General features: G+C 47.1%; 115 protein-coding genes (2 of these 115 only partly in view). 61 read left to right on the top strand and 54 right to left on the bottom strand.

Features of this window, described 5'->3' with window-relative positions:
- From OI18_RS01195 to nadA, 3 genes are all read right to left on the bottom strand, one after another.
- Positions 1 to 647: the 5' portion of a lipase family protein gene (locus OI18_RS01195; RefSeq protein WP_039136303.1), read on the bottom strand. The gene continues 451 nt to the left of window position 1, outside the view; the window shows 647 of its 1,098 coding nt (coding positions 1-647); the start codon lies at positions 645 to 647; its stop codon lies off the left edge, out of view.
- A gap of 59 nt (positions 648 to 706) precedes the next feature.
- Positions 707 to 1,852 carry a DEAD/DEAH box helicase gene (locus OI18_RS01200; RefSeq protein ID WP_039136305.1) on the bottom strand — a complete coding sequence of 382 codons (1,146 nt, stop codon included), beginning with the start codon at positions 1,850 to 1,852 and terminating at the stop codon, positions 707 to 709.
- A gap of 172 nt (positions 1,853 to 2,024) precedes the next feature.
- Positions 2,025 to 3,041 carry a quinolinate synthase NadA gene (nadA, locus tag OI18_RS01205; RefSeq protein ID WP_082037804.1) on the bottom strand — a complete coding sequence of 339 codons (1,017 nt, stop codon included), beginning with the start codon at positions 3,039 to 3,041 and terminating at the stop codon, positions 2,025 to 2,027.
- Positions 3,042 to 3,714: 673 nt separating this feature from the next.
- On the opposite strand from nadA, the gene OI18_RS01210 reads away from it, so the two are divergent.
- Together OI18_RS01210 and OI18_RS01215 are read left to right on the top strand one after the other, a co-directional pair.
- Positions 3,715 to 5,844 carry a peptidylprolyl isomerase gene (locus tag OI18_RS01210; protein WP_039136307.1) on the top strand — a complete coding sequence of 710 codons (2,130 nt, stop codon included), beginning with the start codon at positions 3,715 to 3,717 and terminating at the stop codon, positions 5,842 to 5,844.
- A gap of 104 nt (positions 5,845 to 5,948) precedes the next feature.
- Entirely contained in the window at positions 5,949 to 6,455 is a 507-nt protein-coding gene (locus OI18_RS01215) for a DUF2480 family protein (protein ID WP_039136309.1), read from the top strand.
- Positions 6,456 to 6,500: 45 nt separating this feature from the next.
- On the opposite strand, the gene kdsB is transcribed toward OI18_RS01215, so the two are convergent.
- From kdsB to dnaN, 4 genes are all read right to left on the bottom strand, one after another.
- Positions 6,501 to 7,232 carry a 3-deoxy-manno-octulosonate cytidylyltransferase gene (gene kdsB / locus OI18_RS01220; RefSeq protein ID WP_039136311.1) on the bottom strand — a complete coding sequence of 244 codons (732 nt, stop codon included), beginning with the start codon at positions 7,230 to 7,232 and terminating at the stop codon, positions 6,501 to 6,503.
- 4 nt (positions 7,233 to 7,236) lie between these two features.
- Positions 7,237 to 8,055 carry a sterol desaturase family protein gene (locus OI18_RS01225; RefSeq protein WP_039136313.1) on the bottom strand — a complete coding sequence of 273 codons (819 nt, stop codon included), beginning with the start codon at positions 8,053 to 8,055 and terminating at the stop codon, positions 7,237 to 7,239.
- A 75-nt stretch (positions 8,056 to 8,130) separates the two neighbouring features.
- A complete protein-coding gene (locus tag OI18_RS23535) occupies positions 8,131 to 8,556 on the bottom strand; it encodes a putative signal transducing protein (RefSeq protein ID WP_052272755.1) in 426 nt (141 codons plus the stop codon).
- The gene (gene dnaN, locus OI18_RS01235; protein ID WP_039136315.1) at positions 8,549 to 9,664 is read right to left on the bottom strand and encodes a DNA polymerase III subunit beta; all 1,116 of its coding nucleotides are present in this window, start codon (positions 9,662 to 9,664) and stop codon (positions 8,549 to 8,551) included. Before dnaN ends, OI18_RS23535 begins: the two co-directional genes overlap by 8 nt.
- A 75-nt stretch (positions 9,665 to 9,739) precedes the next feature.
- On the opposite strand from dnaN, the gene OI18_RS01240 reads away from it, so the two are divergent.
- From OI18_RS01240 to nagA, 3 genes are read left to right on the top strand one after another with little or no spacing between them, the layout of a single operon-like run.
- Positions 9,740 to 10,309 (top strand): regulatory protein RecX, encoded by a 570-nt coding sequence (locus OI18_RS01240; RefSeq protein WP_072038923.1) that lies wholly within the window; start codon positions 9,740 to 9,742, stop codon positions 10,307 to 10,309.
- Positions 10,218 to 11,033 carry a nitrilase family protein gene (locus OI18_RS01245; RefSeq protein WP_039136317.1) on the top strand — a complete coding sequence of 272 codons (816 nt, stop codon included), beginning with the start codon at positions 10,218 to 10,220 and terminating at the stop codon, positions 11,031 to 11,033. Before OI18_RS01240 ends, OI18_RS01245 begins: the two co-directional genes overlap by 92 nt.
- On the top strand, positions 11,026 to 12,168 hold the full coding sequence (nagA, locus tag OI18_RS01250; RefSeq protein WP_052272756.1) for an N-acetylglucosamine-6-phosphate deacetylase: 1,143 nt from the start codon (positions 11,026 to 11,028) through the stop codon (positions 12,166 to 12,168). The genes OI18_RS01245 and nagA overlap by 8 nt, the downstream gene beginning before the upstream one ends.
- Positions 12,169 to 12,177: 9 nt before the next feature.
- Here the strand turns inward: nagA and OI18_RS01255 are convergent, their stop codons facing one another.
- The 3 genes from OI18_RS01255 to OI18_RS01265 are packed head-to-tail and all read right to left on the bottom strand — an operon-like array spanning position 12,178 to position 15,561.
- Positions 12,178 to 13,710: a S41 family peptidase gene (locus tag OI18_RS01255; RefSeq protein ID WP_052272757.1), complete on the bottom strand. Its 1,533-nt coding sequence runs from the start codon at positions 13,708 to 13,710 to the stop codon at positions 12,178 to 12,180.
- A 16-nt stretch (positions 13,711 to 13,726) separates the two neighbouring features.
- Entirely contained in the window at positions 13,727 to 14,761 is a 1,035-nt protein-coding gene (gene thiL, locus OI18_RS01260) for a thiamine-phosphate kinase (RefSeq protein ID WP_039136319.1), read from the bottom strand.
- 20 nt (positions 14,762 to 14,781) lie between these two features.
- Positions 14,782 to 15,561: an inositol monophosphatase family protein gene (locus OI18_RS01265; RefSeq protein ID WP_039136320.1), complete on the bottom strand. Its 780-nt coding sequence runs from the start codon at positions 15,559 to 15,561 to the stop codon at positions 14,782 to 14,784.
- A 53-nt stretch (positions 15,562 to 15,614) separates the two neighbouring features.
- Here OI18_RS01265 and OI18_RS01270 point away from each other — a divergent pair, with 53 nt between their 5' ends.
- From OI18_RS01270 to OI18_RS01280, 3 genes are all read left to right on the top strand, one after another.
- Positions 15,615 to 16,808, top strand: coding sequence for a glycosyltransferase family 2 protein (locus OI18_RS01270; protein ID WP_052272758.1), 1,194 nt, complete (start codon positions 15,615 to 15,617; stop codon positions 16,806 to 16,808).
- A 66-nt stretch (positions 16,809 to 16,874) separates the two neighbouring features.
- Positions 16,875 to 18,407, top strand: coding sequence for a GH3 family acyl-acid amido synthetase (locus OI18_RS01275; protein ID WP_039136321.1), 1,533 nt, complete (start codon positions 16,875 to 16,877; stop codon positions 18,405 to 18,407).
- Positions 18,408 to 18,446: 39 nt separating this feature from the next.
- On the top strand, positions 18,447 to 18,887 hold the full coding sequence (locus OI18_RS01280) for a GNAT family N-acetyltransferase (RefSeq protein ID WP_052272759.1): 441 nt from the start codon (positions 18,447 to 18,449) through the stop codon (positions 18,885 to 18,887).
- Positions 18,888 to 18,895: 8 nt separating this feature from the next.
- Here the strand turns inward: OI18_RS01280 and corA are convergent, their stop codons facing one another.
- A complete protein-coding gene (gene corA, locus OI18_RS01285) occupies positions 18,896 to 20,026 on the bottom strand; it encodes a magnesium/cobalt transporter CorA (RefSeq protein ID WP_052272760.1) in 1,131 nt (376 codons plus the stop codon).
- A gap of 104 nt (positions 20,027 to 20,130) precedes the next feature.
- Here corA and OI18_RS01290 point away from each other — a divergent pair, with 104 nt between their 5' ends.
- The 3 genes from OI18_RS01290 to mtgA all read left to right on the top strand — a co-directional run bounded on the left by OI18_RS01290 (position 20,131) and on the right by mtgA (position 22,135).
- Positions 20,131 to 20,775, top strand: a complete 645-nt coding sequence (locus OI18_RS01290; protein ID WP_039136326.1) for a LysE family translocator — start codon at positions 20,131 to 20,133, stop codon at positions 20,773 to 20,775.
- A gap of 41 nt (positions 20,776 to 20,816) precedes the next feature.
- Complete coding sequence (locus OI18_RS01295) at positions 20,817 to 21,383, top strand: hypothetical protein (RefSeq protein WP_039136327.1); 567 nt, start codon at positions 20,817 to 20,819, stop codon at positions 21,381 to 21,383.
- 71 nt (positions 21,384 to 21,454) lie between these two features.
- Positions 21,455 to 22,135, top strand: a complete 681-nt coding sequence (gene mtgA, locus OI18_RS01300; protein WP_240312695.1) for a monofunctional biosynthetic peptidoglycan transglycosylase — start codon at positions 21,455 to 21,457, stop codon at positions 22,133 to 22,135.
- Between the two features lies 1 nt (position 22,136).
- Here the strand turns inward: mtgA and OI18_RS01305 are convergent, their stop codons facing one another.
- From OI18_RS01305 to pnuC, 3 genes are read right to left on the bottom strand one after another with little or no spacing between them, the layout of a single operon-like run.
- Positions 22,137 to 23,828: an ArnT family glycosyltransferase gene (locus OI18_RS01305; RefSeq protein WP_039136329.1), complete on the bottom strand. Its 1,692-nt coding sequence runs from the start codon at positions 23,826 to 23,828 to the stop codon at positions 22,137 to 22,139.
- 13 nt (positions 23,829 to 23,841) lie between these two features.
- A complete protein-coding gene (locus OI18_RS01310; RefSeq protein WP_039136332.1) occupies positions 23,842 to 24,375 on the bottom strand; it encodes an AAA family ATPase in 534 nt (177 codons plus the stop codon).
- A 20-nt stretch (positions 24,376 to 24,395) separates the two neighbouring features.
- Positions 24,396 to 25,031 (bottom strand): nicotinamide riboside transporter PnuC, encoded by a 636-nt coding sequence (gene pnuC / locus OI18_RS01315; RefSeq protein WP_039136334.1) that lies wholly within the window; start codon positions 25,029 to 25,031, stop codon positions 24,396 to 24,398.
- A gap of 45 nt (positions 25,032 to 25,076) precedes the next feature.
- Between pnuC and OI18_RS01320 the strand changes: the two genes are divergently transcribed.
- Positions 25,077 to 26,198 carry a saccharopine dehydrogenase family protein gene (locus OI18_RS01320; protein ID WP_039136336.1) on the top strand — a complete coding sequence of 374 codons (1,122 nt, stop codon included), beginning with the start codon at positions 25,077 to 25,079 and terminating at the stop codon, positions 26,196 to 26,198.
- Between the two features lie 64 nt (positions 26,199 to 26,262).
- The gene (locus tag OI18_RS01325; protein ID WP_039136338.1) at positions 26,263 to 26,673 is read left to right on the top strand and encodes an OsmC family protein; all 411 of its coding nucleotides are present in this window, start codon (positions 26,263 to 26,265) and stop codon (positions 26,671 to 26,673) included.
- Position 26,674: 1 nt separating this feature from the next.
- On the opposite strand, the gene OI18_RS01330 is transcribed toward OI18_RS01325, so the two are convergent.
- The 6 genes from OI18_RS01330 to OI18_RS01355 form a co-directional block, all read right to left on the bottom strand.
- Positions 26,675 to 27,847, bottom strand: coding sequence for an NRAMP family divalent metal transporter (locus OI18_RS01330; protein ID WP_039136339.1), 1,173 nt, complete (start codon positions 27,845 to 27,847; stop codon positions 26,675 to 26,677).
- Positions 27,844 to 28,593, bottom strand: a complete 750-nt coding sequence (locus OI18_RS01335) for a 5-oxoprolinase subunit PxpA (RefSeq protein ID WP_240312696.1) — start codon at positions 28,591 to 28,593, stop codon at positions 27,844 to 27,846. The genes OI18_RS01330 and OI18_RS01335 overlap by 4 nt, the downstream gene beginning before the upstream one ends.
- Positions 28,590 to 29,567: a 5-oxoprolinase subunit C family protein gene (locus tag OI18_RS23540; protein WP_052272761.1), complete on the bottom strand. Its 978-nt coding sequence runs from the start codon at positions 29,565 to 29,567 to the stop codon at positions 28,590 to 28,592. Before OI18_RS23540 ends, OI18_RS01335 begins: the two co-directional genes overlap by 4 nt.
- Positions 29,554 to 30,300 carry a 5-oxoprolinase subunit PxpB gene (gene pxpB, locus OI18_RS01345; RefSeq protein WP_082037806.1) on the bottom strand — a complete coding sequence of 249 codons (747 nt, stop codon included), beginning with the start codon at positions 30,298 to 30,300 and terminating at the stop codon, positions 29,554 to 29,556. Before pxpB ends, OI18_RS23540 begins: the two co-directional genes overlap by 14 nt.
- 91 nt (positions 30,301 to 30,391) lie before the next feature.
- Positions 30,392 to 30,988, bottom strand: a complete 597-nt coding sequence (locus OI18_RS01350) for a NifU family protein (RefSeq protein ID WP_039136343.1) — start codon at positions 30,986 to 30,988, stop codon at positions 30,392 to 30,394.
- A 65-nt stretch (positions 30,989 to 31,053) separates the two neighbouring features.
- Positions 31,054 to 31,446, bottom strand: a complete 393-nt coding sequence (locus tag OI18_RS01355) for a MerC domain-containing protein (protein ID WP_039136345.1) — start codon at positions 31,444 to 31,446, stop codon at positions 31,054 to 31,056.
- 99 nt (positions 31,447 to 31,545) lie between these two features.
- On the opposite strand from OI18_RS01355, the gene OI18_RS01360 reads away from it, so the two are divergent.
- On the top strand, positions 31,546 to 32,205 hold the full coding sequence (locus OI18_RS01360; protein WP_039136666.1) for an SCO family protein: 660 nt from the start codon (positions 31,546 to 31,548) through the stop codon (positions 32,203 to 32,205).
- A gap of 5 nt (positions 32,206 to 32,210) precedes the next feature.
- Positions 32,211 to 32,633: a Fur family transcriptional regulator gene (locus tag OI18_RS01365; protein WP_039136347.1), complete on the top strand. Its 423-nt coding sequence runs from the start codon at positions 32,211 to 32,213 to the stop codon at positions 32,631 to 32,633.
- 263 nt (positions 32,634 to 32,896) lie between these two features.
- On the opposite strand, the gene OI18_RS01370 is transcribed toward OI18_RS01365, so the two are convergent.
- Genes OI18_RS01370 through OI18_RS01385 form a run of 4 tightly spaced genes read right to left on the bottom strand, consistent with a single transcriptional unit; the run spans position 32,897 to position 37,187 of the window.
- Positions 32,897 to 34,612: a M3 family oligoendopeptidase gene (locus tag OI18_RS01370; protein WP_039136349.1), complete on the bottom strand. Its 1,716-nt coding sequence runs from the start codon at positions 34,610 to 34,612 to the stop codon at positions 32,897 to 32,899.
- A gap of 42 nt (positions 34,613 to 34,654) precedes the next feature.
- On the bottom strand, positions 34,655 to 35,281 hold the full coding sequence (locus OI18_RS01375; protein ID WP_039136350.1) for a DUF5606 family protein: 627 nt from the start codon (positions 35,279 to 35,281) through the stop codon (positions 34,655 to 34,657).
- Positions 35,282 to 35,321: 40 nt separating this feature from the next.
- Positions 35,322 to 36,071, bottom strand: a complete 750-nt coding sequence (locus OI18_RS01380) for a LytR/AlgR family response regulator transcription factor (RefSeq protein WP_039136352.1) — start codon at positions 36,069 to 36,071, stop codon at positions 35,322 to 35,324.
- 9 nt (positions 36,072 to 36,080) lie between these two features.
- Positions 36,081 to 37,187 (bottom strand): sensor histidine kinase, encoded by a 1,107-nt coding sequence (locus OI18_RS01385; RefSeq protein WP_240312697.1) that lies wholly within the window; start codon positions 37,185 to 37,187, stop codon positions 36,081 to 36,083.
- 42 nt (positions 37,188 to 37,229) lie between these two features.
- Between OI18_RS01385 and OI18_RS01390 the strand changes: the two genes are divergently transcribed.
- From OI18_RS01390 to OI18_RS01405, 4 genes are read left to right on the top strand one after another with little or no spacing between them, the layout of a single operon-like run.
- Positions 37,230 to 37,637, top strand: a complete 408-nt coding sequence (locus OI18_RS01390; protein ID WP_240312698.1) for a DUF1761 domain-containing protein — start codon at positions 37,230 to 37,232, stop codon at positions 37,635 to 37,637.
- Positions 37,638 to 37,669: 32 nt separating this feature from the next.
- The gene (locus tag OI18_RS01395; RefSeq protein WP_039136353.1) at positions 37,670 to 38,059 is read left to right on the top strand and encodes a VOC family protein; all 390 of its coding nucleotides are present in this window, start codon (positions 37,670 to 37,672) and stop codon (positions 38,057 to 38,059) included.
- Positions 38,060 to 38,066: 7 nt separating this feature from the next.
- A complete protein-coding gene (locus OI18_RS01400; protein ID WP_039136354.1) occupies positions 38,067 to 38,570 on the top strand; it encodes an SRPBCC family protein in 504 nt (167 codons plus the stop codon).
- Between the two features lie 2 nt (positions 38,571 to 38,572).
- Positions 38,573 to 39,055 (top strand): DUF6265 family protein, encoded by a 483-nt coding sequence (locus OI18_RS01405; RefSeq protein WP_039136356.1) that lies wholly within the window; start codon positions 38,573 to 38,575, stop codon positions 39,053 to 39,055.
- Here OI18_RS01405 and OI18_RS01410 read toward each other — a convergent pair whose 3' ends face one another.
- The 5 genes from OI18_RS01410 to polA are packed head-to-tail and all read right to left on the bottom strand — an operon-like array spanning position 39,056 to position 44,555.
- Positions 39,056 to 39,637 (bottom strand): DUF1579 domain-containing protein, encoded by a 582-nt coding sequence (locus OI18_RS01410; RefSeq protein ID WP_039136358.1) that lies wholly within the window; start codon positions 39,635 to 39,637, stop codon positions 39,056 to 39,058.
- Between the two features lie 37 nt (positions 39,638 to 39,674).
- A complete protein-coding gene (locus tag OI18_RS01415; protein WP_039136360.1) occupies positions 39,675 to 40,328 on the bottom strand; it encodes a DsbA family protein in 654 nt (217 codons plus the stop codon).
- A 15-nt stretch (positions 40,329 to 40,343) separates the two neighbouring features.
- Positions 40,344 to 41,096 (bottom strand): sterol desaturase family protein, encoded by a 753-nt coding sequence (locus tag OI18_RS01420; RefSeq protein WP_039136362.1) that lies wholly within the window; start codon positions 41,094 to 41,096, stop codon positions 40,344 to 40,346.
- Between the two features lie 2 nt (positions 41,097 to 41,098).
- Positions 41,099 to 41,710 (bottom strand): YdeI/OmpD-associated family protein, encoded by a 612-nt coding sequence (locus tag OI18_RS01425; protein ID WP_205409962.1) that lies wholly within the window; start codon positions 41,708 to 41,710, stop codon positions 41,099 to 41,101.
- A gap of 10 nt (positions 41,711 to 41,720) precedes the next feature.
- The gene (gene polA / locus OI18_RS01430) at positions 41,721 to 44,555 is read right to left on the bottom strand and encodes a DNA polymerase I (protein WP_039136367.1); all 2,835 of its coding nucleotides are present in this window, start codon (positions 44,553 to 44,555) and stop codon (positions 41,721 to 41,723) included.
- Between the two features lie 43 nt (positions 44,556 to 44,598).
- On the opposite strand from polA, the gene OI18_RS01435 reads away from it, so the two are divergent.
- The 3 genes from OI18_RS01435 to OI18_RS01445 all read left to right on the top strand — a co-directional run bounded on the left by OI18_RS01435 (position 44,599) and on the right by OI18_RS01445 (position 47,708).
- Positions 44,599 to 45,681 carry a glycoside hydrolase family 130 protein gene (locus OI18_RS01435; RefSeq protein ID WP_039136369.1) on the top strand — a complete coding sequence of 361 codons (1,083 nt, stop codon included), beginning with the start codon at positions 44,599 to 44,601 and terminating at the stop codon, positions 45,679 to 45,681.
- Positions 45,682 to 45,855: 174 nt separating this feature from the next.
- Positions 45,856 to 46,173, top strand: coding sequence for a peptidase associated/transthyretin-like domain-containing protein (locus OI18_RS01440; RefSeq protein ID WP_039136371.1), 318 nt, complete (start codon positions 45,856 to 45,858; stop codon positions 46,171 to 46,173).
- A 593-nt stretch (positions 46,174 to 46,766) separates the two neighbouring features.
- Positions 46,767 to 47,708 (top strand): sugar phosphate isomerase/epimerase family protein, encoded by a 942-nt coding sequence (locus tag OI18_RS01445; RefSeq protein ID WP_039136672.1) that lies wholly within the window; start codon positions 46,767 to 46,769, stop codon positions 47,706 to 47,708.
- 2 nt (positions 47,709 to 47,710) lie between these two features.
- Here OI18_RS01445 and uvrB read toward each other — a convergent pair whose 3' ends face one another.
- On the bottom strand, positions 47,711 to 49,750 hold the full coding sequence (gene uvrB, locus OI18_RS01450) for an excinuclease ABC subunit UvrB (protein ID WP_039136373.1): 2,040 nt from the start codon (positions 49,748 to 49,750) through the stop codon (positions 47,711 to 47,713).
- Positions 49,751 to 49,824: 74 nt separating this feature from the next.
- Between uvrB and OI18_RS01455 the strand changes: the two genes are divergently transcribed.
- Positions 49,825 to 50,139, top strand: coding sequence for a DUF3817 domain-containing protein (locus OI18_RS01455; RefSeq protein ID WP_039136674.1), 315 nt, complete (start codon positions 49,825 to 49,827; stop codon positions 50,137 to 50,139).
- 28 nt (positions 50,140 to 50,167) lie between these two features.
- On the opposite strand, the gene OI18_RS01460 is transcribed toward OI18_RS01455, so the two are convergent.
- Positions 50,168 to 50,623 (bottom strand): methylglyoxal synthase, encoded by a 456-nt coding sequence (locus OI18_RS01460; protein WP_039136375.1) that lies wholly within the window; start codon positions 50,621 to 50,623, stop codon positions 50,168 to 50,170.
- Between the two features lie 135 nt (positions 50,624 to 50,758).
- On the opposite strand from OI18_RS01460, the gene OI18_RS01465 reads away from it, so the two are divergent.
- A complete protein-coding gene (locus OI18_RS01465; protein ID WP_039136377.1) occupies positions 50,759 to 51,367 on the top strand; it encodes a T9SS type A sorting domain-containing protein in 609 nt (202 codons plus the stop codon).
- Between the two features lie 253 nt (positions 51,368 to 51,620).
- Here the strand turns inward: OI18_RS01465 and OI18_RS01470 are convergent, their stop codons facing one another.
- Positions 51,621 to 53,075, bottom strand: a complete 1,455-nt coding sequence (locus tag OI18_RS01470) for an alpha-L-fucosidase (RefSeq protein ID WP_039136379.1) — start codon at positions 53,073 to 53,075, stop codon at positions 51,621 to 51,623.
- Entirely contained in the window at positions 53,072 to 54,157 is a 1,086-nt protein-coding gene (locus OI18_RS01475) for an exo-alpha-sialidase (RefSeq protein WP_240312704.1), read from the bottom strand. Before OI18_RS01475 ends, OI18_RS01470 begins: the two co-directional genes overlap by 4 nt.
- 109 nt (positions 54,158 to 54,266) lie before the next feature.
- Between OI18_RS01475 and OI18_RS01480 the strand changes: the two genes are divergently transcribed.
- Positions 54,267 to 56,921, top strand: a complete 2,655-nt coding sequence (locus OI18_RS01480) for a glycoside hydrolase family 3 C-terminal domain-containing protein (protein ID WP_039136384.1) — start codon at positions 54,267 to 54,269, stop codon at positions 56,919 to 56,921.
- Between the two features lie 20 nt (positions 56,922 to 56,941).
- Here OI18_RS01480 and OI18_RS01485 read toward each other — a convergent pair whose 3' ends face one another.
- Genes OI18_RS01485 through mqnC form a run of 3 tightly spaced genes read right to left on the bottom strand, consistent with a single transcriptional unit; the run spans position 56,942 to position 61,548 of the window.
- Positions 56,942 to 57,265 (bottom strand): hypothetical protein, encoded by a 324-nt coding sequence (locus OI18_RS01485; RefSeq protein WP_205409963.1) that lies wholly within the window; start codon positions 57,263 to 57,265, stop codon positions 56,942 to 56,944.
- Between the two features lie 26 nt (positions 57,266 to 57,291).
- The gene (locus tag OI18_RS01490) at positions 57,292 to 60,396 is read right to left on the bottom strand and encodes a TonB-dependent receptor (protein ID WP_039136386.1); all 3,105 of its coding nucleotides are present in this window, start codon (positions 60,394 to 60,396) and stop codon (positions 57,292 to 57,294) included.
- 27 nt (positions 60,397 to 60,423) lie between these two features.
- Entirely contained in the window at positions 60,424 to 61,548 is a 1,125-nt protein-coding gene (gene mqnC, locus OI18_RS01495) for a cyclic dehypoxanthinyl futalosine synthase (protein ID WP_039136388.1), read from the bottom strand.
- A 147-nt stretch (positions 61,549 to 61,695) separates the two neighbouring features.
- Here mqnC and OI18_RS01500 point away from each other — a divergent pair, with 147 nt between their 5' ends.
- From OI18_RS01500 to OI18_RS01510, 3 genes are all read left to right on the top strand, one after another.
- The gene (locus tag OI18_RS01500) at positions 61,696 to 62,874 is read left to right on the top strand and encodes an aspartyl protease family protein (RefSeq protein ID WP_039136390.1); all 1,179 of its coding nucleotides are present in this window, start codon (positions 61,696 to 61,698) and stop codon (positions 62,872 to 62,874) included.
- Positions 62,875 to 62,942: 68 nt separating this feature from the next.
- Positions 62,943 to 64,178 carry a M16 family metallopeptidase gene (locus tag OI18_RS01505; protein WP_039136395.1) on the top strand — a complete coding sequence of 412 codons (1,236 nt, stop codon included), beginning with the start codon at positions 62,943 to 62,945 and terminating at the stop codon, positions 64,176 to 64,178.
- A gap of 41 nt (positions 64,179 to 64,219) precedes the next feature.
- Complete coding sequence (locus tag OI18_RS01510; protein ID WP_039136396.1) at positions 64,220 to 65,500, top strand: M16 family metallopeptidase; 1,281 nt, start codon at positions 64,220 to 64,222, stop codon at positions 65,498 to 65,500.
- 5 nt (positions 65,501 to 65,505) lie between these two features.
- On the opposite strand, the gene OI18_RS01515 is transcribed toward OI18_RS01510, so the two are convergent.
- The gene (locus OI18_RS01515) at positions 65,506 to 66,114 is read right to left on the bottom strand and encodes an SPOR domain-containing protein (RefSeq protein ID WP_039136397.1); all 609 of its coding nucleotides are present in this window, start codon (positions 66,112 to 66,114) and stop codon (positions 65,506 to 65,508) included.
- Positions 66,115 to 66,234: 120 nt separating this feature from the next.
- On the opposite strand from OI18_RS01515, the gene OI18_RS01520 reads away from it, so the two are divergent.
- The 7 genes from OI18_RS01520 (at position 66,235) to OI18_RS01550 (ending at position 71,216) form a co-directional block, all read left to right on the top strand.
- Complete coding sequence (locus OI18_RS01520; RefSeq protein ID WP_052272764.1) at positions 66,235 to 67,308, top strand: formylglycine-generating enzyme family protein; 1,074 nt, start codon at positions 66,235 to 66,237, stop codon at positions 67,306 to 67,308.
- Positions 67,305 to 67,556, top strand: a complete 252-nt coding sequence (locus tag OI18_RS01525; RefSeq protein ID WP_039136398.1) for a hypothetical protein — start codon at positions 67,305 to 67,307, stop codon at positions 67,554 to 67,556. The genes OI18_RS01520 and OI18_RS01525 overlap by 4 nt, the downstream gene beginning before the upstream one ends.
- Before the next feature lie 127 nt (positions 67,557 to 67,683).
- Positions 67,684 to 68,334 (top strand): DUF4136 domain-containing protein, encoded by a 651-nt coding sequence (locus OI18_RS01530; protein ID WP_052272765.1) that lies wholly within the window; start codon positions 67,684 to 67,686, stop codon positions 68,332 to 68,334.
- 4 nt (positions 68,335 to 68,338) lie between these two features.
- On the top strand, positions 68,339 to 68,944 hold the full coding sequence (locus OI18_RS01535) for a hypothetical protein (protein ID WP_039136399.1): 606 nt from the start codon (positions 68,339 to 68,341) through the stop codon (positions 68,942 to 68,944).
- Positions 68,945 to 68,968: 24 nt separating this feature from the next.
- A complete protein-coding gene (locus OI18_RS01540) occupies positions 68,969 to 69,451 on the top strand; it encodes a DUF4251 domain-containing protein (protein WP_039136401.1) in 483 nt (160 codons plus the stop codon).
- Positions 69,448 to 70,422 (top strand): HAD family hydrolase, encoded by a 975-nt coding sequence (locus tag OI18_RS01545; protein WP_205409964.1) that lies wholly within the window; start codon positions 69,448 to 69,450, stop codon positions 70,420 to 70,422. The genes OI18_RS01540 and OI18_RS01545 overlap by 4 nt, the downstream gene beginning before the upstream one ends.
- A 29-nt stretch (positions 70,423 to 70,451) precedes the next feature.
- A complete protein-coding gene (locus OI18_RS01550) occupies positions 70,452 to 71,216 on the top strand; it encodes a DUF2490 domain-containing protein (protein ID WP_052272766.1) in 765 nt (254 codons plus the stop codon).
- Here OI18_RS01550 and OI18_RS01555 read toward each other — a convergent pair.
- Positions 71,182 to 71,703 carry a hypothetical protein gene (locus OI18_RS01555; RefSeq protein WP_039136404.1) on the bottom strand — a complete coding sequence of 174 codons (522 nt, stop codon included), beginning with the start codon at positions 71,701 to 71,703 and terminating at the stop codon, positions 71,182 to 71,184. The genes OI18_RS01550 and OI18_RS01555 overlap by 35 nt on opposite strands.
- Before the next feature lie 33 nt (positions 71,704 to 71,736).
- On the opposite strand from OI18_RS01555, the gene aqpZ reads away from it, so the two are divergent.
- The 6 genes from aqpZ to OI18_RS01585 all read left to right on the top strand — a co-directional run bounded on the left by aqpZ (position 71,737) and on the right by OI18_RS01585 (position 79,146).
- A complete protein-coding gene (aqpZ, locus tag OI18_RS01560; RefSeq protein WP_039136406.1) occupies positions 71,737 to 72,447 on the top strand; it encodes an aquaporin Z in 711 nt (236 codons plus the stop codon).
- 184 nt (positions 72,448 to 72,631) lie between these two features.
- Entirely contained in the window at positions 72,632 to 73,321 is a 690-nt protein-coding gene (locus OI18_RS01565) for an outer membrane beta-barrel protein (protein WP_052272767.1), read from the top strand.
- A 420-nt stretch (positions 73,322 to 73,741) separates the two neighbouring features.
- Positions 73,742 to 74,503 carry an OmpA/MotB family protein gene (locus OI18_RS01570; RefSeq protein ID WP_082037810.1) on the top strand — a complete coding sequence of 254 codons (762 nt, stop codon included), beginning with the start codon at positions 73,742 to 73,744 and terminating at the stop codon, positions 74,501 to 74,503.
- 43 nt (positions 74,504 to 74,546) lie between these two features.
- The gene (locus OI18_RS01575) at positions 74,547 to 76,784 is read left to right on the top strand and encodes a TonB-dependent receptor (protein WP_039136408.1); all 2,238 of its coding nucleotides are present in this window, start codon (positions 74,547 to 74,549) and stop codon (positions 76,782 to 76,784) included.
- Between the two features lie 24 nt (positions 76,785 to 76,808).
- Positions 76,809 to 77,156, top strand: a complete 348-nt coding sequence (locus OI18_RS01580; protein WP_039136410.1) for a phage holin family protein — start codon at positions 76,809 to 76,811, stop codon at positions 77,154 to 77,156.
- A gap of 1 nt (position 77,157) precedes the next feature.
- Entirely contained in the window at positions 77,158 to 79,146 is a 1,989-nt protein-coding gene (locus OI18_RS01585; RefSeq protein ID WP_039136413.1) for an alpha-ketoacid dehydrogenase subunit alpha/beta, read from the top strand.
- Between the two features lie 3 nt (positions 79,147 to 79,149).
- On the opposite strand, the gene OI18_RS01590 is transcribed toward OI18_RS01585, so the two are convergent.
- Genes OI18_RS01590 through purN form a run of 6 tightly spaced genes read right to left on the bottom strand, consistent with a single transcriptional unit; the run spans position 79,150 to position 85,783 of the window.
- Positions 79,150 to 80,889 (bottom strand): ABC transporter ATP-binding protein, encoded by a 1,740-nt coding sequence (locus OI18_RS01590; protein WP_039136415.1) that lies wholly within the window; start codon positions 80,887 to 80,889, stop codon positions 79,150 to 79,152.
- On the bottom strand, positions 80,889 to 82,082 hold the full coding sequence (locus OI18_RS01595) for a dipeptidase (RefSeq protein ID WP_039136418.1): 1,194 nt from the start codon (positions 82,080 to 82,082) through the stop codon (positions 80,889 to 80,891). The genes OI18_RS01590 and OI18_RS01595 overlap by 1 nt, the downstream gene beginning before the upstream one ends.
- 25 nt (positions 82,083 to 82,107) lie before the next feature.
- Complete coding sequence (locus tag OI18_RS01600; RefSeq protein WP_039136420.1) at positions 82,108 to 82,644, bottom strand: hypothetical protein; 537 nt, start codon at positions 82,642 to 82,644, stop codon at positions 82,108 to 82,110.
- A gap of 17 nt (positions 82,645 to 82,661) precedes the next feature.
- Positions 82,662 to 84,194 carry a serine hydrolase gene (locus OI18_RS01605; RefSeq protein ID WP_039136424.1) on the bottom strand — a complete coding sequence of 511 codons (1,533 nt, stop codon included), beginning with the start codon at positions 84,192 to 84,194 and terminating at the stop codon, positions 82,662 to 82,664.
- Between the two features lie 28 nt (positions 84,195 to 84,222).
- On the bottom strand, positions 84,223 to 84,993 hold the full coding sequence (locus OI18_RS01610) for a peptidase associated/transthyretin-like domain-containing protein (RefSeq protein WP_052272769.1): 771 nt from the start codon (positions 84,991 to 84,993) through the stop codon (positions 84,223 to 84,225).
- Positions 84,994 to 85,003: 10 nt separating this feature from the next.
- Positions 85,004 to 85,783 carry a phosphoribosylglycinamide formyltransferase gene (purN, locus tag OI18_RS01615; RefSeq protein ID WP_240312699.1) on the bottom strand — a complete coding sequence of 260 codons (780 nt, stop codon included), beginning with the start codon at positions 85,781 to 85,783 and terminating at the stop codon, positions 85,004 to 85,006.
- Between the two features lie 369 nt (positions 85,784 to 86,152).
- Between purN and OI18_RS01620 the strand changes: the two genes are divergently transcribed.
- The 15 genes from OI18_RS01620 to OI18_RS01690 all read left to right on the top strand — a co-directional run bounded on the left by OI18_RS01620 (position 86,153) and on the right by OI18_RS01690 (position 102,459).
- Positions 86,153 to 87,403 (top strand): c-type cytochrome, encoded by a 1,251-nt coding sequence (locus OI18_RS01620; protein WP_039136426.1) that lies wholly within the window; start codon positions 86,153 to 86,155, stop codon positions 87,401 to 87,403.
- Between the two features lie 99 nt (positions 87,404 to 87,502).
- Positions 87,503 to 90,649 (top strand): TAT-variant-translocated molybdopterin oxidoreductase, encoded by a 3,147-nt coding sequence (locus OI18_RS01625; protein ID WP_039136428.1) that lies wholly within the window; start codon positions 87,503 to 87,505, stop codon positions 90,647 to 90,649.
- 81 nt (positions 90,650 to 90,730) lie between these two features.
- Positions 90,731 to 92,176, top strand: coding sequence for an NrfD/PsrC family molybdoenzyme membrane anchor subunit (gene nrfD, locus OI18_RS01630; protein WP_039136430.1), 1,446 nt, complete (start codon positions 90,731 to 90,733; stop codon positions 92,174 to 92,176).
- A gap of 81 nt (positions 92,177 to 92,257) precedes the next feature.
- A complete protein-coding gene (locus OI18_RS01635; RefSeq protein ID WP_039136431.1) occupies positions 92,258 to 92,851 on the top strand; it encodes a DUF3341 domain-containing protein in 594 nt (197 codons plus the stop codon).
- Positions 92,852 to 92,883: 32 nt separating this feature from the next.
- Complete coding sequence (locus tag OI18_RS01640; RefSeq protein WP_052272770.1) at positions 92,884 to 93,507, top strand: c-type cytochrome; 624 nt, start codon at positions 92,884 to 92,886, stop codon at positions 93,505 to 93,507.
- A 38-nt stretch (positions 93,508 to 93,545) separates the two neighbouring features.
- On the top strand, positions 93,546 to 94,763 hold the full coding sequence (locus tag OI18_RS01645) for a hypothetical protein (protein ID WP_039136433.1): 1,218 nt from the start codon (positions 93,546 to 93,548) through the stop codon (positions 94,761 to 94,763).
- A gap of 72 nt (positions 94,764 to 94,835) precedes the next feature.
- Entirely contained in the window at positions 94,836 to 95,876 is a 1,041-nt protein-coding gene (locus OI18_RS01650; protein WP_039136434.1) for a cytochrome c oxidase subunit II, read from the top strand.
- Positions 95,877 to 95,946: 70 nt separating this feature from the next.
- On the top strand, positions 95,947 to 97,770 hold the full coding sequence (locus tag OI18_RS01655; RefSeq protein ID WP_039136435.1) for a cytochrome c oxidase subunit I: 1,824 nt from the start codon (positions 95,947 to 95,949) through the stop codon (positions 97,768 to 97,770).
- Between the two features lie 99 nt (positions 97,771 to 97,869).
- A complete protein-coding gene (cyoE, locus tag OI18_RS01660; protein WP_039136436.1) occupies positions 97,870 to 98,787 on the top strand; it encodes a heme o synthase in 918 nt (305 codons plus the stop codon).
- A 23-nt stretch (positions 98,788 to 98,810) separates the two neighbouring features.
- Entirely contained in the window at positions 98,811 to 99,383 is a 573-nt protein-coding gene (locus tag OI18_RS01665; protein ID WP_039136437.1) for a cytochrome c oxidase subunit 3, read from the top strand.
- Between the two features lie 53 nt (positions 99,384 to 99,436).
- The gene (locus OI18_RS01670) at positions 99,437 to 100,108 is read left to right on the top strand and encodes a cytochrome c oxidase subunit 3 (RefSeq protein WP_039136438.1); all 672 of its coding nucleotides are present in this window, start codon (positions 99,437 to 99,439) and stop codon (positions 100,106 to 100,108) included.
- Between the two features lie 20 nt (positions 100,109 to 100,128).
- Positions 100,129 to 100,578, top strand: a complete 450-nt coding sequence (locus OI18_RS23545) for a cytochrome C oxidase subunit IV family protein (protein ID WP_052272771.1) — start codon at positions 100,129 to 100,131, stop codon at positions 100,576 to 100,578.
- 96 nt (positions 100,579 to 100,674) lie between these two features.
- A complete protein-coding gene (locus OI18_RS01680) occupies positions 100,675 to 101,394 on the top strand; it encodes an SCO family protein (protein WP_039136443.1) in 720 nt (239 codons plus the stop codon).
- Positions 101,395 to 101,404: 10 nt separating this feature from the next.
- Complete coding sequence (locus tag OI18_RS01685; protein ID WP_039136446.1) at positions 101,405 to 101,953, top strand: DUF420 domain-containing protein; 549 nt, start codon at positions 101,405 to 101,407, stop codon at positions 101,951 to 101,953.
- 38 nt (positions 101,954 to 101,991) lie between these two features.
- Positions 101,992 to 102,459, top strand: a complete 468-nt coding sequence (locus OI18_RS01690; protein ID WP_039136448.1) for a hypothetical protein — start codon at positions 101,992 to 101,994, stop codon at positions 102,457 to 102,459.
- A 3-nt stretch (positions 102,460 to 102,462) separates the two neighbouring features.
- Here the strand turns inward: OI18_RS01690 and OI18_RS01695 are convergent, their stop codons facing one another.
- From OI18_RS01695 to OI18_RS01715, 5 genes are all read right to left on the bottom strand, one after another.
- Positions 102,463 to 102,873 carry an MGMT family protein gene (locus OI18_RS01695; RefSeq protein WP_082037811.1) on the bottom strand — a complete coding sequence of 137 codons (411 nt, stop codon included), beginning with the start codon at positions 102,871 to 102,873 and terminating at the stop codon, positions 102,463 to 102,465.
- Positions 102,870 to 103,067, bottom strand: coding sequence for a C1orf53 family protein (locus OI18_RS01700; RefSeq protein ID WP_052272772.1), 198 nt, complete (start codon positions 103,065 to 103,067; stop codon positions 102,870 to 102,872). Before OI18_RS01700 ends, OI18_RS01695 begins: the two co-directional genes overlap by 4 nt.
- On the bottom strand, positions 103,048 to 103,758 hold the full coding sequence (trmB, locus tag OI18_RS01705) for a tRNA (guanosine(46)-N7)-methyltransferase TrmB (RefSeq protein WP_039136453.1): 711 nt from the start codon (positions 103,756 to 103,758) through the stop codon (positions 103,048 to 103,050). Before trmB ends, OI18_RS01700 begins: the two co-directional genes overlap by 20 nt.
- Before the next feature lie 51 nt (positions 103,759 to 103,809).
- Complete coding sequence (locus OI18_RS01710) at positions 103,810 to 104,148, bottom strand: hypothetical protein (RefSeq protein WP_039136456.1); 339 nt, start codon at positions 104,146 to 104,148, stop codon at positions 103,810 to 103,812.
- A gap of 81 nt (positions 104,149 to 104,229) precedes the next feature.
- A complete protein-coding gene (locus OI18_RS01715) occupies positions 104,230 to 104,913 on the bottom strand; it encodes a porin family protein (RefSeq protein ID WP_052272773.1) in 684 nt (227 codons plus the stop codon).
- Between the two features lie 780 nt (positions 104,914 to 105,693).
- Here OI18_RS01715 and OI18_RS01720 point away from each other — a divergent pair.
- Both OI18_RS01720 and OI18_RS01725 read left to right on the top strand, forming a co-directional pair.
- Entirely contained in the window at positions 105,694 to 106,161 is a 468-nt protein-coding gene (locus tag OI18_RS01720; protein WP_039136458.1) for an Lrp/AsnC ligand binding domain-containing protein, read from the top strand.
- A 61-nt stretch (positions 106,162 to 106,222) separates the two neighbouring features.
- Positions 106,223 to 106,642, top strand: coding sequence for a hypothetical protein (locus OI18_RS01725; protein WP_152616695.1), 420 nt, complete (start codon positions 106,223 to 106,225; stop codon positions 106,640 to 106,642).
- A gap of 1 nt (position 106,643) precedes the next feature.
- On the opposite strand, the gene OI18_RS01730 is transcribed toward OI18_RS01725, so the two are convergent.
- Genes OI18_RS01730 through OI18_RS01740 form a run of 3 tightly spaced genes read right to left on the bottom strand, consistent with a single transcriptional unit; the run spans position 106,644 to position 109,707 of the window.
- Complete coding sequence (locus tag OI18_RS01730; RefSeq protein WP_039136700.1) at positions 106,644 to 107,720, bottom strand: ABC transporter permease; 1,077 nt, start codon at positions 107,718 to 107,720, stop codon at positions 106,644 to 106,646.
- A 23-nt stretch (positions 107,721 to 107,743) separates the two neighbouring features.
- Positions 107,744 to 108,853: a glycosyltransferase gene (locus OI18_RS01735; protein WP_160290180.1), complete on the bottom strand. Its 1,110-nt coding sequence runs from the start codon at positions 108,851 to 108,853 to the stop codon at positions 107,744 to 107,746.
- Positions 108,854 to 108,882: 29 nt separating this feature from the next.
- Positions 108,883 to 109,707, bottom strand: a complete 825-nt coding sequence (locus OI18_RS01740) for an alpha/beta fold hydrolase (protein ID WP_039136465.1) — start codon at positions 109,705 to 109,707, stop codon at positions 108,883 to 108,885.
- A gap of 94 nt (positions 109,708 to 109,801) precedes the next feature.
- Here OI18_RS01740 and OI18_RS01745 point away from each other — a divergent pair, with 94 nt between their 5' ends.
- The 3 genes from OI18_RS01745 (at position 109,802) to OI18_RS01755 (ending at position 112,576) form a co-directional block, all read left to right on the top strand.
- Positions 109,802 to 110,242 carry a MarR family winged helix-turn-helix transcriptional regulator gene (locus OI18_RS01745; RefSeq protein WP_039136468.1) on the top strand — a complete coding sequence of 147 codons (441 nt, stop codon included), beginning with the start codon at positions 109,802 to 109,804 and terminating at the stop codon, positions 110,240 to 110,242.
- 33 nt (positions 110,243 to 110,275) lie between these two features.
- On the top strand, positions 110,276 to 112,072 hold the full coding sequence (locus OI18_RS01750; protein WP_039136470.1) for an acyl-CoA dehydrogenase family protein: 1,797 nt from the start codon (positions 110,276 to 110,278) through the stop codon (positions 112,070 to 112,072).
- An 87-nt stretch (positions 112,073 to 112,159) separates the two neighbouring features.
- The gene (locus OI18_RS01755) at positions 112,160 to 112,576 is read left to right on the top strand and encodes a Dabb family protein (protein ID WP_039136472.1); all 417 of its coding nucleotides are present in this window, start codon (positions 112,160 to 112,162) and stop codon (positions 112,574 to 112,576) included.
- Positions 112,577 to 112,583: 7 nt separating this feature from the next.
- Here OI18_RS01755 and OI18_RS01760 read toward each other — a convergent pair whose 3' ends face one another.
- Together OI18_RS01760 and pgl are read right to left on the bottom strand one after the other, a co-directional pair.
- Complete coding sequence (locus OI18_RS01760; protein ID WP_039136474.1) at positions 112,584 to 113,765, bottom strand: T9SS type A sorting domain-containing protein; 1,182 nt, start codon at positions 113,763 to 113,765, stop codon at positions 112,584 to 112,586.
- 272 nt (positions 113,766 to 114,037) lie between these two features.
- Positions 114,038 to 114,224, bottom strand: the 3' portion of a protein-coding gene (pgl, locus tag OI18_RS01765; RefSeq protein ID WP_039136476.1) for a 6-phosphogluconolactonase. The gene runs 554 nt beyond the window's last position; the window shows 187 of its 741 coding nt (coding positions 555-741); the start codon falls outside the window, past its right edge — the gene reads right to left on this strand; its stop codon occupies positions 114,038 to 114,040.

Here is a 114,224-nt window from a genome sequence, read left to right on the forward strand (position 1 = left end):
AAATCAAAGTCACAGGCATAGTAAATATTGCCGGTCTTAGGGGCTGCACTGCAATAAGTTTTGAATTGTATGTCTTGCGGAATTCCAGGTTCATATTCGAGATAGGAACGGGTCAAAAAAGCGAGTGCACCGCCTTGGCTGTGACCGCAAATGAGAAAAGATTTCATCCCATCCTTATATGCTTCGAGAAGCTTCTCTTTTATTGACGGAGCCAGGTGAGCAAGAGCCGTCGCCCAACCCACATGCACAGCCGCTTTTTCATCAGCTGCGAGTTTGTAATTAAAAACTGTGGAATCATTTAGTTGCAACTTTCCTGTAGCCGGAATCATTGCCGCATAAAAATTTGCCAACCAGCTGGTAGCATTGTTTATCGTTCCCCTGAGAACTATAATTCCTGTACCGTCATTTCTTTTCCAGAAATCCCACTGGTTCCGGAATCCCATTTCAGGAGATGAATACTCCAAATCATATCCTGCCGGGATAATAAATGTTTTCTTACCTGTTACATCGAAAACCCTGTTCTGGTAATCGATGAGCGCCATCAGGTCCCCATATTCGCTGGCATCAAAACCGGGCTTCAGGGTTTGTGCCCCCGCTGTTTGAATCAGGGAAAATAAAAAAGCAAACAGGCTGAATATCCTAGTCATATTTACTATTTTTTAAATATAATTAAGATCAGTCTGTTTGCTCTACTGATATCAGTACTTTAGGAAGCACTCACATTCCCGGTCGACACCGTCATAACCGGAATGCGTTTTTTGATCAGCTTTTCAATATCGCGCACATAAGCCTTTTCTTCACTATCGCAGAATGAAATAGCTGTACCTTCTGCACCCGCACGACCAGTCCTGCCAATACGGTGAACATACGTCTCGGGAACATTGGGAATTTCGTAGTTGATGACAAACGCAAGCGCGTCGATATCTATACCACGGGCTGCAATATCAGTTGCTACCAACACCCTGATCTTTCCTTCCTTGAAATTACCTAAAGCCTGCTGTCTGGCCCCCTGTGATTTATCACCATGAATGGCCGCCGCCGGTACCCCGGACTTAACCAAAAATTTGGCGATCTTATCGGCGCCATACTTTGTCCTTGTGAAAACAAGTGCAGTCCTGATTTTACGTTGCTGGAGGATTTCAAGCAACAAAAATCTCTTTTCTTCCTTCGACGCAAAATATAACTCCTGGCTGATCAGTTCGGCCGTAGACGAAACAGGGTTCACCGCAATACTTTCAGGAGCATGCAGGATCTGGTCAGCAAGCTTCCTGATCTCTGGCGGCATTGTTGCGGAAAAAAACAGTGATTGTCTTTTTGCCGGGATTAGTTTTAAAACCTTTTTCACGTCGTGAATAAAACCCATATCGAGCATCCGGTCCGCTTCATCAAGAACGAAGTAACGGAGATCACTAAACGAAATCAGGTTCTGTGATGCAAGATCAAGCAATCTTCCAGGAGTCGCTATAAGAATATCAACACCTTTTTGAAGCGCCTGCACCTGAGGTACCTGTGACACACCACCAAAAATGGTGATGCTGCGGAATCCAAGATAATTCCCATAACTACGGAAACTTTCTTCCACCTGGATGGCCAGTTCCCTCGTTGGAGTTAAAACAAGAACTTTAATACCGGCTTGTCCTTTACCGGACAATTTATCTTCCTGGAGAAGTTGTAATACAGGTATTGCAAAGCCTGCTGTTTTTCCTGTACCGGTCTGCGCACAGGCAAGCAGATCTTTTCGTGAAAGTACAAGAGGTATGGATTGCTCCTGGATCGGAGTGGGCCGGCTATAACCGGCATCAGTAAGCGCCCTCAAAATAGGTTCGCTCACCATTAATTGTGAGAAACTCAAAACAAAAAATATTTAGTTTAAAAAAACGGTAAGGCTAACAGAAATGAACCGGTTACTTTACCCGCCTTACAAATGAACCAGTGTGGAACGAAGACAATTCGAAAACAACGGAGCGATTTGAAGAACCGCGAAGGTAATCAAATCGCTCCATAAAATATGTTAATAAAATTTATCAGCCGATCAGGCCGGCAGCCTTACTGATTTCAAGCATCCTTTCAATAGGCCTTTTCGCTGCGGTGCGGAGAGTTTCATCCATCGTGATCTCAGGCGTCTCGAATTCCATACACAAATACAGCTTTTCCAGGGTATTCAGCTTCATATGCGGACAATCATTACACGCGCAACTGTTATCCGGAGGAGCCGGTATAAACGTCTTAAAAGGATTGCCTTTTTGCATTTGGTGGAGAATGCCCGTTTCCGTCGCTACAATGAACTCTTTAGCATTGTCCTGCTGTGTATACTTAAGCAGCTGCGTTGTGCTCCCTATGAAGTCCGCAACGCGCAATACGGGGTCTTCACATTCGGGGTGCGCAATCAGCTTGGCCTCAGGATGTCGAATCTTGAGTTTTGTAATTTTTTCCAGGCTGAAAATTTCATGCACCATACAGGCGCCATTCCATAAGACCATGTTCCGGCCTGTCTTCTTATTCAGGTATGCTCCGAGATTCCTGTCGGGAGCAAAAATTATGGGCTGATCCGCAGGAACGCTCTCAATTATCTTTTCGGCGTTACTGCTTGTGCAAATAATGTCGCTCAGCGCTTTGATATCAGCCGAGCAGTTGATGTAACTGATCACGATATGCCCGGGATGCTGTTCCCTGAAACGGCGGAACAGTTCCGCAGGTGCGGAATCCGCAAGAGAACAACCTGCTTTTAGATCCGGCAGCAAAACTTTCTTTTCCGGGTTAAGGATCTTGGCAGTTTCAGCCATAAAGTGCACGCCTGCAAAAACAATGATGTCTGCTGTCGTTTTTTCGGCCTGTTGCGCCAGTCCCAGACTGTCCCCGATATAATCCGCTACATCCTGGATATCCGGCTCCTGGTAGTAATGCGCAAGCACTATGGCATTTTTTTCTTTTTTGAGTCTTTCGATCTCATGAAAGAGATCCATGGACGGATCAATCTCCACATCGAGAAAGCCAACCCGGTCTACATTATTCTTTGCCGTATCAATGTTCATAACTGCCATAATAAATACTATAATATCTATTTTTAAAAAAAAACCTATTACTATTAGGGCTGTGGATTTGGGGATAACAAATCCTATATCGTTTGCAGAAACCAAAATTAGTTGCTTATCCACACTAATCCACAAAAATCCAACACCAAGCTTTCCGCCAAGGGCGTTGATTTCTTCTCCTTATCAACAACTGTGGATCAAAGAAGTTACTGTAAAATAAATTCATGCCTCCACTGTTAAAGGCGGTGGAATAACTCGACGGTTTTCAAGATACCCGGATGGGGAAGGAATGACCCGGGTCATTTGTTCATATCTTGTCCCCGGACCGCGAATAAGAAAAATGCCGGTTATCCACCAATTATCTGACAAATTAACATCGCCTGTTAAAACAGGTTCCACAACAGGTTTTTAATGAAGAAAATGAGACCCGACGCGGAAATTGACAGGACTGGGTGAACAATTTTCCATTAAAACCACCCGTGGAACACCAGATTTGCAATATTTGTAAAAACATTAATGTATTATAAGCTCCCTTCCCGCCAGCTAAAATAACCAAACCGCGAAATGCTTGTTTGCAGCGTATTTCAGCGGTTTTTCCACAATTTGTTCATAAGGTGAATTTGCTTATTTTCGCCACTCTTTTTTTTGGGTGAACCATATAATATAATAATTAAGAAAGACCATGTCGATCATTCAGAACATCCGGGACAAGGCAGCCTGGTTGGTATTTGGCGTAATTGCGCTTAGCTTATTGGGATTCCTTTTAATGGACGCATTCGTTGGCAACCGTGGCCGCGGATTGTTTGGAGGTAACACTTCTACTGTAGGATCCGTAAACGGAAAAAAAGTAGATTATGTTGACTACCAGAAAAGGATTCAGCAGGTAGAAGATCAATACCAGCAGAATGGATACCCGATGAATGAAATGATGCGCCAGACCGTGCAGGAGCAGGTTTGGACTCAGTTCGTTGAAGAAAATGTAATGAACGAGGAATATGAGAAGCTGGGCCTCACCGTTACACCCAAAGAACTTGATGACATCTTATTTGGTGCAAACCCGCCCCAGGATCTTCGTCAGCAGTTCACCAACGAACAAGGTGTATATGATGTGAATGCAGCCAAGTCTGCTATTGCCAACCTCCGCAAGCAAAAGGATAACCCGATGGCTGAAAATTTCAGCAACGTGTACCTGCCTGCTCTCATGGAAGGCAGACTGCGTGAAAAATACGCCTCACTGCTTGGTAATACTTATTACATACCCAAATGGATGGCTGAGAAAACAAATGCTGACTACATCCAGATGGCGTCTATCAATTATGTTGCTGTTCCCTATTCAACTGTGAGCGATAGTCTCGCTGAAGTAAAAGTGTCTGACAGTGACATTGATACTTATGTAAAAGAACACCAGGAAGAATTCAAACAGGAATCGAGCCGCAGCATCAATTATGTTGCTTTCAGTGCTGCACCAACAGCTGCTGACAGCAATAACATTGAACAGCAACTGGAAAATGTCCGTGCCGAATTTGCAGGCGCACCAGATCCTGCTGCTTTCCTGGTAAGGAATAATAGTGAAGTACCATACTTTGACGGATATGTGGTGAAATCAAAATTACAGGTGCCCAATGCTGATACCATCCGTGTACTCGCAGATGGCCAGGTATTCGGACCATATCTCGATGGCGGAAATTATGTTCTCGCAAAAATGATTGGAAAGCGCAACTTACCTGACAGTGTGAAAGTGCGTCATATTCTTATCAGCACACAAGGTGGCCAGGGAGTCGCGGCTTTATCTGACAGCGCTGCGAAAGCAAAGGCAGACAGTATCGCCGGTGCGATTCGTGGTGGTGCAAACTTCGCTGTTCTCGCTGCTATGTTCAGCTCTGACCCCGGAAGCAAAGACAAGGGCGGTGAATATGATTTCTCTTCACAGCAGTTTGGTAACCTGGCAAGGGAATTTGCAGAAGCATCTTTCTATGGTACAACAGGCGACAAAAAAGTGATCAAGACAGACTTTGGGTATCATTACCTGGAAGTGATGAACCAGAAGAATTTCGAGCCTGCATATAAAGTGGCTTACCTGAGCCGTGCGATCTCGCCAAGCGTAGAAACAGAAAATACTGCATCAGGAGCCGCAAACCAGTTTGCCGGTGAAAGCCGTAACGCAAAGGCGTTTGAAGAGAATGTCGGCAAGCAGAAACTCACAAAACTTATTGCCCAGGATATTAAGGCAAATGATATCATGTTACCCGGACTTGGATCGAGCAGGCAGCTTGTTCGCTGGATGAACGATGCAAGTGTTGGTGATGTATCTGAGCCCATCAATGTGGAAGACAAATACATTGTAGCTACCCTGACAGAGATCAACAAAGAAGGAGTGATGAGTGCAGCAAAAGCTCGCCCACAGGTGGAATTTGTTATCCGTAATAAGAAAAAAGCGGCGGTAATAAAATCTAAGCTTGGCAGCCCGGCCAGCCTCGAAGCCGTAGCAACTGCAACAAGCCAGCAGGTGCGTACAGCCGACAGCGTACGTTTTAATTCACCTTTCATTCCAAATCTTGGCCAGGAACCTAAAGTAATCGGCGCGGCTTTCAGGAAAGAGAACCAGGCTAAAATATCAGCTCCCATCTCCGGAAACGGGGCTGTATTTGTGCTGAAAACGAATAATGTTTCAGCGGTATCTGACGGTGGAATGAATGCTGAGCAACAGCGTACGATGCAAATGCAGCAAATGCGCCAGATGTCCGGCTTCCGTGCCGTTGAAGCACTTCGCAAGGCAGCAGAAGTTAAGGATCAGCGTTCAAAGCTGATGTAAGCGATAAGCGAAATAAAATTGAGGCGGACTCCACGGAGTTCGCCTTTTTTATTTTTGGCTGTAACTTTATCATTCCAAACTTGTTATAGACTAAAATCCCAGTTATGGCTGATGTGATTGTGAATAAAGTAGCAGAAAGCGGGTTGATCACCCTTGACCTGGAAAATTTCTATCCCCGGGAAGAGATCCTTGTGTTTGATATGAAGGACCATTTGTTCATGGGCCTCATCCTGAAGGAAAAGGATTTCCGCGAAGCGATGAAAAACCTCGACTTGTCAGTATACAAGGATAAGTATGTTGCAGTGACCTGTTCGGCCGATGCAGTTATTCCCGTATGGGCATATATGTTGGTTTCATCAGAACTCACACCTGTAGCAAAAGATATTTTCTATGGAACGGCAGATGAATTCCACCGTCATTTATTCCTTGCTAACCTCCGCTCAATTGATACCGCCGAGTTTGCAGATAAAAGGGTAGTTGTAAAGGGCTGTGGCGAAACTCCGATCGGTGACTTTGCTTATCTCGAGATCACCAAAAAACTGCGTCCGGTTGTAAAAACCATAATGTACGGGGAGCCCTGCAGCACAGTGCCCGTATATAAGAAGAGATGACCTTTAATATTCCGATAAGTGAATAAATCAATGGGTGAGGGTGAACTAGTGGATTTTTATCAGCTCTTCCGCCTTCTCCATGTCCTCAGGCGTATCGATATTCACGCCCATATACTCAGTTACAACCATTTTTAAGGGAATTCCATGTTCCAGGTAACGCAGGCATTCGATCTTCTCAGCCGCTTCGAGTGGAGTCATGGGCCAATTTGTAAATTTCATCAGCACTTCCTTGCGATAGGCATAAACACCAACATGCTCGAACCAGGTCACCGGGATATCAGTGCTTCGAGGGTAAGGAATGGGACTCCGGCTGAACAACAGCGAGTTCATATTCTTGTCCACCACCACTTTTACAACGTTGGGATTTTTTACCGCTTCTTCTTCCGTCAGTTCCTGCATCAATGAAGCTACCTGGACACCGGGGTCATCAAATACAGAGAGGAGTCGGGACAATGGACCCTTTTTCACAAATGGCATGTCGCCCTGCACATTCAGGATGATATCCACATCCTCCATCTCCGCTACAGCTTCCGCGATCCGGTCACTACCGCTTTCGTGTGACCGTACACTTCTTCTTACTATTCCACCGATCTTGCTGATCTCATCAAAAATGATCTCGCTGTCTGTAATAACGCTTACTTCATCGAAGAGCCCCGTCGCAAGCGTGTTTTCATATGCGCGACGAATGATGGTTTTGTCTCCCAGCATTTTCATCAGCTTTCCGGGAAACCGGGTTGCAGCATAACGTGCGGGAATCATCGCAATGGTTTTTCCCATAAGGTCAGTAATCTGTTTTTATAGATTTATCAAAGGGGATCCTGAACTGGTAACCCAGGTCTTCATCTGTTTTATCGTCCAGCACATCCAGTCCATAGCGCAGTTCGCGCGGATCAGCGTATGCAAATGTACCAAAGAGGCGGTCCCACACCGAAAAGATATTACTGTAGTTCGTGTCGGTCAGCGGACGTTTATAATGATGATGTGCTTTGTGCATATTCGGGGAAACAAAGATCCAGCTGATGGGCTTGTCTATCCACAGCGGCACCCTGATATTGGCATGGTTGAAATGTGTGAACAATGCCGCACAGCCCCGGTATAGAAAATATAAACCAACCGGCACGCCGACAAGGAAAATTCCAAGTATGGCGGTGGCCTCACGAAGCAGCCATTCACCCGGGTGGTGCCTTGTGCCGGTAGTGACATCAACTTTGGTGTCACTATGGTGAACCATATGGAACTTCCATAGGTACTTGTATTTGTGCATGAGCCGGTGGGGCAGGTACTGGCCAAAAAAATCCATCAACAACAGGCCAATGACTATTTCCACCCAAAGCGGCCACTCTACCAGGTTAAGCAGCCCGAAGTTGTGTTCCGTAACATAGGAACAAACCTTGATTGTGAAGATTCCGAAAATGAGATTGAGGACAAGTGTGGTGGCAAGGAAAACCAGGTTTACCCCGGCATGTTTAAAGCGATTAAATGAAAATTTGAAAAGGGGATAATATCCTTCCACCAGCCAGAAAAACACCATTCCACCCATCAGGATCAAAACCCTGTGACTGGAAGAAATGTTTGTCCAGTATTCCATGAAATTGTTCATACGGCCAGGTAAGCGTATGTTAAGTTAACAATAGAACAGCAAGGCTGTTTCAATGTCCCGTAAAATTGATGTAAATCATGCCGGCAGGGAAGAATACAGAGTACCACAATTTTTGCACCGGTAGTGAACCGTAAACCGTACATGGGAGCCTGTAAACAGTCGTACCCTGAGCTTTCCCCAGAACCCGGCAGGCTGCTCAACATGGGTGACCTTTTCAATCATTACCGCACCACAGGTCGGGCAGGCCAATTCCTTGATGTACCGTTCTTCGGCTTCTTCAAGAAAGCTAATGGCCTGGTCGGTTTCGGTGTCGGACACCATCAGTTTTATTCCGCCGATAGCGGGACTGAGCAGTGGATCGATCGTAACGGTATTTTCATCCTGCAGGTAGCAATTGATCCCATGATCTTTCAATAAACTCAACTGCAGATTGGCCACTATATAATTGTCGTATGAGCGGATCTCGTTGAACTTCATGAAACCTCCTCGTTCATCAGGCATTCAGCATCAGCGGCATAACCAGCATCAGCAGTTCTTCGTTTTCGTCGCCCTCCATGGGCTTAAGGATACCAGCTTTTGTGGGAGTGGATAGTTCCATCCGGACTTCATCGCTTTCCGCAGCGTTCAGCATTTCGATAAGAAACCTGGCGTTGAAAGCGATCTGCAGGTCTTCACCATCATACTGGCATTTCATTCGCTCAGTTCCTTCAAAACTGAAATCAATATCCTGTGCCGCAAGCTGCAGTTCACTTCCGGTAATATTTAATACTACCTGGTTTGTGCTCTTGTTCGAAAACACGCTTACCCGGCGAAGGGCTCCCTGGAAGTCAGGTTTAGTGACGATCATTTTATACGGATTGTCAGCAGGGATAACTACTTTATAATCCGGGAAACGGGCGTCGATCAGGCGGCAGCTCATCTGTGTATTGCCGTGTGTTACGAAAAGATGGTTGCTGTTATAGCTTACTGTGATAGTATCATCATTATCAGGAAGGGCGTTTTTCAGGATGTTGAGCGGCTTCTTGGGAACAATGAATGCATCATTCTTAGGCGCCTTCACATCAGTTCTTTTATATCTCACCAGCCTGTGTGCGTCTGTAGCTACGAACTGTACGAAGTTTTTGTCAAGTTCGAAATATACCCCGGTCATCGCAGGGCGCAGGTCATCATTGCTGACTGCAAACAGGGTTTTGTTGATCCCGGTCACCATCGCACTGCTGGTCAGGTCAAATGAAGTCGTGTCATCTGCAGTGGGTTCCTTCGGGAAATTATCGGGGTTTTCACCCATCACCTTATACTTACCATTATCGCTGGTTATTTCGATACCGAAATTCTTGTCGATGGTAAAAGTGAGTGGCTGATCCGGGATGTTTTTCAACGAGTCGATCAGAATCTTGGCGGGGATACATACCCTTCCGCTGTCTTTGGCTTCAATGTCCATCTGCACACGCATCACGGTTTCCAGGTCGGTGGCCACCACATTCAGTTTGTTCTTGTCGATTTCGAACAGGAAATCTTCCAGGATGGGTAAAACTGTATTGGCGTTGATCACTCCACTGATCTGTTGCAGCTGTTTCAATAAGGCCGACGAAGAAACGATGAACTTCATAAAACTGGTTGCTATTTAATGGGGACGAAACTAAGGAATTTTAGCATTGGATTTCAAACCCCTTATTTTTGTTAAATGGCGAATTCGCTGTCAGTTGACCAGGCTCTGCCTAAAATCAGGCACTATTGTTCGTACCAGGAACGCTGCCACCAGGAAGTGAAGGAAAAACTGTACGGGTACGGACTGAGGAAAAATGACGTGGAGCTGGTTATTTCACAGCTTATCGAGGAAGATTACCTTAATGAGGAACGTTTCGCCCGCCACTTTGCCGGGGGCAAGTTCCGCATGAAGAACTGGGGACGCATCCGTATCCAGAATGAACTTAAGCTGAGACAGGTCAGCGACTATTGTATCAGGAAGGCAATGAAGGAAATTGCTGATGAGGACTACCAGTCAGCCCTTGAAAAACTTGCCGCCGGCCGCTGGGAAACCCTCAAAACCGAAGTAGTATTCCTCAGCAGGCTAAAAAAAACCCAGGATTACCTGTTATATAAAGGATATGAATGGGAATTGGTTCAAAGGCAGCTGCAGCAATTGAAAATCAACACGAAAAATGAGCAACCTGAATATTACGACCGTTCAGACCATTCTCCACTGGGAAGAAAAGGAAAAGAACCTCGAGATGCTCGGGACCAGGATCCTTGAATGCACGGACAAGATGGAGGTAGTGGTACTGCCGGAAATGTTTTCAACCGGGTTCACCATGCAACCTGGAAAACTGGCCGAAACAATGGACGGGCCCACGGTAAACTGGATGAAGCGCATCGCTGCCTCCAGGCGGATTATCCTTACCGGCAGCCTGGTCATAGAAGAAAACGGGAAATATTTCAACCGGCTGGTCTGGATGTTACCAAATGGCCAATATGGTTATTATGATAAGCGACACCGCTTTGCCTTCGCCGGCGAGCACCTTCATTATTCACCGGGAAACCGGCGGCTGATCGCTTCAGTGAAAGGCTGGAAGATAAACCTGCAGGTCTGTTATGACCTGAGATTTCCGGTTTGGAGCCGGCAACAGCAACACGGCAGTACAACCACAGGCCCGGAGTATGATGTGATCATCAATGTGGCCAACTGGCCTGAAAAAAGAAGCCTGGCATGGAAATCCCTCCTGCAGGCAAGGGCAATTGAGAACCAGTGTTATGTTGCAGGGGTCAACCGGGTGGGTATAGACGGAAATGGTATTCCCCATAGCGGCGACAGCATGATCATTGACCCCTACGGGAACATTCTCTATCATAGGGCAGACGTCGAGGAGATGAATACAATAACGCTTGAACGGGATCGCTTAACTGAGTGCAGGGAAAAACTGCCCTTTCTCAGGGATGCCGATGAGTTTTCTATAATAAACGAAGACAGCAATGAATAAGGAACAGCAGATCTGTTTTTTCAACGGCCGGATCTTTACCGGCGACGAATGGATGAACCAGGCATATATCACTACGAGTGATGGTAAGGTCCGGTCAATTGATGCTATTCCGTCCGATTCGGAAGGTTCCGGCGCTTTCAATGAAATTGACCTGGAAGGCGGGCTGCTTGTTCCGGCACTGATCGATATTCAGCTTTATGGGGGTAACGGGAAACTGTTTGGGGAAAACCCTTCAGTTGAAGCACTGCAGGCAACGGTCAACTATTCCCTTTCCGGCGCCGCCCAGCTCATTCTTCCAACTGTTGCCACAAACAGGGACGAGGTTGTTTTCGCTGCAATAGACGCGGTGCGTCAATATTGGAATGAAGGAGGCAAAGGGGTTGCGGGACTTCACCTGGAAGGCCCATTCCTTAATCCGCAGAAAAAAGGAGCGCATGCAGCCGACCACATGCAGGAACCAACAATTAAAAACATTGAAAAGTTCCTTAACTATGGTCGCGGTGTAGTCAGGATGATGACCATTGCACCGGAACTCTTTTCCGATGAAGCAATTTATTTGCTGCAGTCTGCGGGAGTTATTTTATCAGCAGGACACAGTAACGCAACATATGAGCAGGCTAATGCCGCATTCGCAAGGGGAATAAATGTTTGCACCCATCTCTTCAATGCCATGTCACCACTGTCGCATCGTGCACCGGGGCTAGTGGGCGCCATCCTCGATCATCCTGCAGTTATGTCGAGCATCGTTGCAGACGGATACCATGTTGATATCGCGGCAATCCGGATAGCTAAGCAGGTGATGAAAGACCGCCTGTTCCTGATCACTGATGCAGTAACCGAAAACGAAAGCGGGTACTATCGCCACCAATTAAAGGGCGACCGGTATTGCATGCCCGACGGTACACTTTCCGGATCAGCACTCACTATGCTTTCTGCAGTGAGATTTTGCATAGACAAGGTCGGGATTGAGGAGAGTGAAGCATTCCGGATGGCATCATTATATCCGGCCAAAGTGCTGGGACTGGAAAAGGAACTGGGAAAAATAGCCCCCGGTTACAATGCCCAGTGGAGCTGGATCGGGGTGCATGACAGCGTACGGCCCATCAGCCTGCATGAAGTAAAGGAAGAAGCCTGACCACACGGACTATTTGTTACGAGCCTGGCGACCGTTGTTCGAAATAATCAGTTCGCGAACTAATTCAACCTTTGGGTCTACGTTCGCCATTATTGAAGCGCGTGTCGGTTTCACTTCAATATCAGGCAGCACACCTCTTCCATCCTTAGCAGAGTGTTTGTCTATCACCAGGCGGAACTTGGGCAACCGGAAGCGGATATGCGTTTCCGGAAGGGTAACATCCGGAATAAACCAGGCAGAATTTCCATACGATGCACCACCTGTTTCTTCCCCCACAAGTTTAATATTCTGTTGTCCTTTTACTGCCCGGGCAAAAAGCGCCGCTGCTGAAAATGAATTCGGACCGGTCAGCACGTAAACGTTACCGTTATAGTGATTCTTTTTCTTCGGTTTGTACACATGCCTCTCGAAGTACCCGAAATGATATTTCCCATCCTGCTTCTTTTTAGTGATCATACTGAAGAAGATTCCTGTGAACCAGTTATACTGTATATGCTCGCCATACTTGCTTCTTTTATTAACAGCATAAAGTGAGTCGGCAAGTTTAAATGGTTTGTCGGCCAGGAACCTGGTCAGCAGGGTGGAATGTTTCACATTTCCACCTCCGTTGCTCCGGATATCAATTACGAGGTTATTAATGTTGCCTTTCCTTAACTCCCGGAAGCTGCATTTGAAAAAGGAAGTCAGCCGGTTGTGGTTATTGAACGTATTCACCGTCATGTAGCCTGCAGACAGGGCTGTGTCTATCTGGATCGATCGTGCATACAATAATTCTTCCTCCCTTCTTTCCCTTCGCTTCAGCTTTTCCCTGATAACGGGAATGATAGATTTTCTTGATGAATCTCTTTTCGGTGGTTCAACAAGACGGAAGCGGAAAGATTGTTCTGTTCCGACGCTGTCGAGGTAACTGAATTCGTAAGACGGCTTTAACCCGGATATAAGCCGGAGCCATGCACCGAATGCGCCCCTGTTGCTGAGTGTCTGGTTAAGGTAACTGCGGTTATATCCATCGCCGGGAATGTAGCCGCTCATGCTGTCAATCACAGAAATAAATGGCTGTCCTTCAAACCTGGTAAGCACAGTGCCCCGCGGGATGGTAATGTCGCTTCGCTTCAGTGTATTATTCAGGATAACGGTATCGTTATCGAGAACTTTGATGGACATCGGGAACATAGGAAGGTCCGCAGTGTCCAGGTAATGGATGTATTCTTTAGAATAACGGGTGCTGGTATGCCCGCAATGAACTTTGGCTATCACATAACTTAATACTGACCTGAACTGCGGTTCAGTCATGGAGTCCCTGAGCTGGCTGTAACCCCAGTCAAAATAATGACGCATGCTGTCCGGGTCAATATACCAGTCGATGCTGGGATGGGATTCTTCCAGCACTTCGCGGAATACTGTATAGTCGCGTTGTAACTTTTCAACCGGGAACTTATGGCCTGCATCGAACGCATTGCGCGCGCTTCCGCAGCTGGTACATATAATGACCAGTGCAAACAGCCAGGATATAATAGCAGGGGCGTTCCGGTTTTTGCACATCAGTTAAAGATAATCGCTACTGTTCTTTAAATGCATTCCATCCCTGGGCGGTTATCTTAAATTTATTGCCGCCTTTTGTTAAAATGTGTGCACCTGCCTCGGGCTCCGTCATGTACCCGATCACGCTGATCTGTTCATTAAGGACCAGCTTATCGTAATCTTCCTGCTTAATAGTAAACAACAGCTCATAATCTTCGCCGCCGCTGAGTGCACACGCAGTAGGATCGAGGCCAAACTTGAATGCGGCCTGCCGGGCATCATCATGAACCGGGATTTTCTCTTCGTACAGTATGCAGCCCAGCCTGCTGTTGTTGGTAATATGAAGGATCTCTGAGCTCAGGCCATCACTGATGTCCATCATTGAAGTTGGTCGCAGCTCGCTATCAGCAAAGAAGGAAATAATGTCTTTTCTTGCCTCAGGCTTGAGCAACCGGCCTACGATATATTTTTCACCTTCGAGATCAGGCTGCACCTGTGGGTTTTCGAGGTAGATCTGTCTTTCGCGCTCAAGGAGGGTAAGCCCCAGGAATGCACCACCAAGGTCTCCGCTCACACATACCAGGTCTCCTTTCTGTGCAGTTGAACGCTGTACATACTGGTCAGGAGATACTTCACCGATTGCCGTAACACTGATTACGAAACCTGTCCTTGATGAACAGGTGTCGCCTCCAACCAGGTCCACACCATATTTTTCACAGGCTGCATATACGCCTTCGTAGAATTCATCGAGCGCCTCGACGCTGAATTTATTGCTGATCGCAATGCTGATGGTGATCTGTGTGGGCTGTGCATTCATTGCATAGATATCACTCAGGTTCACGACCACGCTTTTGTAGCCGAGGTGCCGCAATGGCGTATACATAAGATCGAAATGCACACCTTCAACCAGCATGTCCGTTGTCAGTACGATCTGCTTACCATAATGGTCAAGCACCGCAGCATCGTCGCCAACACCAAGCACGGACGAAGCCTGTTGCAATTCAATATTCTTGGTAAGGTGATTTATCAGTCCGAATTCGCCCAGGGAAGCGATCTCTGTTCTTTGTTCCATAAAATTGGTTTTTTCTCCGCTCAGGACTTATCTCCGCTGATCCATTGCAGCATTTCCGCATGTATTTTTCCGTTAGTTGCGAGGATCTGCGGCTGGTATGGGGAATAATAATTATTACCGAAATCGGTTACGGTGCCACCCGCTTCTTCAACCATCAGGAAGCCTGCTGCGCTGTCCCATGCCTGCAGTTTGTGCTCATAGAACCCATCAAATCTTCCCGCTGCAACCCAGCAGAGATCAATGGCGGCAGATCCCAGCCTGCGGACAGGGATGCCTTTCCTGATAAATCTTTCAAAACATTGCAAGGGACCATTCGGTATATCAAGGTAGGTATAGGGAAAGCCGGTCACCAGGCAACTGCTGGCCACCTCTTTTTTGTCGCTCACGTGAATCGGCTTGCCGTTAAGGCTCGCACCGTTTCCGCGCTCAGCCAGGTAAAACTCATTGATCAGTGGATTATATACCGCGCCGTGAATCATTTTGCCATCTTTCTCGATGGCCACACTAACGCAACAGATCGGGATGCCATTTGCAAAATTGACCGTACCGTCGATCGGGTCAATGATCCATTTATAAGTTGAGTCCATTACCAGCTCACCACTTTCCTCACTAAGGATATAATGATCAGCAAACGTGGCACGGATGGTTTCAATGATCGCCTTTTCAGAAGCATGATCCGCTTCTGTAACGAGGTTATTTACTCCTTCCTTGTTGGAAATTTTCAGGTCTTTCTGATTAAAAAACTGGGCGAGTACTGCCGCGCCGGCCTTTGTGGCATTGATTAGCGTTTCCTGTAACATCAAACAAAGCTAAGTAGCAAAGCCGAAATAAAAATTACCAATAATTTAGTGGCATGATCCTGTCTGTCATAATCGTAAACTACAACGTGTGTTATTTTCTCGAGCAATGCCTGTGTTCTGTTATCAGTGCGGGTCAGGGATACGAGATCGAAATCATTGTTGTGGACAACGCTTCTTCGGACGACAGCCGCGAATACCTGCCGGTGCACTTCCCAGGGGTAAAGTTTATATGGAACGAAACGAACCCGGGCTTTGGGATCGCCAATAACCAGGCAATGGCCGTGGCAACGGGAAAATACTTTCTCCTCCTGAACCCGGACACCCTGCTGACCACCGGTTCAGTGAAGACCTGCCTGGATTTTTTCGCATCACATGCCGACGCTGGGGCCGTGGGTATGCGCATGTATGATGGCAACGGCAACTACCTTCCCGAGTCAAAGCGCGGGTTCCCGGATGTGCTGACCTCATTTTACAAGTTATCCGGCCTGATCAGCCTGTTTCCGCGGCACCGGCAGGTCTCACGTTATTACCTGGGTCACCTGTCAACCGAAGAAGTGCAGCAGATCGATGTTATCTCCGGTGCGTTCATGTTGTTTCCCCGGAAAGTATATGAACTGGTAGGAGGCTTTGATGAGCGGTTTTTTCTTTACGGAGAGGATATAGACCTTAGTTACCGGGTCAGAAAGGCAGGGTTTAATAATTATTATCTGCCGTTACCCGGACTGATCCATTTCAAAGGGGAGAGTACCCCTAAGGACCTGGAGCATACCCGGCATTTTTATGAAGCGATGAGCCTGTTTGTCGGGAAACACTTTGGCGGAAGGGCACTAATGATGAAGTGGATGCTGAATGCGGCAATCATTTTCCGGGGCACGATGTCAGGATTCCGCCGGTTGATGAAATTTTCCGCGTCCGCAGATCTCAAACGGAAACCAGCGGTAAACCACCAGTTTACTCTATTGGGTGACCCGATTGTGGCCAGGGAACTACTTGATGCTGTTTCGGGTACTGGTGCAGGTAATTTCAGCTCCGGGGAAGGCGAAGACGGGAATGCCGGTGGTAGCGACATTGTTTATTGCCTGGGAAAAAACTACCCATTGGAAAAGATTATTTCGGACTGGCAAAAAGGAATCCGTCGTTCGACCCGGAACTGGTTTCATTTTTCCGGAACCTCCAGTATCGTAGGCAGCACAGATAAAAAAAGCAAGGGAGAAGCGATCCTGCTAAAAAAACCCCGGTTGGCCTGACCAATATCGTAATATTGGAAAGCGAATAAGTATTTTTGCTATTCACCCAAAAGTTGATGTAAAGTAATGGCGCTGATCGAAATAACATTGCCAAAAACGATTGCGAAAGCTCTTCGGCTACCAGCCAGCTCCCCAAGGCGGCAACAGCTGAAAGTGCTGAAGAAACTGTTGAAGAAGGCCCGTTTTACTGAATTCGGTCAGCATTACCGGTTCGACGAGATCCTGCTGAGCAGGCATCCGGGTAAGAAATTCCAGCAGCTGGTTCCCGCACACGATTATTCTTCCATCTATAAAATGTGGTGGCACAAAACCCTTGAAGGGAAAAGGGATGTGTGCTGGCCCGGCCGGATCAAATATTACGCCCTTTCATCCGGTACCTCAGAAGCAGCCAGTAAATATATTCCGGTTACTGAAGACCTGCTCGCGGGCAACCGGGTTGTGATGATCAAGCAACTTTTTTCCCTGCGTCATTATGATGACATCCCTTTCAGCAACCTCGGCAAAGGCTGGCTGATGTTAGGGGGGAGTACCCAGCTTCAGCAAAGCAAAGGGTATTATGCGGGCGACCTCAGCGGCATAACGGCAAAAAAAGTTCCTTTCTGGTTCACGCCATTTTATAAGCCGGGAAAGAAGATCGCCAAGATGAGCGACTGGAACGACAAACTGGATGAGATCGTTGAGCAGGCGCATAACTGGGATATCAGTTTTGTTGTCGGCGTACCGGCATGGATCCAGATGTGTATGGAAAAGATTATCGAGCGGTATAAGCTCAAAACAATCCACGACATCTGGCCCAACCTCTCCTTCTTTGTTCATGGTGGCGTTTCTTTCGAACCTTACAAGAAAGGATTTGAAAAACTGTTGGCTAAACCACTCACATATATTGAGACCTACCTCGCAAGTGAAGGCTTTATTGCTTACCAGGACCGCCAGAACGCAAGGGGAATGAAGCTTTCCATCAACGATCATATCTTCTTCGAGTTTGTTCCGTTTGACGATGAAAACTTTGATGCAGAAGGAAACATGGTCGCCAACCCCAAAACTTACATGATCCATGAAGTGGAGGAGGGGCGTGACTATGCGATTCTCATCAGCACCTCTGCAGGTGCATGGAGATACATGATCGGTGACACTGTCAGGTTTTCGGATGTGGATAGGTGTGAGATCATCATCACCGGCCGCACCAAACATTTCCTGAGCCTCGTTGGCGAACACCTGAGTGTGGACAATATGAACCGGGCACTGCAGCTAGCTTCAGAAGAGCTGAATGTCTCCATTCCTGAATACACCGTTGCGGGCATTCCTTCCGGAACCTTTTTTGCCCATCACTGGTATGTGGCAACCGACGACCAGGTAGATCCGCAGCAGCTTCGTGAAAAGATTGACAAACACCTCAAGGAACTGAACGACGATTACGCCGTTGAAAGGAAAAGTGCGCTCAAGGAAGTGTACCTCGATGTTTTGACTGAAGACAAATTCATGGAATTCCTGAAGTCCAAAGGCAAAGTGGGTGGTCAACACAAATTCCCCCGTGTGCTGAAAGGAAATATGCTCAGGGATTGGGAACAATTTTTGAATCCCGGTATTAAAGCCGGCTAACCCATCGGCTCTGGAGTTATTCACCTATTCACTTATCATATGATCTCAGTTCGCCACGCATCTATTGAAGACCTCGCCTCCGTTGCTTACCTGTTTGACCTGTACAGGCAGTTTTACAATCAACCTCACGACAAGTCAGGAGCAGAGCAGTTTATCCGCGAAAGAATGGAGCAGAAGGAATCAGAGATACTGGTGGCATTAAGTGAAGGGGAGATCATCGGTTTCGTTCAGCTCTATCCTATCTTTTCTTCAGTATCCATGCGCCGGGCCTGGTTGCTGAATGATCTGTACGTAGGCGAATCATACAGGTCAAGGGGAGTTGCCACGCTGCTGCTGGATGCCGCCAAGCAGGTTGCAAGGGATACGAAAAGCAAATGGCTCCTGCTGCAAACCGGCGAAAGCAATGCAACCGCACAGGCATTATACATAAAGAATGGTTGGGTACGCGAAACAGACCTGTTCTTCCGGTTTGATATTTGATCCCGGGATCAGAACCAGCCCCGTTTGTTAAATACCCACAACATATAAATAGGGATCAGCAGCATCAATCCAACCGCAATGTAAAATCCATAGTCGTTGTGCAGGTAAGGGATCTTGTCAAAATTCATCCCGAAAATACCACCGATCACCGTCGCAGGTGCCATAAGACAGGTAACTATCGCCATCACCTTCATTACCTCATTCATTTTCAGGTTCACGTTATTGATATAGAGGTCCTGCATGTTCACCATGATATCGCGATAGTTCTCGCACAGGTCATAAGCCTGCATAATATGATCGTACACGTCTTTGTAATACTTGGTCGTCCGGTCATCGAGCAGGTCACTTTCACTGCGGATGATCCCATTCACCAGGTCGCGGACCGGTGCAAGGTTGCGCTTAAGGACGATCAACTCTTTTCTCAATGCACTAATTCTTGCCAGTGCCCTGCTGTTACTGTTCTGGATCACCTGTTCTTCCAGCTCCTCGATACGCACACCGAGTCTTTCCATCACAAGGAAGTAGTTATCAACAATGTGGTCAAGCATACTGTAACAGAGATAGTCGGCAGACCGCTGACGGATCTTTGAGGTGGAAATCCGTAGTTTGTCACGCAGCGGATTGAATACATCCCTTGATGCATCCTCCTGGAAACTGATTACGAAATCCTTTCCCAATACAATACTGATCTGCTCCTGTTCAACGGTTCCGTGCTGGTCGTTGAAATAAAGCATATTGAGTAGGCAGAACAATACACCTTCCACTTCATCCATTTTCGGCCGCTGGTCTATACTCAGGATATCTTCCAGCAGCAGCGCATGCACGCCATAGTGATTGCAGATCGCTTCAACATCAGCCTTCCTGAGTCCATCCACGTTGATCCAGCTGACCCGGCCTGAATTCCGGTATTGCAGAAGCGGCGCCACTTCGTTATATTCTTTAACCTCGATTTCGCGATCGTTAAAATCATACACATAGGCCCTGACCTCCCTGGCCTCTTCCCGCTGGGGTATGACCGTTGGATTAACATGAAGGATCTGTTTCGTCCTGTCAGTCCCGAATAGTGTGTTCAACCCAAGGTATCCGAGGTACCGCCTGGTTGGCTTCGTAATCGTTTTCCTGATCGCTTTACGGATCATAGTCTGGCGGCTGTTTAATGCCTGTCATAAATATACGCCACTGAAAATTATTGGATCTTGCGATGAGCCTGTAATCGTTATTTTTATGGCCTCGGACAAGTCATATGACAGAAGCACTATTGAAAGGACTGGCACTCGGAAGCATACTTGCTTTATCGGTGGGCCCCGTTATTTTTACGATCATCAAACAAAGCCTGAACAATGGCAGGGAAGGCGGCATCAGTTTTGTCGCCGGCGTGTGGGCAAGCGACATAGTGCTCGTTGTTGTCAGCAATGCTTTTTCTGAATGGGTTAAGGCATTGCTCGAATACAGGAAAGCCATTGGGTATATCGGCAGCGTGTTCCTTATCGGAATGGGACTGTTCTATGTTTTCCTGAAAAAAGTAACAATCGCAAATGATGCGGGCGGAGAAGTGCAGAGATTCCGGAAACGCGATGTGGCGAAAATATTTTCATCCGGGTTCCTGATCAACACATTAAATCCGAGTGTAATACTGTTCTGGCTCATCAATGCAACTGCCTTCGCGGTAACACATACCTGGAACCAGCGGCTTATTATTTTTTCAACCTGCATTGGCGTAAACATTGTTGCAGACCTGGCAAAGGTGCTGATGGCGGGGAAGCTCCGGAAAAAACTAACGTTACATAATCTTGCCGTTATCAATAAAATTTCCGGTGTGATTCTCGTTGGCTTTGGATTGGCACTGCTATGGACAGTCGTATTTTATCCTATTAAATTTGATTATTAATTCATCCGTAGGGTGCCACCCGACGGGTAACAATATTCATTATGTCAAAAACCATCCTTGTTGCTGTTTCACTCCTCCTGGCATTAGCCTCGTCGGCGCAGATGGAAGACTATATTATCCTCAAGAAGCCGAACAACCGGCATGTCGGCTCCTACTTTAAAGGTAGCCGCATTAGTTTTCAGCGAACGAATGGCCAGTTGTTTGATGGAATTATTGAATCCATCAGGAACGATTCAGTTTTTGTACGGCAATGGCAGGTACGCACGTATATGACCCAATTCGGTACAACAAGGGTTGACTCCGCCGGCTACCTGGATTATGGAATGCATTACAAAGAGATCTTTACTATAATTCCAAATAAAAAAGATCACTGGAGATTTGTTAAGAACGGATCGATATTCATGATCGCGGGTGGCGGTTATGCGCTGGTGAACCTGATCAACGGTGCCTATCTTGATGAACCGATAGACGATCCGGACAATCTCCGGTCGTTGGGCATCGCGCTAGGGGTTGCAGCAGGCGGTTTCATTCTCAACCGCATTTATCACAGCAAAAAGAAGAAAGGAAAACTTTATAAGATAGAATATATGCGCATGACTGAGCGTTAAAAAAATGACTCCCTCAATTTTTATAACTTGCGCCACCTAAATAAGCAGGATCCTTCGTGAAAACAAAAGGTTTGATACCCCGACTCTGGCGATTCCTTAAAAGACTGTTGCTGATTTTATTTATCGGTCAGCTGGTCTATATCATTGTGTTGCGATGGGTCAACCCGCCGATCACACTGACGCAGATCGGCAACGCTTTCAGTTACGGTCTCAAACGCGACTATGTTTCCCGCGGGGAAATGTCGAAAAATGCGCGCCTGGCGGTTATTGCATCCGAAGACCAGATGTTTGCCGATCATAGCGGGTTCGACTGGAAAAGCATTGAGAAGGCAATGGATTATAACCAACGCAAGCCAAACCGTATCAGGGGAGCCAGCACCATCAGCCAGCAGACCGCAAAAAATGTCTTCCTGTGGCAGGGGAGAAGCTGGATTCGGAAAGCGCTGGAAACCTATTTCACGTTCATGATCGAACTGGTTTGGGGAAAAGAAAGGATCCTGGAAGTGTACCTGAACGTAATTGAAATGGGCCCGGGCGTATTTGGGATTGAAGCTGCATCACAGCACTATTTTAAAAAGCCGGCATCGAGGCTTACAAAAGCAGAAGCCGCCCGCATTGCTGCCTGCCTGCCAAACCCGAAAAAGTTTCTTGCAAGTCCGGCCGGCCGTTATGTGAGCAGCAGGAGTTTCGCCATCCAGCGACAAATGAACAACCTTTCTTCAGACCCGGATATCGCAGTTATCATTCAATAAGCTATTTACTGATCTGCAGGGGAAGAGCTGCAGTGTTCTGGCTGAAAATGCCAGGCAGGCTTGTGGAGATGCCCAGCTTTGCGCGATATTCCCCTGGTGGCAGCTGGATGGTATCCTTTGCTGAAAAAACCAGGCTGTTTCCACTGCTCAGGGTGGCAATTACCGGAATCCGTTTCTCAAGGCTCTTTCCCTTGAATATATCCAGGGTTATTTCCAGTGTTTGATTTTCTGGTGCTGCATTGAAACCAAAATGAGAGGCAAACGGGGCAGGATGTATATCTGCGGAAAAAACAGCCAGGCGGCCCTGCCTGATCTCAAGTTTGTCAGGATTGGGTTTAATCTGTACGCCGGAATAGCTCCTGTAATTGTCGAATACTTTTCCGTATGTAGGTCTTTTACGTGTTTCAATAAGGGTGGAACTGGAATAATTTCCCATCTGGTCATCGACAACGAAAACCCTCCTTCCCTGCATCTCAGATTCCATTGGCCAGAAATTATAATTACTGCGCCGGTAAGTGGTGGTATTCAGCGCGAAGCTTGTATCACCAGTGTAGAACCAATATTTGGAAGGCCGCTGGTAGCTGTTGAAGAAAACAACCGGGAGTCCGCCGGATGCTTTCTTTATAGATGCGGCCCATACTTTGTTGTTGTGCATTTCGTCTTTGAAACGCCCGGTCAGTTGTGGAATATCAGTAATCATATATCCCCGGAGCAGGACAACTGCAATCAGTGCAGGCGGCATAAGCCGGTAAACCCATCGCGCATGCGTAAATGACTGCGACAGCCAGGCATGGGCCAGAATCATCAGTGGCACTAATGCGGGCACTGTCCAGTTTGCTTCCACTCGTCCTTTAAGTGTGCTGACCAGGAAGAACAGGTAAAATCCGGTCATACTATATTTTAGTGCACGGGCAAAAACGTCACTGGTACGGAAACGGCCGGCGGCATACAGAAGCATCCAGCCAATCAGCGGCCCGGCGAGCAGGATCTGGCCGAGAATGTATTCAAGCGTAAATGAAAACCTGTAAGCAGGTGCATTACGCTCACGAAGGTGATATTGTACCGAAGGGAAATCATGTGTGTATTGCCACCAAAGGTGAGGGGCGAACAAAATAATGCCGGTCATAGCCGCGAGCCATGCCTGCCACCGTAACGCGAGTTTTGGATTGCTGAACAGGGTAAGCAGAATGATCAGGATCCCGTGGTATTTACTGTAAAGCATTAAGGCCATTACCACACCCAGCAACAGCGATTGCCCCAGGTCGGATTTATCAAGGAAACGACGGTATTGAAAGAAGAAAAGTGCCGTAAAAAAGGTAAGCGGAATATCAGGAACTGCAAGTATACCGCCGATCTGCAGCACACCCATTGAAAGCGCGATTGCATAAAACAACCTGTCGTTCTTTGCCAGTAGCATATGTTGGACCAGCCACAAGGTTGCAGCGTTCATAACTGCCATGAATAACCGTACACCAAGCTCGTTTTTGAAAATTGCAAAACCTGCTTTGATCAACACCGCAATCATGGGTGGGTGATCGAAATATCCCCAATCAGGAAACCGGGAGTACACCCAGTAATATGCCTCATCATCCAGCAACTGTGTACCGGCCGACTGTATAAGATTGATGAGCAGCCAGCAGCTGTAGAACCAGGTTTTAGGATGTTGGCGGATTGATCGCATCAGGAATGACATAGGAAGGGTTCTTTTATTGTATTGTGTCCTCAATAGTTGTTATGCAATGCACCATGCGTTCATCGATCGTTCCGCTGACTAAAGTCCAGGGCACTTCCTGGTTAACAAGGAGGTCTTTATACATTTGAAAGAGGATCTGCCTTGTTTTAAGATCGGGATATTCCCTCAGGGAGTCTTTTGTCCATGGAATGTCAGTGTCGCATAAAAAATACAGGTCATATTGCTGCTGAACGATCCGGTCAAGAATGAATTGGTGACACTTTCCAAAAACATATTCGCACCATACCTTCATCACATACATGTCCGTATCAATAAAGATCATAGATGCGCCAGCCTCTGTAGCCTCACGGACATATTTGTCTTCGAGGGCAGCCTGTCCTTTCGCAATTTCGAGCAGGTCGTCATAGCTGTAGGCAGTACCCCGGGCAAGAAGGTATTCACGGGCATACTCAGGGCACCAGGTAGTATCATAGTGCTCTGCGAGATACGAACACAATGTACTTTTACCGGTAGACTCCGGCCCGATTACAACAATCTTTTTCAACATAACGGACCGGAAAGATACCGCTAATGAGTATCATGTACACGCGCTTTTTTTATCCATGAGAATAGCCCTGCTATAGCAAGAACCAGCAACACAATGAACTGGAAACTTGTGAATACATATCCCTTCACGAAATAGAGTGGAATGGATGCTATATTGGTAATGATCCACCAATGCCAGCTTTCCACTTTTTTCCTGGCCATAAGCCACATGCCTGTGTATGCGCTTGAACTTGCAAGGGCATCGGCCCAGGGTATTGCTTCGGGGGCATATTTTGTAGCTTCCTTAAGCCATGTGAGCCCGGAAAAAAGAACCAGGTAGAAGAAGGCAAAGAAAAGTAGTTGATAGATCCAGTCATTCCGGTTGGAAAAAGTGATATGAAGAACATGATGGTGCTCCTGGTCGCGTTTGGCCCACAAGACCCATCCGTAAATGCTCATTATGGTATAGTACAGGTTCACGCTGGCTTCACCGAACAGGTGTGCCTTAATACTCAGGTAGATGTAGATAATTGTGTTGACGAGTCCAACAGGGTAAACAAGAATATTTTCCTTCCTGCTGAACCAGACGCTCGCTATGCCGCAGATCACCCCGATAAATTCAAGCCACGTAGTCTGTCGTATTCCATCAATAAACTGCTGCCATATTACCTGGACCATGCTTAAAAATGCAACAGAATTTTTAGATTGCTGGAAATTGTTTGCATGAAAATAGCTGTATTGGGTTCCGGAATGGTTGGGCGCGCCATGGCGCTGGACCTTTCTTCCCGCCATGAAGTTACTGCCTTTGATAAGTACGAGTCGAGCCTTAACCTGCTTGCAGAACGCAAAAGCAACATCACCAGGATCACGGCTGACCTGGCAGACTATTCTGCGTACGCACGAATGCTTGAACCATTTGAACTTGTTATTACGGCGGTGCCGGGGTATATGGGTTACAAAACGCTTGAGGCCGTTATTAATGCAGGTAAGAATTGCGTTGACATTTCATTTTTTCCTGAAGACGCCCTGCAACTTAATGACCTTGCCGCTGAACGTAATGTTACTGTTATCACCGATTGTGGCGTGGCTCCCGGCATGAGCAACTATATTCTTGGCAGGTATAATGAAGAAATGGAAGTGGAGAAGTTTGAGTGTTATGTGGGCGGACTACCAAAAACACGTAAAATGCCATTCGAATACAAAGCTCCTTTTTCTCCCGTTGATGTGATTGAAGAGTATACCCGGCCCGCGCGACTGAAGGAGAATGGTCATATTGTTGTGAAACCAGCGCTGTCTGAAAGGCACTACATGCACTTCGACGGAATCGGAACACTGGAGGCTTTCAATACGGATGGCTTGAGAAGCCTCCTGTTTACCATGGCTCATATTCCCGACCTGAAAGAGCAGACTTTACGCTACCCTGGCCACGCAGACCTGATCCTCGCACTCCAGATGAGCGGGTTTTTTGATGAAAAGCCTATAGAGATCAATGGCACCGACATCAGGCCAATTGATTTTTCATCAAAGGTTCTCTTCAAAGAATGGAAGCTGGGCGCTGAAGAAGAAGAGCTGACCGTAATGCGGGTGATCGTGGAAGGGAAAAAAGACGGGCAGCCACAAAAAGTGGAATATAATATGCTTGACCGTTATGACCCGGTTTCAAGGATCTCGTCCATGTCGCGGACAACAGGATACACCTGTACTGGCACGGTCGAAATGTTAGCCCAGGGATTGTTTCGCAGCGAGGGCGTATTCCCTCCCGAACTCGTGGGCAGGGACAAAAGCTGTTTTGATTTTATTATTAAATACCTCGCAGAAAGAGGGGTGCACTGGCTTAAGTCCTGACCGGATGAATTATCTTTAACGGCCCGCGCCCTGACCTCTTATCAAAAACAATAAAACAACAGAAATGAATCGTAATGCAACTGCCGTTTGGAACGGCTCAGGTAAAGAAGGCAATGGTCATTTGACTACTCAAAGCGGAGTATTGAAAGAAACCCAGTATTCCTTCAATTCCCGGTTTGAAAGCGGAATCGGCACGAATCCCGAAGAACTGGTAGCCGCCGCGCATGCGGGTTGTTTTACCATGAAGCTTAGTTTCGTCCTGGGTGCTGCAGGCTTTACTGCTGATTCACTGGAAACAAAGTGTGACATCACTTTTGAAAACGGTGCCATCACCAAATCTCACCTGACCGTTAAGGGTAAAATTCCCGGCATCAGCAAAGAGCAGTTCGAAGCAAGTGTAAAGGATGCAGAAGCCAACTGTCCTATTTCAAAGCTTCTCAACACCGCTATCAGTTCAGAAGCGACCCTCCTGTAATTCAGAAGATAAGTACCTGGATAGCGATCCAGGTCAATAACAAGGCTACCAGTAACCCGGTTATGCTCAGCCATGCCGGATGCTGGTAGCCTTCCTTTTTCCTGCTTTTCAGGTTTGCCGCTATCAGGATAAACAGGGAAAAGGGTAGTATGAAGCCATTTATCATTCCGGCTGTGATCAGCAGCTTTACAGGCTGGCCAACCAGCAGGAAAACTATTGTTGAAACCGAAATGAAGGCAACAAGGACCTGCTTGTGATAACGCTCCAGCAGCGGATGCCAGGATCGGATGAAAGAAACAGATGTATAGGCAGACCCGATCACAGAAGTAATTGCCGCACTCCATAATACAATTCCAAATAACCGGTATCCGACGTCGCCGGCAGCGTGACGGAAAACAGCTGCGGCCGGATTGCCTTTATCCAGCGTCAACCCTGCACATACCACGCCCAGTGCCGCCAGGAAAAGCACGTATCGCATAACCGACACAGTTATAACTCCCCTTATCGCAGCTGATGAAACGGAACGCATTCTTTGTTCTTCCGGTAACTTTGCTTCCAGTAAGCGGTGTGCTCCTGCGAAGCAGATGTATCCACCTACAGTGCCACCCACGATTGTTACGATCGATTTCCAGTCTATCACCTCGGGCCAGAATGTTCCTGCCAGTGCTTTACCTATTGGTGGGGCTGCAACGATCGCCACATAACAGGTGAGCCCTATCATCAACACGCCGAGAAGCTGGACAAACCTGTCCATCGCTTTTGCGGCATCTTTCACCAGCATCAGGATTATTCCGGCTGCGGCACTGATCAGGGCGCAGATGCGCGTGTCCATTCCCGTTATCACGTTCAGTCCAAGTCCCGCACCCGCAACATTACCAATGTTGAAAGCAAGTCCGCCAAGCAAAATCATCAGTGAAAGCAGAAAGCCCAGTCCGGGAAATAATTCATTGGCAATTTGTTGTGCCGGTTTGTTCCACGACAGTATTATGCGCCAGATATTCAGTTGAACAATAACGTCAATGATGATGGAAACAAGAATGGAAAAGCCGAAGGCCGCAACCAGCTTTTCTGTGAATACCGCGGTCTGTGTAAGGAAGCCAGGGCCGATCGCAGATGTTGCCATCAGGAAAGCGGCTCCCCAGAAAGCGGACCGGTATAAGGATCGGTTATTCATCCTGGCGATTGTATGGTTATGTCGTGCTGTCGGAATCCCTTCGAAAGGGCTTTTGCCAGAGCAACAGCCTGCGATCCATCGCCATGGATACAGATCGTCTGCACTTCCAGGCGAACCAGCGTACCACCTATAGTTTTAACCTGCCGGTCCAGGGCCAGTGACAGCGCCTGTTCAATTGCTGAGTCGATTGAATCTATCAATGCACCTTTCTCTGAACGGGGCGTAAGGGTGCCATCTTCCTGGTAAGTGCGATCCATAAACGCTTCCGCAACTGCTGGTAGTCCCGCTGATCCGGCTTCCGAAATAAGATGACTGCCGGACAGTCCATAAATCATCAACGAGGGTGACACGTATTTTACAGCGGCGATGATCGCGGCTGCAATAACCGGGTCTGCTGCTCCCTGGTTGTACAATGCTCCATGTGGCTTAACATGATGCAGATATTCTCCTTCCGCACGGCATAGGTTATACATTCCCTGTACCTGCCTTCGGACAAGGCTGAATATTTCACTGGCGCCAAGGTTCATATTCCGTCGGCCGAAATTATTCCTGTCATCATAGGAGGGATGCGCTCCGATAGCTACTTTGTGCCGCCGTGCAAGACGGATGGTTTGCAACATGGTACTCGTGTCACCTGCATGAAAACCACATGCAATATTGGCCGAACTGATGAGGGGCATGAGTGCTTCATCATTTCCGGCACCTTCACCAAGGTCACAGTTAATATCCATTCTGATGCGGTTCATGAGAAAAACAGCGCGTAGTCCTTTTCCAGGGAAATAAATGCCTGCTGGCGCGACAGGAAAATTGATTCCGCTTTTTCTTCGGTAATCTTCCTGAAACTGATCAACGAACCTGGTAGTTGTTGGGCAAGCAGGGAAAGATCAACGCGACAAACCTGGCCAATCCTCGGGTACCCTCCTGTGGTCTGTGCGTCGGTCATGAGAACGGCCATCTGTCCATCAGGTGTAACCTGCATGGTTCCGGGGACAACCGCCGTTGAAGTCATCTGGAACGGGTTATCCAGGTACATGGGAAGTCCGTTCAACCGGAAGCCCATCCTGTTGGCATATTTCGTCAGCTCGAATTTTTCAGTTTCAAGAATAGCCAGCGCTTCCCTGCTGAATGTCAGGTGTTCATTTGCAGGAAAGTAACGGATCACTGATTTGGTATGGTCCGGGATGGCCTGGGGTGATAAACGTAAATGCCCTGTCCCGTTTGGTTTTGAAAGGTGGCGATAGATCCTTTCTCCCAGTTCATTCCTTAGAACCGAAACAGTTAAGTGGTCTCCCGGCTTTAGTGTACGGCCGTCGTGGCCCCCGAAGCCGGCCTGGAGATGCGTGCTGCGGCTATTGAGAATCCACTGCGAGCGGACTCCGCCATGAACCGCCACATAATATACGCCCCCGGTATCCGGGCGAATGTGAACCGTATCGCCTGCTTCAGCGATAAAGGGTTGCCACGGCTCTACGGAGTTATTATTCCTGGAGATCCTGTAACCTTTTCCACCACAGGCAAGCAAGAGGACCTGCGTCGCTGTAAATGAAAACTCCCCGCCGGTTATTTCCACCACAGCATCACTATGACCATTTGCCACCAGCATATTACACAACCAGACAGAACTTTCATCCATACACCCACTGTTGTTGATTCCCCAGTTCCTGTAACCAAAACGGCCCGTATCCTGAACCGTGGCCATACCTGCTTTATTTATCTTCATACTGGTTCAGGTATTTAAAGGTTTCAAGATCTATTGAGCTGAACCGGACCGTATCGCCGGCATTCAGGAGACATCGCTGTGAGTCGTTGAAATTGAAAAGCTTGACCGGCGTGCGGCCGATCACGTACCAGCCGGCCGGAGTATCAAATGGGTAAATGCCGGTCTGTTTTCCCGCTATGCCTACGGAACCCGCTGTCACGACAAGAGCCGGACGGCTTTTGCGGGGTATGTGCAGTTTATCAGGAAGGATTCCAAGATATGGAAAGCCGGGACTGAACCCCAACATAAACACGTAATACGGCTGTTGGGTGTGTAGGCTGATAAGTTCTTCGACAGATATGCCTTTTTCCGCAACAACTGCAGCAAGGTCAGGTGCAAGGGCTTCATCATAACAAACCGGAAGCAGCACTTCCTTTGAATCAGCAGGCTGGCTTGTGAAGCCGTCCATACAGGCGGCCTTTTCCCGCAGCCAGTTCTTCAGGTATGCGAGTGGCGATATTTTGATTTCACGCCAGGTATCAAAAGGCTCTATAAACAGGCTAAGGCTGTTATACGCGACCGAAACATCCCGGAAGCCGGCAGGGGGGTGGCTTAAAATGCGTTCTTTCAAAGCTGTCAGTTCCCTGTGACGGTCAATAGAGATGTCAGATCCATACTGAAGGGTTACAGCGGATTCCGAAATGGTGTAGATGGAGTAGTCGTAGCGGATAGCAAGTAATCGGATGGTGATCAGTCAAATTACAAAATGATCAGTTGATATAAAAGAAAAAGAGCCATCGCATTGATGACTCTTAAAAAATATATTCACTTATTGACTGGTCTCTTTATTCTGCTTCCGCAACAACTTCCTTCACTTCAGGAATCATTCTTTTCATCATTCCCTCGATCCCTGCCTTAAGCGTGATCATGCTCGAAGGGCATCCGCTGCAGCTTCCCTGCAGCATCAGGTTCACCACACCTTCATTGTAGCTTTTGAACTGGATTGCGCCGCCATCCATTTCTACTGCCGGCTTCACATAGTTCTCCAGTAATTCCTTGATGCGTTTTACCACGTCATCATCATCAGCGCTTACTTCGTTGCTACTTTGGGGTTTGAAGGACGCTACTTCCTCCTCGTTAACCACCGCTTTGCCCTCTTCCAGGTAATCTTTAAGGAATTGGCGGATGCTTGGGATCACATCATTCCATTCCGTTTCACTTGTTTTAGTGAGGGTAACGAAATTGCTGGCAATGAATACACTTCTTATAAATGGAAAACCAAACAGCTCAATAGCGAGCGGTGAAGGCTTTGCGCTTTCGATATCTGGAAAATCGATGCTTTTGCCCGGGTACAACAACTTATTGGCCACGAACTTCATGGTCTCCGGGTTAGGCGTCATTTCTGTATAGATACTGATAACAGGGTTTCCGGTCTTTATCATAATTCGACAGATTTACTCGCAAAAATAACAATAAGCAGGCAGCAATGTTTGTAAAATCCGGAAACTTAGTGGTTGCAGTCTGTAGCATGACAATGGTTTGCCCTGCGGCAAAGCTGGAAATTGCGAAAATGCGCCGTTACTATGCTGATCACGGCCGGAACGAGGAACCATACCTGCAAGTGGTGCCAGGTCTGCTTAGCCAGCAAAAGAGCTATTCCCAGCCCGAACATCAGGAAAGGTCCGGAGCGGTGATGGTGCTTTTTGTAGCCATGATACAGGGAAATAGCCCCGATCAGGAAAGCCAGGAAGATCATCAAATACTCAAACGGCAAATTTTCAATGATATTGATGCCGAAAATGGGCAGGCTCGTCAGCAATAGCGGAAGTACTGCGCAATGTATGGCGCAGGCGAGCGAAGTTGCAATTCCAAGGGCATCCCAGTTGATCTTAAATCCCATAAAGGATGGCAAAAATAAGAAGATGCAACTTTGTTGCAAAATCTTTCTTCTTTGAAAGGAAGCGAACAGAATTGGCCCTTAGCTGTAACTTTGTATGCCATGAAAAAAAGTACCTGGTTTTATCTGCTGTTTTTTGCCGTATTATTTGTAGGATTCCTGTTCGCCATGACGAAGGTTTTGCCTGGCTTTGGCGAAGTTAAAATGCCTGTTTTAAGCTATGTTAAACCTTTTCACTTCCTTGACCAGGATGGGCGGCCAATTTCTGAAAGGGACGTACAAGGCAAGGTTTATGTAGCCGAATACTTCTTTACAACCTGCCCGGGCATCTGTCCGAAAATGAACCGGAATATGAAGCTTGTGTTCGATCAGTACAAGACTGAGCCAGGGTTCATGATCCTGTCGCATTCTGTCGATCCCGGAACAGACTCAGTGGCACGGATGAAGTCGTATGCAGATTCACTTGGTGTCAATGGTGGAAACTGGCGGTTCCTGACAGGTAGTAAGGACAGCCTGTATGAAGCGGCCAGGGTGAGTTACCTACTCGATGATCCCCGGAACAACAACGGTAGTATTGAAGACCAGTTTATACATACCCAGTTTTTTGCCCTTGTTGATAAGTCTGGCCGCGTACGCCGGATCTATGACGGGCTGAAGAAAGATGAAGTGGAGAGCCTGATAAAAGACATTCCCGAATTGCTTAAGGAGAAAGAGTCCGGCGGTCCCAGGTTTTCAAACGGACTCTTCAATAATAATCCATAGTAGCCATGCACGAGGTCATTGAGAATATATTGAAGCGGAACCAGCTAAGTGTTACCGGAAGCCGGGTAAGGATCCTCGAGTTGTTCCTTGGCCAACAGGGTGCACTTGCCCACGGCGATATTGAAAAGCGTACAGGGGAAAAATTCGACAGGGTTACTGTTTACAGGACTCTGCAGGTTTTTCTCAACAAGGGCATTATCCATACCATTCCAACCGCAGACAACAGCATTCGCTATGCCCTCTGTAAAGATGACTGCGCCGGTGGTCACCACCACGATAACCACGTACATTTTGTGTGCAATGAATGTGGCAGTACGATCTGCCTTGATGAAGTAACGATTCCCGGCGTTAAACTGCCCATCGGATTTGAGCCGACCCAGGTTGAAATGGTCATCAGCGGGGTGTGTAAGGACTGCCGCGAAAAATAAACTCCTGGAGAGCTCCCGCTTAACGGTAAAATAACACGGAAAAAGAGTGGCTGAACCTCCTGTTTGACCTTAAAATACCCGTTTTAGAACCTCCTGAAAAAATAAAGCCCCGATGTAGACACACCGGGACTTTTGGTTAAGGCTCTGATTAGTAGCTATTTCTGAAGAGGTTTTATCCTCTAAGTGTTTTCCTGTACAAATATATTGTTATAAATCATCTAATGCAAGTTTTTCCTATACCCTAATCCGGGTATTTTTCCACTTTATTGAAGTTTACTCAATTCAGTGCGGACGAACTCCATCAATGTTTTAACACGGTTCGGACCCAGGTCAAAACTGATACCGGCCTCGGCATACAGTTCAGGCAATGTCCTGGTTCCACCTAACGAAAGAGCTTTCATATAATTGTCAAGTGCCAGCTCCTTATTTTCTTTGTATTGCATCCACATTCCGATTGCTCCGAGCTGTGCGATGCCATATTCGATATAGTAAAACGGCACTTCGAAAAGGTGTAATTGTCTTTGCCAGCCAAACTTTCTGAATTCTTCCAATCCACTCAGGTCAAGAACACCTGTCGAAAATTCATCATTGATCTCTAACCATTTTTCTGCACGCTCTTCGGGAGTGTGATTCGGATGTTCGTAGACCCAATGCTGAAACTTGTCAATGATCGCGATCCAGGGAAATATGGTTATCACTCTTTCCAGTTGGTGTAACCGTGCTCTCACCAGTTCTTCTTCGCTATTAAAAAAAGTGTGCCAATAATCCATGCTGAAGAGCTCCATACTCATGCTTGCCACTTCAGCAATTTCCATCGGGTACTCTTTGAAAGCACTCAGCTCAAGCGGGTGCGCAAGGAATGAGTGTACAGCGTGTCCGCCTTCATGCACCATCGTTGTAACGTCGTGCATTTGTCCCGCAGCATTCATGAAAATAAATGGTGCGCCTGTTTCAGCAAGTGGACAATTGTACCCACCAGGTGCTTTGCCTTTTCTGCTTTCGAGGTCTAATCGCCCCATGTCTTTCATCGTAGCAAGACAATCGGCGAAGTATGGACGAAGTTGACGAAAGCACTCGATCGTTTTTTCAAGAAGCTCGTCACCTGTATTAAATGGATGAAGAGGCTTTACACCTTCGGGCTCTGCCTCTGTATCCCATGGTCTCAGTGTGTCAAGACCGAGATCAGATTTTTTCTTTTTATATATTTCAGCAACGAGCGGCACTACGTGAAGTTTAACCGCTTCGTGAAATGCGAACGCATCCTCTTTGGTATAATCGAACCGACCCATCTCCACGAACTTATAATCGCGGTAATTTTCAAAGCCTGCATTCAATGCTACTTCGTGGCGCTTCTTAATAAGTGTCGTGTACAGTTCGTTCAGTTGTTCGCGGTCTTCATACCTTCTTCCCTGGATCTTCATATACACTTCCTCGCGGAGGGAGCGATCGTGATGTTCCAGGAATTTACTCGCCTGCTGCAGCGTATATTCCTTACCGTTAACTGTAACCGACATTTTCCCCGAAATCACTCCATACTGTTGTGCAAGTACACTGAGCTCAGCCTGGATGGGAATATTTTCAAGACGGAAAAGGTCAATGGATTTTTTGACACCCCGCAGGTAAGTAAAGTATTGTTTCTGGTCGAGTTCCTTTGTCAGCGGGTTATCGATCAGTTTCCGGTTGAGCTGGTCGGCATATGGCTGGATCTTCGGCTGGATCTCCATCACAAAAAACGTAAAGGCTTCTTCGAGCGATTTGTTTTCCGTGTCGCAGGTCATCCTGATCTGTCTCCAACATGCGTCTTCACTGATCACGGCTTCCAGTTCACTGCTGTCTTTCATCCACTTTTCCAGTTCTACACCGGAAACGACAGGTCTTTCAACCAGGTCAATAAAATAAGGCTCAAGGGCTTCCCAGGTGGTAATAGTAAAATCCTCCGGAAGGAATTGCCGCGGAGCTGCTTTGATTTCAGCAACCATACAATCTGATATTTGAGGTTTGACAAATGAGGAACCTGGTGGTTATTCCTCTTTCTTCTTACGGGCCGTCTTTTTCGGCTTTTCCTCAGTGGCTTCCTCCGTAGCTGCTTCTTTTTTAGGCGCAGCCTTTTTCTTGGCAGCCTTAACCGGTTTTGCTTCTTCTGTCTCGGCAGGTGCAGCTTCAGCTTTTGCAGCTGATGCCTTGGCCGACTTCGTTTTTGCCGGCGCAGCAGCTTCTTCTACCGGTTCTGCAACTTCAGCAGGTTCTTCCACTTCCTCAGCTGGTTCGGTCAGTTTGATTTCGATTTCATTCTTCTTAAGAACCTCGAACCACTTGATCATTTTCTTCATGTCGCTTGCATAAACGCGTTCGAAGTCCATGTCAGGGTAAATCTTCTTGAAGAAAGCCTTTAAAGCAGCGGCATCCTTCCCGTCGGGAAGCTTGTCTGCGCTTTTTTCCATGGCATTGAAGACCTCAACCAGGTTTACGTTGTCACGTACTGTATATATTTCTATGCTCTCGAGATGAGAAAAGTTGTGTATGCGGGAAGACACGAATTTGGTAGACCTGTCGTCTAGCGAACGTACGATGGCCCCGTCGTTTTTACTGCTGACCAGTTCAAATAATCCCGGCAATCCGGTAACGGCTATGATTCTATTATATTCCATAACTGATAGTTGTAAAGGACGTGCAAGATAATGTAAAATTTCAGGCATCCATCCAATCCTTAAAACTGGCGGTCTGTTCGCTGCTTACGATTACTTCCTCCGGGGCGGCCGGATGCAGTTCCACAAGGAGTTTGCCTTTACCGAATCCCTTAAGTTTCCGGATGGCATTGATATTTGCCAGGTATTTCCGGTTCAGCCGGAAGAAATGGGCGGGGTCCAGTTCACGTTCCAGATCAGAGAGGGACTTGTCGAGCAGGTAGCGCTGACCCTGTCCATCGATGAGGCAGACCAGTTTATGGGCCGCATAACAATAGGCGATATCGTCGGTCTTAAGGGTTACATAATCGGGGCCTCTCTTTATCAGGAACCTTTTTTTATAGCTCGGCGGGTGCTGCTGCCAGTTACGCAGCTGTTCCAGTGCTCCAGCGAAGTGCTGTTTCAGGGATTCATATTTTTTTAACGCCGCTTCGAGCTTTTCCTGGCGGATGGGTTTCAGCAGGTAATCTATACTGTTACATTCAAACGCCTCCTGCCAGTATTCGTCATAAGCTGTCGCAAAAATCACTGGACAATCTATACTGACCTGCTCGAAGATGCGGAAAGACTGGCCGTCGCTTAGTTCAATGTCCATAAAGATCAGGTCCGGGCGCTGATTTTGCTGCAACCACTGCACGCTGTCACGAACGCTGCCGGTAATGCCAAGCAGTTCAATTTCAACAGGTGCCTGTTCAAGTGCCGTGGTAAGTTTGGCTGCTGCCGGGGCTTCATCTTCTATGATGAGTATTTTCATAGCTGGAGCTTAGTCAAGGTTCAATAATGGCATCCGGATGCAGAACTCATTGTCTGTAACGGAAATAGTGATGTCACGTGAAGTAACCATTTTATAGCGTTCACGGAGGTTTGCCAGGCCAATACCGTTAGAATTACGGTCGGTGATCTTTTCCCTGGTCCGGTTGGAAAAGACAAGTGTTCCGTGATCCAGTTGCAGGCTGATCCGAAGCGGGTGTTGCGGACCGAAGTCGTTGTGTTTGATGGCATTTTCCATAAGGAGTTGTAACGAGATCGGGGGCACCAGGAACCGTTCCTCTTCTTCCAGGCTTACCCTATTGTCAAGTTGCAGGCCTTCTTCAAACCTGATTTTCAAAAGATCAAAATAGTTCCGCAGGAAGCTCATTTCCTCTGAAAGCATCACGAGGTCGCGCCCTTTATTATGAAGGATATAACGGTATACTTCGGCCATATTATCGTTGAACTTGCGGGCTTTCTGCGGCGACGCTTCAATAAGGTGGCTCAGCGTATTCAGTGAATTGAAAATGAAATGCGGGTCTATCTGGTTTTTAAGCGCCTGCAGTGCAGCTTCGGTCCTTGCCCTTTCGAGCTGTGTGTTCAGCAGCATCTCCTTCTCGGATTCTTTCACCAGGAACACGGTTTCATACACATGCACAATAAAAACCACGGCGATCAGGATAATGAGTGTGCTCTGCATCACCACATTCCAGTTTACCTCGCCATGAAGGAAAAGATGATACCATCCCGTCAGCATCAGGACACTAATGGGGATCGTGTAAAACGGGATCACAAGCAGCAGTGCCCCGATCTTGCGGAGGGGATGGTTGAACCAGTTGAAATAAGTCCGGAGGGTGAACAGGAGGTACCGGTTTCCCTGCCAGACAATAAATGCGATTCCGATGGTGTACAGGTAACTCAGCTTAACCTGCCAAAGGGTGAGCAGGGAATGGGGGATCATCCTCGTCGCCAGGGGAATGGCAATTCCGAGGAATGGGATGAGGATCACACGAAAGCCGACATCGTTCATGTGCTGAACGCCTGAAACGGGGTTTGTCGGTGATATTTCCGGGTTCATTCCCATTATGGCAGGTTTGGGTCGGCCCTGTTTGGACACCATGAAATTAGACAATAGTTTAGGATGCAAAACACGCTTATGGACATGTCAACAATTAACTGGCTGGCTGTACTGGTAGCCGGGCTATCCAGTTTCGTAATCGGTGGAATCTGGTATTCACCGGGCTTATTCGGGAATCCATGGATGAAAGACAGCAATCTTTCTGAAGACGAGATCCGGAAAAGCAATAAAGGAAAGATCTTTGGGTTCACAGCGATCTTTTCGCTCGTTATGGCCGCGAACCTGGCCATGTTCCTCGTCGATTCTCCTACCATGAAAACTGACCTTGCCTGGGGTACGACCGCAGGTTTCCTGGCAGGTATCTGGACTTTTTGTGCGGTAGCGATCCATAGCCTGTTCGAGCTGAAAAGCTGGAGGCATATCCTCATCAACGGCGGATACAGTGTAGTGTCACTGACCCTGATGGGAGCAATTATCGGGTTGTGGAGATAGATTGAATTTTTTCATCCTAATAACCAATTATTATGGCACAACAACACGCTGTCAGCTGGTTTGAGATCCCTACGTCGGACATCGACAGGGCGCAAAAGTTTTATGAATCAATATTTGGAATCGAAATGGTTCCCATGAATTTTCCCAATCTCCAGATGCGGATGTTCCCGGTGCAGGATCCCATGAGCGGCGTCAGCGGGGCATTAAGCTATGCCCCTGATTTCTATGAACCGGCTTCAAACGGGACGATGGTCTACCTGAATGCCAATCCCGACGTACAGGTCGTGCTGGATAAAGTGGAAGGCGCCGGTGGAAGGGTACTGGTACCCAAGACAGAAGTCAGTCCTGAGATCGGTTTCATGGGAGTGTTCATAGACACCGAGGGAAACAGGGTGGCATTGCATTCTATTCCACAAAAATGAGGGCATTATGAACAATCATTTTGACTGGAGCCGGTTTGTGGTGCGGATCAATATTGATGCACCGGCTCAAAAGCTGTATTCCTCCTGGGCAACGAGTGAGGGAATGGAGACATGGTTTCTGCGATTGTGCGAATACACTACGAAAGGTGGTAAATTGCTGGCACATCCCGACTCTGCTTCAAAGGGCGATCGGTATAAATTTCTTTGGCATGGCTGGCCGGATGAAACTGTTGAATTTGGAGAGATCATGGAGGCCAACGGTACCGATATGTTCAAGTTCAGTTTCGGCAAGGCAGGCCACTGTACCGTGCGAATCCTGCCTTCAGGTAAAGAACAGATCGTAGAGCTCGAGCAGGATTCCATTCCGACGGACGAAGAAGGCAAGGCCTTATTCCATATCGGATGTAAAACGGGGTGGACTTTTTACCTTGCAAACCTGAAGAGCATGATGGAAGGGGAAATAGACCTGAGAAACAGGGATGTGAGCCTTCAGAACATGTTGAATTCCTGAACATGATCAATAGTATAATCGCCATTCTCTGCCTGAGTTTTTCATTTGTCCAGCACCTTGATGAACCTGCACAGGACAAAAAAATCTTTACCCGCCTGCAAGTGCTGGAAGGATTATGGGTGCGGGCAGGAGGGGATGACGAATTATACGAGGAATGGGTAAAAGTTGACAACAACCAGCTGCAGGGACGGGTGTTCCGCATCAATAATGGCGATACCGTCGTTTCAGAACAGGTTACCCTTTCCAGGAGGCAGCATCAGATTGTATTTGTCGCCTCGGTAGTCAACCAGAATAAACAGCAGCCAATTCCATTCTTCCTGATCTCTTCAAAGGAAAAGACCTTCGTGTTCCAAAACCCGACACACGATTTTCCGAAACGCGTTGTTTACAGGATAGCCACGCCTGATTCGATCCATGCCTGGATCGACGGCGGAACCGGCGAAACAGCCCGCCGGGTTGATTACCATTACAAGCGGGTGCGTTAGTTATTTGCGGGTAAACTTGATCTCCATCGTTTTGAATTCCTTTCCAGTCTGGTTGATATACATTTCCAGGATCTGGTTATTGTCATCGACGTATTTGAAAACTTCACGGCATTTCATGTCCTTTCCTGTGAGCGGGTCTACAGACTTGCCTTCGAAATTTATGGTTTTGGTGGCAGGGTCGTACTTCCCTTCCATAGTCATGATACCAGTGCCCATATTGTCCATCCAGGTGGACACAAAAACCTTCTTCGCATTGTCATAGGCCAGGGTTCCGATCCCCTCCATGGGCATGCCCATAAAATCGCCGGTATAACGCTGTTCCTGGTAGCGGCCGCCCAGGATCATTTTGTTGACCATTTTGCCGGTGGATTTTGTGGGAGTTGCATTTGGATCCATCCAGCTGCTGATTTCGGCTGCCCATTCGCCCTCATCCTTTGCGAGCATTTTGTGGAATTCCCCGGGTGTCATGTAAGCCTGCCAGGCCTTCATCATATCATCCTGTGAAACGGACTGGGCAGGTAGTTGGTTGGTAAGGAATAAAGTAAAAACGCAACCAACGATAATCATGGTTATTCGTTTCATAAAAAGTATTTCCTTAAAGTTACGAAAACTGCGGGGGTCAGTTTTTGTTCAGGTCGGCCAGCACTGCTTCGATCCTTTGTACCAGGGACTCCTTGTCTGTGAAACCGCGCGAAAGCAGGAAAAACTTGGATTCGCTTACCTGCATCAGTACACTTGGGTAGCCGTTGACCTGCAATTGTTTGCAAAGCGAAAATTCGTAGTAAGCTTTTTCCTTGTACACATCACTCGCCAGCTTTTCATAAAACTGGTCTGCATCGATGCCATATTTTTCAAGCAGGTGCCGATAAGCTTCATTGTCACAAAGATCACGACCTTCGAAATGAAGCGCATACTGCAGATCAGCAGCAAACTCCACCTGGCGGTCAGGGAAATATTCCTTAAAAACGCAAAGGGCAATTGCAGGCTTTTCTGAATTGGGATACCAGTCGCTTTCCTCCGGGTGGAAGATATGCCAGAGGTAATCTTCACCAAAGCGGATGCCTGTCATTTCCTCTACGGATTTATAGGCCTCGCTGATATAACCAGCCATTATACCGATGTGCCGCGGCTGGTCTGGCAGGATCATGCCGCCTGAAAGCACTTCAAATGCGATCCTGTCTGAATACAAATCACTGATTTCTTTGATAACGGGACTGAATCCGTAACACCATCCACAATATGCATCGTAACAGTAGAAAATAGTAGGCGACATACTGCAAATTAAGGCTCATTTCGATTTGACGCGCTCAAACCTTTCTTCGTAATCTTTCCTGATCGTTCCCATGATACGGTCCCAGAACAGGAAGTATAGTCCATAATTGCCATTAAAATACTGGTGGTGCTGGTTGTGATTGACTGACGTATTAATCCATTTTCCAATGCGATGCCTGCTGAACCATTTCGGATAAAGCTCATACCCGAGATGGCCATAAACATTATAAGCGATCATAAAGAGAAAAAAGAAGAACAGGTGAAGTCCGTGAATCGGCATCAGGAAGAGAAATACCGGAACAATCCCCGCTTCCACAACAGCTTCAAGGGGATGAAATGAATAGGCTGCCCACGGTGACGGATTGGTGGACCTGTGATGCACGAGATGAAACCACCTGAACAATTTCGGATGATGCATCAGTCGGTGGGTCCAGTAGAAATAAGTATCATGCAACACAAGCATAACCGGGAATGCCGCGAAAAAATAGATCCAGCCATGTTCTGCGATATTGGTGTAGAACCTGGTGTACGGGCGAACGTCCGGGTTGCGGATCAACAGGAAGGGTACCAGGGCAAAAATGGCAATGGTAATTGTGGAATAACCTATTTCGCGGGTATAATCTGACCGGGAAGGATAGCGCTGCTGGATCTTTTTCGGCGCCACTTTTTTCCTGAGTAATACATAGCCCAGCAGGAACGCGATTCCTGCCAGCACAAAGTATCGTCCGCCGATCAGCCGGGCAACTTCAAAATAAGCTTCCCAGGTCATGCCTAAGATTGTTTTACAAATTTCCAGTTACGTGACTTCCCTTCCCCGAGCCACTCAATTGTCTGTATCAATCGCTTTTCCCTTGTGGGCTCGGTTTTAGCTTCCGCTATCCATTCCACATATTCCTTTTTATGGCTGTAGCTGAAGGCTTCAAATGTTTCACGGGCCTTACGGTTTTTCTTCAGGGCCGAAAGTAGTTCTTCGGGGATTTCCAGCTCTTTCTTTTCAGCAGCCGGTTTCTTTGCGACTTTTATCCCTTTATCATTCAGCTCCATTGCCTCTTTAATGAAAGCAACCAGTTTTTTATCCTGTGGCAAGTCCTTTAATGAAGTTATGCGACCCAGGTGTCCCATTGATGTTTCCGATGCGGCATTGTCCATCAGCATCGGGTCCTTCATCAGCGACGCTTTCCAGAACCCCATTACGCAATGGCCTTTGAACGCAGCCATGCTGCACATCATTTCACCCTTATAGTCGAAATGCGGCATGCTCCATTTCAATGTCTCAGTTACCTCGGGACATGCCTTATGCACTATCATGCGGATGTGCTCCAGGATTGGCTTTGCGAAATCAGCAGCTTTCGCAATGTAAGCGTCGATTCGGGGATCTTTCACTATTAAAATTTTAGTGTGCTTCGAGCCAGTTCAGGCCTTGTCCCACCTCTGCAATTACCGGTACGTTGTTGGGTAACGGTAGCGCGTTCTGCATGCTTTCGATGATCAGCGGTTTCAGGATCTCCACTTCCTCGTTGACTGCGTCAAAAAGCAATTCGTCATGCACCTGCAGGATCATCCGGCTTTTCAGCTTTTCTTTTTTCATTACCTCGTGCATTGCTGTCATTGCCAGTTTGATCATGTCAGCTGCCGTTCCCTGGATAGGAGAGTTGATGGCGTTCCTTTCCGCAAACCCGCGAACGGTAAAGTTGGACGAGTTAATGTCACGCAGCCAGCGTTTTCTTCCCATCAGGGTCTGCACATAACCATGTTCTTTGGCAAATGAAACCGTATCATCCATATAACGGGTTATGCCGTTGAATTCCTTTTTATAGTTGTCAATGATCTGCTTCGCTTCGGTTCTGCTGATTCCCAGGTTGTCTGCCAGTCCAAATGCCCCCTGTCCGTAGATGATCCCAAAGTTCACGCTTTTCGCCTTTCTGCGCTGGTCTTTTGTTACCTCTGATTCCTCAATTCCATATACCTGTGCAGCCGTTGCAGTATGGATGTCTTTGCCAAGACGAAACGCCTCGCACATTTTTTCATCACTGCTGATCGCAGCAACAATCCGCAGTTCGATCTGCGAGTAATCTGCAGACAGGATCGTATGGTTTTGATCGCGTGGAACAAATGCCTTCCGGATCTCCCTTCCCCGCTCTGTTCTTACGGGAATGTTCTGCAGGTTAGGATTGTTGCTCGATAAACGGCCCGTTACCGCAACTGCCTGTGCATAGGAGGTGTGCACGCGACCGGTTTTTCGGTTGATCATCAACGGGAGTGCATCGACATAAGTTGATTTAAGTTTTGTGAGCTCACGGTAAGCCAGGATATCATCTACGATCGGGTTTTGCATCGCCAGCTTGGCAAGTACATCTTCACCGGTTGCGTACTGTCCGGTCTTGGTCTTTTTCGCTTTTGGATCAAGTTTTAGTTTCTCAAACAGTACTTCACCTAATTGTTTTGGTGAAGACAGGTTGAATCTTACACCGGCATGTTCATATACACGTTCTTCGGCAGCCTTTGCATCACGTTCCAGTTCTTTTGAATAGTCGAGTAGAAAATTCGTATCCACCTTTACTCCTTCGAACTCCATATCGGTGAGAACCTTCACCAGTGGATTCTCCACTTTTTCAAAGACCTTCTGCACGTTTAGGTTTTTCAGCTGGGGCGTGAATGAGTGTTTCAGCTGCAGGGTTATGTCAGCATCTTCAGCCGCGTACTCCTTCACTTTTTCCACTTCCACATCGCGCATGTTTCCCTGGTTCTTGCCTTTCTTGCCAATGAGATCTTCAATGGGCACAGGCTCATACCCGAGATATTTTGCACTCAGCAGATCCATGCTGCGTTTCCCATCCGGTTCAATAACATAATGCGCAAGCATTGTATCGAAAAGGTTCCCGGCAAGTTCAACGCCATACCATTTCAGGATGAGCAGGTCATACTTGACGTTCTGACCAATCCAGGTTTTGGACTTGTCGGCGAAAAGCGGTCCCAGTTGGGTGAGGATCTTCCTGGTGGCGTCCTGGTCAGGGGGCGTGGGAATGAAATAGCCCTCATGCGGAGCAACGGAAAAACTAAGTCCTACCAGCTCAGCATCATTTGCATCGATACTGGTGGTTTCCGTGTCGAAGCTGATCTCTTCAAACGGTTCAAGCTTTTTCATGAGGGCGGCAATGGCATCTTCACCCTGCACCAGCTCGTACCTGTGTGGCGTATTGTTAATGTTGCGATCCACTGTTATAACGGCCTCGGAAACTGCTTCCTCGGGGCTGAAGCCATTCCCGGATTTTACCGGGAGAGTAGTATCAGTTACATTTCCAAAGAGATCAGTCTGCACACCTTTTGGTGCCTGTTGTGCACCGGGGGTCAGGATCTCTTCGCCAAGGATCCGTTTAGCGGCGGTACGGAATTCCAGCTCCGTAAATACATCCCTCAGCGCATCACGGTTCCAGTCCTTGAGCCTGAAGTCCTCCTCGTGAAATTCAACCGGCACATTTGTGATGATGGTAGCGAGTTTTTTCGACATGATCGCGGATTCCTTTCCTCTCCTGATCTTTTCTCCCAGTGCGCCTTTGATCCCATCGGCGCTGGCGATCACATTTTCGAGCGTTCCATATTCTGCAAGCAGCTTGGCTGCAGTTTTTTCTCCCACTCCCTCTATGCCTGGAATGTTGTCCACGGCATCACCCATCAGGCCCAGGATATCAATCACCTGTTCTACTGATTTGATATTCCATTTGCTGCACACTTCTTCAGGTCCCATGATCTCAATATCGCCTCCCTGGTAGCCTGGCTTGTAAATGCGGATCCTGTCTGAAACGAGCTGGCCATAGTCCTTGTCAGGAGTGACCATGAACACATCATATCCGGCAGCTGCGGCTTGTTTGCTCAGGGTGCCCACTACATCATCTGCTTCATACCCGTCAATTTCAACCACGGGGATGTTGAACCCGCGGATAATACGTTTGATATCCGGTATTGCGATCAGCAGGTCCTCAGGCGCTTCCTGGCGGTTGGCTTTATAATCGGAGAAATCGGTATGTCTCTCAGTAGGAGCCTGTGTATCGAAGCACACTGCCATATGGGTGGGCTTTCGGTTATTGATCAGTTCCAGCAGGGCGTTTGTGAACCCGAACTGCGCGTTCGTGTTCTTTCCCTGCGAAGTGATACGGGGGCTGCGGATAAGAGCATAATAAGCCCGGAAGATCAGGGCCATGGCATCGAGTAGAAAGAGGCGTTTGTCCATGGAACAAAAATAGGTTAGTTTGAGGTATACATTTTCCCGTGATATGAACAGACTTTTCCTGCCGCTGTTGCTGGTCACCGGCTGGCAATTACAGGCGCAACAAATCCCGTTTGACCGTTTCCATAAACCTGCTGAAAACCCGATCCTGCGGGCGGATTCTGCGTACCATTTTTACTGTCCTGTGCAAAAAAAGGAAGTGAAGTGGCAACGCGCTGATGTTTTCAACCCCGCTTCGATCGTGCGCGACAACAAGGTATATATGTTATACCGTTGTGAAGACAATCCAGCCGCTATACTCGGCGAAAGAACTTCGAGGATCGGTCTCGCGGTTAGTGACGACGGACTTCACTTTACCAAGTTCCCCGAGCCGGTCCTCTATCCGGAGCCGGGACCATTTCTTAAATATGATTACCCCGGAGGCTGTGAGGATCCACGGTTAGCTGTAACCGAAGATGGTCTTTACGTGATGACTTACACAAGCTGGAACCGGGATAAAGCCAGATTGTCAGTTGCTTTTTCGAAAGATCTGAAAAAGTGGGAGAAGAAAGGGCCGGCCTTCCTGCGTGCACACAATGGAAAATTTGCAAACGACTGGTCGAAGTCAGGTTCGATTGTTACGAAGGGCACAGGGAATGACCAGGCAATTGCGAAGATCAACGGAAAGTATTGGATGTACTGGGGTGAATTGTTCGTGAACCTTGCCTGGTCTGAAAACCTGTATGACTGGTATCCTTTACTGAATGATGATGGCTCGTTGTTGCAGGTGATAGCGCCAAGGAAAGGCATGTTTGACAGTCATCTTACAGAATGTGGTCCGCCTGCATTACTTACTGACGAAGGCGTAACGCTTATTTATAATGGCAGGAATGCAGAAGATGACAAGGCTGATCCACTATTAGCGAAAGGCACGTATACCGTGGGTCGTGTAGTATTTGACAGGAACGACCTGAAGAAAGTTATTCATCGTTCCGACACTTATTTCCTGAAGCCAGACCTGCCTCATGAAGTAACAGGACAGTATAAAAGCGGGACAACTTTTGCCGAGTCAATAAATTATTTTAAAGGGAAATGGTTTCTTTATTATGGCACAGCAGACTCATTTGTAGGCGTCGCAATCGCAGAATAGGCCTGAATTTGGCCAGATTGGGGTTGAATTTACTCATGCCGGAGAGTTGCAAAATCTGGTCCATGCCCCCGCCAAAATTTTCGTCTTTAACGTTAACATTTTCAATGCAGAATACTGGCATAATGATTGGAATATGATCACATAACAATTCATTTATCAAGTAAAATAACGTTTATGAAAAAGATGAAATTAGCTACTCTGGCCCTCGGGGTTTTTACTGCAGGTTTATTCGCTTTTAAAGGATTACAAACTGGATCAATAAAGGGTACAGTTAGTCCTGCTGATGCTGCAACACAAGCATGGGCACTGTCTTCATCCGATACATTAAAAGCAGCCGTTCAGAACGGTGCATTTGAAATTTCGAATGTGAAGCCCGGTGATTACCGACTGATCATCGAAGCAAAGCCACCGTATAAGAACCAGGCTAAAGATGCAGTTAGCGTGAAGGATGGTCAGCCGACAGATGTAGGTGAAATCAAGCTTGAGCAATAAGCATCTTACTTGCTTGAACGATAGCAGCATTTAGCAATGCTGCTATTTTTTTGCCCATGGCTATGAAGCTTTGAAAGAGCTTTGAAAGAGCCGTCTATAAGTATAAAACAAGTATAAAAACAGTATGCAGGAAGCTTCCCGGAAGCATCCGCGAAGCATGTTTGAAGCATGTTTGAAGCTTCCCGAAAGCTAGCCGGAAGCTGCAGAAATGCATAAACGGTTTTGATTTACAGCGGACGCCTGTATGAACGACAGGTTTTGAAGACTTTTTTTGTCTAAAGATTGAGTTTTTACACGTAGCAGCTGCATGAACGGTAAAAATTTCAAGCGAATCTGTGCATGAACAGCAACTTTTGATGAGGCCGGAAGCCAAGAATCCGGGTATTTTGACTTGTTTCACCAGGCTCAAAGGTCTTTGGCCGGGCAGGAGAGAAGGACCAAAAATGATACCAAACAGGGATCTATAGCCGATATTCCATTTTTTAGCTTTTGTTGTGAAAAACAGGGAAAGCTAATCAGAATAGCCAGCATACCCGGAATTGGCTTATATTTCATTGGAAATAAATTACCGCAAAACCAACACTTTCATTGTTATGTCATCCCGCAGATCATTTATCCGTCAATCCGCTCTTGCAGCCGGCGCACTGGCTGTACATCCTGCTCTTAATGCCATGCTCGCCAAAGGTTCGGGACTTGAAATCTCCCTTGCGCAGTGGTCGCTGCATAAGCAGTTGTTCGCAGGACAACTTGACCATCTTGACTTCGCAGCAAAGGCAAAAAAGGATTTCGGGATCTCTGCGGTTGAATATGTAACGACCTTCTTCGGGAGTAAGAAAGTGAATTTCAAAGAGGCAGGGAAGGATAAGAATTATCTTAACGAGATGCTTAAGCGCAGCAAGGATAACGGCGTGGTGAATCACCTTATCATGGTTGATGGCGAAGGTAATCTCGCGCAACTGGATGAAAAGGAAAGGCTGCAGGCCATAGATAACCACAAGAAGTGGGTTGAAGCTGCGAAGTTCCTGGGTTGCAAGACGATCCGCGTGAACCTTGCCGGCGAAGGAAGTAAGGAAGATAAAAGAAATGCCGGGGCGGATTCACTCGGTCGCCTTGGTGATTTTGCCAAAACAATGAACATCAACGTGATCGTCGAAAACCACGGTGGTGATTCCTCCAATGCTGCATGGCTCGCCAGTGTAATGAAGCAGGCCAATCGCAAGAATGTTGGCACCCTTCCTGATTTCGGGAACTTCTGCATCTCTGGTGCATGGGGTGGAACCGAAGGCGGTTGCAAGGAAAAATATGATACTTACCTGGGCGTGACAGAACTGATGCCTTTCGCAAAAGGAGTCAGCGCTAAGACCTATGATTTCAAAGAGGACGGTGAAGAGTCCACTATGGATTATAAGCGCCTTATCGATATAGTCAAAGCTGCCGGCTTCAAAGGTTATGTGGGCATCGAGTATGAAGGCGCTAAATTCTCTGAAGAAGAAGGCATCCGGAAAACAAAACAGTTGCTGGAAAAATATATCTGACCCTATTTCTTCATCTCTTCGAGTTCCTTTTGCATCCTGAACATTTCGTCGCGTAGCCTGGCCGCTTCCATGAAGTCGAGGTCGCGGGCGGCTTTCTCCATGGTTTTCTTGGTCTGGCCGATCGCTTTTTCGAGCTGGGGGATAGTTTTATATACTGCCTGGTCCTCAGCAGCAACGGTCACCAGCTCATCATTTGGCGCAAGTGCATATGGGTTCTTGATATCATAACCCTTGATGTCAAGGACTGAGGTCTGCGCCATTACCTGTTCGATGGATTTCTTTACAGTGCGGGGCACGATTCCATGCTCTTCATTGTGTACGATTTGTTTTTCGCGTCGGCGTGTAGTTTCATCGATGGTTTTCTGCATGCTTTCAGTCACCTTGTCGGCGTAGAAGATCACCAGTCCATCCACGTTACGGGCAGCACGGCCAGCTGTCTGCGTCAGTGATTTTTCATTGCGCAGGAAGCCTTCTTTATCTGCATCGAGAATAGCTACCAGTGACACTTCAGGGAGATCGAGGCCTTCCCTGAGAAGGTTTACACCTACCAGTACGTCAATGTCTCCCAGCCGCAGCTGTCGCAGGATCTCGACGCGTTCCAGGGTGTCAACTTCGCTGTGGATGTATTTTGATTTGATATCGATGCGGTGCAGGTATTTGTCCATTTCTTCCGCCATGCGCTTTGTAAGTGTGGTCACCAGTACGCGATCGCCTTTCTTAACCCGCTTGTCGATTTCATTCAGCAGGTCGTCGATCTGGTTGACACTGGGCCTTATCTCGATCGGCGGATCAAGCAATCCTGTTGGACGCACTACCTGTTCAACAACGACTCCTTCGGTCTTTTCCAGCTCATAGTCGCCGGGGGTTGCCGAAACGTAGATCACCTGGTTGAGGAGCGATTCGAATTCATGGAAGTTCAGCGGCCTGTTGTCCATTGCCGATGGAAGCCGGAACCCGAAGTCAACCAGGTTCAGTTTGCGACTCCGGTCTCCGCCGTACATTCCACTTACCTGTGGAATGGTCTGGTGGCTTTCATCAATCACACATAAAAAATCCTTAGGGAAGTAATCCAGCAGGCAGAACGGCCGGGTGCCGGGCATTCGGCGGTCAAAGAAGCGGGAGTAGTTTTCCACCCCGTTGCAATAGCCGAGCTCACGGATCATTTCCACATCATAGTTCACCCTTTCACTGAGTCGCTGGGCCTCGATAAACTTACCCTGTTGTTTGAAATATTCCACCTGGGCGGTCAGTTCATCCTGGATCTCATAAAGCACCTGCTGTTGCTGGTCCTTCGGCGCCAGGTAAAGGTTGGCAGGAAAGATAGCAGCGTTGTCGAGTTTGCCGATGCGTTTGCCCGTCTGGATCTCAAAACTCTCAATGCTTTCAATGTCATCGCCAAAAAACGCGATGCGGTAGCCTGTATCCAGGTAAGGGAGGTTGATATCAACGGTATCGCCTTTCACCCGGAAGGTTCCGCGGGTGAAATCGGTCTGTGTTCGCGAATACAGCGAGTTGACCAGGGAATGCAGGAAGCCCTGGCGGGAAAGCGTCTGCCCCTCGTGAATACGGATGATGCCATTTTCAAATTCTGTCGGGTTACCCATACCGTAGATACAGCTGACTGACGCCACAACGATTATGTCTCGCCTGCCGCTCAGTAATTGTGAAGTGGCCTGCAACCGCAGCTTATCCAGCTCGTCATTGATGGAAAGGTCTTTTTCAATATATGTATCGCTTACAGGGATATACGCTTCAGGCTGGTAGTAATCGTAATAGGAAACGAAATAGCCCACTGCGTTATCAGGGAAAAATTGCTTGAATTCACCGTACAGTTGGGCCACCAGTGTCTTGTTATGTGTCAGCACTAGTGTCGGCCTCTGCACATTCTGGATCACATTGGCAATGGTGAAGGTCTTGCCGCTACCTGTTACCCCGAGAAGGGTCTGGTCGGCTTCGCCGTTCATAACGCCTTCGGTAAGCTGCCGGATGGCTTCGGGCTGGTCGCCCGCAGGTTCATAAGATGATTTAATCTGGAAACGCATAGTGCAATTTAACAATTGAGTGTTGGGTGGCAAGCCTCCAGGTACGACCTTCGCGGGCGAAACAAACAACCAATATGTCTGATAACAGGCGAACAATTGACTTGTTCAGGAAGGCCGGGGTGGCTGAAGGGATCTCATTTTTATTGCTGCTGGGAATTGCAATGCCACTTAAATACATGGCAGGTATACCGGAAGCAGTGAAATACACGGGATGGATCCACGGATTGCTTTTCATTTACTATTGTTACCTGGTGATCGTTGCTGGCCAGGAATACAAATGGAGTTTTGGCAGGATCTTCCTGGCATTCCTTGCGTCATTGTTGCCCTTCGGTCCGTTCATTTTTGACCGGATGTTCCTGCGCACAGCCCCTGAAGGGCAGAAGGCCTGAGACGTTCCCACAGGCCCTTGCCGGCATGTCAATCTTCGATCCGTCGGTGCAGGTATTGTGAATAATCGGGTAGGTTAATGTCGTAAGGTTCCTGGATCAGGGGTGAGGTAAGTACAAAATCTGCTGTCGACTGGTCGCAGGCCACGATACAATTCCAGGCTATAGCTACCCTGAGTAAGGCCTTCACGTCACTATCGTGAGGCTGGGCTTCCATCGGGTCCCAGAAAAAGATCAGGATATCAATCTCGCCTGCGGCGATCATTGCCCCGATCTGCTGGTCACCTCCTAACGGTCCACTCAGAAGTTTTTTTACCGGTCGATCCAGGGAGTCCTCGAGCAATCGACCCGTTGTCCCTGTCGCCAGCAGCTCATGCCGCGCGAGTACCACCTTGTTCGCTTCTGCCCAATCGATCAGTTCCTTTTTCTTTTTGTCGTGTGCCACCATGGCGATCCGCTTACGGTTGTGAAGGGTCCTCTTTGTCATATTGCAATTTAGAAAACCATTAACGAAGCAGGCCCAATAGAATTCTTTTTCCGTACGTTATAGCTTCGGCACAGAAATTGTGCACATCTTTTCCACAGTCTCACGGATCAGGCTATGCGAATACTAACCCATTTCATGACTGCGGCATTGGCGTGCCTATGCACTACCCTTGCCGCACAACCGAATTTTGTCACGCCCTTACCCGGACTGGTAGCAACTGCTACCGGTTCGCTCGTTATCAGCGTACAGGACCCGGTTCACACCGCACCAGGTAAAGTACTGGTGCAATGGGAAGTTTCAGGTACTGACGACAAAGGTTTCTTCAATGTGGAACGTGCCGCATACAAAGACGGACCCTTCGAGCCTGTCGCAATCCTCCGCCAGGAGGCCAGTAGCGCAAGATTTACAGATGAACAACCCCTCAGGGGCAATAACTACTACCGCATAAAATGGGTACATGGCTCCGGGTTACAACAATTCTCCAAACTTGTCGGAACCAGCTTTGCCGGAGACCTGGCCTGTAAATTCTACCCAAATCCTGTCGACAATATGTTAATTATACGGTCCGAGCAACCGCTCGAACTTATCCTGACAGACCAGAATGGAAAAATCCGGACCAACCTCAAGTTGCGTTCCGGATTGCAGACTGTAGACGTCTCAGCCTTAGAGAAAGGCCTGTATATCATTACGTTAACTCAAACCGAGACAGGGCGCGTACTTACAGAGAAACTGGTTAAAAATTGATCGGAAACAAGTATTTATACTCAATTTTGAAAATTGTTTTGCCATATAAGTGAAAACCTCTATTATTGTATTGGTTTTTCATAGGATATTGGATTTTAAAAACGGGGTTGAATTTCTATTCTGACCCCTTTTTTTATGCCCAAACCTTTCGCTCACAGGAAAAGCGAACAGGTCAACCCACCGCCTGGGCAGCGAATTCACCTGTTCACTTATTCACCTATTGAATTATTGGCTTCAACCCCAGGTCGCAGTCCTACAAACTGATCTTAAAGCACACAGCATATTTATACGACTTGTTTTCCTGGATTTTCTTCGGAACACTTATAGTGGTGACCCCATCCCTGTTGCTGGAACTGATCTTTTCCTTTGGCGCATCTAGGCATACGATCCGGCTTTTTTTCGTCAGGGTAATTCCAGGCACAGTCACGGATGCAGGCACGGTTACTTCATCCTGCTGTTGTCCGCTCAGTACATATGCATATACCGTTTTTTTATCCTTCGACTGTACATATAAGAAATTTCCGTCCTCATACGGCGGGTAGGAAACCGTGTTATATACGCCATCGCCATGGACCTTCATCCACTGCCCGATCTCCTTCAGCCTTGCGTATGCGCTGTCAGCATAATCGCCTTCAGGGGAAGGCCCGATATTGAGCAGGAAGTTTCCGCCCCTTGAAATGATCTTCAGCAACATATGAACCAGTTCCCGGGCCGGTTTATACCTGTCGTTCGGAACATAGCTCCAGGATCCGCCCATGGTAATACAGCTTTCCCAGGGATAGTCGAGTGCTTTTTTCGGAATGGTCTGTTCAGGTGTAACATAGTTCTCAAACTCACCTCCAACTGACCGGTCAACGACCAGCAGTCCTGGCTGGTGCTTTCTTCCCATTGCAGCAATGGAGGCCATATCGATATCCTGGTCGTAGGGGATCGTGCGCTGCCATTCCACGCTTGTATCAATGCTGGAGAAGGGCCTTACCCAGCCGCCGTCAAGCCAGAGAATGTCTACCTTGCCGTAACCGGTCATCAGCTCTTCGATCTGGTTGGTAGTGAATTTTTTGAAGGCATTCCACTTTTCAGGATATTTCTTCGGATCATAATTCACGTTACGATCCTTTGGTGGAAAATAGGGCCACCAATAGGTTGGCGTATTCCAGTCCGGTTTGGAAAAATATGCCCCGATAAGGAAGCCCTCATTCCGGAAAGCATTGAACACCTCTTTCGTGATATTGCTTTTCGGGTTGGAAGAAAAGGGCGTGTTGGGAGACGTAACCTTATAATCTGTCTCTTTTGTGTCAAACATGCTGAAGCCATCATGATGTTTTGTGGTAAACACCACGTATTTCATCCCCGCTTCTTTTGCTGCTGCTGCCCATTTTGTGGGATTGAACTTCACGGGATTAAATGTCTTCTGCAGGTTCTCATAAGCTTTCTTATACTCGTTGTAGCTTGCTGCATAGGGGCCGCGACGCTGAGTCCATCCTTCATCCTCAGGACAGATGCTCCAGCTTTCCACTACACCCCACTGGCTGTAGGTGCCCCAGTGCATGAACAGGCCGAATTTAAGGTCCTGCCATTGCTCGAGCTTTACCTTCACCAGCGGGTCTGCCGGCGGCACATATTCCGTTGAAAAATTGTGCTCCTGGGCCTGGGATCCAAGTCCGGTAGCCAGCAAAGCATACATCAGCAAGTGTTTAACCTTGGTCATTTTAGTTTATTTAATCTGAAACGGAGAATTTCTACAGCTTCTTTCTGTCGTGAAACGATCACATACATGTAGCCATCTTTTATCATCGTATGCGGATAACCGTACTGACCACCTTTCCAGAGGCCTTCTTTCTTTAAAGCGTATAATTCATCTGCAATAATAAAATGTTTGTTGAAAGAATGCCCATCAGCTGAAACCGAGATCACGAGCGGAGTACGTGCGTAATGTTGCAAGGTATCCGGAATTCCGACATAATAATAACGGCCATCCGGCAGTTTCCCGAAATGGAATTTGCTGTCGTTGTCGCTGAACGGCGCTTCTTCCGGTTTTGACCAGCTTGCTCCGTCATCGGTACTCCTTGTAATCCAGAGTTTACCTTTCCACCCCTTGCCTGTAACCCGCATCAGCATATTGATAGTTTTATCAGCAGCCTGGAAGAACGAGCCTTCGCACAATGGGGGATAACCGCTTTTTTCGGCAGGCTTGTAAAATGTGGCGGGGTTATCCTCGCTGTAAAGATCTGCAGGATAAAAGCTGTTCATCGTCCACCCTGATAATCCGCTCGGATCATCTGTATAAGGAAAGGTAAAATTGCCGCTGATGATGAGCCTGCCGGAAGCGGTTTGTTGCGGGCCGAAATTCGGGTTTACCGGCAGGTGCATATCCCGCGGAGCACTCCAGATAAGGCCATCGGCAGAAACCCTGGCCCAGAGATGGGTGTTGGTACGATGCGGTGAATATTCGCCGTAATAAGCCACCAGCGAATCTTTGAACTGGTGGAAACCGGCTGCCGTCAGCACATTCAAAGTGTCGCCTTTATATATACCTGGGTCTGAAAGTACCGCAGGCTCAGACCATTTTTTGAAGTCTTTCGACACGGAAAACACCACACGCTGGCCAGGGTTGTCCTCATCCTTCATGCCATTGCTCCACATGGCAATATACCGGCCTTTGAAAAAGGTAATCGCCGGGTGATGGGCATAGAGCCAGCTGGTATCCGGCACGTGGATCATGCTTCTTTCCGGGCGCAGGGAAGGCAATCCCACTGCTGAAACATACGTATTGGAAACCTGTGCTGCCACACGCAAATAACAACAAGAAAGTATTAAAAAAGAACAACCCGCAATTAGGATTTTCAGTGATTTTTGCATCTTCTGTAATTCGGGATCTGAGCAAAAGAATTTTAAAATTATGAAAAGAGCGCTTCTCCTGTTCTCCTCCTTTTTAGCAATATCTACAAGCATTTTCAGCCAGCAGGTGCTACCTTATAAAAATCCGGCACTCCCGATCGACCAGAGGGTTGCCGATCTTCTTGCACGGATGACGCCTGAAGAGAAATTCTGGCAATTGTTCATGATTCCGGGCGACCTCGACAATGCGGCCCCGGATCAATATAAGAACGGGATTTTCGGCTTCCAGGTCAGTGCAGCCTCGAAAGGTGATGCGGGAGGCCAGATGTTGAATTACAATACTTCGGAAAATGCGCTCGTGCTGACCCGGAAAATCAATGCCATCCAGAAATATTTCGTGGAGAAGTCGCGCCTTGGCATCCCGATCATTGCATTTGACGAAGCCCTGCACGGGCTGGTGCGCGAAGGAGCCACTTCCTTTCCCCAGGCAATTGCACTCGCTTCAACCTGGGACACATCTCTCATGCACAAAGTAGCTACTGCCATCGCCATAGAAACGAAAGCGAGGGGAATCAGGGACATTCTTACACCTGTTGTGAACATTGCCGGCGACGTACGCTGGGGTCGTACGGAAGAGACTTATGGGGAAGACCCCATGTTGAGCAGCGAAATGGGAGTTGCCTTTGTAAGCGCATTCGAAAAGATGGGGATCATCACCACGCCGAAGCATTTTGTTGCAAACGTCGGTGACGGTGGCCGCGACAGCTATCCCATTCAAATGAACGAACGACTGCTGGAGGAAATCTACTTTCCGCCATTCCGTGCATGTTTTGAACGTGGTGGCTCCCGGTCTGTTATGACCTCATACAATTCAATCGACGGAACCTCTGCTTCAACAAACAGTTGGTTGTTAATGGAAAAGTTGAAACGGCAGTGGAAGTTCGATGGCTTTGTTATCTCTGATGCCAATGCAGTTGGGGGAGATGTTGTATTGCATTATACTGCCAGGAATTATGCAGATGCGGGAAGGAATGCTGTCAACGGCGGACTTGATGTTATTTTCCAGACAGATTATAATCACCACAAACTGTTTATTCCGCCTTTTCTTAACGGCGAAGTAAATCCTGAGCGACTCAATGATGCCGTGGCCAGGGTATTGAAGGCAAAGTTTCAACTTGGTCTGTTTGAACAACCCTATGTAAGTGAAGAAGCTGTTACAAAGCTGATTAAGAATGCCGAACACAAACCACTCGCACGCGAAGCTGCACGTGAAGCTATGGTGCTGCTGAAAAACAAAAGCAATGTGTTGCCTTTAAAAAAAGGGATCAGGAGCATAGCGGTAATTGGCGAGGACGCCACAGCAGCTCGACTTGGTGGATACAGCGGTAACGGTAATGGTAAAGTCAGCATCCTTGAAGGCATCCGGAAGAGGGCCGGCGGCATAACCGTTTCCTATTCTGAAGGTGCAGGTGTGAATGCCGATGAATGGGTTGTGGTTCCGGATTCGGCACTCAGCAATGAGTCCGGGCAGGGATTGGCAGCAAGCTATTTTGATAACATCAGCCTTGAAGGCGAGCCGAAGATCAGGCGTGTCGATAAGTCAATTAATTTCCTTTGGACACTATCCGGACCGGACCGTTCCATTAAAATGGACAATTATTCTGCGCGGTGGACCGGCAAAATTAAAAGTCAGCTCTCCGGTAAGTTCAGGATCGGTCTGGACGGCAATGACGGCTACCGGCTATATATAAATGGGACGCTTGTTGTTGACAACTGGCAAAAGCAGACTTACCGTACGCTCTTCGCGACCCACAATTTTGAGAAAGGCAAGTCCTATGATATTAAAGTCGAGTTTTTTGAACCGGTAGGGAATGCACGCATCAGGCTGGTATGGGACGCCGGCGTGAAAAAGGACAAAAAAGCGCGCATTGCGGCAGCGGTTGCCGCGGCAAAAAAATCAGATGTGGCAATAATTGCAGCCGGAATTCATGAAGGCGAGTTCCAGGACCGCGCCATGCTTTCTCTGCCAGGTTACCAGGAAGAACTGATCAGGGCGGTGGCTGCGACCGGAAAACCTGTAGTGGTCGTACTAATCGGTGGAAGCGCCATCACTATGAGCAACTGGCTCGACAGCGTCGCATCAGTTGTACATGCCTGGTACCCGGGTGAAGAAGGGGGTCATGCAGTAGCAGAAGTACTGTTCGGCGATTTCAATCCGGCCGGCAGGTTGCCAATTACCTTTCCTGTACACGAAGCCCAGCTGCCCCTGGTTTACAACCATAAACCTACTGGGCGCGGCGACGACTATCATAACCTTTCTGGCTTACCGCTGTTTCCTTTCGGCTACGGGTTAAGTTATACTTCCTTCAGTTATAATGACATTAAACTGTCCTCGAATAATATCAGCAAGGACAGCAATACCGAAGTAAGTTTCACCCTTCGGAATACTGGTAAAGTTGCGGGCGACGAGGTGGTGCAATTGTATATCCACGACATGCTTGCATCAGTGTCACGCCCCGTTATGGAACTTAAGGGCTTTCAGCGTGTTCACCTGGCAGCGGGGGAGCAGAAGAGAATTTCATTTACCATTACGCCGGAGATGCTCACGATGCTGGATAAGGACTTGCAGAAAGTGATCGAGCCCGGCGACTTTAGGATAATGATCGGCGCTTCTTCACGCGACATCAGGGTGAAGGAAACGCTCACCGTGAAATAACGGAAAGTGGCAGGGCGATATTAACCTCTTTGCGCCATTGCGTTACTTTGTGCCTTTGCGTGAAACTTCTCCTTCGACTGGAACCCGTTGAAACTGAACTGCTGCGCAATCCAGCCCAGTGTGAACGAAGGTACAAAGTCGGTGAAGGGAAGAATTTCCTCCGCAAAGCTAAAGAACCCGCCAAGCGCACCCTTCCAACCGCCGAACAGCTTATAGAACAGCAGGCCTGAAACCGGCGCCCACAATATATCCCCGAACTCTCCGAGGAATGGAATGGCATAGGTAAAATAACCTACAGCATCCAGTGCCAGGCAAAGGATCAAAGAAGGACGATAAGTTTTCATTGTTGGCATGTTAATGACCTTTTCGATCAAAAAATATACCGGAGACCAAATTGGATCTGCCAGCGACTTAATAGACTGAAATCATCTACAAAAGTTGTCTGCTGTGCGGTATCGAAGGAATAAATTGGCGTATTATTCACAACCGATACACCTACCGGCTGGCTGTTGATCGGCAACTGCCTCACTCCCCAGTCACTGTTGATGAGGTTCCCGATGTTCAGCACATCCATGGAAAACTGAACGGTGTTGATCCGTTCTCCTACTTTAAAGTTGAAGTCCTGCAGCAGCCGGAAATCCCAATTGCTGTACCAGGGACTGAGGATCGCATATTTTTCGGCATACTGGCCACGACGGCCACTAAGGTAGTCGTCCTGTTCAATGAAAGCACGGTAACCCTCCCGTTGGGATGCCTGGGCCTGGGCGTTGCCACTGAAGGTCATGACGTCGAGATCGGCATCTGTAGGAATATAAATGAGATCATTAAACACGGAGCCGTCATTATTGATGTCGCCGGCATATGTGTAGGTAAACCGGCCACCCTGAGCGTACTGTGCAAACAGGGAGACGGTGGTTGCGAGTTTATCCTTGCTGTAAGTAAATTTCCGGAAGCCGGCAGCCACAAACCGGTGCTTGTTGCCATACAGCGAAGGCGTTGAAATGGCGTCATTCACATTGTTGATAGCAGGGTTGCGGTCAAAAGCGTCACCTGAGATCTCGGCACTGATCGAGCTCGCGTCTTCTGCAGTCAGGTAGTTGTAGCCAAACATTACGTAGTATCCTTTTTCGAAGTACCGTTGTACCTGGGCGCTGATATTGAACTGGTGCCCAACCTTTACATTGTCAAAAACGTATGCGCTTACCGGTATAGGGAATCCAAGACCATCATAGTGGGCCTTGTTGGCGTTGTCATAAACCAGGCGGTCTTCCACGCCATTAAGCGTGCTGGTCGGCAGGTTGAGGCCATAATTACGAACCATCATGGCATTGAGGTCCTTTGTATACACCACATCAAGCGAGGTGGTCCAGCCACTTGCGAAGCGGTAATCGACGCCAATATTTGACCTCCATACCTGTGGCCATTCGAAATCAGGGGCAGTTACATTATAATAGAACCAATAAGGATTTGCCACCTGGTTTCCTACCCAAACGAAGGGGAAGCGACCGGTAAATAACCCCGTTCCGCCACGGACCTGCAGCGTTTTGTTACCAAAGACATCCCAGTTGAAGCCAAGGCGTGGGGAGAAAAGTGGTGTCTGGTCCGGTAATTTGGTGTTATCCAGTTTTACCGGGGTACCATTTTCATCATAATAGGTTACATCATCCTTATTCGGGATAATATTATCCTTGGTATCAAAGTATAGCGGAATGTCCATCCGCACGCCGACTGTAACCCGAAGGTTTTTCAGGATTGACCATTCATCCTGTGCATAAAGCGCGAACTGGCCAAGTTTGGAATTTGCCCAGTTCCAGTTCCCGGCTTCAAAAGCATTGCGTGCAAATGCTACCTCATCATCAAAATCACCACTGTTCACCTGGTTAACAAATTCCTGCACAGAGGCATGACCCGGACCAAAAGTTCCACCATATGCATCAAGGTTGAAACTGTTTTCAAACTTGAATTGCTCGAAGCTGCCGCCAAGGGTAAGGGTGTGTTTGTTAAGGAAGATGTTGAAGTTATCGGTTACCTGGAAGGCATCCTGGTTCAGTTTGTTGTGAATGGAGAATGGTTCATGGCCCGCTACAATGTAACGTACTCCGTCTTTATTGATGTTGATAACGGGGAAGGGCACTGAAAACGGATCGCGGGTATCGCGGAACGTGGTATATACCGCCCGGAATTTGTTGGCATAGGTACTGCTGATATTGCTTTTCAGTTCCAGCGCGAAATTGTTCAGCTTATTGTTGATGGTATACCCACTGTTGTAGAATTGCAGGGTGGTATAATCCGGACCACGACGGCCAATAGCCGAAGGGTGTGCCGGCTTATCCTTGGAGGCGTCCAGGAAATTGTAAGTAAATGCCAATGAATGCTTGCTACTGATATTCCAGTCGAGTTTAACAAGACCCTTTACGTTATCTGTATTATGGGTGTAGCCTTCATAAACGCCGGTTTCGTACTGGAAGCGGTTACGTAGGGCGGTACTGACAGACTCCAGGTCTTCAGCTGTTACCCTGCTCACGTTTGAGCCTGAAAGTCCCGGCCTGGCAGCAACAAAGTTAGAACCCTGGTCTGTCCTGTCTTCCAGTTCTGCATTGACAAAGAAAAAGAGCTTGTTCTTTATGATGGGTCCGCCAAATGCAAATCCTCCCTGGAACTGGTTGAGATCGGGGGCAAGGATCTTATTGCCCTTCACCTTTTTACCGGTGAGGTCTTCATTCCGGTAAAATGCATATGCTGTTCCCCTGAATTGGTTTGTTCCCGATTTGGTAACGGTGTTTACGCTTGCGCCGGTGAAGCCTGCCTGGGTAATATCATAAGGTGCTATGGCCACCTGGATCTGTTCAATGGCATCCAGGGAAATCGGCTGTGCATCTGTTTGTCCACCCGGGGTTGCTGCATCGAGACCGAACGGGTTGTTGAAAACGGCACCGTCGAGTGAAAAGTTATTATACTGGCTGTTCCTGCCCGCGAAAGAAAATCCATCCGAAGCGGGAGTGAGCCTGGTATAGTCCATGGCTGACCTGCTGATGGTTGGCAGGTTTCGCAGCTGTTCGCTCGTAACCTGAGTCGACAGGCCAGTCCGCCTTGCGCTCATGACAGGATTGCGTTGCCCGACCACCACCACGCTGGAGAGGTCGGTCGAGGATTCTGTGAGTGCTTCGTCTACCGCATAAGGCTGGCCGAGGCTAAGTGTCACATTCTCGATGGTTTTGGGCTGGTGGCCGACGTGACTTAAATTGATGGTATATGGTCCTCCAACCCTGAGGTTTGGAACTGTGAACCGGCCATCAGTTTTTGTGGTTGTTGAATGGGCAGTACCGGTCGGAGTGTGGGTAACCGTAACGGTTGCGTTGATCAGCGGTTGACCTTTTGAATCGGTTATCTGTCCGGAGATAGAAGAAGTTGTAGCCTGCGCCATAACAGAAACACAGGCAACCACCAATAGGGTGGTAAACGCAAGGTTTTTCATGCAGCAGAAGTTTTAGGTATGGTGAAGTTAATAATTTATCACCTGCTCTTCAATATTCTCCGGGATCTCACGGAATTCATACTGCTGGTTGCGCAGTTGCGGTTCAAACCCAGCCTCTGAGATAGCCTGCTGAATGCCTTTGTAGGTAAAACGGTGAGGAGCACCCGCTGCGCTGACCACATTCTCTTCGATCATGATGCTGCCAAAATCGTTAGCCCCGGCATGCAGGCATATTTGTGCAACATCCTTGCCTACAGTCAGCCAGCTTGCCTGGATATTTTTGACATTTGGCAGCATGATCCTGCTGAGTGCGATCATGCGGATGTATTCTTCGGCCGTGGTCAGGTTATGAACACCACGGATCCTTGCCAGCAGGGTATCGACATCCTGGAAGGTCCAGGGTATAAAGGCAATAAAGCCTTTAACATTGTCGGGCTTGCGTGCCTGAACATCACGGATCTTCACCAGGTGCTCGAATCTTTCTTCAATTGTTTCCACATGGCCGAACATCATCGTCGCTGAAGTGGTCAGGTTGAGCTTATGTGCTTCATGCATGATATCGAGCCATTCCTGCGACCCGCATTTGCCCTTGCTGATGAGCCGGCGTACCCTGTCTACCAGGATCTCCGCACCCGGACCCGGTAATGAATCCAGCCCTGAATCCTTAAGTGCCTTCAGCACCTCGTGGTGGGATTTTTTATCCAGCTTGCAGATATGTGCCACTTCGGGGGGACCGAGCGCATGTAATTTAAGTTTCGGGAAAAGTTTTTTCAGCTGTTTGAACAGGTCAGTATAATATGCAAGTCCGAGTTCGGGGTGATGTCCTCCCTGCAATAAAAGCTGCTCACCGCCATAACGGAAGGTTTCAGCGATCTTTCGCTGGTAGGTGTCGATATCCGTTATATAGGCTTCCTTGTGACCGGGGATGCGGTAGAAATTGCAGAATTTGCAATTTGCAATGCACACGTTGGTTGTATTCAGGTTTCGGTCAATGATCCACGTTACTTTGCCATGAGGCACCTGGATCTTCCTTAATTCATCTGCAATATGCATCAGTTCAGTCAGTGGCGCATGATGATAGAGGTAAACACCTTCTTCAATAGTAAGGAATTCGAAGTTCAGGGCCTTGCGGTAAAGCTCGGACAATTGCATTTTCAACAGCTTGATTGTTAGACCAACAAAATTAGGTGGACAAAGTTGGAAATATGGTATTATTTTATGACAGATGGTGTTTGTATCAGGATAATTTGATAGTATATTCATACTGTGTTACATACACTTGTTAAACTAACTGTTATTATGTTGCTTGCCTGTGTTCCGCAAATCGTTGCGGCCCAGGAATATTTCTCTCATCCGCCTTCACAGTTGATAACCAGTTTTTCATTCAGGCAATACAGTGGTGGTGTTGTCATGGTAAGAGCACAGCTTGACAATTACAAGGATTCACTGAATTTCATTCTCGACACAGGTAGTGGTGGTATTTCACTTGATTCGATGACAGTGGAGGAACTCAAGATTCCAACTGTTGCAACAGACCGGACAATCCGCGGAATTGCAGGCCTGAAAAAAGTACGCTTCGCCAATAACCATTCATTGAAATTCCCCGGACTCACAGTCGACAGCCTCAACTTTCACATCAACGATTACGACATCCTGGCCAGTGTTTATGGCGAGAAGATAGACGGTATCATCGGCTTCAGCTTCTTTTCCCGTTATATTGTAAAAATTGATTACGATACCACGCTCATGTATGTTTATACGAAAGGAACGATGCGGTATCCGCGAGGGGGATTTCTTATCAAGCCAACATTGGCAACTATCCCGGTTACAACCAACCGGATGAAAGAAGAAGAAGCGATCACGACCCGTTTCTTTTTTGATACCGGAGCAGGTTTATCCCTCCTGCTGACTGAAGATTTTATTGCAGACAGTGCCGTGTTTTCCAAAAGCAAGAAGCTTTATCCGACCCAGGCAGAAGGGCTGGGCGGCAAAACCATGATGAAACTGACCACCGTCAGGGAGTTCAGGATAGGCCCATACCGGTTCAGGAAAGTGCCGACCTACATATTCGAAGACGAATATAATGTCACCTCATATCCGTATCTCGGCGGGTTGATCGGCAACGACCTCCTCCGAAGGTTCAATGTGATCCTCAATTATGACCGCCGCGATATCTACCTTATACCAAACAGGCATTTCAGGGATCCCTTCGACTACGCTTATACCGGGCTGGGGTTTTACTTTATCAATGGCCAGGTAACCGTTACGGATATTATGAAAGGTTCCCCGGCGGAAAAGGCCGGCTTCATTGAAGGTGATATTATTATAGCTGTTGAGAATAATATGTCCCGGAACATCCAGGTTTACCGGAATATGCTGCAACAGCCCGGGGCGAGGTTAAAATTCCTCGTAGTAAGGAAAAAGGACGGTGACCTGGAGGAGTTGTACATGAAGGTTGGGAACATCCTGAAGAAATAGCCAAACTTTTTTATTGCCCGCTTGTCTGTTACTTTGCATTCGCGCAGCAAACCGCGTGCAAAACAATTATGATCCAGTTTTCCAGATTTGTGCTTCCCAATGGTCTCCGGGTACTCGTACATGAGGATAATTCCACTCCCATGGCGGTTGTGAATGTGCTGTATGACGTGGGAGCGAGAGACGAGGATCCATCCAGGACAGGATTTGCCCATCTTTTTGAACACCTGATGTTTGGCGGCAGTATAAATATTGCCGAGTATGATGACGAGCTCCAGAAGGCAGGTGGTGAGAATAATGCGTATACTACCAATGACCTGACAAACTATTATTGCCAGTTACCTTCGGCCAATATTGAAACCGCGTTCTGGCTGGAAAGCGACCGGATGCTGAGCCTGGCGTTCAGCAAGAAAAGCCTGGAAGTGCAGCGAAAGGTGGTTTCCGAAGAATTTAAAGAGCATTATATCAACAAGCCTTATGGCGACGTTTGGTTCCGGATGCGGGAAATGGCCTATGAAGAGCATCCCTATAAATGGATGACCATAGGAAAGGAACTAAAACATATTGAACAGGCTACGCTGGAAGATGTGAAACAATTTTTCTTCCGTCATTATACTCCTTCCAATGCCATCCTGGTTGTTGCAGGAAACGTGGTTACCGCAGAAGTACTCGCGTTGGCAGAAAAATGGTTTGGCGATATTGAACCGGGCGAGAAATATATTCGCCAGGTTCCACAGGAGCAGGAACAATCTGCCCCCAGGCGGATGGACATAACAGCCGATGTGCCAGTAGACGCGTTTCTGAAAACCTGGCACATGCCCTCGCGGCTTGACGAGCGTTATTATGCTGTTGACCTCATTACCGATATCCTTGGAAGCGGTGCTTCCTCACGGCTTTACCAGTCACTGGTCAAGGAGCAACATCTATTCACGAATATTGATTGTTACCATTTCGGTTCAACAGATCCCGGCCTCCTGTGTATAGATGGTAAACTCGTAAAGGGAGTTACACCGGAACAGGCTGAGGCAGCAGTGGAAGAGCTGCTGGAGAAGCTGAAACGTGATGGAGTTACTACGACTGAACTTGAAAAGGTAAAGAACAAGACAGAAAGCACTATGGCCTTCGAAGACATGAGCGTGATGAACCGTGCTGCAAGCATCGCATATTACGAGTTGCTGGGTGATGCGGACCTGATGAATACGGAGCTTGACAAATACAATGCAGTTACCGCCGGAGAAGTACTTGAAGAATGCAGGCGGATCTTTGACGAAAACAACAGTCACACTTTGTATTACCGTGCGAAGTGATCTGCGGGCATCAACAATTCTAAACTATTAACAAGCAACGAGTGATAAACAGAAAAAAAGCACCGGCATATAAAGATGCGGTTGAATTTGACCTGAAACTGAAGCCATATGAAAAGTATGTGCTGAGGAATGGAGTGGAAGTTTATGCCATAAACGCCGGTGCGGAAGAACTCATCCAGGTGGAATGGGTCTTCAGGGCAGGAAACTGGTATGAGAAACAAAACCTGGTAGCGCCGGCAACCAACTTTTTATTAAAAAACGGGACATCCAACCGTACGGCATTTGAGGTAAATGAACATTTTGACTATTACGGTGCCGCGCTTAGCCGTGCCTGTTATAATGAGACAAGTACGATTAACCTGCACAGCCTGACCAAACATTTATCCAAACTCTTACCTGTCGTAAGGGAACTGATCACCGATGCCGTTATTCCCGAATCTGAACTGCACCTGTATAAACAAAACAACAGGCAACGCCTTGAGGTCAACCTTAAGAAGAACGACTTTGTTGCCAACCGGCTGATCGATGAGTATCTTTTTGGATTCGATCATCCATATGGAAGATATAGTCGCGCTGAAGATATTGATGCACTGGACCGGAATACATTGATCTCATTCTATGACGAATATTACCGCAATGGAAGATGCGTCATGTTCGTTGCCGGAAAACTTCCATCGAATCTGAATGAAATGCTGGAGGAGCATTTTGGTGACCTGCCCCTGCATGGCAATGAAACCATGCCGGTGATTCACCACGTGATGCCTGCAACGGAGAAAAAATACCGGGTTACGAATGATCCGAATGGAGTGCAGGGCGCAATCCGGATTGGTCGCCATTTTCCGAACCGGCATCACCCGGACTTTTTCGGCGTGCAGGTCCTGAACACGGTTTTCGGTGGATTTTTCGGTGCCCGCCTGATGAATAATATCCGCGAGGACAAGGGGTATACTTATGGCATTTACAGTTACCTTCAGAACCATATTCAGCAAAGCGCATGGATGGTTTCTACTGAAGCCGGCCGCGATGTTTCGGAAGCGACCATCTCAGAAGTTTATAGCGAAATGGATATACTGCGAAATGAACTTATCGATGAAGAAGAATTAATGCTGGTGCGCAATTACCTGATGGGATCGATCCTTGGTGACCTGGATGGACCGTTTCATATAATCGGGAGATGGAAGAATATCATCCTGAATGACCTTGATGAGAACTTCTTCTATAACAGTATCAATACTATCAAGACAATTAGTGCAGCGGAGATGCAGGCACTTGCAAACAAGTACCTGAACCCCGCTGACTTCTATGAGCTGGTTGTAGTTTAACCGGACTATTGAAGGAAGCCTTCTTTGCGCATTTTTGCAGCGACTACTTCAGCCACTTCATTGAACATTTTGTCGGTCTTGCTCGGATTGGTGGTGCTGGTAATTCCGGACCACAGGAGTTTGTCCTGAGCGATGGAATATACATTCGTTTCAACGTGGTAGATCTTGTCAGTTGTGTAGTATCCAGGTGAATAAAAAGAGTTCCAGCTATTGTAATAGTATGGTCCAAATCCACCGTAATAAGTCGGGAAGGAAGAACTGCCCGGTACATAGTTGGTTTCTTTTTCGACCTGCACCAGTCGCATAATGATCGCGCCGTCGAAGCCGTCTGCCTTGAGTTTGTCCTTCAGTGCCTGGGCTTTGTCTTCGGTAATCTCTTTATCCGTAAAGTACTGGTAAGAAGCGACACCGGCGCCCTTGAGCCGGGCAACAAGCTGATCTTCCACCATTCTTCTTGTTGCTTCATCTTTGAGCAGCCCGACGGTGAGTACTTTTTTCCAGTCACCTGGTTTTAATGTGGCTGCGGGATCACGCCAGCTTTTTTCGATTTTTGTTGAAGGACCGCATGCAGCAAACACAAGCAAAAGCAGGATAGGAAAGAAATTTTTTTTCATACTTTGAAATTTGATTGTGACGAGAAGATGCGGGAACGGATGGTATTGCGAATTAATAACTACATCCAAGTTATGACATCTGCTAAATTTGACGATGTCCTGGAGGTAAATAGGGGTTAAATGAAAAGACTACTGCTTTCAATTCTGGTATTGGTCGTTGCGGCCGCGATTACATACTTCCTGCTGCGATTGAGGGAAACGGCTATGGCAACAAGGCCTTCAGGACCGGCGCCGGCGGGTATGGTTTGGATTCCGGGCGGTGAATTCCATATGGGGTCAGACGACCCGATGTCCTGGCAGGAAGAAAGGCCTGCACACCAGGTACGTGTTCATGGATTCTGGATGGACGTGCATGAAGTGACCAACAACGAATTTGATGAATTTGTAAGGGCGACCGGATATGTGACTGACGCGGAAAAGGCGCCGAAACTGGAAGATATCATGGCCCAGGTGCCACCCGGTACACCTCCGCCGGATCCGAAAGACCTGGTACCAGGTTCACTCGTGTTTATACCCCCAATGCGCAATGTATCACTTAACGACATGCGAAACTGGTGGAGTTGGGTACATGGTGCGACATGGCGTCATCCCGAAGGACCGGCATCCGATCTTAAAGGAAGAGAAAACCATCCTGTTGTGCAGGTAAGCTGGAATGATGTGCAGGCTTACTGTAAATGGGCTGGAAAGCGACTCCCGACAGAAGCTGAGTGGGAGTTTGCAGCGAGAGGCGGGCTGAAGGGAAAGAACTTTGTGTGGGGTGACGATCCTCCCACGGACGAAAAAGTTTATGCGAACACCTGGCAGGGAAACTTCCCCAATGAGAACACTGGTAAAGACGGTTATACCGGAACTGCCCCGGTAAAGTCATTTGCACCAAATGGATATGGGTTGTATGATATGGCAGGAAATGTTTGGGAGTGGTGCAATGACTGGTACGATAAACTGTTGTATAACACTTATGAAGAAGGCGCTACACAGGATAATCCAAAGGGACCTGCACATAGCAGGGATCCTGACCAGCCTTATACACCACTTCGTGTGCAGAAAGGCGGTTCGTTCCTTTGTCATGATACGTATTGCTGGCGATATCGTCCAAGTGCCCGTCAGTCGAGCAGTCCGGAAAGCAGTATGAGCCATGTAGGCTTTCGCTGTGTAAAAGATGCACCAGCTGTAACACAAATTGCGACGCAATGAAGAGATCAGTATTAATATACTGGACGTTAGTTGCCGGAGCAGGAGTTCTTGCAGGAGTGATTATCAAACAACTTGATAAGCAAAGCGCCATAAGAGATAATGTACATGACAGGAATGCATTGCGTTTGAACAGAACGGACACTGGAGCAATTGAATGCAGTAAAGACATGAATAAAGCTGCGCTTCTCACTCATTTTCCCGACAGTAATACACGCGGATTCTCCCTCCCCAGAAGGCCTCATAATTAACCGTAAAATAGGATTGAATTGTAATTGTTGGACTAAATTTAAAACCTGATTTCCAGGCTCTGATTAACTGCTCTGATTAGAATAATCCTACTCTGCCTTTCTTACTCATCTTCAAAAATTTGATCGTATGAATGCAGCAGTTTTAAAAAGGATAATACAATTATCCTGTCTATTTGCGGTAATCCTTGCCTCATGTTCTCCTTCTTATCCAGACTATGTATCTGATTATGATGTGGTGTACACCAACCAGGACAAGGCTTACAACTTCTCTGGTATCAATACTTATTTCATGCCCGACTCTGTAGTGCACATTACAGAGGGGGGTACTGCTGATCATCGTTATGACAGGCAGATTCTTTCCAGCCTCAAGTCAAATCTTGATGCGCTTGGCTGGACACAATTGTCAGAAACCGGCCAGGCAAAGGCCGACGTGGTTGTTATGGCTGCAGCATCAGATCAGACCTGGGCAAGCTGCGCATATTATTGCTGGTATTGTTACTGGGGTTGGTACCCGGGATGGGGTTACTATCCGCCTGCATGGGGACCAGGCTACGGCTGGGGATATCCCACTGATATTGTTTGCACCTCATATAGCACAGGTTCTGTGATTGTCAGTATTGCTGATCCGAACCTGGTAAGCGATGCGGATACCACATTGCCTGTAAAATGGATGGGCATCCTCAATGGCCTTCTCCAGGGAACCGATGCTGAGATCAATCAGCGGATAGACAAGAATATCGACCAGATGTTCATTCAATCACCATACCTCAAGCAATAATTTTATGAAAAGGATTATATATATACTGATACTGGCAGCCGGTGTTTTTGCCGCCAAAGAAACCAGCGCACAAACGGTTGGAGAATTCGGCTACCAGATCTCGTTTCCGACCGGTGACTTCAGTGACTTTATCAAGAAAACAAGCTTTGTTGGTTTTACCGGGGGAGCAAGAGCAACTCTTTCGAATAAGCGTTTGTCCATAGGCGGTAATGGTGCCTGGTTCTATTTCCCCGATAAAAGGGGTGTTGAAACCATCGATCTCAAAGAGGGGGGAACTGTTAACGGGTATTTCACCAACTATACGAATATTTACGGGCTCTATGCAGTTGGCCAGTATGACTTGAAAGACAACAAAGAAATGGCAGTGCCTTTTCTTCGGCTGGGAATTGGCGGTGCATACCAGAACCAGCGCCAGGATGTAGGTTTATATTCATTCCAGGCAGATGGTGTACAATTCCTTTTAAACGGGGAAGCAGGAGTCAGACTCAGCAAAGACGGGATGCGCGGCATAACTCTTGCTGCAACATATTATTGGCTTCCGGAAGCCAGCGATATGGTTTCCACAAGTTTTTTCGGGATCAAATTAGGAATCGTCAACTCGAAATACTGACAAGATGAAATAAACAGTCCCTTTATGAAACGCCTGCTCTTTTTATTAAACGGGTTGCTTTGTATACTCAGCTGTACTTCACAAAAACAGGGCAAAGGCAGTTCGTCTGCTTTTGTGTTGGTGGATTCACAACGATACCAGTTTGTGGCAAGGCAAATGCAACCGCAAAGTGGCCGGTCGCAAATTGTTAACGGAACCTATTTTTTGCAGGTCACGAAGGAAGAGATCATATCTGACCTTCCCTACATAGGCAGGGCGTTTTCTGCACCGATAGGAAACAATGACAGCGGATTGCGATTCACGGCGAAAGATTTCGACTACAGCGTGAAGGAAGGGAAGAAAGAAAGTAAAGAGATTACCATCCGGCCCAGGGATGGTGGCGATACGCGGGAGATGAATATGACCATCTTTTCAAATGGTTCCGCTGACCTGCGCGTCACCAGTAACAACCGCCAGGCGATCTCCTTTACGGGTGAAATAACGGCGATTCCAAAGAAGAAACAGTGAATATCATAGTAATAAGAAGGGTCTGTTTTATTTGCCTGTTCTTATTGCAGGTAATATTTACTCTTGCCCAGACAGATCCGCTTCCTTCCTGGAATGAAGGGGCAACGAAGGATGCCATTATCTCTTTTGTCAAAGACGTGAGCACAGAGGGGTCTGACAAGTTTGTGCCAAAAGAATACCGGATAGCAACCTTTGACAATGATGGGACACTATGGTGTGAAAAGCCGCTTATCCAGGGTTTGTATGTTGGATACAGGGTCAAAAAAATGGCAGCCAAAAATCCTGCCCTTCGTAAGAAACAACCTTACAAAGCAATCCTTGAAGGGGATAAAGCATATCTGCATAAATTAACCGAAAAGGATTTAGTGAGCCTTATCATACAAACTCATACCGGCACATCGGAAGCTGAATTTGACCAGGATGTCCGGGAGTTTTTTAATACGGCAAAAGATCATAACGGGAAAGCCATGCACCAGTTGCTGTACCAGCCTCAGCTGGAATTGCTGCAGTTCCTTCGCGATAACGGGTTCAGGGTGTATATATGTTCAGGCGGTACCATAGAATTTGTGCGGGCTATCAGCCAGGAATATTATGGCATTCCTTCTGAACAGGTGATCGGAACGAGGTTTAAGTACCTGTATAAGGACAGCGCAAACATCAATGACCTTTATCGACAGCCGGCTATAGTTTCTTTTAATGATAAGCAGGAAAAGCCGGTAAATATCCGTTACCACATCGGGAAGCGGCCAATATTGGCCTGTGGGAATGAAGGGGGAGGTGGTGATATCTACATGTTGCGATATTCCCAGGGAAATACTTATCCCTCGCTCCAATTATTGGTTGATCATGACGACAACGAAAGGGAATCAGCGTATGCTGAAAAGGATAATAAATCTCTGAACTGGGCAAAGAAATATGGATGGCAGGTTATAAGTATGAAAAAGGACTGGAAAAGAATTTTTCCTGAGTAGTTATGATTTGCGGAAGGAGAACGATACTTATGGTCTGCATATTTGCCTGGACTTTGACCTTCCCGGCTTTTATTATGGCCCAGCATAATACGCATCATCAATTCTGGAACGAAATAACGTTTACGCGTGCGATGACTAAGAAATTCAGCACGGAGCTGAATCTTGGACAAAACTGGACAAGTACGCCCGGAAATAGCAGCATAGTGGCACAGAATTCACAGATTTATGGACGGATATGGGCCCACCTGTACCTGAATGCCCGGTGGAAATTCTCGGTCTTTTATGGGTACTATTATAATAAGTATGTACCGGAAATTGATCAACGTGAATATCCGGAGGGAAGGCTCGCGCTCCAGGGTACATGGTACATTAAACGGTCTCGCCTTACCATGTCAACCAGATTCCGCCTGGAAGACAGGCATATAAAAAATACTGAGGGCTACTATGAAGGAGTATATCGGTTCCGGTCGCAGTTAAAAAGCCTGTATGCTTTTAACGGCAGGCAGATCCGGAAGGGTATTTCATATGGGATTGGTTCTGCCGAGTTGTATTTCAAATCCGCGAGCAATGTGACAGGGGGACAGTTCTTTGACCGCACCAGGTTAACTATAGGTGGTGGGTATGCGATGACTGACGACATCCAGGTTGAAGTGACTTATGTGAATGAATACCTGCCCCGGCCGGATGAGAATGAAATATATCATGTGCTGCAAATCGTTATTGCTTTTAATAATTTTTTGCCGGATGTGGTAAAGAAATTCAGAAAAAAAGCTTCTTCCTCCGTGCCTCAATAAAGCACTTCAATTGTACCATTAACACGTCGCTATGAAGATTGAAATGATAAGATCGCGGTGTCCCTTCGTTCAGGTCAATAAGGGCATCCTGTATACAGTGTGTGACAAGAGGTTCCAGCTGCTCTTTTGAAATGGAATAGATGACAGAAAAAACCGTATCCCCAATGAAGTGGGCATCGAAGAATTCAAGTTCGTATGTAGAATCGTTTGCGAGGTTAAGTTTCAGTTTTCCATTTACTTTTTTAGCCTGCTCTTTGGACAGGATGGGAAGAGGATTCAGTCGCAGGTAGAAGTATTCGCCATCGGTGATTATGCTCCCGGATAATCGTTCGCTGTCGGAAGTTTGGAAGTTTACCGCTTCGATGTAATAGTGCATTACACCGCTGGGCAGAATACGGTTACGGATATTACATTCCTGCGACCTGGACTGGATGGCCAGGAAAAATTGGAAGAGAAAAAAAAGGTGTATGCGGCAAACGCGTGCCATTAATATTCGGGTTCATCATAAAAATACAACAACATGAAACCAACGTCGCAAAAACTCCTTGCTGAATTTATTGGTACCTGCTGGTTGGTATTGGGTGGTTGTGGTAGTGCAGTCCTTGCGGCAGCCTTTCCTGAAGTGGGAATCGGTCTCCTTGGTGTTTCATTAGCATTCGGCCTGACGGTCCTTACCATGGCTTATACCGTAGGTCCGATTTCTGGCGGACATTTTAATCCTGCGGTCTCTTTGGGCTTGTGGGCAGCGGGTCGGTTCCCGGCTTCGTCGCTTGCAACATATATAATTGCCCAGGTCGCAGGAGCCATAGTTGGTGCCGGTATACTCTATTTCATAGCCAGTGGTGCAGAGGGGTTCAGTCTTGATTCTGGTTTCGCGGCAAACGGATATGCTGAACATTCGCCGGGAAAGTATTCAATGGGAGCAGGGTTTATTACTGAGGTGGTAATGACCTTTTTCTTCCTTGTGATCATCCTTGGTGTGACAGATGAAATAGCTGTTCCTGGATTTGGAGGACTTGCAATTGGTCTGGCACTAACCCTGATTCATCTGATAAGTATTCCTGTTACCAATACATCGGTTAATCCAGCCCGTAGTACAAGCCAGGCGCTGTTTGCAGGGTCATGGGCAATAGGTCAGTTATGGTTATTCTGGTTGGCACCGGTTATTGGCGGACTGCTTGCCGGGTTCGTATTTAGAAGCCTGTTTGGGAAAAAATTGGTCAAAGTCTAGCTTGGGGGAAGATCGACATTGAGCTAACAATCAGTAATATTGCATAATAATCATCCTTTCCCCAACCATTATTGCCCGGTTTAACTGCTCTGCCAGTTATTGATACCCGTACCCGGAGTTAACATATCCAGTCTGTGAGAATTTGCCATTTCCGGCAATTGTTGATATCTATAAACTGTTTGCTATGAAAAAAGTACTGTCATTACTTTTGGTGATTAGCTCTCTTACTGTTTGGGGGCAATCCAGTTCTTTCCGTATCAACCTGTATTCAAACTATGTTTTTGATGACCAGGTAGATTCCTATTATTCGACTACCGCCTATTATGATGGCAAGATCAAAGGTGGGTTTCAATGGGGTGTTGGCCTGGAATATATGATCAAACCGGCGTATGGTATAAGTCTTGCGTATTTCCGGCAGGGTACGAATGCGCCAATTACCTACTATGATCCGGCGACCGTCATTAATCCGGTGAAAACCCAGGATTTTGATCTTGTTATGAACTACATTATGCTTGGCGGTACCAGGTATTTCCCGGCAAGTCCTGCAGTGGAACCTTATTTCGGGATTGACCTGGGCATGTGCATCCTGGACGTTTCGAATACACCTAATGGGAATGATGGCAATGCGACGAAATTTGCATGGGGCATAAGGGGTGGTACAAACATCTGGGCAACAGAACGGTTTGGGATCAAGTTACAGGCAGGGTTGAATTCCGTGGTGCAGGGTGTGGGTGGTACTCTTTATTTTGGTACCGGGGGTGCCGGGGCCGGCGTAGCCAGTTATTCATCATTGTTGCAATTTTCGCTGGGCGGTGGACTGGCCTTCCGGCTGGGTTACACCACTAACGCTACCGGCCAACCGAAGGTCTACTGAACTTTCGTGGCATAATTCTGGCATTGAATTGGTAGTCAATAAACTGGGGCGTACCTTTAACCGGGCTGCTTATGTAAATCCAGACCTGCAAAACTCATCTGCCAGCGCCCTACTAAGGACCGGCAGTCAGGCAGGATAAGGCTTTCACCAGCTCATAACAATTAATCAAATACCCGGGCATCCAGGACAAGGGATGAAAACTGGAAAGAGAAAGTGGTTGGCAGGGGGGGAGAATTTACCTCAACTGTAAACCTCTTCTCAGGCAGGTTGGCATATGATCGGGCGGCTTGGATCGGGACAGACAGGATTTGGGCGAAACCCTAACATATGAGATAGGCATAGGAGTTAGTTACCTGGTCCGGCCCAAAGGGAAAACAAAATAAAAGGCAAGAATAATTCATCACACTAAAATCAATAGTTATGCTAACAAGATCCAGTCGTTTACTTGCATTTTTATTACTGATATCATTGGCCTCCTGCGTGTCAAGCAAAAAGTATAAGGCAGCCACAGCAGAGTCTGCAAGACTTTCCGGCCAGGTAGACAGCCTTAATAACCGGGTAAATGACCTTAATTCACAAGTAGGAAACCTTACTGCCCAGAATGCTGAACTGGATAAAAAAGTGAAAGAGTGTGTAGTTACCGTGGATGATATTCGCAAACAAAAGGAAAGGTTTGACCAGGCACTGGCAGAACAAGGCACATCCATGGAAGAAATCAGGACCAAGGCCCAGGATGCCATCAGCAAATTCGAAGCTCAGGGTATGACAGTTACCAACAAGGACGGAATGGTTATCGTGTCAATGGAAGACAGGCTGGTATTTAAACCAGGAAGTACCGCTATGGGCAAGAATGGAAGGGATGCATTGGGAGTGATTGCCGAGGTGATTAACCAGTCTCCGAATGTAAAAGTATATGTAGTTGGCAATGCTGATGCCTCTGAAAAGTCAAAAGGCCGCGACGTATGGAGCCTTAGTACAGAAAGGGCAAATGCTGTTGTAAGGGCATTGGAGAAATCTTATAATGTGGATCCAGCCAGGCTGACATCTGCGGGAAGGGGCAGTTATAACCCAGTTGCAGAAGGTGACCAGACAGCTGAAGGTAAAGCACGTAACCGCCGCACAGAAATCATCTTTAACCCGGATTTTTCAAAGCTTTGGGAATTGAAAGAAGGAACACATTAATAGCGGAACCCGTATTTTCGCGGGTTTAAAGCTATTGTTCCGGATGAAAAGAGTACTGGTTTTGGTTCCTGGGTTGTTATTTTTATTGTCAGCAACGGCACAGTTTAATGTCAGGGGTAAAGTAACCGGTAAGGACACAGGCCTGCCGCTTGAAGAAGCGACGGTAACGATCAAAGGAAAGGAAACCCATACTCATACGGGCAATGATGGCCGGTTCCGGATCAAGGTGAATACGCTGCCTGACACGCTGATAGTCACACACATCGGGTACGATGCATTCGAGTTTGTGGTAACCGACCAGGAAACAGAATTTACAGTCGGACTGGTACCGGTACCTGTCCAGCTCAGCCAGGTCGTAGTCAGTGACAGCCGCAGGGCAATACGCCAGGTAATGCAGGTTGACCTGAAAACCAACCCGGTGAACTCGGCACAGGATCTGCTCAGGAAGGTACCGGGACTATTCATCTCCCAGCATGCGGGCGGGGGAAAAGCGGAACAACTGTTTTTGAGGGGGTTTGATATAGATCATGGAACGGATGTGAGAATCACGGCAGACGGATTGCCAGTAAATATGGTAAGCCATGCCCATGGCCAGGGATATGCAGATCTTCATTTCCTTATACCTGAAACGATCCGTGATATCGATTTTGGAAAAGGGTCTTACTATGCCGACCAGGGTGACTTCGCAACAGCAGGATATGTGAATTTCACGACACTTGACCGGCCGGAACAGAACCTATTCAAGGTCGAGGGTGGCCAGATCAGCTCTTTCCGGACAGTGGGAATGTTCAACCTGTTCAACCGCCAGTCGGAAGAAAACAACAGTAATGCGTATATCGCCGGTGAATACAATTATACTAATGGTCCCTTTGAAGCTCCCCAGAACTTCAACCGGGTAAACCTTTTTGGAAAATATAATGCGAGTTTTGGTGCCAGGAACAGTATCAGTGTCCTGGCTTCCTCGTTTAATTCCAAATGGGATGCCTCAGGCCAGATTCCCGACCGTGCGGTGAAGCAGGGTCTCATCAGTCGTTGGGGTGCAATCGATCCGACTGAAGGTGGTAATACGTCAAGAACCAACATCGCACTTAAATACCGCAACCGGATAAGTGACTCAGAGGATTGGCAGACAAACTTTTACTACTCCAAATATGATTTCAGCCTGTTTTCCAATTTCACGTTCTGGCTTAATGATCCCGTAAACGGTGACCAGATTCACCAGTCGGAATCAAGGAAAATTTATGGAATGGATAACCGTTATACCAAATACATTCGTGGCGACAGGAGCGAATGGACTTTAACCGGTGGATTTGGATTCCGTCACGACATGGTAAGGGACATTCAGCTGAGCCACACAGGGCAGCGCGAAACCGTATATGAATACATGGCGCGGGGTGATGTGGATCAGACTAACATTTCAGGTTATGCGTCTGCAGACTGGCGAAGTGGCAAGTGGAAGGTGAGTCCGGGATTGAGGGTAGATCATTTTATTTTCAATTACGCCGATAAGCTTGAACCGGCTTATAAAACACTTGCAGAACAGAAAACTGCGTTAAGTCCGAAGTTGAATATTGTGTATTCTCCAACCGGTAACCTGCAGGCATATGTGAAAACGGGCATTGGCTTCCATTCAAATGACAGCAGGGTTGTAGTAAAGAATATGGATGAGCGTACACTCCCGGCCACCTACGGAGCAGACCTGGGTATTATATTCCGGCCGATCCCTGAACTGATCATTCACCCGGCCATCTGGCACCTTGAAATGCAGCAGGAATTTGTTTATGTGGGCGATGAAGCAGTTGTTGAACCATCCGGCCGCACCAGGAGAATGGGAGCGGATCTTGGACTGCGATACCAGCCTGCCAAATGGATTTACCTGGATGCTGATATCAGCTATGCCCGTCCGCGGGCAATTGATGAACTGAAAGGTGCGGACTATATCCCGCTTGCGCCGGAACTTACCAGTACTGGTGGCGTCAGTGTCCAGCCTTTCCGTTCATTTACTGCCAACCTCCGTTACAGGTATATGAAAGATCGCCCGGCCAATGAAGACAATAGTATAAAGGCAGAAGGATATTTTGTGAACGATCTTTTGCTGAATTATTCCCGCAAGCGATGGGAACTTGGCCTGCAGATCGAAAACTTGTTTGATGTGGAGTGGCGTGAGGCCCAGTTCGATACGGAAACACGCATGTACAATGAACCCGCACCTGTATCGGAAATATGTTATACACCGGGTGTTCCGTTTTTTGCCAGGGTAAAGTTTTCGATTCTCTTTTAGCGTATATTCATCGAAACTATCGACATGAATTTTGTTGTCCGTTTGCTGATCAGCGCGCTGGTCGCCTTCGGGTTGTCATATATTCTGCCCGGCATTTCATTTGATTCGTTTACTGACGCGCTGATCGTGGCATTGGTGCTTGCTTTACTGAATACTATTGTAAAGCCCATACTGATCATATTTACATTTCCTATCACCATAATAACCCTTGGGCTTTTTCTGCTGGTAATAAATGCACTGATCATATTGATGGCTGATAAACTTGTTAATGGATTCGACGTAGCAGGTTTCTGGTCCGCACTGCTGTTCAGCATACTGTTATCGATCATAACTTCCCTCATTAACGCATCCGATAAAAAGAGTGATTCCTGATATGTATTTCAACCGGAGAGATTTATCAGACGAACAATTAATTGAGTTTTATAAAAGTATCCTGCTTCCAAGGCTGGTTGAGGAGAAGATGCTTGTACTACTTCGCCAGGGCAAAATCAGCAAGTGGTTCAGCGGAATTGGGCAGGAAGCAATTGCCGTTGGAGCAACACTTGCCATGCATGACGATGAATGGATCATGCCCCTGCACCGGAACCTTGGGGTCTTTACCACCCGGCGGATGCCTTTACGTAAGTTGTTCCTTCAGTGGCAGGGTAATAAAGAAGGATACAGCAAGGGCCGGGAGAGAAGCTTTCATTTTGGCAGCAGGGAAAATCATATCTGTGGTATGATCTCTCATCTTGGCCCCCAGCTTGCTATTGCTGATGGAGTCTCACTGGCATATAATTTAAAGAACGAGAAAAAAGCCAGCCTGGCTTTTACAGGTGAAGGGGGTACAAGCGAGGGCGATTTTCATGAAGCGCTTAATGTTGCGTCAGTCTGGAACCTGCCTGTGATCTTCCTGATCGAGAACAATGGTTATGGTTTAAGCACGCCGGTAAAGGAACAATTCCGCTGCGAACAACTTGCTTTAAGGGCGAAAGGGTATGGCATGGAAGGGGTGACCATCGATGGGAATAACCTGCTTGAGGTTTATGATACGATCAAAGGTGTGCGTGAATACTGCATCCGCGAACAGAAGCCTTACCTTATTGAATGCATGACATTCAGGATGCGTGGTCACGAAGAAGCCAGTGGAACTAAGTACATTCCGCAGCACCTTTTTGAAGAATGGGCTGCCAAAGACCCTGTAAAAAAGTTCGAGGAATACCTGATTCTCGAAGAAGTGCTGACTTACTCATATGTCGAAAGCATTCGCAGGGAAATGAAATTAATGATCGACGCCGAGTGGCAGGTGGCTGCTGACGCACCAATGAAACTGCCGGTACTCGAGGAAGAGCTGGATGATGTGTTCGCACCTGTTCCTGCAATGCCTTTTGAGGAAAGCGGCTCTGCTGCAAATGAGGTTAAATCGAAGCGTTTTATTGATGCGGTAACGGAAGGTTTACGCCAGTCAATGGAGAAACATGACAATCTTGTCCTGATGGGACAGGACATTGCTGAATACGGAGGGGCGTTCAAAATCACGGAAGGCTTTGTGGAAAGATTCGGCAGGGAACGGGTAAGAAATACACCCCTTTGTGAGAGTGCAATTATCGGCTCTGCACTTGGCCTTAGCCTGGAAGGATTCAAAAGCATGGTCGAAATGCAATTCGCTGATTTCGTCAGCGTGGGCTTTAACCAGATTGTCAACAACCTTGCGAAGATCCATTACCGCTGGGGGCAGAATGCCGATGTGGTGATCAGGATGCCAACTGGCGCCGGGGTGGGTGCGGGACCGTTTCACAGCCAGAGCAATGAAGCTTGGTTTGTACATACTCCCGGACTGAAGGTTGTATATCCATCGACCCCTGCTGATGCCAAAGGTCTTCTTATCGCTGCGATCAATGACCCAAACCCGGTTATTTACTTTGAACATAAAGCATTGTACAGAAGTATCAGCGGGCCTGTTCCTGATGAGTATTATGAAGTACCGATAGGAAAGGCGAGATGGGCCAGCCAGGGAAGAGATATCAGCATAATTACTTACGGTGCAGGTGTGTATTGGGCCGAAGAGTATGCCGCGTCAGACCCTGCTGTCAGCTACGACATCCTTGATCTCCGCACTTTACTACCCTTGGACTACGATGCTATCAGGGAGTCAGTTACCAGGACCGGAAAAGTACTTGTGTTACATGAGGACACGCTTACAGGCGGAATTGCGGGTGAGATCAGTGCATGGATAAGCGAGCATTGTTTTGAATTACTCGATGCGCCTGTAATACGATGCGCTTCGCTGGATACACCTGTTCCGTTTAATCTTGAACTGGAAAAACAATTCCTGGCTAAAAGCCGGATGGCAGAGTCATTAAAAAAGCTCCTTAGCTATTAACAATTAGCGTTCCCCAACCTGCTGCCGCCACATTGCATAATAAAGTCCCTTTTGTTCCAGCAGGAACGCGTGTTTTCCTTCTTCTGCAATACGTCCTTTTTCAAGGACAATGATCCTGTCTGCATGCATGATCGTGGAAAGCCTGTGGGCTATCAAAATGGTCATTTGTTGCTTCTCAGCTGAAATTTCGCGGATGGTAGCGCTGATCTCTTCTTCAGTTATTGAATCGAGTGCAGAAGTGGCCTCATCAAAGATCAGGAGCCTTGGCTCGCGAAGTAATGCGCGGGCGATCGCCAGCCTTTGCTTCTCGCCTCCGGATACTCTCTTTCCGCCCTCACCGAGTACAGTGTCAAGGCCCTTCAAAGAATTCATAATGAGGCCGGTACTGGCTGCTTTTTCCAGGGCTGCGATGATTTGCTCATCAGTGGCGTCCGGTTTTACAAAGAGCATATTATCCCGGATGGTGCCTGAGAACATCTGTGTTTCCTGGGTAACAAAACCCAACTGGCGACGAACCCGGTTATAACGGATAAGCCTGACTGAAATGCCATCTATAGTGATTTCTCCTTCAACTGGTGTGTAGAGACCGACCAGCAGTTTTACCAGGGTTGACTTTCCCGATCCGGATGGTCCGACAAATGCAATGGTTTCCCCAAGCTCAACAGAGAATGAGATATTCTCCACGGCATTTTGCCTTGCATTCCGGTGTTTGAAAGAAACATTGTTAAATGCCAGTCGTTCCATGGCTTTGATATCGATCGGTTCTTCCGGACGATACTCCGGCTCTTTCAGCATCAGCTGGTTGAAGACCATCAATGACGCTTCAGCTTCGCGATATTGCAAAATGATGTTTCCCAGGTCCTGCAACGGCCCGATAATCCCGGTAGAGATGAACTGCATTGAAATAAGTTCACCTGTAGTAAGAACGTTCCTGAAGATCAGCCACAGCAAAATAAAGAGGATCGACTGCTTCAGCAGATTCAGGGTGGTGCCCTGCAAAAAAGAAAGGGTCCTGACCTTCCTGGTTTTTTCCATTTCCAGGTCAAAGATCTTTCTTGTTTGTCCCTGCAGTCTTCGGATTTCACCATAAGTGAGCCCGAGGCTTTTGACCAGTTCAATGTTCCGCAGTGATTCGGTAATGGTTCCGCTTAGTACATTGGTTTGTCTCACTACGGCCCGTTGGATGGTTTTAATCCGTCTGCTGAGCAGGCTGGTGAGTCCGCCAAGTAAAACAACTCCAATCAGGAAAACAGGAATAAGTGCCCAGTGTTTTGTTATTGCATACCACATGAGAAAACAGATTCCGACCAGGGAAGAGAACAGGATATTGATGAAGGAACTAATAAACCTTTCGGTATCGTTGCGGACCTTTTGCAGTTTGGAGAGGGTTTCTCCACTGCTCTGGTCTTCAAATCCCTGGTAAGGCAGCCTGAGTGTCTGCCGCAATCCATCATTAAAGATCTGCATTCCGAATTTCTGCACGACAAGACGAACTACGTAATCTTTAAACGTGAGTGCTATCCGTGCCAGCAAAGCAACGCCTATGGCGAGCGCCAGCAGGCCAAATACGCCCTGGAGTTTTTCGTTTTCTGAACGATTACCTGGTTCTGTTGCGAACCGGTCAATCACCTGGCCGAAGATGATTGGGTCATATAATGACAATATTTGCGCGACCCCGGCTAACAGCAGCGCCAGGAATACCCAGCCTTTATATGGCTTCAGATATGTCCATAAGATTTTCATTAATTACCTGCTTCCGCGAACACCCGGATGAAATTTTCCCCGAGTATTTTCCGGATTTCTTTTTTGCTGTAACCTCTTTTCCGCAGGGCTGTTGTTAAGTGTGGCATATCTTCCACTCCGTCAAGATCACGTGGAGCGGATTCTATTCCATCGAAGTCGGAGCCGATACCTATATGATCTATTCCTGCCAGCTTTACAATCCGATCGATGTGGTCAAGCAGAACTTCCATCGAAGGTCTGAGTGATTCTGCTTCATGCGGATATTTCCTGCTGATCCATTCTTCAATTTCATAATCTGCCATCTTTGCCTGCTTTAAAGAATCCCTTTCAGCCTGGTGTCTTTGCAATAACAGTTCCTTGTTTTTCTCATAACTGCTGTCGAGGAAGCCGGAATAAAAGTTAACATGTATAACGCCGCCATTTTTGCCGATCGCGCGGATCTGGTCGTCGGTCAGGTTCCTTGGTACCGGGCAAAGGAAATGACTGCAGCTGTGTGAAACGATAACAGGTTTGCTGGTAGTCTCAAGAGCATCGTAAAATGTCTGTACGCCGACATGACTAAGATCTACCAGCATTCCCAGTTCATTCATTTTTTTTACAACCTCCTTGCCGAAATCGTTCAGACCCTTCTTTGTAATGGGTACTTTTTTACCGGCATCGAGTTTTGTTTCATCCCAGGCCGAACTGGCCCATGAAGTGGAATTATTCCAGGTCAGGGTCATATAACGGACACCTCGAACATACAGGCTGTCGAGATAATCAAGCCGGTCTTCGATCATATGACCACCTTCAACACCTTTCATGGCACCGAGTTTCCCGGCTTTAACAGCTGTCCTGAGATCCTTCATATTGTTAACGGACATCATCCTGTCCGGGTTTCTTGCCGTAATTGCATCCAGTGAGTCGATCTCGCGAATGGCATGACGGAAAGCGGTTCCGTTAACATAGCGTTCGTCACCAAAAATGGAAAAGATCTGGATATCTATCCCGCCTTTACGGAACCGTTCAAGATCACTATGGGTTTTCCCACTAAGGTCATTTTCAATATTCATCCCTTTAAGTGTTGCTGATGACAGCACATCATTGTGCGTATCAATTACGATACTTTTTTCATGCAGTTTTTTCTGTGCTGAAAGGGAAATTGGAATAACAATTAAAAGCAGGAGAATAATTTTCTTCAGATGTTGGGCCATGTCCAGGTTTTGATGAGGTTACGATTTATTCTGCGCCCTTGTCGCCAACAAACCATTCTTCCTTGTTTTTGAATAACACGTTGAAGGTTGTCAGCGAGCCATAAATTCTCGTGATATATTGTTGCATGTTGATCTTCTCTTCATCACTGAGCTGTTTATGTGCATTGATCTGCTGTTCCAAAACCCGCAACCTGTCGCGAAGCATCACAATTTTATGAAAGAATGTTTCTATGGGTAAATCCTTTGGTTTGAGCGAGCTGTCACCTGGTTTAAGTATCAGGACACCTCCTTTCCACTTGTCGCCCAGGGGCACCATCTCGCTAACGCCGCTCCATAGCCGAAGTATCTTCAGCAGCGAGCGTTCAACTTCGGAATGTGTTTCAATTTCTTCCGTGACATTTTCCGGGATGATCTCTTCAAGCGCGGGGTCGGTTTTATCTATTTCTTTCAGGCCATGGTGAATAAATGAGATCAGGTAAGTAGCGTATCGGATGCCGCAGATAACTCCGGGACCGTATTGGGTATGTTGCAGGCGCGTGCCAATTCCCAGTGTCAGGTTCATGATGTAAAAAGTTTGTATTAAGGAGTTTTAATGAATTCGTAAGGTGTGTATTCAACGAAACCGGAAACCGTCACTGTTACACTTTGCACCTTGCCCTCATTAATGGTAAATGGCCAGGTGCGGATGCCATACAGCGGATCGTTGAAAGTTGCCAGGAACCGGGAACCTCCCAATGGTTCAAGTGTTGCGTATCTTCCTTTATGATGCTCGAACCGGGCGGTTAATTTTCCATTTTCCATCGCCATGTTCATTTTTCCGTAAATCCCGTGCTCATAGTTCCCGGTGAACGCAACCAGTGGAAGCGAAGGCGCGATTTTCATGGCAATTGTATCCTTCCTAAGCTTAACGAGTGAATCCATTCTTTTTTCGTTACCGGTATATTCCTGCAAAGTTGTTTGATGGTAATTCCTGAACGGAAGGCCAAACAGTGCATCCATAATTTCCCATTTCAATGCTTCATAAAAGCCGTTCGCATCGGTATTTGTAAGTACGATTATACCGAGATTTTCTTCCGGAACAAGTGAAACACTGGTAACAAAACCGTTTACACCACCGGTATGTTCAACAAGTTTCCTGCCTTCGTATTCCTGCAGGAACCAGCCGAGTCCATATAAATAAAAGTGAGCGCGGTTGAATGGGTGCCCCCCGTTTCCGAGGATGGAATGGGGAAGCCTTGTTGCGTTGATGGCATCAGCAGGGATGAGTTGGTTACCAGCCTTATCTGTGTTTAAGAGTGCTCTTACCCATTTGCTCATGTCGGATGCGCTTGACAAAATACTACCGGCAGGTGCAAGGTTGTCAATACGACCAAAAGGAATCCTGCGCAATTTTCCATTTGCAACAGTATGTGCCGCGGCCACGTTAGTTGCTGTATCGACCTGTTTCGAGTAGGGAAGTGTTTCAGACATTCCGAGTGGACGGAAAATATTGTCAGCCAGGTAACTTCCCCACGGCATTCCCGATGCTTTTTCAATTACCTCGCCTGCTAACGCGAATGCGGCATTGCAATATCCCCAATGACTCCTGAATTCATGCAACGGATTGATCCGGCCAAATTTTTCTTTCACTTCCGCATAAGAAAGGTCAGAATCGAAGAACATGAAGTCGCCCTGGAAAGTTTCATAGCCGAGGCGATGGCAAAGCAGGTCGCGAAGGTTTGCTTCCTTTGTTATCCAGGGATCAAAGACTTTAAAGTCAGGAATCCATTTTATGACTTTATCATCGAGGCTGAGTTTCTTTTGAGACTGCAGCATGGCAAGCGCTGTGGCTGTAAACGCTTTTGTGTTGCTTCCGATAGCAAAGCGCGTATGTTCATTTACCTGTTCAGTTTTGCCGGATTCACGGACGCCAAATCCTTTAATATAAAGCACCTGGTCATCTTTTACAACAGCCACAGATACTCCGGGAATCTGCCACTGCTTCATAGCCAGTTCAATATAACTGTTCAGACTGTCCTGCAGGAACTTACGGCTGATGTCTGTTGCGGGACGCTGGGCCATGGTTATAATACAGGAGGCCAGCAGGGCAGTTGAAAAAAGAATTTTTTTCATGTGAGGAAGATACAAATAATGGAGGGGATCATTCTTCCTCCCTGCGTCTGCCGGAAATCCGTCCGCCAATTTGCTTAAGCCGTTTGTATTGCTCACCTGATTTTTTCATGTATTCGAGCAATTCATATTCTGTAGCGTCAGTTACGAATTCGTAAGGTGGTGCGTAATAACGCATGAAGGTGTCCACGTCCGGGCCTGTCAGGCCGGTAACCTTCCTGATCTTCGCACGGGAAAAGCGGTATTCAATGAATTTATCCTGTTCTTCGCGGAGCAGTCTTTCCTGGAAGGCTTCCATGCTCCGGTTTTTCCGGAACCTGAACACGTTGATAAGCTGTTCGAGGTCGAGTCCTACGCCGAAGTTCCCTGATGCCGGGGCAGAAGATGAAAGTCCCAGGCCTGGTTTTCTAAATTCAAAAGCTTTCGCATAGTCGCGCCGGTTCTGGATGGAATCGATGCGGTAGTCGCGGGGCATTACGCGAACTTCTTTCAGGGTAGTGATATTGACATGCAGGGCTACATCGAATTGGCTTGGGGTAGGGATCCCGGAAACTGCATACTTGGGGGTCGGTTTGCCGAGGTATGAAAAAAAGATCGAATCTGTTGTGGAAACAGTAATGGTGTAGCGCCCGGATGAATCAGTGACGGTACCTCGTCCCTGGCTGGTAAGCACGCTTACTGAAGCCAGCGGGAATGTGCGGTTCATTTCGTAAACGGTACCGCTTACGCGAACCTGGGCCGCAAGAAACTGCCAACCGGTAAGTGGCAGTAATATTAATATTATACGGACCAGGTTGTACATAGTGTCTCGATCAGTGTTTTACGACCTGCTTTAGCACGGTCTGTTCTATAATAGCCGGATAATGTGCGTGTTCGAGTTCATGGATCCTTTCAGCAAGGGATGCGGCAGTGTCGCCTGGTTCAAGCTGGCAGGTTGCCTGGAAGATCGTTCCGCCATGGTCATAATGTTCGTCAACAAAATGTATGGTTATACCGCTTTCTTGTTCGCCGGCGATGATTACTGCTTCGTGAACAAACTGTCCATACATGCCTTTGCCACCATATTTTGGCAGCAATGCCGGGTGGATATTTACAATATGTGAAGGAAAGGCAGTGATCAGCGCTGCCGGGATCTTCCAGAGGAAGCCGGCCAGGACAATGAAATCGATGCCTTTTTCTTTCAGGAAAGGTATATAAGAATCGCCCCGGAAGAAATTTTCCTTTTCGATGATGAGGGTAGGTACATTTCGTGCAGCCGCTTTTTCCAGTACACCGGCTGCGGGTTTATTGCTGACCACGAGTGCGACTTTTATGCGCGGGTGTTCTGCAAAATGGTCCATGATCTTTTCAGCGTTTGAACCGGTACCGGAGGCAAATACTGCGAGGAGTATCGGATGATGATGATGATGATCAGGCGCGGCGGGAGTTCCTGAATAAGGCTGCTCAGATGTATTCACTGCGTGTGGGTTTTCTATTGGTGAGTTGGAACGTCTCAGGTGTGACGCCATCCGGAGCAGGTAGCCACGGAAGAATATGAACTGGCCGAAAGGGATGCTAACGAAGAGCACCATCAAGGGCCAGATAAGTGTCATTATAATAATGTATGAAAAAAACCAGGCGATGGGATGTTCAACGGGCATTAATCCAATAAGTTTTCGGCCAGCCATGCCGGTCAGACTACCACCAATTGCAAAAGTTGAAAGGATTAGAAAAAGTTGAATACCATTCACCTTCCACTTGGACTGCAGTTTTTCAAACATGTCGCAAACTAAGGAGAAATGTTTGAACAAAACCGTTTACGAATGGCATAAAAACGACATCTGAAAAATCGCGCAATTCGCTGAAATGCAAGCGCTACGTGGTCAAAAAAAAAAGCCTGATGTTGATATTTTGTCAATATCGTGTCATATTTTTGCAGCCGAATCGCAACATTTAACATTACCACAGACACATTCCAGCTTATGATTGACTATAGACGGATTGCGAAGAGATTAGTAATCAGTATCCTTCTCCTCACTGTTGTTTGTTTTGATCAGCAAATTTTCGCGCAGGACGGGAAAGCTCTATTCCAGCAGAATTGTGCTTCCTGCCACGCTGTTCACAAAGACCTGACAGGTCCGAAACTGGCAGGTATTGAGGAGAGGGTTCCCGATAAGAAGCTGTTACATGACTGGATCCGCAACAACCAGGCAGTTCTGAAGTCCGGAAATAAGTACTTCAACGACCTGTACCAGCAGTATAACAAGGCTGCGATGAACCTGTTTCCCAACCTTACAGATGCGGAAATAGATGCGATCCTGGCATACGTTAAGGTACAGGAAGCTAATGTTCCTGGTGCAAAAGGTAATCCTAAAACTGACCAGGATGCCAAAGCCACAAGCAGCGACAATACCCTGCTTTTCGGAATTCTTACATTAATACTTGCAATTATTGTATTTACGCTGCTGCAGGTCAACGCTAACCTGAAGCGCCTCAGCGACGAAAAAGAAGGTGTTCCTGCATATGAGCCGGTTCCTTTCTGGAGAAATAAGGCATATATCGCCCTGGTTGCCGTGATCCTGTTCGTAATTGGCGGGTACTATACTATCCAGGGGGCAATTGGCCTTGGACGGTCAAAAGATTACCAGCCCGAGCAGCCAATCTATTATTCCCACAAGGTTCACGCCGGTACAAACCAGATCAACTGTTTGTATTGTCATGGCGGAGCGCAGGAAGGAAGACATGCAAATATTCCTTCACTCAACACCTGTATGAACTGTCACATGGCCATTACTTCTTATAGTGGTGAGGATCTGTACCGTGAAGACGGAACCAAGGTTGATGGAACTGCAGAAATCCAGAAGATTTATAAGCATACAGGATGGGATCCTGATCAGCAGAAATACGCAAACGAGCCCAAACCGGTAGAGTGGGTGAAGATCCACAACCTGCCTGATCACGTTTATTTCAGCCATGCGCAGCACGTAAATGCCGGCCGCGTTGCCTGCCAGACCTGCCATGGTGAAATCCAGAATATGAACGAGGTTTACCAGTTCTCTGATCTGAGCATGGGATGGTGTATCAACTGTCACCGCGAGACCAAGGTAAAATTCACAGAAAATAAGTTCTACAGCATTTACGAGAAATTCCACAACGAGATCAAGAATGGTACACTTGACAGTGTGACTGTTGAAAAAATTGGTGGAACAGAGTGTCAGAAATGTCACTATTAATATGGTAGCTGTCTAAAACGGATAGCGTTTCAGATAAGTAAGATCACTACAAAACATTTTTCATAACCAAAAAAGGTAGCCCCCTACGGGGTTGGGTATATGGAGCAAAAAAAGTACTGGCAAAGTTTCGGTGAGTTGAACAACTCAGAAGCATTTCAAAAGGGCGCACAGGACGAATTCAAAGAAGATCTGCCGTTTGAAAATTTTGATGCTCAAAGCCTGGACGCCAAGACTCCACGCCGTGACTTCCTGAAATATGTAGGATTCAGCACAGCGGCAGCGGCAGTTGCAGCAAGTTGTGAAATGCCGGTTAAAAAGGCAATTCCTTTCGTTAACCGTCCGGCAGATGTCGTTCCTGGTGTGGCCAATTATTATGCAACCACCTACCTTTCCGGAGGTGATGCTATACCTGTATTAGCGAAAGTTCGTGACGGACGTCCGATCAAAATAGAAGGAAATGAATTGTCAACCTGGACAAAAGGTGGTACAACCGCCCAGGTTCAGGCATCAGTGCTGGACCTGTATGATACAGCACGGCTTCGTTTCCCCATGGCAGACGGCAAGGAAGTAAGCACATTTGAAGCGTTCGATAAAATGGTTGGTACCGCGCTCAGCGGACTCGGTGGAGCTCCGGTAGTACTTCTTACCAGCACAGTCAATTCTCCTTCCGGTAAGCAGGTAATCAGCGAATTCCTGGCGAAATATCCCGGAAGCCGCCATGTTCAATACGATGCAATCTCATACAGCGGCCTCCTGCTTGCGAATGAAGCAAGCTATGGTCAGCGGGCAATTCCATCATACCAGTTCGACAAAGCAAAAGTTATTGTGAACCTGGGTGCTGATTTCCTGGGAACCTGGCTGAATCCTGTTGAGTTCCAGCGCGGATACACACAGGGTCGTAAAGTAGATCCTGCGAATCCTGCGATGAGCAAGCACTACCAGTTCGAGTCAATGATGAGCATGACTGGTGCCAACGCCGATGAGCGCTTTACCCATCGTCCGTCAGAGACAGGTGTAGTGGCTGCTGCATTGCTCAGTGCAGTTAATGGCCAGTCTGTAACCGGAATAAATGGTGACAAGCTCAGGAAAGGAATCGAAAAAGCAGCGAAAGACCTGGTTGCAAATAAAGGAAATGCACTTGTGGTTAGCGGAAGCAATGATGTGAGTGTTCAGATCATCGTGAATGCGATCAATGAAGCGGTTGGGGCGAATGGTACAACGATCAACTGGGGTGTTACCCACAGGAACAAAGCGGGTATCGACGCAGAAATGGCTACCCTGGTTAACGACATGAACAATGGTTCCATCGGTGCTGTGATCCTTTACGACGTAAACCCTGCATACGACTATTTCGATGCGGAGAAGTTCAAATCCGGACTGAAGAAAGTTCGCGTATCTGTTTCACTTAATGAGAAGATGGATGAGACTACCGAACTGTGCAAATATGTTCTTCCTGCCAACCACTATCTGGAAAGCTGGGGTGATGCAGAGCACAAATCGGGTTATATCAGCCTGGTTCAGCCTACCATTGCACCGCTTTTCAAAACCCGCCAGTGGCAGGAGACTTTATTGAAGTGGAGTGGAAACACCGCTTCTTACATGGATTACCATAAAAATTTCTGGACATCAAAACTCGGTAGCGAGGATACTTTCCTGAAAGCATTGCAGGACGGCGTGATCGAGCCCACAACTCCGGCTGCAGGAAGCGCTTCATATAACGGCGGTGCTGTTGCAGCAGCTTCAGCAGCAGTTGGTGCAGGCGGAACAGCCAAAAGGGCAGGTTACGAACTGGTGATCTACCAGAAAGCTGGTCTGGCTGATGGTCGTCATGCCAACAACCCCTGGTTGCAGGAAATGCCGGATCCGATTACGCGTGCCACCTGGGACAACTATGTAATGATGTCTCCGCACCTCGGTAAAGAGCTGTTCAAGATTGACCTCAAAAACAACACTCAGTCAGACAAGTACGAAGCTTTCCCTGAAAAGCCGGTTGTAAAATTGAAGGTTGGAAACAAGGAAGTTGAAATGCCTGTGTTGCTGATTCCAGGTATGCAGAATGAAACGATGGCAATTGCAGTTGGCTATGGTCGTTCTGAAAAAGTAGGTAAGGCGGCAGCCAATGTTGGAAAGAATGCGTATCAATTCGCATCTTCAAATGGTACGACTGTCATTTTCCATGCCAACGCCAATGTAGAAGCAACAGGTACCACATATAAAATTGCCACAACACAGACACACAGCTCATATGAAGGTCGCCATGAAGTGGTGAAGGAAATGACGCTGGCTGAATACATCAAGAATCCGAAAAAGGTACTTGAGGCCCGTGCAAAAGAACTGGAACCATGGGGCGGTCTTGAGAATTATGCTAAAGACGGTACCATTTATCCTGTGTTTGACAAACCGGGTATTAAGTGGGGAATGAGCATCGACATGAATGCCTGCTATGGTTGCGGTGCCTGTGTCGTTGCATGTACTGCAGAGAACAACGTATCGGTGGTAGGGAAATCAGAAGTGTTGCGTGCGCATGATATGCACTGGCTGCGTATTGACCGCTACTTTGCGGGTGATGCATACGATCCGGAAAGTATCCAGACCGTTTTCCAGCCAATGCTTTGTCAGCATTGCGATAACGCCCCTTGTGAAAACGTTTGCCCGGTTGCTGCGACCAACCACAGCAGCGAAGGCCTTAACCAGATGACCTATAACCGTTGTATCGGAACAAGGTATTGTGCGAACAACTGTCCGTATAAAGTACGCCGCTTTAACTGGGCTGACTACACCGGTGCAGACAGCTTTAAGAATAACCAGGATGAGGCTAATGACGTAATCCTGATGATGAACGACGACCTCACCCGCATGGTGCTTAACCCGGATGTTACCGTTCGGAGCCGGGGTGTCATTGAAAAATGTTCATTCTGTGTTCAGCGCCTGCAGGAAGGAAAACTGAAAGCCAAGAAAGAAGATCGCCCGCTGGTTGACAGCGACGCAAGAACGGCTTGTCAGCAGGCTTGTGCTGCCGATGCGATTGTTTTCGGTAACGTAAACAACAGCCAGAGCGCGGTTTCCAAAACACGCCATGATAACATGAACAGGTTATTCTATTCACTTGAGCAGATCCACGTACTTCCGAACGTGAATTACCTTGCGAAAGTGCGGAATACAGATGTTGTGAGTGCGCACGTTGAGCATCAGGAACCAGGTCACGAGTCACATCAGCAGGCTCCGAAGGAACCTGCGGCACATTAAGGTTAGAGGTCAGGCAGATAAAAAAATATAAAATCAATATGCTGAATGGGGTAAAACCCTGAGGCTAAATGCTTATACGATATGGCATCATTAAGATACGAATCGCAGACAAGGGAACCACTGGTAACCGGAAGCAAGACCTATCACCAGGTAACGGAAGACATCATTCGTCCTATCGAGACGAAGCCCTCCACACTCTGGAAGGTCGGCTTTACCATTTCAGTTATCTTCTTGCTGTTTGGTGTTTACTCGGTTTACCGTGAAGTGGCATATGGAATCGGGGAGTGGAACCTCAACAAAACCATCGGCTGGGGTTGGGACATCACCAACTTCGTATGGTGGGTAGGTATTGGTCACGCCGGTACGCTGATCTCCGCGATCCTCCTGCTGTTCCGCCAGGGCTGGCGTACAGGGGTGAACAGGGCTGCGGAAGCGATGACTATTTTTGCGGTAATGTGTGCTGGACAATTCCCGATCTTCCACATGGGTCGTGTCTGGATGGCATTCTTCGTTCTTCCTTACCCTAACAGCCGCGGACCACTCTGGGTGAACTTCAACTCACCACTTCTTTGGGACGTATTTGCGATCTCTACTTACTTTACTGTTTCCCTTTTGTTCTGGTACAGTGGACTTATTCCTGACCTGGCAACCGTTCGTGACAGGGCAAAAGTAAAATGGCGTAAACATATGTATGGGGTGCTGGCATTCGGCTGGACCGGATCCACCAAGCACTGGCAGCGTCACGAAGCACTCTCCCTGGTTCTTGCCGGTCTGAGTACGCCACTTGTATTGTCAGTTCACACAATCGTATCTTTTGACTTTGCGACATCCGTAATTCCCGGATGGCATACTACGATCTTCCCGCCTTACTTCGTAGCGGGTGCGATCTTCTCAGGATTTGCAATGGTACAGACCCTGCTGATCATTACGAGAAAGGTCCTTGATCTTGAAGATTATATCACCATGGAACATATTGAAGTAATGAACAAGGTAATTGTTCTTACCGGCTCCATCGTTGGTATTGCATATATAACTGAATTGTTTATCAGCTGGTATGGTCAGAACACATATGAGATTGCTGCCTTCCGTAACCGTTGGGACTTAAGTACGCCGTACGGATGGGCCTACTGGCTGATGATGAGCTGTAACGTGATTGCGCCTCAGTTTTTCTGGTTCAGGAAACTGAGAAGGAACCTGCTTTTCACTTTCTTTATGAGTATCATCGTTAACGTTGGTATGTGGTTCGAGCGTTTTGTGATCATTGTTACTTCAATTTACCGCGACTATATTCCGAGCAGTTGGAGTACGTATTACGCTCCAACAGTATGGGAAGTCGGATTTTATATGGGAACATTCGGTTTGTTCTTCACCTGCTTCTTCCTGTTTTCCAAGTACTTCCCGGTAATTGCCGTTGCCGAGATCAAGCATATTCTTAAGAAGAATGGGGAAAGCTATAAAGCGGATATGGGTGAAGAGGAGAAATCAACAGTTGAGCATTTTGCCCACGAACACGCACATGCTCACTAATTGAAATGTAAAAAGTGAAAACTAAAGGGGAGCACCCTTAGCTTTTGACTTTTGAATTTTAAAATTCTGAATTTGTAAAAAATGGCTATAAAAAAATTCGTAGTAGGCTGTTTTGATGATGAAAAGGTTTTATTCCCTGCAGTGAAGAAAGTTCGCAAGTCAGGGTATAAGATCCATGACGTATACACTCCGTTTCCGATCCATGGCCTGGACCAGGCAATGGGACTGAGGGACACCAGTCTGCATACGGCAGGTTTCATCTACGGTATCACAGGAACAACGACTGCCCTTTCCTTCATGGGATGGGTGTTCAAGACGGACTGGCCCCTGAACATTGGTGGTAAGCCGAACTTCCCTCTTCCGGCTTTTATTCCAATTACGTTCGAGCTTACCGTTCTTTTTTCTGCGGTAGGCATGGTACTGACCTTCTGTTACCTGTGCCAGCTGGCGCCTTTTGTGAAGAAGCACCACTTTCATGCACGTGCTACTGATGACCTGTTTGTGATGGTGCTTGAGTGTGGCCCGAAAACGAATGAAGAAGATGCTAAAGCATTTCTTGCTTCAGTTGGTGCGAAAGAAATTAATGTGCAGGTAGCGGAAGCTGACTGGTGGCTGGGAAGATATGATAAGGAGGAAAAACTTTTTGAAGCCGGTAAAACGGTTGCACATAGCTAAGAACCCAACAAAACGGAAAACAGATTAGAATAATGAAGAAGATATCCATAATAGCTGTTTGTATCGGTGCACTGGCAATGACTGCCTGCAGTGATATAAAGCGTAAGCCTGGAAGGGCCTATATGCCCGATATGGCCGATAGCCGTGCCGTTGAAACATATACGGATCCCCGCACATTGCAGGATAAGAACATCAATTACACCGGGAATCCTGTAGCCGGAACCGTTAGCCGTGGCGAAGAGGTGATCTATAAAATGCTTAAGGATACAACCGGTTCATATGGACCTGCTGCGTCAATGAAGAATCCGCTTCCGCGGCTTGATACGGTTGCCCTGGTTGAGGCAGAGCGTTTGTACCTGATCAATTGCGGTATCTGTCATGGTGGTAAGCTTGATGGTAATGGACCGTTGTATAAAGATGGAACAGGCCCATACCCGGCAGCTCCTAAAAATTTCATGTCAGATGATATGAAGAAAATGACTGACGGCACTTACTTCCATTCTGTTACTTATGGAAAAGGAATGATGGGTTCTTATGCTGCTCAGCTCAGTCCTAAGCAGCGTTGGATGGTGATCCATTATATCCGCAGCAAACAGGGTGTTGGCGCTGGTGAGGCACCTGCAGCAGCTGATTCAACAGCAACTGCTGCTAAATGATGAAATAACCAATTTGACCAAACGATAAATTTTTGAGAATGTCTTTCAGAGAGCAATTTGTAATACCTGCCAGGTTCAGGATGTGGTCGTTGATACTGATGGGGGTGGGATTGGTTTCTATCCTCGCCGGATATTTTATCTATGGTACAGGTGATGAACATCACCAGGCCAGGTTCTGGGGTACATTGTTATACAACAGTGTTTACTTCCTGCTCGTGGTCAATGCCTCCATGTTCTTTATATGTGCGACAACCCTGGCAATGGGTGGCTGGCAAATGTCTTTCCGCAGGGTTACTGAAGCGATCTCTGTTGCGGTGATTCCTATCGGCATTATTTCAGGTGTTATCCTGCTTGCTCTAGTACTGGGTCACCAGCATCATATTTTTCACTGGCTGACTCCTGAAGGTGATAAGATCCTTGAAGGTAAAAGCGGGTTCCTGAATCCGACCTTCTTTATTGTGTGGACTATACTTTCTATTGGCGGATGGATCTTTCTCGGTGCTAAGATGCGTAAGCTGAGCCATGAGCTTGATAACCGCGAGCCGCTGTCTGTGGCAGAGGGACGTGCCTATATTTTCAAGAATACTATCTGGGGTTCAATCTTCCTGGTTTGGTTTGCACTTACTGTAGCGTCTACTGTTCCCTGGCTGTGGTTGATGAGTATCGATGCACATTGGTACAGTACCATGTACAGCTGGTATACATTTGCCTCCAGCTTCGTAGCAGGTGTTGCGCTGATCACGCTGTTTGTGATCTACCTGAAGAATCATGGTTACCTGGAACTCGTTAACCAGGAACACCTGCATGATCTCGGTAAGTTCATGTTTGCGTTTTCAATTTTCTGGACCTACCTGTGGTTCAGCCAGTACATGCTGATCTGGTATGCCAACATCCCTGAGGAAACCGTGTATTTCAAACATAGGGTCCAGGGACCATACAGGGGAATTTTCTTCCTTAACCTTATCGTGAATTTCATTGCACCGCTCTTGCTGCTGATGAGAAGAAGCAGCAAACGGAACTATACCTTGCTTGTGTTTATGGCAGTATTGATCCTGCTGGGTCACTGGATAGATTTTTACCAGATGGTAATTGCGAGTATTGCAAAAGAACATGTTGAATTGAACTTCTTTGATTTTGGTGTGGCAGCCGGGTTTATCGGTCTGATCATGTGGAGCACCGGAAACGCGCTTTCGAAGCGTCCATTGCTGGCGAGGAACCACCCTTTCTTCAAGGAGAGTGTAATTCACCATACGTAAGAATTGATCAAGTAAACAAAAGCTGTCAGAACAAGCATTCATTAAAAACTTTGTATAAACACGGTATAAAACATGTCAACGTTATTAATCATTGCGATCCTGTTGTTGGGTTTTATCGTGGTCTTTCAGATCGCAAAAGCCAGCGAGTATGTATCGGTGTTGAAAGGGGAGAAGAAGACTTTTGAGCAGAACAACCGCATCAATGGTTTCCTCCTGCTGGCCTTCCTGATTGTAGGGCTGATAGGTGTGTATTGGTGTAATGAGTTGTTTAAGGGCAAGATCCTGGGAGAGGCCGCTTCAGATCATGGTGAGAAGATCGACACGATGTTGTACATCACTATCGCCATTACAGGAATCGTATTCCTGGTTACCCAGATCCTCCTGTTCGTATTTGCGTTCAAATACCAATATTCAGAAAAGCGTACTGCATTCTATTATCCCCATAATAACAAGCTTGAGGTAATCTGGACTGTGGTGCCAGCAATTGCTCTGACTGTACTGGTTGGATTCGGTTTATATTACTGGTTCAAAATCACTGGTGATGCGCCAAAAGAAGCCAATGTGGTAGAGATCACTGGTAAGCAATTTGGATGGATCTATCGTTATCCGGGTAAGGATAAAGTATTCGGTAAGAAATATTATAAGGACATCGATGAAGGTCAGCTCAACCAGCTTGGACTTAAGTGGGACGATAAGGCATCGCATGATGATATCGTAACGAACGAAGCACTTTACATGGTTGTAGGTAAGCCGGTGAAACTGGTGATCAACAGCCGCGACGTGGTTCATGATGTGGGCCTGGTTCATTTCCGGATGAAAATGGATGCTGTGCCGGGTACTCCGACCACTATGTGGTTTACACCTAAGTACACGACTGCCGAGATGAAAGAAAAAACAGGTAATCCTGATTTTGAATATGAAATTTCCTGCGACCAGATGTGTGGTAAAGGGCATTTTTCAATGAAAGGAATTGTGAAAGTGGTTAGTAATGCGGAGTATATTCTCTGGTTGGCAAAGCAGAAAACAAATTATGCTATGTCACATCCGGAGGAAGTAAAACCAGCTCCGGCTGCTACTGCCGACAGTACGGTAACTGCAGCAGTGAACAATTAATATTTTTATCTAATTAAGTGCGTACCTCCCGGACTTTTAAGGCAAAGAGCCGGGAATTAAACTGATACAAATGAGCAACGAAGCGACATTGCACGGACACTCAGAGGTGACAACAACACATGACGTTCATCATGATGAACATCATGGGCATCATCACAAGGAAACATTTATTACTAAATATGTTTTCAGCCAGGATCACAAGATGATCGCCAAGCAATTCCTGATCACAGGTATTATTTGGGCTATCATAGGTGGCTTGTTCTCTGTGCTGTTCCGTTTGCAACTGGGTTACCCGGATCAATCCTTCCCAATCCTGGAGGATATTCTCGGTAAGTGGGCGGCAGGTGGTAAAATCCAGCCTGAATTCTACTATGCACTGGTTACGATGCACGGCACAGTTCTGGTGTTCTTCGTACTTACTGCGGGTCTGAGCGGAACATTCGCAAACTTCCTGATTCCACTGCAGGTGGGCGCACGCGATATGGCGTCTCCTTTCATGAATATGCTGAGCTACTGGTTCTTTTTCATCGCCAGTATGGTAATGATATCTTCCCTCTTTGTACAGACTGGTCCCGCTTCAGGTGGATGGACATCCTATCCCCCGTTGAGTGCCCTGGGCGATGCATCTGAAGGGTCGAAAGTGGGTATGGACCTGTGGCTGGTTAGTATGGCACTGTTTGTTGTATCATCGCTGTTAGGTGGATTGAACTATGTTTCCACCATCCTGAACATGCGTACAAAGGGCATGAGCATGACCCGGATGCCACTTACCGTTTGGGCATTGTTCTTCACTGCGGTATTGGGGATCCTGTCGTTCCCTGTACTGTTCTCAGGTTTTATCCTGCTGTTGTTCGACCGCCATGCAGGTACCAGCTTCTACTTGTCTGATATTTTCCTGGCTTCTACACAAAAGGCATTGCCTAATGAAGGTGGAAGCGCGATCCTGTACCAGCACCTGTTCTGGTTCCTGGGTCACCCCGAAGTATATATCATCCTCCTTCCTGCGATGGGTATGGTATCGGAGATCCTGTCCACGAATGCCCGCAAACCGATTTTCGGTTATATGGCTATGATCGCTTCGATGTTTGCGATTTGTGTACTCGCATTCCTCGTATGGGCACACCACATGTTCGTAACCGGGTTGAACCCGTTCCTCGGATCATTCTTCGTGTTGCTGACACTGCTGATCGCGGTTCCGTCTGCCATTAAGGTGTTCAACTGGCTTACTACGATCTGGAGAGGTAACCTCCGGTTCACGCCTGCGATGCTGTTCTCACTCGGATTCGTGAGCATGTTCATCTCCGGGGGCCTTACCGGTATTTTCGTGGGTAACTCAACCCTGGATATCCACCTGCACGATACATACTTCGTAATCGCTCACTTCCATATCGTAATGGGTGTGGCTTCTTTCTTCGGGATGTTCGCCGGTGTATATCATTGGTTCCCTAAAATGTATGGACGTTACCTGAATAATACGCTTGCCTACATCCACTTCTGGATCACGCTTGTAGGAGCGTACCTGATCTTCTGGCCAATGCACTACCAGGGTCTGGCCGGGGTTCCGCGTCGATATCTCGATTTCAGCGGATGGGCATCCTTCAACCAGTTCGACGGTCTTAACCGCTTCATTTCAATAGTTTCGATTATCGTATTCGCAACACAGCTGTTGTTTGTGTTTAATTTCTTCTATTCCATTTTTAAGGGCAGAAGGGTTACCACACAGAATCCATGGGGTTCGGCGACCCTGGAATGGACAACGCCAATTCGTCCAGGTCATGGAAACTGGGATGGAGAAATTCCGGAAGTACATCGTTGGGCATATGATTATGGTAAGGATGGACGTGAATTCATTTCACAGACCGAGCCGGTAGGTGCGAATGAAAGTAAACACTAATCAGGGTTTATTCATCCGGACAAAAGATCTATATATGAATGCCCTGATGTCATGTCAGGGCGTTTTTTTAAGAGACAAAAATTTTGATCGATAGTTTAGATGCAGCAGAAGGATCCGGTTCAGCCGGTTAATAAGCATTCACTGGGTGCACGGTTGCGTGATTATATGCTGCTCGTGAAGTTCTCTTTGACAATAATGGTGGTGTTTTCAGCAGTGATCAGTTACCTGCTGGCACCAAGGGTGGTAGATTATGACTGGTCAATGATCAGCATTTTTTTCCTGGCGGGATTCCTGGTAACCGGGAGTGCCAATACCATTAACCAGGTGGTGGAAAAGGATACTGATGCACTGATGAAGCGAACAGCCAAAAGGCCGATTGCATCCGGACGGATGTCCGTTGTTCATGGCTGGGTGTTTGCTGCGGTAACCGGGGTGGCAGGAGTGTACCTGTTGGGGTATTATTTTAACCTGCTGTCAGCAGGGCTTGCAGCATTCAGCCTGTTCCTGTATGCGTTCATCTATACTCCGCTCAAGAAGGTGAATTCAATTTCCGTTCTTGTCGGTGCTGTACCCGGTGCATTGCCCTGTCTTATCGGTTATGCAGCTGGTAATGATGTGATAGACGCCGGGGGGTGGGCATTGTTTGCGATCCAGTTTTTTTGGCAATTTCCCCACTTTTGGGCAATAGCCTGGATCGCGCACAAGGATTATGAGGCAGCAGGCTTCAGGTTGCTGCCTTCCGAAAAGGGTCCGACTAAATATTCGGCAGTACAGTCGATCATTTATTCGTTGCTCCTGATACCGGTTGGGTTACTTCCTTATTTTGCGGGAATTACCGGTTGGGTAAGCCTGCTGGTGGTCCTTCTGGCTAATATTGTGATGGTTTACCTGAGCGTCCGTTTGTATGTTGATATGGAAACCAGGGCTGCACGCAGGGTTATGTTTGGAAGTTATTTTTATTTAATGGTTGTATACTTTGCTTTACTGGCCGATAAAGTAAGCCAGGTAGCAGGGTGAGGAAATAAAAATTTGAAGTGAGTATGAATACAGAAGCAGTTGTTATGGATCAAAGGAAACGCATTCATCCCAGCAAGTTCATGTTATGGGTTGCGATAGGCAGCATTATAATGATGTTTGCCGGATTGACCAGCGCATATGTGGTTAAGCGTAGCCTTCCCGGGTGGGCGACTTTTGAAATGCCGGCATTATTCTGGTATTCCACCGCGGTCCTGGTATTGAGTAGTATCACTATGCAGTTGGGATTACAGGCCTTCCGGCAGCGGGAGAGGTCAAAGTATCGCCTCATCATGGGAATTACCACATTGCTTGGGCTTTTATTTGTGACATTGCAATGGAACGGCTTTAACCAGCTTTGGGCGTCAGGTATCACTTTTGCGGGTGCAGGCGCAGGTCAGTTCCTGTATATTATCGCCGGATTGCACGCGTTCCACGTAATTGGTGGAATGGTTGCGCTGATCATCATGTTCCTTCGTGCGCTGAGCAAAAAAAGGCGGAATTATGATGTGGTGCCGGTTGAAGTTATGGCGACCTACTGGCATTTTGTGGATTTGCTTTGGGTGTATTTGATGGTATTTTTTCTGTTAATGCAATAATGCATTTGTCCTTATATCGAATTAAATTTGCGAATCAATCTTAAAAACTGAACATGGCACAAGCAGTACCTGCAGAACAAAAATGGTGGAGTGGCGGCAGAAGCCCCTTCAACGTTGAGTATGGCAAACTGATGATGTGGTATTTCCTGATGAGTGATGCTTTCACCTTTGGTGCATTCCTGATCTCCTATGGCACCATCCGTTTCTCCAGCAACTCATGGCCCGACCCCAACGAAGTATTCCAGTCTTTCCCCGGGTTAGGCTCCGGATATCCGCTTGCTTTTGTGAGTCTGATGACATTTATCCTGATCATCAGTTCTGTTACCATGGTGCTTGCTGTACAGGCCGGACACGCTATGGATAAAAAGGGTGTTGTTAAGAATCTGATCTGGACCATTATTGGTGGTCTCGCATTTCTTTCCTGCCAGGCCTGGGAATGGACTCACCTGTTCCATGAAGGTGCGTGGTGGGGTAGGAACCCGTTCGTTAACATGGACGGCTCACAGGCGTCTACCAACTTTACAAACTTCTTCTTCACCATTACGGGCTTTCACGGATTCCACGTATTCAGCGGTGTCATCATCAATATCATTATGCTGATCATGGTGCTTAATAATGTGTTCGAGCGTCGTGGCCATTACCTGATGATCGAAAAAGCAGGCCTTTACTGGCACTTTGTAGACCTCGTATGGGTATTCGTATTTACTTGTTTTTACCTCATTTAACCCTTTAAAGATCTACCTCCATGGATAATTATCAAGAAGTAACGCACGTACATGAGTTTGATAGGGCCGCCGGAAAAAAGGAAGTTATCCGGATTACTGTGATCCTTTCTGTGATTACTGTTATTGAATTGGGTCTTGGTTTCTGGCTGATCTCACTTGAAAGCGAGTTTGTACGCCACCTCGTTAAGGGTGCTATCTGTATTTTCATGTTGGCAAAAGCTTTTTATATCGTAGGTTATTTCATGCACCTTAAACATGAATTAAGGAACATGATCATGACCATCGTTGTTCCGCTTCTGCTTTTCGTTTGGTTTATCATTGCTTTCCTGGCGGATGGCAGCTCATATAAGAATCTTAAGAACACCTATGATCCTTATCATAAAGAGCAAAGTCAGAAGAAGGCTGAAAAACCTGCACATGGAAGCGGCGAGCACGAGCCTGAGGCGAAGAAGAAAGACGCGATGGAATAAGGCTGAACTGTGCTTTCAAGATTTTAACATAACGCTGAAACCATCGTCCGCGGACGATGGTTTTTTATTTATTCATCAACAGGATAACTGAATAATTTGAACAGAAAAGCTTTATTGGGTTTATGCCTCGCGCTACTCCTGCCCCTCATCTGTTACTGGATCGTAGATTACTTCGGCGGCGATGCAGTTCATATGCCACGCAGATACTATGTGGACACGGTTATGACTTCTGTCGTCGACGGAAAAGAACGTACCGATACTGTTTGGCATAAGGTTGCGGACATCGAACTTACCAACCAGCTGGGTAATAAAGTTTCACTTAGCGATCTTCCGGGCAAAGTGATCGTGGCCGATTTTTTCTTTACCCGATGCCCGTCGATTTGCCCGCATATGACCCGCAACATGAAAAAGCTTCAGCAATCACTGAAGCTGAAAGACGACACCCGTCTGGTTGATACTACATTTGTTCAGTTCCTGTCATTCAGTGTAGATCCGGAACGTGATGACCCTGAGCATCTCAAGCAATACGCGGATCGTTACGGTATAAATCATGACGTATGGTGGTTGTTGACCGGCGACAAGAAGAAGATTTATGATTTTGCTTTGAATGAAGTGAAGCTGTCTGCCGTTGACGGTGAAGGGGTGGACTCGAATTTCATACACACAGAAAAATTTGTGCTTCTTGATAAGGACCGGGTTGTGCGGGGGTATTACAATGGATTGGACAGTATGGCAATGGCACAGCTGGCAGGTGATATCGTTAAAATCAAGCTTGAAAAAGACAAAAAGAAAAAACGGAAATTATTCAGTAATTAATTGGCAGATTATGTTACAGGCAGTTATCAGGAAGAATGACAGGCAGGCCAGGTGGCTGATTGTAATTCTTTCGATTGTAGTTTTTGGTGCTGTGGTGCTGTTGTCAAGGGTCCAGCTTAAAGTTGACCTGGGTTTTGACATTCATTTATTTGCACGGATCAATGCTTTTATCAATGGCACCGTCAGCGTTCTGTTGTTGGCTGGTCTGATTACTGTCAGGAACCGCAATTACCTGGCGCACAAGAAGATTATGATCACCGCGGTAATACTTTCGGCTATTTTCCTGGTTTCCTATATCTGTCATCACCTCTTTGCAGGTGATACAAAGTTTGGCGGTGAAGGCGTCATAAGGCCGATTTACTTTTTTATCCTTATCACCCATATCATCCTGGCTGCTATTATCCTGCCCTTCATCCTGTTCACCGCGTACCGGGCATTAACCGGCGAATGGTCAGCCCATAAAAAACTAGCAAGGATAACCTGGCCAATCTGGTTTTATGTTGCAGTGACTGGTGTGTTAGTGTACCTGATGATCAGCCCATATTACGGCACCGCCTAAACGAAAATTTGTAACTTTCAAAGGTATAAACCCGCCAAATGAGCATTCCTCCTTCACCATTTCGTGACCTCCAGAAGCTTTACAGGATCTTTTTGTATAGTCACATTGGTTCTGTGATCATTTCGGTGCTCATCGTTTCCCTTAGCTTAATGAAGCCTTTTGCTGCGGTGACGCTCGACCGGCTGCTCCAGGTGATTGCAGTATTGTACTCTTTTCTTGCCGTTATAGTGGGTCTTCAACTTTTTCGTCGCAGGGTGAACGCAATTCGTGAAAACAACCAGAGTGTACGGGATAAACTGGCGCAATTCCGCAGTGGATGTATTGTCCAGTGGGCACTACTTACAGGGGCTGGGTTTTTCTGCTCGATCAGTTATGTGATAACCGGGAACTGGGCATTTCCACTATTGGCTATTATGCTGATGGCGATATTCGGAGGTCTGAACCCATTCAGACAGAAAGTTATGTTACAACTCAGGCTCTCTGAGCAGGATGTTGCCGGTATGTGAAGGTTAGAGTTCGTTCGCCGGGTCCCAGAACAACTCCCTGAAATTTATTACAGTGTCATTTTCAACTGCAATCCCTTCATTTTCAAGAAGTTCCTGCATTTCGGTCGCGGAACCGAAATGTATCTTTCCCGTTAATTGACCATTCCTGTTAACTACTCGATGGGCGGGAACAGGGTTAACACCGGAATGTGATCCATTCATTGCCCACCCTACCATCCTTGCAGATAACCCGCTGCCCAGTGCTTTTGCGATCGCGCCATAGGTGGTAACCCGGCCTTTCGGCACCTGCTGAACCAATTGATATACCTGGTCAAAAAACGAATGCTCAGCTTTTCCGGAAGGAGTGATTTTTTTGAGCTGAGCGGTGGAACCGCCGGCAGTTTTGTTGACTTTGGGAGGTGATTTCTTTTTCATGATTGTTTCCTTTCATTCCGCTGCAGCAAAAGTTGTGATCTGCGTGGTTCTTCTACGTTAATATAGTCGAACGGGCAGTGAAGGCATCCATTTCCGCAGCAGGATCCTTTTTCCAGGTGATACTTTTCAGTCAGTACTATAAATCCTTCCTGGTTATAATAAAAATCGATTCCCTCAACCAGTTGCTTCTTCATTTTCAAATACCAATTCGTGTAGTTTTTTGTCTTGATCTTCAAGCCGTTGCGTGGGCAGGCGAAATGAAATATAGTGAATCCGGTTACTTTGTGCAATGTCCAGCGCTTCATAGTGCGTGGTGATCTTCAGTTCATCACTGACAGGCTGCCCCCCATGGACATCTTCAATGCTTTCCACCAATTCCAGGCCATAGAGCTCAATCACCATATGGGTGAACCGGTAAAGCACCGGTGAGTCCGTTTTAAGATGAACTATTCCCCCCGGTTTTAGTATTGACTGGTATAACCTGAGGAATTTGGGATGGGTGAGTCTCTTTTTGGCTCGGGAACGTCGTAATTGTGGGTCTGGAAAAGTTATCCAGATCTCACTTACTTCCTCAGGCGCAAAAAAGGTATTAATGCCGTCGATTTGTGTACGGAGGAATGCTGCATTATGCAGTCCCGCTGCAAGACTTTTCCTGGCGCCTACATACAGACGGTTACCTTTTATATCAACACCGATGAAATTGCGGTCTGAATAAAGTGCGGCCAGACCGACAGTATATTCGCCTTTTCCGCATGCCAGTTCAAGTGTAATGGGATTCGTGTTTCCGAAGTGTTCGTTCCATTTACCGGCCATGCCGGGAGGATTCTGTAAAACATTGGAAAATCCTTTCAACGCTTCAAACCTGAGGAGCTTTTTTTGACCCATAGCGTGCAAAGCTAGGCACTATTGGAAGAAATATTGTCCCGGCCGGACCGATTATTTGCGGAAATAACGGTAATCGCCGACGCGAATATGCAGGAGTGCCCCTTTCCCAACGGCTCTTGCCGCAACAGCCGAGGTACCTTCAATGAGCACAAGCTCGCCGCTGTCTTTGTTGAAAAGCCGGGCATTGATGGAGATTCGTCTTTTATCATTTTCCTGAATGAAGATTTCATCCTCGCACCAGCAACTTAAAGTTCCATCGGCATGAAGCCCGATTGTCCTTGTCAAGGTCCTGAGTGGTCGGATGAAATCTTCCTGGATGATTTCCTTCAGGGCTGCAAATTGAAACGATTGCAATTTCTTATTTAACTGCGCCAATTCCCTGCTGCTCATATGCTATCAGTTTGAATTTCTTTTTACCCCAAAAGATGGAAGCAACCTTGGTTTATTCCGTTTTCATTTGGTAATGATTTGTTACCTGACGTCAGGTTTCCTGATGGTTGCGCCGTCGTCAGTTACTTTCCCGATTCCGAATGTTACACCTACATTAATGCCGATGTTTCGGTTACGCTGTTCAACATTCACGTTTTTATTGACATCGGAAAAGCCGTTATAATAATTCAGGTCAAGGTTGAGCCAGGTGCGTTCTACCAGTCGATAATTGAAACCTGCAGCTGCAGCGATTCCAACGTCAACGGAATTGGCAACTTCTTTTGCCCTGGTCTTTGTGATGTGCTTTACATCACCATCGATGGTTTCAACTTCCCTTGTACCACCTACGAGGAAACCGATTGATGGCCCAAGCGCAACTTTTGGACGAAGCCGTTGTCCATATTCACCGAAGAAATAGTAAGCCTTTACCGGAATCCGGATGTAGTCAAGTCTTGTTCTTACAGTGTTGTTGTTACCTGATGTTTTTCCACCTTCAATAGACCATTTAAGGTCTGCGCCGAATCCCCAATGGGTAAGCGGACTGTAAACCAGGCTCAGACCGAGGTTTCCCGCAGGCTGGTAACCGGCATTGGTACTGTTGCTAAGCCATGTATGACCGAAGCCGGCTGATGGTCCAAGCGAAAGGTTGTCCTGTGCATTAACTTTTCCTGTCAGGCCCAGAGCAACTGGGATTGCCATAAGTACTACTCGCATAGTCGTTTTCATAACATTGCTGTTTTGTTCCCCGGGATGGGAAAAAAAAGTGGGCCAGAAGAGAAACGTTAAAATTTAGGGAGGCAAATAGTTAAAAAAATACTTCGGGGAAAATAATGAGGGGAAAAGAATCACCTAAACGCCTGCAGGGAAGTAAAAAAGCCCCTCCAATTAAGGAAGGGCTACCTAACAGCTGTAAACACACACATGAGAAAAAGGCGTGCGTACCGATTTTGTATTGCAGCATCACTGCAATCGTTGAGGGTAGTACAAAAAAATCCCGCTTAGGGGGCGGGATTTTAAAATGCTGTAGGGGGAGGAGTCGAACCTCCACGGGGCAGTTAGCCGTAGTACAAAGATTAGTGGTCAACCCTGGTCGGCTTTATCCCGGTACCGGTTACCCGGAACAGAGATACCAGTCGGCTCTATGCTACGTTTATCCTGGATTCCCCACCCCCGAGACGAGAGGGCATGTCTGCCAAAGATTTCATCACCCCACAGTATAAAGAACAAAAAAGCAATACGGTCGCTGTAGGAGGAGGATTCGAACCTCCACGGGGTCGTTAGCTATGCCGGAGCACAATTTGTCCAAGTTTCCCCACCCCCGAGACAAGAGGGCATGTCTGCCGAAAGTTTCATCATCCCACAGTATTAATCTCAAGAACTTTGATAAAGCAAATATACAACGATTCGTTCAATTGTTGCATATAATTCAATCAGAATAAAGAAATAATAGAAAATGTCTAAAATATATTATATTGCAATAGAAAATATCAAAATTAGACTTGCAAAATGGCAACCAAATTGAATTTAGACAAACTGGATTACCAGATCATTCATGAGATGATGGAAAATGCGGAGACATCTTATGCGGATCTTGGTAAAAAGCTCTTTGTTTCAGGTGGTACTATCCATGTCCGCATTAAGAAATTGCAGGAAATGGGGATTGTAAAGGGTACCCGTCTGAATGTTGACCTGAAGTTACTTGGTTATGACGTAATTGCATTCATCGGAATTTACCTGGAAAAAAGTTCTTTATATGATACAGTTGCACGTGAGCTTAGCAAAATCCCGGAGATAGTCCGCATGAACTATACCACCGGTAATTACAGCATTTTTGCCGAGATTGTTTGCAAGGATATTAACCAGTTAAGAAATGTTCTCCATGACCAGTTGCAGAAGATCAAGGGGATAGAGCGAACGGAAACGTTTATCTCACTTGACGAAAGCCTGAACAGGAATGTGCAGGTTCAACCATAGCCGGTATGAATTAAATTAATGGGTTATCTTTTCAGTGGATTCACTTAATCAACTTACGACAATGAACAGGATATTCAGATCGATATTATTTTCATCCATAATCATAATGTCTGCAACTGCCTGCGGCGGTGGTGGCGATGATGATGATCCACAACCGAGCGAAGCTGATCTTGCAATCACAACTACTCCGCCTATAAACGGACAGCAGGAGGCACCGGCAGTGGGGCCTGATTTTCCGCTATCTGTTACGGTCACATCAACCATGCCGCCCCAGGGTGTAAAGATCGAAGTCAGCGCGCGGACAGATGTTTCCGGCTCTGCACCATTTTATACAGAAGTGAAGAATACCAGTACAAAAACAACAAATTTTACGATCACCAATACGCCTCAGGGAACGTCTTGTCGTTTAACCGTTACTGTTTCATCTGTTTCAAAGCCATCGAACACCGTGAGTGGATTCTATCTCTATTCAAGAAAGTAAGTTAGTTTTTCACATCGAGCGCGTCCCTGATCCCGTTGCCAAGTAGATTGAAGGCAAGTACGAGCAGCATGATTGCGAAACCGGGAGCTAATGCCAACATCGGATTGTTAGTGATGATAAAGTTGTAGTTCTCCTTAATCATCCCGCCCCAGCTGGGTTGGGGTGGCTGAACTCCAACACCGAGGAAGCTTAGACCCGCCTCGATAACGATGGCGGAAGCAAAGTTGGCTGCGGCAACTACGAGAACTGGTCCTATTATATTTGGCAATATGTGTTTAAATATGATCCGGAGATCAGAATAGCCGAGTGCCCTAGCTGCCTCAACATATTCAATGTGCCGGATGGCGATGAGCTGTCCCCTTACAATCCGGGCAACATTTACCCACATCGTAAGTCCTACCGCGACGAATACCTGCCAGAAGCCTTTGCCCAGCAACAATGTAATTGCAAATACCAACAGGAGGGTCGGGACACTCCAGATCACATTAATGAACCACATAATGATATCATCCCACTTTCCACCATAATATCCTGCTATTGCTCCCAACAGCAGCCCGATCGTCAGGGAAAGAAACATGGCGATTCCTCCAACAAGCAGGCTCACCCGAACACCTATGATCAGCCTGCTTAATATGTCCCTTCCATACCTGTCAGTTCCCAGGTGAAACACCTGGGTTATGAAGTGTTTGGAAGGCGAATCCTCTATCACACTTAACGGGTAACTAATCCTTTCTGTGACCCCGTCATCGATGAATTTGCTGATCGTGATTGAGTCACCTGTTAAAGTAAATCCGGTTATGGGAATGAATTGAAACCGGTCAGGCCTGCCAGCGACAGTTCTTTCCAGGAAACTCACCGGTGCCGGTGCCGCTTCTTTGGGAAGCAGGAAAAATTGCTGACTGAAACCAGGTTTTTGTCCGCCGATTTCAATGATCATCCGGTTTGCGAATGGTGTGGGATCAGGCGCCAGCCAATAAGCCAGGATTCCTGTTGCCAACGACACAACAATGATGACCATTCCGATGACCGCTCCTTTGATCTTCAATAATTGCTGCCATCCTTTTGCTGGATTCGTCATGCGGTAAAAATAAGTAATTGACCTTACCTCGTTTTTCTCCCTTTCCATTCATAGGTACCAAACTGGCCGAATGTACCCGCAACTACTGTATATAAAATATGTACAGGTTGGAAAAAAGGAAAATATTTCATCAGGTCCGTGCGTGAATAAAATCGGGCGACTGAATAAACAAAGGGCCATTCAATGACTGTCTTTAATGCCAGTAGGGCGATGGCCGAATACAGGTAAGTGAGCGACAGTAAAGCAGCACCCATTGTTATAAGTAATAACAGGTTCAATATATAAACCAGCAGCAATACCCGAAACACCTTCTTGTCTTCATATACCTGCGCCTTACTGGCCCAGCGGATTCTCTGTTGCAGGAAAGCGTAGATTCCTTTTACCGGCTCGGTAAATACTATGGCATCCCGCTGTTTCAGGTAGGCGACCATTCCTGGAAAATGGTTTGCGATTTTATGCATCAGCAGCATATCGTCACCTGACGCGATATGGTCAATGCCTTTAAAGCCGCCCACCGCCCGGAAAGCAGTTTTGCTGTATGCCAGGTTTGCGCCATTACACATATTATGAAAGCCATTATGCACAGAGGCGGCTGTTATTCCCTGCAGGCATAAAAAATCAAGCGATTGGAAATTCGAAAGGATTCCATTGCCCCTGTTCATGCATACAGGTCCGGCTATAAGTACTGCGCCCGCTTCGTGGCACCGCACGATGTTTTTCAGCCAGCCAGGGGAAGCAGTACAATCTGCATCCGTGGTAACGATCAGGCTTCCGGCAGCCAGGGAAATGCCGGTTTCAATTGCCACTTTTTTGTATGCCCGTACGGTATTTTCATGTATATGCTCCTTCAATGACAGCAACCGGATATTTTCCTGCGCGAAGGATCTTACCACACCGGCAGTGTTATCAGTGGAATAATCATCTATCACAACAACTTCAAGTAAATTCTGGGGATAGTCCTGTAATAGAATTGAACGGATACAGGCACCTATCGATCGCTCTTCATTCCTCGCCGGGATGATCACGGTTACCGGTGTCCGCGGAACAAAGGAGGAATTTTCGGAAACGGAATGTTGTGGTAACCTGTGCCAGCCACGGAAATAATATGCGATCAGGACCGCATATACACTCAAGAGTATTATGGTTAACAGGTAAACGAAAATCATCCTGTCATCTTGTTCTTTATTCTATCTGCAATGGTAGCAGTAAATGGTTGTTTAAGCAAACCGTGGCCTGCATTGAGCAGCACAAGCTCGATTGCGGCGCCGTTACCGGATGCGAATCGTTCAAGGGCGGCAGCAGTAATTATCCGGTCGTGCCTGCCAGAAATGATCATACATGAAAGATTATTGACTCCTGGGAATATGGATTTCTTCCTGCGATTGGGACGAAAGTTCCGGAAAAGCATCCAGCGTTCATACAGTCTCCCGCGTTCTTCTGTGTCATCCAGGTAATAATGACCGACCCGGGTAATACCTGGGCCAAGCATCCCGGTGCGCAACCCAATCTTCATGATGGCGAACAGCCACCCGGGATGGTTCATAGTATAGCGAAACAGCCGGTTACCCGCTAGTGTACGGGTAGCAAACCAATACCATGGATTCACTTTTAATCCGTCGGGCGCCAGTAATACCAGTAATCGCAGGTCGCCCGGGAAATTTTCCGCAAATGCAAGCGCGAGTCGCCCTCCCATACTGTACCCCAATAAGGTAAACCGGTCGCTGGTATCTCCACACTCCTGTTCAATTAATCCCATTATTATTGAACGCAGGTCAGTAAGGCTGAAGCCTGGTTTTTCCCATTTCGTTCCCCCATGCAACGGAAGGTCGGGGCACAATAATGTAAACTCCGTGCCCGCGGTAACCCCGAGTTCGCGGTAAGACTCGCCCGTTTCTCCATACCCATGAAGGCAAACCATCAATTTCGGCCCCTGTCCGAAACGGTGATAGCTGATCACACCTGATTTTTGCTGAAGATTTCCTGTCATTTAAATCTGAAAGATAAGCCGGGGGTAATCCAAAATTTCCTGTTGCAGGTATAAAAATAAACACTTACATTTGGTTAGTTGTTTAACTAACTATATGCCAAACAACCAATTCAGGAAAGGAGAATTATACAGTTTTATAACAGGTAAGGCATCAACAGCAATAGCAAGACGTTTGCAAAAAAAGTTTAACGCGGCGAGTCTCAATCTGACCATCGAACAATGGAGTGTTTTGTACCAGTTATGGAAACAGGATGGGATTAGTCAACAGGAATTATGTAATGCGACCTTCCGGGATAAACCAAGTATAACACGGTTGGTCGACAACCTCGAAAAGCTAAAGCTGGTTAAACGGGTGTCATCAAAAGAAGACAGGCGGATGAATATGATCTTTTTGACGAACGAAGCGCGGAAAATGCAGGAAGCATCGATGGTGCTTGCTGAAGAAACGCTGAATGAGGCTTTGGAGAGTGTTCCTGCCGACCAGGTTGAGATTTGTAAGCAGGTGTTACAGATAGTGTATGACAACCTGAAATAAGCCAATAAATTTCTGACCATATAAAAAAGAGCTATGTCCAACGCAGCACAACAACAGGCAGCCGTCCTGAAAGGAGGTGAGTGGATCATCCGGGAAAGTTCACCTTTTGACACTTTTATTCCGGAGGATTATAACGAGGAGCAACGTATGGTAAAAGATATGTGTGCCAGTTTCCTGGACACGGAGATTCTTACCAACCTGGAAAGGATAGATAAAATGGAAGCCGGTCTGATGCCGTCGTTGGTTGAAAAGGCTGGTGAACAGGGATTGCTTGGGGCGTCGATTCCCGAAGACCTGGGTGGACTTGGAAAAGACTTCATCACAGCAACCCTGGTTAATGAAGGTCTGGGAGGCGGTTTTTCTTTCTCAGTTGCAGTTGCGGCGCACACAGGAATTGGAACATTGCCGATCCTGTATTTTGGAACTCCGGAGCAGAAGGCTAAATATATTCCAAAGCTCGCAACCGGCGAATGGAAAGGCGCATACGGACTAACCGAGCCGAACAGTGGCAGTGATGCGCTTGGTGCGAAAACAATAGCGAAACTCAGTGAGGACGGAAAACATTACATTTTAAATGGCCAGAAGTGCTGGATAACAAACGGCGGTTTCGCCGATGTATATACGGTTTTTGCTAAAGTTGACGGCGACAAGTTCACTGCTTTCATTGTAGAACGCGGAATGGAAGGTTTTACGCAAGGTCCTGAAGAACACAAAATGGGAATTAAAGGGTCTTCCACCGTACAGCTTTATTTCCAGGATTGCAAAGTACCTGTAGAAAACTTATTGGGGGAAACGGGGCGCGGTCACGTTATAGCATTCAATATTCTTAACATAGGCAGATTGAAATTATGTGCAGCTGCACTCGGCGGCGCGAAACGGGCTTTCAATATCAGTATTGCCTATGCGAATACCCGCGAACAATTTAAACAACCTATTGCGAATTTCGGTGCGATAAAACATAAGCTGGCAGAAATGGCAGTGCGGATCTGGGTGTGCGAAAGTGCCCTGTATCGAAGCTCAAAGTGGATCGACAACAAGGAAGCTGAACTTTTGGGTGCGGGCAAACCCTTTAACGAGGCCTTATTGGGCGCAGCTGAAGAATACGCCATTGAATGTGCCATGCTGAAGGTTTATGGCAGTGAAATGCTCGATTTTGTAGTCGACGAGGGTGTACAGATCCACGGTGGAAACGGGTATAGTGACGAATATCTAATTTCTAAAGCATACCGGGATAGCAGGATTAATCGCATTTATGAAGGAACAAACGAAATAAATCGCCTGTTGACAGTTGACATGGTCCTTAAACGGGCAATGAAAGGAAAGCTCGATCTGATGAATCCTGCCATGTCGGTAATGAAGGAGCTGATGAGCATTCCGGATTTTGGAAGTGGGGAAGAACTGCCATTCGATCAGGAAAAAAAGGCAATTGCCAATTTTAAGAAAGCCATCCTGATGACGGCAGGAGGTGCGGTTCAGCAACTGATGGCGAAGATCGAAGGCGAACAGGAAATATTGATGAATGTGGCAGATATGGCTATCGAGACATTTAATGCAGAAAGTGCGTTGTTACGGGTGATGAAACTGGTTGACCAGCGTGGCGAAGCGGCCTGCCAGATGGAACTGGATATCACCCGGACTTATCTGTATGACGCAGCAGACCGCATCAACAAGTTCGGCAAGGATGCAATTAATTCTTTTGCCCGTGGTGATGAGCAACGGATGATGCTGCTGGGCCTTAAACGGTTTACCAAACAGGCTCCCTTCAACAGCCGGGATGCGCGCCGTCGTATAGCCGAAAAAATCATTTCCGATAATAAGTTTCCGCTTTAGTAGTTTAGTTACAACCGAAATCCCGGCGTTAGGCCGGGATTTTTTTTATTTGATTTTTTCGTAGCTTTTAGGTCCTAAAGCAACAAAATGGAGATCCAAACACGTCGGGAATTCATTTCCGAAACTGGTAAGGCAACTGTAATGGGTGGACTGGGAGCATTTTCTTCAGCAACCTGGGAGAACCAGCTTCACCACAAATTTATCCACCATGTATACTTCTGGCTGAAACGGCCCGAAAATGAGGAGGATCGCGGGAAACTCCTCCAGGGTCTTCGAAAGCTGTCTGAAGTCAAAACCATCCGCATGTCGCACATCGGCGTTCCGGCGCCCACAAAGAGGGATGTAATTGACACATCCTATGCTGTATCCTGGCTCCTGGTATTCGACAACCCTGCGGACCAGGAAAGCTACCAGAAGGATCCGGTTCATCTCAAATTCATTGAAGAATGCAGTTCTCTATGGGAGAAGGTCATAGTTTACGACTCGATTGAGCCTGGCAGTTAGCCTGGCATCATAGCACCACAAATTGCCTGCTTTCCCCGTCATGTGTTCCGTTAACCCGAAACACATAGACTCCCTTTTTCAGATTCTGGTGGTTAATAGTATAATTTATTCCTGCTGAATTGCCCTTTTGCATGACTACACCGGCCATGTTGTAAACTATCACCGACCTGATCTGCACGTCAGGAAAGAGTAGTTCGGTACTTCCGGCCTGCTGCAACACCCTTGTTTCAGAAAGGCGCTGGTTTACCCTGATCGCTGCTGAATAGATGAGTTTGTTGTTGATATCAACGGCTTTGATCCTGTACCACGCGTTCGATAAAGGCCTTGTATCGTAGAATGTGTAATTGCCGGTTTGTCTTTCTTCGCTTACCTGAACGGTTCCAATGGAGCTGTATGACTGCCCGTCTTCAGAACGTTGCACCTCGAAGTATTTTCCCTCATTGTTATCATCCGTCTTCCATGTCAGCTTGTTTCGCTTATTGCTCTCAGCTGTTCCTTTGAAAGCTGTGAAACCCAATGGCAGCGTGGAGAAAGCCGAATAGTTTCCCCAGGTAAACTCCAGGATATTGGCGTCCTGGCCATTGTTGAATGTACCGCTTAGACGCATCGTTCCGGTAATCGTAAAGCTGTTCGAAAAATTTACATCAAGGTGATAGAAATAGAAGTCTTTTTTTACTGAGCCCTGGTAGGTACCTCCCATAGGAGATCCATTTAATGTCAGGTTCTCAATCGTAACCTGGCCGTTATCGCCATTATTGTGATTGAGCTTGTAATGCATTTGCATATAATTGATCTTGTTGTTGTACCCCGCTTTAACGGTGCCAACAAAAGTCATAATGTTATTAATCGTAGAAGTCTGAGTAGATACCGTTGTACCTGATCCGTTAACGGTTCTGGTAGTATTTGTGAACGTTCCGGCTATACGATCATATGAGATCACAAAATCTATGCGGGGCAGGTAGGCAAATGTTACCTGCTGACGGTTTGTTACAACAGTAAGGTCAGGAGTCCCGATGTACATAAATGCGCCAGAGCCACTAGTTCTAAGAGCGCGATACCTGACAGAAAGGACCGGGGTAATTTCAGCGACGGGTAATTCGCCGGCGGCCAGTTGGGCTTGTGTAGTTTCAAAAAAGGTGGTAGCAGCTACCAGTGCAAACAAAATGCATTTCAGAGTAAACCTGTTCATGAGGGTAGAATTAAATGTTACAGGTTCTTCAACAGGTCGAGGATAGTAGCGCTTCTAAAGGATTGTTGGAAAGATCAATTAATGGAAAAGGGGCAGTTTTCGGAGGAATTTTGGAGTCGTGCGGGTTCTAAGAGTAAATATATATCCGGCTTTTGAAAACGCTAAGTGTTTGCCCCTAGTTTTCGATAAATGGAAGCATTATTTCGACCAATAGAAAAAGTCCGCAGTAAAAATGCGGACTGTACAGTATTTTCTGAAGCTGTAAGAAGAGGCTATTTTGGAAGCAGGCTTGCGGCTGCGGTGTCTATTATCCAGTGGGTTTCACCGTTTTCCGGCTGAATAGTCTGGGCAGGGTAGAGATTGATATTCGTCGGACCGTTAAGTACGTGTTGCAAGGCGTTTGCTTTTCCTTTGCCCGTTGTCAGGAAAAGGACGCAGGCAGACCTGTTAGCGATTGAT

This window comes from Flavihumibacter solisilvae (assembly GCF_000814475.1).
GTDB lineage: Bacteria > Bacteroidota > Bacteroidia > Chitinophagales > Chitinophagaceae > Flavihumibacter > Flavihumibacter solisilvae.

Excerpts from the sequence above, each read along its gene's own strand:
- nadA (WP_082037804.1), bottom strand. The coding sequence starts at position 3,041 with ATGGCAGTTATGAACATTGATACGGCAAAGAATAATGTAGACCGGGTT.
- OI18_RS01210 (WP_039136307.1), top strand. The coding sequence starts at position 3,715 with ATGTCGATCATTCAGAACATCCGGGACAAGGCAGCCTGGTTGGTATTT.
- OI18_RS01215 (WP_039136309.1), top strand. The coding sequence starts at position 5,949 with ATGGCTGATGTGATTGTGAATAAAGTAGCAGAAAGCGGGTTGATCACC.
- kdsB (WP_039136311.1), bottom strand. The coding sequence starts at position 7,232 with ATGGGAAAAACCATTGCGATGATTCCCGCACGTTATGCTGCAACCCGG.
- OI18_RS01225 (WP_039136313.1), bottom strand. The coding sequence starts at position 8,055 with ATGAACAATTTCATGGAATACTGGACAAACATTTCTTCCAGTCACAGG.
- OI18_RS23535 (WP_052272755.1), bottom strand. The coding sequence starts at position 8,556 with ATGCCTGATGAACGAGGAGGTTTCATGAAGTTCAACGAGATCCGCTCA.
- dnaN (WP_039136315.1), bottom strand. The coding sequence starts at position 9,664 with ATGAAGTTCATCGTTTCTTCGTCGGCCTTATTGAAACAGCTGCAACAG.
- OI18_RS01240 (WP_072038923.1), top strand. The coding sequence starts at position 9,740 with ATGGCGAATTCGCTGTCAGTTGACCAGGCTCTGCCTAAAATCAGGCAC.
- OI18_RS01245 (WP_039136317.1), top strand. The coding sequence starts at position 10,218 with ATGAGCAACCTGAATATTACGACCGTTCAGACCATTCTCCACTGGGAA.
- nagA (WP_052272756.1), top strand. The coding sequence starts at position 11,026 with ATGAATAAGGAACAGCAGATCTGTTTTTTCAACGGCCGGATCTTTACC.
- OI18_RS01255 (WP_052272757.1), bottom strand. The coding sequence starts at position 13,710 with ATGTGCAAAAACCGGAACGCCCCTGCTATTATATCCTGGCTGTTTGCA.
- thiL (WP_039136319.1), bottom strand. The coding sequence starts at position 14,761 with ATGGAACAAAGAACAGAGATCGCTTCCCTGGGCGAATTCGGACTGATA.
- OI18_RS01265 (WP_039136320.1), bottom strand. The coding sequence starts at position 15,561 with ATGTTACAGGAAACGCTAATCAATGCCACAAAGGCCGGCGCGGCAGTA.
- OI18_RS01270 (WP_052272758.1), top strand. The coding sequence starts at position 15,615 with ATGATCCTGTCTGTCATAATCGTAAACTACAACGTGTGTTATTTTCTC.
- OI18_RS01275 (WP_039136321.1), top strand. The coding sequence starts at position 16,875 with ATGGCGCTGATCGAAATAACATTGCCAAAAACGATTGCGAAAGCTCTT.
- OI18_RS01280 (WP_052272759.1), top strand. The coding sequence starts at position 18,447 with ATGATCTCAGTTCGCCACGCATCTATTGAAGACCTCGCCTCCGTTGCT.
- corA (WP_052272760.1), bottom strand. The coding sequence starts at position 20,026 with ATGATCCGTAAAGCGATCAGGAAAACGATTACGAAGCCAACCAGGCGG.
- OI18_RS01290 (WP_039136326.1), top strand. The coding sequence starts at position 20,131 with ATGACAGAAGCACTATTGAAAGGACTGGCACTCGGAAGCATACTTGCT.
- OI18_RS01295 (WP_039136327.1), top strand. The coding sequence starts at position 20,817 with ATGTCAAAAACCATCCTTGTTGCTGTTTCACTCCTCCTGGCATTAGCC.
- OI18_RS01305 (WP_039136329.1), bottom strand. The coding sequence starts at position 23,828 with ATGTCATTCCTGATGCGATCAATCCGCCAACATCCTAAAACCTGGTTC.
- OI18_RS01310 (WP_039136332.1), bottom strand. The coding sequence starts at position 24,375 with ATGTTGAAAAAGATTGTTGTAATCGGGCCGGAGTCTACCGGTAAAAGT.
- pnuC (WP_039136334.1), bottom strand. The coding sequence starts at position 25,031 with ATGGTCCAGGTAATATGGCAGCAGTTTATTGATGGAATACGACAGACT.
- OI18_RS01320 (WP_039136336.1), top strand. The coding sequence starts at position 25,077 with ATGAAAATAGCTGTATTGGGTTCCGGAATGGTTGGGCGCGCCATGGCG.
- OI18_RS01325 (WP_039136338.1), top strand. The coding sequence starts at position 26,263 with ATGAATCGTAATGCAACTGCCGTTTGGAACGGCTCAGGTAAAGAAGGC.
- OI18_RS01330 (WP_039136339.1), bottom strand. The coding sequence starts at position 27,847 with ATGAATAACCGATCCTTATACCGGTCCGCTTTCTGGGGAGCCGCTTTC.
- OI18_RS01335 (WP_240312696.1), bottom strand. The coding sequence starts at position 28,593 with ATGAACCGCATCAGAATGGATATTAACTGTGACCTTGGTGAAGGTGCC.
- OI18_RS23540 (WP_052272761.1), bottom strand. The coding sequence starts at position 29,567 with ATGAAGATAAATAAAGCAGGTATGGCCACGGTTCAGGATACGGGCCGT.
- OI18_RS01350 (WP_039136343.1), bottom strand. The coding sequence starts at position 30,988 with ATGATAAAGACCGGAAACCCTGTTATCAGTATCTATACAGAAATGACG.
- OI18_RS01355 (WP_039136345.1), bottom strand. The coding sequence starts at position 31,446 with ATGGGATTTAAGATCAACTGGGATGCCCTTGGAATTGCAACTTCGCTC.
- OI18_RS01360 (WP_039136666.1), top strand. The coding sequence starts at position 31,546 with ATGAAAAAAAGTACCTGGTTTTATCTGCTGTTTTTTGCCGTATTATTT.
- OI18_RS01365 (WP_039136347.1), top strand. The coding sequence starts at position 32,211 with ATGCACGAGGTCATTGAGAATATATTGAAGCGGAACCAGCTAAGTGTT.
- OI18_RS01370 (WP_039136349.1), bottom strand. The coding sequence starts at position 34,612 with ATGGTTGCTGAAATCAAAGCAGCTCCGCGGCAATTCCTTCCGGAGGAT.
- OI18_RS01375 (WP_039136350.1), bottom strand. The coding sequence starts at position 35,281 with ATGGAATATAATAGAATCATAGCCGTTACCGGATTGCCGGGATTATTT.
- OI18_RS01380 (WP_039136352.1), bottom strand. The coding sequence starts at position 36,071 with ATGAAAATACTCATCATAGAAGATGAAGCCCCGGCAGCAGCCAAACTT.
- OI18_RS01385 (WP_240312697.1), bottom strand. The coding sequence starts at position 37,187 with ATGGTGTCCAAACAGGGCCGACCCAAACCTGCCATAATGGGAATGAAC.
- OI18_RS01390 (WP_240312698.1), top strand. The coding sequence starts at position 37,230 with ATGTCAACAATTAACTGGCTGGCTGTACTGGTAGCCGGGCTATCCAGT.
- OI18_RS01395 (WP_039136353.1), top strand. The coding sequence starts at position 37,670 with ATGGCACAACAACACGCTGTCAGCTGGTTTGAGATCCCTACGTCGGAC.
- OI18_RS01400 (WP_039136354.1), top strand. The coding sequence starts at position 38,067 with ATGAACAATCATTTTGACTGGAGCCGGTTTGTGGTGCGGATCAATATT.
- OI18_RS01405 (WP_039136356.1), top strand. The coding sequence starts at position 38,573 with ATGATCAATAGTATAATCGCCATTCTCTGCCTGAGTTTTTCATTTGTC.
- OI18_RS01410 (WP_039136358.1), bottom strand. The coding sequence starts at position 39,637 with ATGAAACGAATAACCATGATTATCGTTGGTTGCGTTTTTACTTTATTC.
- OI18_RS01415 (WP_039136360.1), bottom strand. The coding sequence starts at position 40,328 with ATGTCGCCTACTATTTTCTACTGTTACGATGCATATTGTGGATGGTGT.
- OI18_RS01420 (WP_039136362.1), bottom strand. The coding sequence starts at position 41,096 with ATGACCTGGGAAGCTTATTTTGAAGTTGCCCGGCTGATCGGCGGACGA.
- polA (WP_039136367.1), bottom strand. The coding sequence starts at position 44,555 with ATGGACAAACGCCTCTTTCTACTCGATGCCATGGCCCTGATCTTCCGG.
- OI18_RS01435 (WP_039136369.1), top strand. The coding sequence starts at position 44,599 with ATGAACAGACTTTTCCTGCCGCTGTTGCTGGTCACCGGCTGGCAATTA.
- OI18_RS01440 (WP_039136371.1), top strand. The coding sequence starts at position 45,856 with ATGAAAAAGATGAAATTAGCTACTCTGGCCCTCGGGGTTTTTACTGCA.
- OI18_RS01445 (WP_039136672.1), top strand. The coding sequence starts at position 46,767 with ATGTCATCCCGCAGATCATTTATCCGTCAATCCGCTCTTGCAGCCGGC.
- uvrB (WP_039136373.1), bottom strand. The coding sequence starts at position 49,750 with ATGCGTTTCCAGATTAAATCATCTTATGAACCTGCGGGCGACCAGCCC.
- OI18_RS01455 (WP_039136674.1), top strand. The coding sequence starts at position 49,825 with ATGTCTGATAACAGGCGAACAATTGACTTGTTCAGGAAGGCCGGGGTG.
- OI18_RS01460 (WP_039136375.1), bottom strand. The coding sequence starts at position 50,623 with ATGACAAAGAGGACCCTTCACAACCGTAAGCGGATCGCCATGGTGGCA.
- OI18_RS01465 (WP_039136377.1), top strand. The coding sequence starts at position 50,759 with ATGACTGCGGCATTGGCGTGCCTATGCACTACCCTTGCCGCACAACCG.
- OI18_RS01470 (WP_039136379.1), bottom strand. The coding sequence starts at position 53,075 with ATGACCAAGGTTAAACACTTGCTGATGTATGCTTTGCTGGCTACCGGA.
- OI18_RS01480 (WP_039136384.1), top strand. The coding sequence starts at position 54,267 with ATGAAAAGAGCGCTTCTCCTGTTCTCCTCCTTTTTAGCAATATCTACA.
- OI18_RS01485 (WP_205409963.1), bottom strand. The coding sequence starts at position 57,265 with ATGAAAACTTATCGTCCTTCTTTGATCCTTTGCCTGGCACTGGATGCT.
- OI18_RS01490 (WP_039136386.1), bottom strand. The coding sequence starts at position 60,396 with ATGAAAAACCTTGCGTTTACCACCCTATTGGTGGTTGCCTGTGTTTCT.
- mqnC (WP_039136388.1), bottom strand. The coding sequence starts at position 61,548 with ATGCAATTGTCCGAGCTTTACCGCAAGGCCCTGAACTTCGAATTCCTT.
- OI18_RS01500 (WP_039136390.1), top strand. The coding sequence starts at position 61,696 with ATGTTGCTTGCCTGTGTTCCGCAAATCGTTGCGGCCCAGGAATATTTC.
- OI18_RS01505 (WP_039136395.1), top strand. The coding sequence starts at position 62,943 with ATGATCCAGTTTTCCAGATTTGTGCTTCCCAATGGTCTCCGGGTACTC.
- OI18_RS01515 (WP_039136397.1), bottom strand. The coding sequence starts at position 66,114 with ATGAAAAAAAATTTCTTTCCTATCCTGCTTTTGCTTGTGTTTGCTGCA.
- OI18_RS01520 (WP_052272764.1), top strand. The coding sequence starts at position 66,235 with ATGAAAAGACTACTGCTTTCAATTCTGGTATTGGTCGTTGCGGCCGCG.
- OI18_RS01525 (WP_039136398.1), top strand. The coding sequence starts at position 67,305 with ATGAAGAGATCAGTATTAATATACTGGACGTTAGTTGCCGGAGCAGGA.
- OI18_RS01530 (WP_052272765.1), top strand. The coding sequence starts at position 67,684 with ATGAATGCAGCAGTTTTAAAAAGGATAATACAATTATCCTGTCTATTT.
- OI18_RS01535 (WP_039136399.1), top strand. The coding sequence starts at position 68,339 with ATGAAAAGGATTATATATATACTGATACTGGCAGCCGGTGTTTTTGCC.
- OI18_RS01540 (WP_039136401.1), top strand. The coding sequence starts at position 68,969 with ATGAAACGCCTGCTCTTTTTATTAAACGGGTTGCTTTGTATACTCAGC.
- OI18_RS01550 (WP_052272766.1), top strand. The coding sequence starts at position 70,452 with ATGGTCTGCATATTTGCCTGGACTTTGACCTTCCCGGCTTTTATTATG.
- OI18_RS01555 (WP_039136404.1), bottom strand. The coding sequence starts at position 71,703 with ATGGCACGCGTTTGCCGCATACACCTTTTTTTTCTCTTCCAATTTTTC.
- aqpZ (WP_039136406.1), top strand. The coding sequence starts at position 71,737 with ATGAAACCAACGTCGCAAAAACTCCTTGCTGAATTTATTGGTACCTGC.
- OI18_RS01565 (WP_052272767.1), top strand. The coding sequence starts at position 72,632 with ATGAAAAAAGTACTGTCATTACTTTTGGTGATTAGCTCTCTTACTGTT.
- OI18_RS01570 (WP_082037810.1), top strand. The coding sequence starts at position 73,742 with ATGCTAACAAGATCCAGTCGTTTACTTGCATTTTTATTACTGATATCA.
- OI18_RS01575 (WP_039136408.1), top strand. The coding sequence starts at position 74,547 with ATGAAAAGAGTACTGGTTTTGGTTCCTGGGTTGTTATTTTTATTGTCA.
- OI18_RS01580 (WP_039136410.1), top strand. The coding sequence starts at position 76,809 with ATGAATTTTGTTGTCCGTTTGCTGATCAGCGCGCTGGTCGCCTTCGGG.
- OI18_RS01585 (WP_039136413.1), top strand. The coding sequence starts at position 77,158 with ATGTATTTCAACCGGAGAGATTTATCAGACGAACAATTAATTGAGTTT.
- OI18_RS01590 (WP_039136415.1), bottom strand. The coding sequence starts at position 80,889 with ATGAAAATCTTATGGACATATCTGAAGCCATATAAAGGCTGGGTATTC.
- OI18_RS01595 (WP_039136418.1), bottom strand. The coding sequence starts at position 82,082 with ATGGCCCAACATCTGAAGAAAATTATTCTCCTGCTTTTAATTGTTATT.
- OI18_RS01600 (WP_039136420.1), bottom strand. The coding sequence starts at position 82,644 with ATGAACCTGACACTGGGAATTGGCACGCGCCTGCAACATACCCAATAC.
- OI18_RS01605 (WP_039136424.1), bottom strand. The coding sequence starts at position 84,194 with ATGAAAAAAATTCTTTTTTCAACTGCCCTGCTGGCCTCCTGTATTATA.
- OI18_RS01610 (WP_052272769.1), bottom strand. The coding sequence starts at position 84,993 with ATGTACAACCTGGTCCGTATAATATTAATATTACTGCCACTTACCGGT.
- purN (WP_240312699.1), bottom strand. The coding sequence starts at position 85,783 with ATGACACTTATCTGGCCCTTGATGGTGCTCTTCGTTAGCATCCCTTTC.
- OI18_RS01620 (WP_039136426.1), top strand. The coding sequence starts at position 86,153 with ATGATTGACTATAGACGGATTGCGAAGAGATTAGTAATCAGTATCCTT.
- OI18_RS01625 (WP_039136428.1), top strand. The coding sequence starts at position 87,503 with ATGGAGCAAAAAAAGTACTGGCAAAGTTTCGGTGAGTTGAACAACTCA.
- nrfD (WP_039136430.1), top strand. The coding sequence starts at position 90,731 with ATGGCATCATTAAGATACGAATCGCAGACAAGGGAACCACTGGTAACC.
- OI18_RS01635 (WP_039136431.1), top strand. The coding sequence starts at position 92,258 with ATGGCTATAAAAAAATTCGTAGTAGGCTGTTTTGATGATGAAAAGGTT.
- OI18_RS01640 (WP_052272770.1), top strand. The coding sequence starts at position 92,884 with ATGAAGAAGATATCCATAATAGCTGTTTGTATCGGTGCACTGGCAATG.
- OI18_RS01645 (WP_039136433.1), top strand. The coding sequence starts at position 93,546 with ATGTCTTTCAGAGAGCAATTTGTAATACCTGCCAGGTTCAGGATGTGG.
- OI18_RS01650 (WP_039136434.1), top strand. The coding sequence starts at position 94,836 with ATGTCAACGTTATTAATCATTGCGATCCTGTTGTTGGGTTTTATCGTG.
- OI18_RS01655 (WP_039136435.1), top strand. The coding sequence starts at position 95,947 with ATGAGCAACGAAGCGACATTGCACGGACACTCAGAGGTGACAACAACA.
- cyoE (WP_039136436.1), top strand. The coding sequence starts at position 97,870 with ATGCAGCAGAAGGATCCGGTTCAGCCGGTTAATAAGCATTCACTGGGT.
- OI18_RS01665 (WP_039136437.1), top strand. The coding sequence starts at position 98,811 with ATGAATACAGAAGCAGTTGTTATGGATCAAAGGAAACGCATTCATCCC.
- OI18_RS01670 (WP_039136438.1), top strand. The coding sequence starts at position 99,437 with ATGGCACAAGCAGTACCTGCAGAACAAAAATGGTGGAGTGGCGGCAGA.
- OI18_RS23545 (WP_052272771.1), top strand. The coding sequence starts at position 100,129 with ATGGATAATTATCAAGAAGTAACGCACGTACATGAGTTTGATAGGGCC.
- OI18_RS01685 (WP_039136446.1), top strand. The coding sequence starts at position 101,405 with ATGTTACAGGCAGTTATCAGGAAGAATGACAGGCAGGCCAGGTGGCTG.
- OI18_RS01690 (WP_039136448.1), top strand. The coding sequence starts at position 101,992 with ATGAGCATTCCTCCTTCACCATTTCGTGACCTCCAGAAGCTTTACAGG.
- OI18_RS01695 (WP_082037811.1), bottom strand. The coding sequence starts at position 102,873 with ATGAAAAAGAAATCACCTCCCAAAGTCAACAAAACTGCCGGCGGTTCC.
- OI18_RS01700 (WP_052272772.1), bottom strand. The coding sequence starts at position 103,067 with ATGAAGAAGCAACTGGTTGAGGGAATCGATTTTTATTATAACCAGGAA.
- trmB (WP_039136453.1), bottom strand. The coding sequence starts at position 103,758 with ATGGGTCAAAAAAAGCTCCTCAGGTTTGAAGCGTTGAAAGGATTTTCC.
- OI18_RS01710 (WP_039136456.1), bottom strand. The coding sequence starts at position 104,148 with ATGAGCAGCAGGGAATTGGCGCAGTTAAATAAGAAATTGCAATCGTTT.
- OI18_RS01715 (WP_052272773.1), bottom strand. The coding sequence starts at position 104,913 with ATGAAAACGACTATGCGAGTAGTACTTATGGCAATCCCAGTTGCTCTG.
- OI18_RS01720 (WP_039136458.1), top strand. The coding sequence starts at position 105,694 with ATGGCAACCAAATTGAATTTAGACAAACTGGATTACCAGATCATTCAT.
- OI18_RS01725 (WP_152616695.1), top strand. The coding sequence starts at position 106,223 with ATGAACAGGATATTCAGATCGATATTATTTTCATCCATAATCATAATG.
- OI18_RS01730 (WP_039136700.1), bottom strand. The coding sequence starts at position 107,720 with ATGACGAATCCAGCAAAAGGATGGCAGCAATTATTGAAGATCAAAGGA.
- OI18_RS01740 (WP_039136465.1), bottom strand. The coding sequence starts at position 109,707 with ATGACAGGAAATCTTCAGCAAAAATCAGGTGTGATCAGCTATCACCGT.
- OI18_RS01745 (WP_039136468.1), top strand. The coding sequence starts at position 109,802 with ATGCCAAACAACCAATTCAGGAAAGGAGAATTATACAGTTTTATAACA.
- OI18_RS01750 (WP_039136470.1), top strand. The coding sequence starts at position 110,276 with ATGTCCAACGCAGCACAACAACAGGCAGCCGTCCTGAAAGGAGGTGAG.
- OI18_RS01755 (WP_039136472.1), top strand. The coding sequence starts at position 112,160 with ATGGAGATCCAAACACGTCGGGAATTCATTTCCGAAACTGGTAAGGCA.
- OI18_RS01760 (WP_039136474.1), bottom strand. The coding sequence starts at position 113,765 with ATGAACAGGTTTACTCTGAAATGCATTTTGTTTGCACTGGTAGCTGCT.